Below are 115,343 nucleotides of genomic sequence, written 5' to 3' on the forward strand. Positions count from 1 at the left end.
GGTTGAGAAGATTAAAGAAAAAGGTCAAAACGCATTTGCCATTCAATCTGATATTCGAGATATCACATTATTTGATGATTTGGTAAAAACTTTGAGTTTCGTATTAAAAGAGCAATTTGGTCGTGAAAGTTTTGACTACCTACTCAATAATGCTGGGACAGGTTTACATACGAGTATTGAAGAAACTAGTATTGATGATCTAGATGATATGCTCAATATCCATGTGAAAGGTCCATTTTTTCTCACTCAAAAATTGCTACCACTCATTGAAAATGGCGGTCATATTGTAAATATATCCTCTGGTCTAACACGCTTTTCTATGCCTGGGTCAGCTGCATACGCAATGGCAAAAGGCGCTGTAGAAGTCATGACACGTTATATGGCAAAAGAATTCGCCTCCAAAGGGATTCGTGTCAACACGATTGCGCCCGGTGCGATTGCGACTGATTTTAGAGACGGTGCCGTCCGCAATAGTGAACAAGTTCAGGGGATGATCGCATCTATCACGGCATTAGGCCGTGTTGGTGAAGCTGATGATGTTGGAAAAGCAATCGCTGCGATTTTTAGTGAAGGATTTAACTGGATCACAGGTCAGAGAATAGAAGCCTCTGGTGGTATGCTGTTGTAGTTTTAACTCGCACAGCTTTAACATATTGGTGGAGTTACACAAATTTCATATAACTCCACCATATCTGGGTTCTAAGAAAATATAAAAAAATTAATACTCATTAATTTTACAAATTCTATCTTTTGAGTATGGCTATTGATTTTAAAATAAAGCACGTTTACTCCTCACTTGCTTTTTTTCTATCTTTTTCAGGTTGACTGTATGTCTGAGCTCCAACCTTTAACACCTCGTATTTCGGTCGCTCCGATGATGGATTGGACACTATAAATATTATAAATGTTAAATTTCAAAAACTTATAAATAAAAATTTAAATTATGGCGTAAATTTGGGGTAATTTTTATATCGAAATAAAAATTACTCCGAGATGGCTTTGTTAAATTTAATCCATTTTAAGAGCCTAAATTTCTCCATCAAAATACCAATATACATCCCCCCAATCTGATTGTGATAACGTCGGTAAAATTTCACCTTTTGAGAAGTAAGGCCTTGTGCCTGGTTGAGCTGGAGTAGTCCAATAACCAGTTTTTGTACATTTATCCCCACCTTTTACTTTTATTTGAATTACATCATCATTTGTTATAATTACTTTTGCCTGATTGCGAGCCCACTCTACAATATCTTTCGGATAGAATAAGTGCTTATGTAACAGGTTATCATCTAAATCAAGTAAATAAACTAGTGCAGCAGCTTCAAATGCCCAATAACCTACATAAGAAGTTTTATTTTCTAAATCTAAATGACCATTATGCCAAATTTCATTTTTATTCATTTGATACCAGTCTGACAGATATTCATCTAGAAGCTCTATTGAATGATCCTTATTGTTCTTTACTAAGACATTTTCAATCACATCACATAACTTGGCATAACCCAAAGTGAATAAGTTCCCTTCGTTGATAGTTGGGTGAGTAGAGTCATTAAACTTAAAAAATTTATTAATAATTTCATCTTCGCCTGTATGACTATCACCTTCACCATTAACTAAAGAATGAATTCGAGGAAACAGTTCATTACGGTGCAGTAAATAACCAAGACCTAGTATATTAAGGCTCTCACTCTGAGTCGCAATAACCGAAGGTTTTTCTGATTTATGAAAAATAGCTAAAGCTTCAGACTGCTTTTCATAGCTTTCTATCAATTTTTCAAATAGAATTTGCAGTTCATTAATGGGTTTTCCTGCTGTATATTCCAGATATAATAAGGCTTGATATATCCATGTAATAGACTGCCATCTTGATGCTTCGCCACAATTATATTCATCATCTTCAAAAGCATCACTTTCTAAATATAAAGTAATCCCTTCTTCATTATATTCTTTAGTCTTTAAATAGTATTCCTCAGTTAGAAATTGCTGTCTACGTTGGTCTGTGAAGTCTGACACTATTTAGTCCTCATTTTTAATAAATCAATTTTATTTGGTATGACCATTTTTAATGTTCGATCGAGTAACTCGATTGTTTAGAGCCTCATCAATCTTTGCAGCTCCCCAAAAATTCGATGGGGTATGGTTATTTAAATGCTCTTGATGGTCAATAGGTTGAGCATCTTGTATCGATACTGCTAAAACATTTAAATGCTCTACTGTTTCGGGGTGAGCATAGTTATAATAAAGTAAATGACGCGAATAACCAGTAATCTGGACATTTCTTAAATTACCTGTTACAAGTCTATATTTAACCCAGTCATTACTCATTTGTTGATTTACTAAGAATTTTTTCTTTGGTATAAGCTTCTTTTCCGCTCTCTTCTGTTTTTTTGCTTCAGCTCGCTCTTTATGTCTATCACGCGTATCTTGTTGTTTGTCCAAATCATTCAATAGCGAACCAGGTCCTGTACCTTTGCCCATACCTAAACTAGCTTTAGCCTCAATAATTGCATAGGTCTTAGTATTCATAACGCCGATATCTTTTTTATCAGATTTCCATATTGCATCTATCCCTTGATCATGAATCCCTACATGTAATTTCGTCATAGGGCGTTGTAATTTAGAGTTTAGTTGCTGCCCAGAATCATGAATTGCTTGAATTGCTAACTTATCCGCTACCCAATAGTCAGCCATATGCTCACCAACACCTCCAACTTCAAGATTTGATAAAACTTTTGAAATATCTACTTTAGATAATCGCCTACTCTTATTACCCTGCCCATTTCCATTTTGACCAGTTTTTCCATCATAAGTTGTTCCATGAGCTGAACCATTTTGATGCCCTTTACCACCACCAGTATGACCTTTATCTGCCGAAGATTTAGGTACTTTTTTCTTCCAATGTAAAACTTTTCTGGCGAGTAACTGTATCAAGGAAGATATAGAAGCTTCTAAGAAATTAAATGTAATTTCAATGCTCTGATTTAACCAATATTTAGCCCATTTATTGTCTATATTTTTATTAGAAGCATTTAATGCTTCACGCTTACCACTTCTGATCAATTCTCTTATTTTTTTATCGCTGATTAATTCACTCAACCATCTCTCAGGGTCACCATATATTTTACAATGAGCCATGATAAAGCGTATTAATTCAAATAGAATTTCTGGCTTTCTATTAACAATCCTTAATCCAGCTTTTACACCATCTCCTGGCCCTGGAATAAATCCAATCACACATAAAATTACTTCAAAATAGTTATCATCAGACTTTTCTTGATATAAATTATATGAAGCCCTTGCTAAATCAGCCACATCAAGTGCAATTCCAGCTGGGGAGAAACCTATAGCAATTGCTTGAGTAATAAGTGCTACATCATCTTTATTTAAATCAACCATATATTACCTATTTTAATTTTCAATATCCCAATTTTTTAATAATTCATCGAGCTCTATTTCATCTTGATCGGTAAATTTGTTTAAAATGCTTTCTTCTAAAACTTCGATTTCAACTTTTCTTTGGTCTTCGCCATACCAAACTGTATAAGATTCATTTGTTGGCACATTAGGAATTTTTGCAAACCCTTTATCATCTAAACTTCCTTTAAATTCTTGACCACTCTCAAATACAACTAAATATGGAGCTCCTTTCATAGGTTCTAACGTAGGCCAGTGATAATTTAATTCCAAGAAATTTTTCAATTCACCTAGTGGTGGCAAACTGTATGTTACTTTTTCACCACTCACAAATTTGTGCTGCCCCGCCTTACTCTCAAACAAACCACCAGTCGTTGCAAACACGCCTGAACCATTGATCTTTAATTCTGAGGTATCTGCAACTAATCTAATCTCTTTAGGGCTCGTAATATAGATTGTATCTTCAGTTGAAATGATTTGAATGCCTTTACGTGCGATCAAATCTGCACCATCTCCCTGCGCCTGTATCTCAACTTTGCCTTTTCCTGCAAATAACCTTGCACCTTCCAGTGCTGCAAATAAACTGATTTTACTTTGCGCATGAGCTACCAAGTTCTTTTGGGTACTTAGGTTAATACTATCGCCTGCACTGTGACTAATTTGACCATCTGCTGAAAGATGTACATCTTCATTGCTTGCAAGAGCGATTGAATTGGGTGAAGTCAAAATCATTAAAGCTTGTTTAAATGCTTTTGCCTTAGTTTCGCTTTGCTGTTCGATTTGTTCAATAAACTGCTTAAGATCATCTAGAATTTCTAAAGGGTCGGTTTGTTGATTTTTAGCAACTTCACTTAACGCTTTTGAATTATTCAGACCAGATTCAAGCTGTGATTTGGTCTCTTGTGCATCAAGATGATGACCACTTGCTGAATCTTGAGGATAGGTAGAAAGCAATAGGCCTTGTTTGGCTCTGAGTGCTCCCCACTGATCAGTACGCAATTCAAAGCCTTCACCTCGTCCTTCGCTGGTGTCAGTTTCTTTAGGATGACTGAGATTACCTAGATTGAGTTGACTTACCCCATGACTACTGTGTAACTGACTGCTGATCTGGTTGGTCGTATCATCAAATCTGAGCTGATTATAGCCACTGCCTTGATATTCCTTACTTTTGATTCCTGCAAGTTTTTTGGTATCAGGCAGTTTGCCTCTATCATCAAACTTGGTCGGGCTTCTTTGTGCTTCATGAATACGTCCCACCACAAATGGTCGATCAAGATTGCCCTCAAAGAAGTTTATGACGACAATCTCACCAATACGGGGTAAGAATCGCGCACCATAGCCTTCACCTGCCCACGGGGTCAAAACATCAACCCAAGCTGAATCTGTATCATTGTCATTGGAACCAGCACCGCCATCATGGGTGTTGTCTTCATTACGGCTAAACAGGAAACGGACTTTTATACGCCCCCATTCATCGACATGTATTTCTTCTCCACTTGCTCCAACCACTCTGGCACGTTGTGGTGATGCAATTGGTCTATGTTTCAGTGGATTGTATTCTGGAACAATCGCAATATTACGCCGTTGTAGGACTAACTCATTGGCTTGGCGTTCATCACTATTGTTTGTTGTGATGTTGGGCATTTGCCAATTGCTTTGTTTTAGTAAAGTTTCAATTTGGTTGGTCAGGTCTTTTGGTAAATTATTCTGGTTATAGAAGGTCTTAGATATAATGAGGAACTGTTTATCTGAAGAATCTTTTAGATCGATTGTCGGGTGTTCATTCAGCTCAAAAAAATACCCAACATGTGCATCTCGTACAGTTGAGGTAGCTGTAAATTGTTTGGCTTGTGAATCATAGTAGTTACTGAGGTTTTGGTTAAACTTTTCAATCTGGCTGTTGCCTGATTTGGTTGCACCATCTTCACCATTTAAGTCTTGTATCCATGCAGGGCTAAAGTGCCATGCTTGTTCTAAACCCAAATTGGCATTGTCATAATTTTCACTATGTTGATGTTTGCTTTGAACTGAGCCAGCACCTTCTTCTGTTTCGAGTGCATCTGCTTGCCAACGTTGGATATGCACTGCGGTGGGTTGAATGGAACGTAATCCTGTAAATGCCGTGATGCTATCTTGCTTTTCTACAGCAGAGCTACGATGAAAACGAATGTTACGTCGATCCAGTGCTTGGTATTGATCATTGCTGTCAATTAATCGTAGCTTTTGAGGTTGGATTAGTTGGCTTGAACTGGAAACTTTAAGTTGTGCTTCATCAATTAAACTGTTAATGCCTTCCGAGGCTAGCAATCTTTGAATGAATTCGCTATCCAATTCATTATTCTGCATAATGAATGGTCTTACATCATAGTCTTTGGTTAAGCCACTTTTATCCAAAGTTAGACTTGAAGCAAACAACGGGCTTTTTTCTCTCCACTCCTGAAAGATCAAATCCACGATTTGCACGACAGACTTTGTCATAAACACACGACTGTTTCTACGATATTTCCACAGTGCTGTCGGGTCTTCTACCGTGAGACGATAAATTGTAAGAGAACCATCGCTTGCGCCAGAATCAGCCTTTGTAACAATACCTGAAATTCGATTGAGTTCTGATTTATCGTTGACGATATCAATTGCGATTTGAGAACCAATAAACTGCTTTAATGGAATTTGAGAGCTGGTTGAAAGGCAAATGAGTTGTAAACTCAGACCTACATTAAGTTCATGTGTTCCATCAATACGTTGAAGGAAAACCTGATTATTCAGTGAGCTATTGCTGAACTGTAAATGTATCGCACGCTTTTTTGCAGTAAGACCTAATTGCTCCAAAGCGGCATAAATATTGTTAGACATAGTTTATTATTTGATTTTAGATTGTGATCTATTTTACTCAAAAACTTAATAATCTGTCTATACAGAGTTGTCTATGATCATTTTTAATACGACAATTTATGTCTCATTTTGTTTCAGCTTTTTGAGTACTCTTAAAGCATGCCTTACTTGCCCTTGAGTCATTTGATATTTGTTTTGTAACTCGACATGGCTTAGCTGTTCCAAATCTGCTTGATGTGCTCTAACCCAAACAATAGCTAATGGTTTTTTGGGGATATTGAGTAGCTTTTTTAAATCTATCCTTGCCCATTTGATTTGCGATTGTGTGAGATTAAACTTTTGAGAAATCTCCTTAATAGTCAAATCATGACTTAATAAAGCGTGTTGATTGTCCAATAACCATTGTTTTCTCTCAGCACTTTTTTGTTTTAATTTTTCGGCTGTTGTCGGTAAATTTTGCTCCATACACATTTGTTTATGAACTCTTGTTGCAGTAGAGACAGCAATATCCATTGCCTCAACCAAATCAATAATTTTATTACATGAAACAATCATGTCTTTATGTGCTAAAACCTTTTCTTGAATTTCATCTTCAACCTTTCTTGCTCGTTTTCGAGTCCTGATAACGCCAACTTTATGGACTAGATAACGAACAAAGCGACCAATGTCACCCTGATTTAATTGATATTTTTCAAATAACACATCACAACGCTCGTAGAGTATTTCGTCCTGATGTGCAATGACCCATACATAATCAGTTAGTTTCCTTCTTATATTAAGACGTTTTCTAAAACGAAGTAACACATCTTTAGAGAATCCAAGCTGTTCAGCTAAAATGAACAATTCCACTGAGTGATTTTGTTTAATAAATTCAGCCAGTTCATGCGTCAGGATAATTTCGGCACAATGCCCATGAAGTCGCTCATAACCTCGACCTTTAAGCAGCATTAATCCATTCGGTAGGCGTATTTCCTCATAAACATCCCAGTCTTCACCCTCCCAATCTTTGATAGTTTTTATCGGGTATAAATTATACTTTTTGGCCATAACAACAGAAATTCATTGTGTTAATCAATAACTCTTCTTTTATCAAGTTCAGCTTAAAATTTGAAGTGCTTTTTTAATTAATTTTACAAATTCTATCTTTTGAGTATGGCTATTGATTTTAAAATAAAGCACGTATAATCCGCACTTGCTTTTTTTCTATCTTTTTCAGGTTGACTGTATGTCTGAGCTCCAATCTTTAACGCCTCGTATTTCGGTCGCTCCGATGATGGATTGGACAACTCGTGACTATCGTTTCTTTGCACGTTTGTTTAACCCCAATATTATCCTCTATACAGAAATGGTCACCACAGGTGCCATCATCTATGGTGGAGCAAATCGTCATTTGGATTATAACCATGAAGAACATCCGATTGTTCTACAGCTCGGTGGTTCAAATCCGAAAGATCTTGCAACTTGTAGCAAAATGGCTCAAGACTGGGGTTATGACGAAATCAATTTAAATGTGGGCTGTCCAAGTGACCGTGTGCAAAACAATAAGATTGGTGCCTGCTTAATGGCAGAGCCTGATTTGGTTGCAGAATGTATTGCTGAAATGCGTAATGCAGTTGATATTCCAGTTACTGTAAAACACCGCATCGGTATTGATGACATGCAATCTTATGAAGAGATGCTACATTTTGTCGATACCGTTGCGAAAACTGGATGTGATAATTTTATCGTACATGCCCGTATTGCCTTGCTGCAAGGTTTATCACCAAAAGAAAACCGCGATGTTCCACCACTACGTTATGAAGATGTGTATCGTTTAAAACAAGAGCGTCCTGATTTGCTGATCGAGATCAATGGTGGGGTTAAAACTTTCGCTGAAACGCAAGCACATTTAAAGCATGTTGATGGGGTCATGATTGGTCGTGAAGCTTATCACAACCCTTACCTCTTGGCAGAATTAGGTCAACTCTGGAATTTAGATTTACCTGATCGCTTTGATATTATCGATCAAATGCTGCCTTATATTGCCAAACGTATGCAAGAAGGCGCACCTCTATCGATTATTACACGCCATATTTTAGGCTTATTCCAAAATCTTCCCGGTGCGCGTAAATGGCGTCAGGCTTTAAGTGGTGGTAATGCCAAAACATTTGCAGATGTTGAAAATGCCATTATCAATATTAAAGAAGCCATGAAGCGTACAGAAGATTATATTCGTGAACAGTCTGTCTGATCACGACTGAAAATTTCTACGATTCAATACAGTCTTAATCCATAGCTATCTTTTCAATCAAACGATGGTCTTTAAAGATCATCGTTGAAACTGTTTGATCATGTATTCAGTACATCGCTGAATGACACCATCTGCATTTTTACTCCAGACCATCACAACATCAGACCATGCATTTTCAGCGTCCAAAGCAATCAGTCGTACTTGTTTAGGCAGAATATGTCTAAATTCTTCAGGAACAATACAAATTCCAATTTCAGCAGCCACCAATTGCAATTGTGAAATTTTACGGGACTGAACCGCTGCTTTCTTTGGAGAAAAACCAGCACTTAAGCATAGGTTTGCAACCAAGTAACTTAAACCGCCCCGTTCTGCATGTGGTGTAGAAACAAAATTTTCATGCTTTAACTGTTGGATTTTAATACTGCGTTCTGAAACTAAAATATGATTTTGATGAAGTGCAACGTATAAGGGCTCAGGGTAGAGCGTGGTTGCATGTAACTCATCTAAGCGATTTAAGACAGGTGGGCGAATAAAACCAACATCAATATTTCCTTTCATCAGTGCAAGAATTTGGTCTTCAGATGACAAAGTATTGATCTCGAAATTAACATTGAAATGCTTTGAGGTTTGATCAAATACTTTGACTTTTTCTAAGCTCATGCTAATGCTACTTGAGTGTGCAATTTTGATGAGTCGATTTTTTCCATCTGCAATATCTTTAGCATTTTCAATAATATGATCTAAGTTAAGCAAATTATTTTTAATTTGAGCATAAAAGAACTGCCCTGCTTGAGTGAGTTTTATTTTTTTATCACTGCGGTCAAAAATTTCAAATCCTACTTCATCCTCTAAAAGCTTGATCTGACGACTTAAAGCAGATTGGGCAATAAACAACTTTTCAGAAGCTGCAATAAAACCACCTTCTTCCACAATTCTAATCAAATAATTAAATTGTTTGAATGTCGCCATATCCATCTCAAAATTAGATCAATCATGCTTTTTTCTATATTAGATTAGATTGTTTGATTTCACTAGAATTTACTTAAAGCGACTTAAATCAGAGAGAAATAGTATGAGCATATCCAAACAATTACTGGTTTTTATTTGTATTATTTGCGCTGTTGTTTTACTCAATCTTTATGATGGTTTTATCGCAAAACAAACAGGCAAAACGCCCCAACAGCCTGAGTTTATTTATTTACAGGACTGATTCAGCGGAACAGATAAAGTATGTTTTTTACAAACGCGTGCAAGATTTCACTAAAGTATACTTTTTTATATTGGTGACGCATGTTGTTGTTCTTTTTTTAAAATCATATTGGTAAGTAATATACTTGCCAGCAAGCTCATCACTTACAAAGGCCTCTTTTCGAAAATGAGCACGTATAATACAGCCGTGTAAATCAGGTGCTGCATACACGTTTATACTTTCAACATATTTGCTGTGTTGTTGAATATTGACCTCCCAGCCCAACAGTTGCTTGATCTTTTGAATCTCTTCTTGTTTGCTGATCTGTTGGATATTTTGCAAATTACAGACTTGAATTGCATCCGCTTGAGGTTGAAGGATTGACCATCCCAACAAGTTCTGTATATCACGCATTGTCGTTTTAGCTTCATCCAATTGGTTGACCGCCTGAAAATGACGAACCGTTGAATAAAGATAATATCCAATTCCGCCAATCAACAGGATCGCCAATATGCTTATTTTAAGATCGGGGATAGGTCGATTAAAAAGCCGCTTCATTCTCTAAGCTGTCCATGTCTATGGTCTGAATGCTATAGAGCATTTCAAGCGACTTTTCAGCATAGTTAACGCCCAAACTTATTTAAACAACGCCAATATTTATCTTTAAATAGGCTGACATCGATTTCAAAGTTGTTCTGATATTTTTCAACAACCTGATCTATAACTTTGGCGGGTTTTCTAAACTCTTTACAAGCAAAATACATGGTTCTTAAGTTATTACCGGTTTCTCGTCCAATATTTAAATATCCTTCAAAATCCTTGAGCTCATTTAATAATTCTTCTTCAATCTCATTAAGCAACTCATAATCTGTTGCGGACGGCATACCACTTGAGTTCTGACCAGCATAAGGTATTTCTACCAGCAGCATCCACGGATGAGAAGCCTTTTGATCCCATGTTAAAAGAGTACTGTTTAAGATCGCCACCAAAGGTAGCCCTTCATTGGTCTCCCCCTCCAAACTGATATATTCATCTTCATCAGTACTTGAACGGGTTATTTTGTCTAAGCGAGAAATTTCACTGTTCTTTAAAATTAAAATATTCTTTAAACGATCGATAGGCATTAATTCTTTTTCAGCATCTTGTCTGAATTGTAGCGAAACTTGATCTAGCTTTGTGATCGAATCATATTCGCCCAAATAATTATCCAAAAAGATATAAACCGCTTGTAAGAATTCAGCTTTTTGAGCTTCATTATATTGATCATGCACAACCACAAGATCAGTTTCATCTGGATATTCTTCATGGTCTTTTAAATAAAACGATAGCGTTTTTTGACTAAATTCATAACCATGCATACCAATACTGGTTTGCTGAATATCACTTGCGGGTTTAAGTGCGGTAAATTTCCAGCCGGGAATTTCAGGGGCTGCTGCCACCAATTCCTCTACAAATACAATGTTTGCCACAACACCATCTGGCGTTAAGATCAATTCAGCTGTTTGTGGATCAAGCATCCCAGTAAGAAAAAAAATTCCACCATGAACTTTAGCCAATTCAGGCGATAACTTATCAAAGAAATCCGCCTGAATCGTATCTTGATTTAACTCATCCACAATACGATGGAAATCCTGTTGATGCTGCTCAAACCATTGCCAAAATTCAGCATAGCGGTTTCGATTGATTTGTAATTGTTGTTCTTGCTTTCCAAATAACTTTTTGAAAAAACTCATTTTGATTGTTCTCTGTTATTACGTTTATTTCAGATTAATTTAACTGAATTTTTATGATTTTTAAATGCATCTAAACTTTTACTTAAAAATACCAAGCACTTATTTGATCCGATCTAACTTTTTCAACACTTCTGCAACGGCGACCATCGCAAAACTAGAAGTCACCACCACAGCCGAGCCATATCCACCACAGCGCAAGCCTGCACTCGCACACACATCAACACTGGAAAAAGGATTATCAATTGAATACACACAAGTAATGCCAAATTTTTCTTTTGGTTTCTTACAAATGCCTTTGGCGCGCAACTGGCTCCGCAATTTTGCAAGCATCGGATCTTGTTCTGTTTTAGATAAATCAGCAACACGAATTTTTAGAGGATCAAGCTTACCACCGGCCCCACCCGAAACAATCAAAGGAATTTTATTAAAACGACAATGTAACATAAGTGCAAATTTTGCTTTAACGTCATCGATGCAATCTAAAATAATATCGGGAACATTTTCTAAAATTTCTTTCACATTGTCAGGGCTGAGATAATCATCAATCAAATTGATCTTGATCCGAGGATTAATTGAACGGCAACGTTCAGCCATGACTTCAATTTTCTCATGACCTAAAGTAGAGGTCATTGCAGGCAGCTGTCGGTTGATATTTGAAGCAGCTACTGAATCCATATCGACCAGTGTTAACTCGCCAATCCCTGTACGTGCTAAGGCCTCAACCGCCCATGAGCCGACCCCACCAATACCGATCACCATGACATGACTTTTTTCATAGTGATTGAATGTCTCTTCTCCATAAATTTTGGCTACGCCTGCAAAACGGCGCTCATATTCATCATTTTGGAAAAGTTCAGTCATGTCTAGTATCAACTCAAAAATACCTCACTATTTTACTCATTTATCGACAGCGTGTCTTGCTCCAACACAATAAAAAAAGCCCTGCATTCTATACAGGGCTTGGAGAACTGAAATATATTGTGATTTATTGATTAGACTATGAAGCGATTAAATTACGCAGTACATAATGCAAAATACCACCTGCTTTAAAATATTCCACTTCATTCAAAGTATCAATACGGCATAACACTTTGAAACGATCTATTGAACCATCGACACGTTTAACCTCCACATCTAAAGTTTCATGTGGTTGTATGTCATCAGAAAGTCCATAAATCGACAGTTGTTCATGCCCAGTTAAGTTCAGTGATTGACGAGTTTGACCATCCACAAATTGCAACGGTAAAACCCCCATACCAACCAGATTTGAACGATGGATTCGTTCAAAACTTTCAGTAATCACCGCTTTTACCCCTAAAAGATTGGTGCCTTTCGCCGCCCAGTCACGTGATGAGCCTGTGCCATATTCCTTACCGGCAATGATGACCAACGGCGTACCATCTTGCTGATACTTCATCGCAGCATCGTAAATGGCTAACTTCTCATCTGTCGGGATATATAGGGTATTGCCGCCCTCTTCGCCATTGAGCATTTCATTCTTGATACGAATATTGGCAAAGGTACCTCGCATCATCACTTCATGATTACCACGACGAGATCCATAAGAGTTAAAGTCCTTTTGATCGACACCTTGCGCTTCTAGGTAACGCCCCGCTGGACTGTCTTTCTTAATATTCCCCGCAGGAGAAATATGATCTGTTGTGACTGAGTCACCAAGAACGGCCAAGATATTTGCATTAAGAATATCTTTAATTGGTTTCGCGGGTTGATCAATACCTTCAAAGAATGGAGGATGACGAATATACGTTGAGTTTTCATCCCATTCATAGGTTTCAGAATCTGGGATTTGAATTGCTTGCCATTTTTCATCACCATCAAAAACTGCCGCATATTCTTTATGGAACATTGCTGTATTAACTTTTTGTAGCACCTCATCAATCTCGATTTGACTCGGCCAAATATCTTTGAGATATACTGGTTGTCCTTGCTGATCGTGCCCTAATGCTGTGCTGGTAATATCACTACGAATGGTACCCAATAAACCAAACGCAACCACCAAAGGCGGTGATGCGAGCCAATTGGTTTTTACCAGTGGATGTACCCGCCCTTCAAAGTTTCGGTTACCTGAAAGTACCGATGCAACATTCAGGTCATGGCACTGAATAGCGTCTTCAATCGGTTTAGGCAAAGGTCCTGAATTACCAATACATGTGGTACAACCATAACCAACGAGGTTATAGCCCAACTGGTCTAAATAAGACATTAACCCTGCCGCTTCTAAATAATCGGTTACCACTTTAGAGCCTGGTGCCAGAGAACTCTTGACCCATGGCTTACGTTGAATGCCTTTTTCGATGGCTTTTTTTGCCAACAAACCCGCAGCCAACATCACACTTGGATTAGAAGTATTGGTACATGAGGTAATCGCAGAAATCACCACATCACCATCCGTCAATGGATAGCGCTTACCGTCAATCACGCAATGCGGTTCTTCATTTTGTAATGCAGACTGTTTTGAGTCAATGGCGTTACCCGCACCACCTTCATTGGCTAAACGTTCTTTTTCTTCACCTTTAGCTGGCTTAAGATCCAACGCCATTAAGGCACTAAAAGTTTGTGGGATATCAGGCAATGCCACTCGATCTTGCGGACGTTTCGGGCCAGCAACACTTGCTTCAACTGTTCCCATATCCAAAGCAAGCACATCTGTAAATACAGGTTCATCCCCGGTATGACGCCATAGACCTTGTTCTTTACAATAAGCCTCAACCAATGCAATACGGTCTTCTTTACGACCCGTTAAACGCATATAGCCTAGAGTGATTTCATCAATCGGGAAAAAGCCACATGTTGCACCATATTCGGGTGCCATATTGGCAATGGTTGCTCGGTCTGCAAGAGGCAAAAATGCCAACCCATCACCATAAAATTCAACAAATTTACCCACCACGCCTTTTTTACGTAGCATCTGAGTAATGGTTAAAACCAAATCCGTTGCGGTAATCCCTTCACGCAATTTCCCTGTCAATTTAAAACCAATCACTTCTGGAATCAACATTGAAATCGGCTGTCCAAGCATGGCCGCTTCGGCTTCAATTCCCCCCACACCCCAACCCAATACACCTAAACCATTAATCATTGTGGTATGTGAATCTGTACCGACTAAGGTGTCGGGAAAGGCAAATACCTCACCATCACTTTCACCCAGCCACACTGCTTGAGCTAGGTATTCTAAATTGACTTGATGGCAAATCCCTGTTCCAGGTGGTACTACACTAAAATTATCAAAAGAAGACTGCCCCCAACGGAGGAATTGATAACGTTCTCCATTACGTTGCATCTCAATTTCGACATTCTCATCGAAGGCATGATCTGTCCCAAAGTGATCCACCATCACAGAGTGGTCAATGACCAAATCCACTGGAGATAAAGGGTTAATTAAATTGGGATCTTTATTGGCTTTCTGTACAGCTGCACGCATCGCAGCCAAATCTACCACAGCAGGTACACCGGTAAAATCTTGCATCAAGACCCGTGCAGGGCGATATTGGATTTCTTGATCTGAAGTCTTATTTTTTTGCCAATCGACAATCGCCTGAATATCGCTTTGCCTCACGGTTTGATCATCTTCAAATCTAAGTAAATTTTCCAATAATACTTTGAGTGATTTAGGCAATTTTGAAATATCACCTAAACTCGCTTGAACCTGTTTTAAATTAAAAATTTTATATCTTGTATCCCCTACAGTTAGGTCTTGTAGAGAATTTAAACGATTGATATGACCATATTTTGCCATTGGTTGAACCTCCAGCTTGGCGTTAACTTTCTTATTGGCTACTTGGAGTACTTGTTTAAATCTAAGACAAATATTTATTTTAGGTGTTGTTGATTGGTTATTTTTATTCAAATTTACATCAGTAAATGTAAGCATTCATGTGAGTTTTTCCACAACACACCTGCCAATGTTGCTTGATCCATTGCCAAACTTTCAGCTAAACCCGCCAAGACAAAAGGCAAGTTCACTGGTGTATTACGGGTATGCTGTTGGTCAGATGTCTGGCAACACAGTGGTGTCATATCTGGGCAATCGGTTTCTAGCACTAAATGTTGCGCACCAACCGCTTGTACAACTGCATGCAGTTTTTTGGCATTTGGATTGGTAATTTGTCCTGTGACACCTAGTTTAAAGCCTAATTTAATAAAGGCTTTTGCCTCTTCTATTCCCCCACTAAAAGCATGTGCAATACCACCATGTTTAAACTGGTGCTGTTTCAACATTGCAAGCACGTCAGCATGTGACTTACGAATATGTAGAAGAATGGGTTTATCATATTGTTGGGCAAGTTCAATTTGGGCTGAAAAAAAATCTTGTTGTTTTTGAAAAATCTCAGCTTGTTTATGCTGTTTAAGAAACGTGTCTAAGCCAATTTCACCTACCGCAATACAAGCTTCAGTTTTCAGTATATTTTCCAAAGCATTTAAATGCTCTAGACGGTGTTGTTCGATATAAAAGGGATGCAACCCCGGGGCAAGATGGCTACGGGGCGCATTATTTAGCTGATTTAAAAATTGCTGAGTGTCTATCAAATCTTGAAAGCGTTCATATAGAAACCCAATCAAAATCAAATGTTCTACACCCACCTTTTTTGCTTGATACGCCAATTGTTCCCGATCCAGATCAAAATCAGGAACATCAAAATGCGTATGTGTATCAAACAAAGGCCAAGGCATTAGGATTTCGCTTTCCCACTTGCAACAGGTGCAGAACTGCTTGGCTGATCAACTTGCATCTCCGCTGGGAAATATTGACTTTTCAACACGCCTTTTAACTGATCGTAAGGAATCATCAAACGCGGTAAGCCAACAACATAAGGTCCAATATCATATTCACCATATTGTAAAATCAGACCTTGTTTACCCAAATAGAAATTGTCTGATAATGTAAACTTCCACGCCTGTTCATATTCATTGACGCTTTCAGCAAGTTTTGAATCGATAACCCAAGTTTTAAATGCATCATGTGCCAATTTTTCAAATTTAGCTTTTTGATTGGCTTCAATGATTTGATCCAAGCCAACTTGTTTTTTACTCACCAAATCAAAGTTAAAATAGGTTTGCGCAGATGCCCCATGTGCACCGCCTAAATAACTACTGGTATTTAATACTACCGTCGCTAAAGGTTTATCTGAGTTTAAAATTTTAGGACTTAAACTAATCGTGATCTGGCCACTTGCCCCTAATGTTTTAAGCTCTTTATCCATCTCAAGAAATGAATTTGCATAAGGTTGTACACGCTCTTGCAATTGCTGAACAGGGGTCTTATTGGCTTGCACCTCACTTGCTGAAGCTTGTGAAGCCGTTTGCTGCTGATCTGCATCTTTTTTCGCTTTACTCAATTGCGCGATATCCAGCATTTTATCCAGATTATCTAAAATCGCTTGATCAATCGTTTCATCAACAAAAGCCTGATTACTTTTCAGTCTTTCTATAGAAAACTCAGGGCAGGTATTGCCATTACACTCGGGCAGAGTCAATTTTACTTTTTCTGTATCGCCCTGTAATAACATTGAAGTATCAGGTACTTGAGATGCAGCACTTTGATCAACTGTTGGCTCTGCTTTTTTCGAGTCAGATTTTTGACATGCAGTTAACCCTAAAGTGATCACCAGAATTGAAAGCGCTAAAGTACTTTTTTGATTTAACATTTCACAAACCTATCCAACGAATCAAGCCAAGATTTTTTTAATCTCTATATTCATTAGCCTATTCTTCTCTATACAAATCCTCAATCAAAATTTGTATGAAAATTGAAGCGTTATTGCAATACATGGCTCAAGTTTATTAATCGCTGAGTCAATTCAACATGGACCAACTGATCTTAACCGTTACGCTTTAGAATCCAGCTAAAATGGCAGAATGATCAAGATACACCTTAGAACATGCGTTGATACACTTCAGGCTTGAGTATTTTTTGCGTCTGTTCTTTGCTCAAATAAATATCCAACTGGGTACCATCTTCGACAATTTCATTGGCGCGATAATGTAACCCAACACCTTCACCATCAAAGAACCAATCGGCTTGCCCCCAATATAACTTTTTAGGCGCATTCTTTTTCACATCGCTATTTTGCTTTTCTAACCATTCCGCATATTTTTCTTGTACCCAGATATTCAGTTGATTCTGATATTTAGCATCAATCACATCTAAAATACTTAAGCTTTTCTTCAATTTCCGGTCAGCAACAAAAAAGTACTGTCGTTCTTTGATACTGACATCCGCTTGTAAACTATTGACTGAAACTTGCAACAAAACATACTGATTGCGTTGTGAAGCCATACGCGTTTGCATATGCAGTTCAAACGCTTTATTTTTCGGGAATTCTTCTTGCCAAGTATCTGACTTTTTGACAAAAGCATTGATTGCCTGTTGTAAGGTCATGTTCTGTTTTAAATCAATCTGTGCCTGAATCACCTTGGACTGACTATTTGCAATCCACTGATTTAACCAATTGTCTTGGGTTTTAATGGTTTGAATATCAATTTCAATGCAATTGTTCTTTTCACAAAACGGTAAGGCATAATCAGCTTTGGTTTCTTGAATATTTAAATAAGGTAAAACCTCAGCAGCTTCTTGTTTGGGTTGTAATACAGAACCATCTTTGTCCTGATCTTTTTTAGAATCACATGCAACCAAAACCATTGTACTTAAGCAAAGCACTGAAATTATTTTTTTTGAAAATTGCACTGCATAAATCCCTTTGGACAAAAAGCATTGTATTTTGATACAAAAACAGCTTCACAAGGAAGCTGTTTTTACATTTTGCAATAAGTTAGCTGAACTTAATGCTCACGTGTAGAACGGAATTGAATATCTGGATAACGCTCTTGCATTAATTGTAGATTTACTCGGCTTGGTGCGAGATAAGTTAAATGCCCACCACCATCGACAGAAAGTTGGTCATGTGCCTTTTTCTTAAATTCATTAAATTTCTTTTCATCATCACAAGAAACCCAACGCACTGTGTTGATGTTGACTGGCTCATAAATACAATCTACTTTGTATTCTTCTTTCAAACGATACGCCACCACATCAAACTGAAGTACACCTACAGCCCCAACAATCAAGTCATTGTTAATTTGCGGCATAAACACCTGCGTTGCACCTTCTTCTGAAAGCTCTTTTAAACCCTTTTGCAATTGTTTAGATTTCAATGGATCTTTTAAACGTACACGGCGGAACATTTCAGGTGCAAAGTGTGGAATCCCCGTAAAATGGAGCTTTTCACCTGAAGTGAATGTATCACCAATCTGGATCGTACCGTGGTTATGTAAACCAATGATATCGCCAGGCCAAGCTTCTTCAAGTTGCTCACGTTCACCCGCAAGGAATGTCAATGCATCACTGATACGCACATCTTTACCAATGCGCACATGATTCATCTTTAAACCTTTCTCATACTTACCTGAACAGATACGCATGAAAGCAATACGGTCACGGTGTTTTGGGTCCATATTGGCTTGGATTTTAAATACAAATCCACTGAAGCCTTCTTCCGTTGCTTCAACAGTACGTTCATGTGTTGGATGTGCTTTTGGTTGTGGTGCCCACTGAATAAATGCATTTAATACATGGTCAACCGCAAAGTTACCCAACGCTGTACCAAACAACACTGGTGTTTGACGACCTGCTAAAAACTCCGCTGGATCTAGCGGATCATTCGCCATTTGCACCAATTCTAAAGATTCTTCAAATGAAGCAAAGGCCAAATCACCTACTTTTTCACGAATGTCTGGATAGTCATATCCATCACGAATTTCAATATCTGTAATGGTCGAACCAAAACCCGCTTTATATACATAAAGCTTATTTTCAATGATGTTATATACGCCAGCGAAGTCACGCCCCATACCCAATGGCCAAGTAATCGGCACACAACGGATTTTAAGCACGTTTTCAATTTCATCAAGCAATTCTAATGGCTCACGGATTTCACGGTCCATTTTGTTGACAAAAGAAATGATCGGGGTATCGCGCATACGACACACTTCCATCAATTTGATGGTCCGTTCCTCGACCCCTTTTGCACCATCAATCACCATCAACGCTGAGTCAACGGCAGTTAAAGTACGATAGGTATCTTCAGAGAAGTCTTCATGTCCCGGTGTATCAAGTAGATTGATAACATGATTTTTATAAGGGAACTGCATGACCGAGGTAGTAATCGAAATACCACGCTCTTTTTCCATTTCCATCCAGTCAGATGTCGCAGAACGGTCAGACTTTCGACTTTTAACCATACCTGCAACTTGGATTGCTTTACCCCACAACAACAGTTTTTCTGTCATTGTGGTTTTACCAGCATCGGGGTGGGAAATAATAGCGAAGGTACGTCGCTGAGCGACTTGCGCCGCTAATTCATCTTTAAACATAAAAAATCTACAATATGTACACAGTTATGTACACATTTATAAATATGTACTTGAACTGGAAAATGGGAATTCAAAAATTGGCGATATTGTATCAGATTTAGCGTCGTTTTTAACGATTGTTGCTATATGATTAAGCACTTTGATCGCGCAGACATAGCAAAAATGCTAGAAAGAGGATGAGCGATACGGACGATAAGCAAATCGTTTTAAAGATCAACGTAGATCTCAATATACAGTGATGATGGTTAAGTAAAACGCGATTACGCTCAGCTTAAACCTCTTTTGAATGATAGTAGTAAGTCTTTAGCTTGCTGAATATTTTTATATTTAAGGTATGGCTTTAACCATACTATAATTGGTTTCCAAACGGTCTACAGGTAGCGGCATTCCTAACAAATAACCTTGTAATTGCTGGCAACCTAAACGTTTAAGAATCTGCGCCTGCTGTTCAGTTTCAACGCCTTCTGCCGTCACCACCAGACCCAAACGAATCGCCAAATGAATAATACTTTCTAAAATGATTTGTTCTTTTGAACCTTCACACAAATTACGGATAAATTCTCGATCGATTTTTAATTCGTCTACCGGTAAATCTTTTAAATACAAGAAACTCGAATGCCCCGTTCCAAAATCATCAATTGCCAGTCGAATACCTAAATTTCTTAATTTCTCAAAGGTTTGAATACTATCATCAATATGATGCATCGCTGTAGATTCAGTAATCTCAATAATTAAATTACCATTTTTGACATGGTATTTTTGAATCAATTTTTCTAAAGTTTCAATCAAATGCTTATGTTCAAATTGTACAGCTGAAAGATTTACGGCGATGGGACCAAAAGCATATTTTTTATCTTCCCATTCTTGAATTTGCTTACATGCCTTCTCTAAGGCCCAATAGCCCATACGAATAATCAGACCGGTTTGCTCAGCGCCATCAATAAACATACTCGGGGCTAATAAACCTAGGGTTGGATGCTTCCAACGGATTAAAGCCTCTACCCCACAAATTTGGTAGTCGGCTGTGAATTTAGGTTGATAAAATAGAATAAATTGTTGTTCTTCTACTGCTTTATATAAATCGTTAATGAGTTTAGATTGACTTCGGCTTTGATGTTGTTGGTCTAATGAACTGCTATAAACACTAAAAGTATTACGCCCCTGCTCTTTAGATTGCATCATGGCGGAGTCAGCATTGATCAATAAGTCTTGTAAGTTCTGCCCATGGTCAGGGAAAAATACGATGCCAATACTGGCAGAAATATTGATTTCTTTACCTGAGATTTGAAAACCATCTTGTATTTTTTGTAAGAATAATTCGGCAATCGCTTCAGCTTCATTACGATTAGAGTCTTCAAGAATCAGAATAAACTCATCTCCACCAATACGAGTGAGCCTTTGCCCATCCTTAAGTAAAGGGTATAAACGCTGGGCGAGTTTAACCAGAAGCTCATCACCGATATGATGACCAAATGCATCATTAACTGATTTAAAGCGGTCTAGATCAATATAAATAAAAGCAATTTTAGACGGTATATCCTTATAATCTAAAAATAAAGCATCAGTATATTCAACAAGGAATAATCGGTTTGGAAGTTTAGTCAAATTGTCTTGAAGTGCTAAGTCTTCAAGCTCTTTATTGGCTTGTAATAACTGTAAACTACGTTCTTCTAATCTTCGTTCTAAAATCGCCACACAAAAAGCAGAAACAAGTATTAAACTCGCTACAAAAATAATGGTAAACAATAAAATACCTTGCCCTTCGTGTAATTGACTTCCAAAATGATGGTCATGCACCGATGAGATCGTTGCTGCTGCCATACCGATATAATGCATTCCCACAATACTGAGAGCGATCATGATCGATACAGCAATTTTATAAAGCATCTTATGGTTAAAAGAATTCTTATATTTAAATGCGAGCCAGAAAGACAAGCCAGAACCACTAATCGCAATGATGACAGAGAGCATCACCAAAATAGCATCATAATCAACTTGTTGATTTGGGATAGTTAACCCCAGCATGCCAATATAATGCATCCCTGAAATTCCCAGCCCCATCAACAATCCACCTAAAATCAACCGTACAATCGGCAAGGTCTCTTGAGTGGTCAACCATATCGCAAAAGTCGAAGCCAATGCGGCAATAATATAGGAAATCACGGTTAATGTTAGATCAAAGGAATAACCTTGTGGTAGATCACAAGCCAACATTCCGACAAAGTGCATTGCCCAAATGGCGAAGCCAAAAACCATGCCACTTAAACACAAGATAATTTTCTGTAGACGAGGAGTATGTTGGGTAAATATGAGTTGTTCTAATGAAATAGCTACGTAACAGATGATAACTGCAATACATGCAGAACCTATTACGAGATTACTATCATAACTCATATAACTCATAAAAATTTACTTCCAGTAATGAACCTATTTTTGTTATAAGCAACCTCTATATATACAACGCAAAATTGCGAGAAGGTTCACCTTTTTTAAAGAACGTTCGTTTTACTTAAAATATCACTATCCTATTGAACGTCAAGTTATTTTTTGAATCGAAATAAAAAAAGCATATCCGAGATATGCTTTTTTATTTTACCTAAATAGAATTTTTAGTTATTTACTTGTTAGATGTGCCAAATCTAACAGAACATTGGCAGCCTCATTCACAAAGGTCTCTTCCTCAGGCAATGACGGACGTTGGTTTACCTTCATTTTTGCTCTCGATTCAGCCAAGGCATCCAAACTTGCTTGGTAACTTTCCCAATTTGAATATGGCTTTAATCCTGTTTCATTGCGACGTTTGTTCTCTGCAGCCAATGTTCTTGCTTCAAGCGCCACCAAATCTGCTTTACGTTTATCAATATCTAAAGAGATTCGTTTTTGATCCTTGGTTTCTTGAGCAATCGCTTTACGTGTCTCTAGGTATTGGAACTGTGGATCGCCTGCCGCACGAACTTTTGATTTTTCACCAAGCTGTGCCACATACGGTTGAATTGATCCTTCACGTTTAAACGGCGCAGTTGGAATCGTATCCCATTTCAAAGCATTTTTAGCTTTACGCTCACCAAACTCTTCATCATAAATATCCACCAGTTTGATATCTGGAATCACACCTTTGTTTTGGGTGCTACCACCAGTCACACGGTAGAATTTACGTTGCGTTAAGGTTGCTTGACCATAGGCAAGACTATCCAATTGAACTTGCGCAGTCCCTTTACCCGTGGTCGTACTTCCTAAAATTACCGCACGATCGTAATCTTGTAAGGCAGCAGAGTAAATTTCACTGGCAGAAGCAGATGCTAAGTTAACCAAAACAGCCAAAGGACCTGAATAAGTTTGCGCACCACCATCAGTGTCTTCAAACACACTCACATTGCCGTTACCATCACGGATTTGAACCACTGGGCCTTCTTTAATCACTTGCCCAATCATTTTGGCAACTTCTTCTAAAGAACCACCGGGGTTATTACGCAAATCAATAATAATCCCTTCAACATTTTGTGCTGCAAGTGACTTCAATGCTTTATTGGTATCTTCTGAAACAGAACGGTATTCAGTCCCTGCACGACGTGCGCGATAGTTCAGATAGAAAGATGGGATTTCTAAAACACCAAACTTATGTTTTTTACCATCACGTGTTAGCTCTACAGTACGTGAACGCACACCGGCATCTTCTTCTTGAATCACATCACGAGTAATGGTCACAACTCGTGCTTGGCTCATAGAAGCGCCCGCAGCCAACAATTTCACTGACACCTTGGTGCCACGTTTACCACGAATCAAGCCAACAATTTCAGAACTTGGCCAACCAATCACGTCGACCATTTTATTGCCATCTTGTGCAACGCCAATAATGCGATCACCAGATTTGACCTGTCCGGTCTTACTTGCAGGCCCACCATCTACAATGGTTTCAATCTTGGTATAGTCTTCATTACCACGCTCAGGGCGAATCGAAACACCGATACCTTCAAGTTGTAAGGTGGTTTGACGATTCAACTCCATAGCATCAACAGGTGGGAAATAATTGCTGTGTGGATCGTAGGTCAAGGTCATTGCATTGAGGATACGTTCCAGTACGTCATCACTCTTGGTTCTACCGATACGCTCTAGTTGGCGGGTATAACGCTTGGTAAGTGTTTGAACAGGTGTAAGATCTTCTGACGCTGCCAAATCTTGACCATTAGCCAATGTTGGATCATCTTTTAATGCTTTTTGTTTGGCTTGATCTTCTTGCTTAGCAATAGTGAGATTGATTAATTGCGACACCAGCATCTTACGCCAATAGTTTTGCAACTCGGCTTTGCTGGCAAAGAACTCAGCTTTCTCACGATCTGCATCAATAAATTCATTTGGCTGATTTAAGTTCTGGGTCTTTTTAAGTTCAGCCAATTCAAATTCATAAAATTCTTTTAAACGTGCACGATAATGCGCATGAATCGCAAATGGTCCAGACAAATCGCCTGCTTTTAATTTTGCGCCGAGTGTTGCACCATATTGCTTTTTATATTGTTCAATTTCTGAAGCTAAAAATAAGGTGTGCTCTGGATCAAGGCTATCAATATACATGTCGAGAATACGATTTGATGTATTTGCATCTAAACGCATATTCAAATAATGCTGACGGTCAATCAATGTTGCAAGTTGACGTGTCACTAAGGCTTGATCTTGTGAAGGATGAATCGATTGAGACACGTTTGTAGCATTGGTTTCCGCCATTGCCTGATTGATGGTATGAGTAAAGAATAAACCACCTGTTGCAAGTGCTATAGCGCAAGCGAGAGTTTGAATTTTCATAAATTCTTAATACTTCCTTGGGTTTTCCAATTTCTATATCGTTTTTCAATCTGAACTCAACAGTTTCAATATCTTAAACGACTTTATCTGTTTATGTTGTGTAGTTTTAGCATAATCTGTACTGAGTAAGTGTAGCAAATCATTGCAGAAATCGGGTATTGTTTCCCAGTTTATATAAATACAACCGTGGATTCCTATGATCGGCGCATTGATGCTTGATATTGCAGGCACAGAACTTACTCAAGAAGATATTGAACTATTACAAACTCCGCAAGTCGGTGGCATGATTTTATTTTCAAGAAATATAGAATCACCCGCTCAAGTTCGCGCTTTAACCGATCATATGCGCCAAATTCGCCCCGACATTCTTATTGCCGTTGATCAAGAAGGTGGACGAGTACAACGTCTAAAACAAGGCTTTACCCTACTACCAGCCATGGGGCATTTTGGTGAGCTTTACTTAACTCAACCTGAAAAAGCCTTAACCTTGGCTGAACAGTGTGGTTGGCTCATGGCAATTGAAGTGCTTGCAGTGGGGATTGATTTTAGTTTTGCACCTGTTTTAGATCTGAATGACATTAGTGATGTAATTGGCGATCGTGCATTTGCAAAAAATGTACAAGATATTGTGCCGCTTGCTAGCGCATTTATGAAAGGAATGCAACGTGCGGGTATGGCAACCACAGGAAAACACTTTCCTGGACATGGTTCTGTGAAAGCAGATTCTCATGTTGCTGCAGCAATTGATCCTCGTGAATACCAAGATATTTATAACAAGGATATGCAGAGCTTTATTCAGCTACAAACTCAGCTGGATGCACTTATGCCTGCACATGTCATATATGAAAAAGTAGATCCAAATCCTGCTGGTTTTTCACCTTACTGGATTCAAACGATTTTACGCCAAGAACTTCAATTTGATGGTGTGTTGTTCTCGGATGATTTAAGCATGCAAGCAGCTTGTGTTGCAGGTGGAGCAGATGCACGTATCCGTGCTGCCCTCGAAGCAGGTTGTGATATGGGCTTGGTGTGCAATAACCGTGAATCGGCATGTATTGCATTGGCTGGGATCGAAAACCTACCTTTGCCAAATCAAGCACGTTTAGAACGTATGCGTGGCAAAATTCCACAGATCAGTATTGGTGAAACATTTGATCTTGGAAATGAATGGCAAGCTGTCAAAAAAGTCATTGAAGAATTTAAAAATTCACTTTAAAACCAATAGAGAAATATCCTTAGGATATTACGCTAAATGACTCAATTTCCCTGCCCCTCTTGATGACAAGCGGGGGCAAATTTTAAGCCTTTAATGATTAAAGAGATTTAAGCTATCCTCCTTTCAAAGGGAGGATAGCAAAGGATCAAAAAAGACGACGAAGCAAAATTAAATTTTTAGTCGTGTTTTAATTGCTTTTCATCATGCCCCCATTAGAAAAAATAAAAGTTAAGGATAACTATGTCAGACCAGCAACTTTCCAAGCACCGCCATATTTCATTTACAGCCCATTACACAGGCTATATTTGGTATCAAATGGGCATTTCTCATCCCTTATTCGCCACATCCAAAGGTAAAACTTTGGCTATGATTGCCCACCCAATAGAAAGTTGGGGAGAAAAATATGTCGGTGGCAGTATGCGTACCACACTCAAGCAACGTCATACCATGTTGGATGAGCGTTTAGCTGAACTGATTGAACAGTCTCCTGACTTACAAGTATTGGAAATAGCCGCTGGACTGTCACCAAGAGGCTGGTGGTTTAGGCAACATTATCCCTTGATTGATTATCGTGAATTAGATTTACCCGATATGGCAAAAACCAAGCAAACGGCGCTTAAGCAAATTGATCACAATAGCCCAGATGTGTTGTCTGTTGACTTATTTACAGAGGATTTTAAAAAAGCCTTTGAAGTATTTGATCCACAACGACCACTTGTCGTGATCAGTGAAGGTTTAATTAACTACTTCACTAAAGAACTGTTACAACAATTGATTCAATCGATTGCCCATTATGGGCAAGACTTTAACAGTCTGCATTATCTCACCGACCTTTACCCTGAACCAGTAAAAAATAAATTGGCAAAAGTGATTTGGAACAGCAGCAAGCTGTTAAAAGTCATGTCACGAAGTGCTTTTACTTTTCACTTTGTCACACCAGAACAAGTCAGAAATTTTATCTACCAAGCTGGTTTTCAAAAAGTTGAAGTGATTCAGCCCCGTGTCTATTTCAATACAGATTCAACTGAATACAATACTGAAGAACATCTAGGTGATTTGGTGTGGATGATTGATGCACAACGCTAAAGTAATCATTTATTGATATTTCGAAACGTAAACACTTCGAGATTTAAATACTTCAATTCTGAGAAATAAAAAAACCAGTCCAAAAGACTGGTTTTTTAACAGATCAATATGTCAAAAGCTTAAGCCACCGCGCCTTCTTGCGCTATACATAACTGCACTGCTTGAGTCTGGCGTGCAATAAACCGTAATAAGCGATCTGCATTTTCAAAGCTACCATGCTTAAATAGTGCGCGAACACCAGATGCAGAGGTTTCAAAAATCAAACATTCAATCGCAAACTCACCTTCATCATCACTTAAATTTAAAGCCAAATCACGGGTATGTTGATTTACAAAAGCTAAATCTTGTTGATGATCAAAACGCATCAATAAACCAAAGTAATTTAAATCAACCACGTCAACCTGAATCACTTTATTTGAATGGCGATGTGTCAACTGACGATGTGGATCAAGCACTTGAATACGATTTTCACCACGACGCTCGATATGCTGCATTTGTTCCCGTGTGAAATTGACAATACCATCCAGTCCTTGGATCGACCCACCTTTTAAGTAAGTGGTGAATAAAGTCATGGTTTCTTTACGACGTTGTAATTGTGGAACATGATCGGCATTGGCAATCATTGCAAACTGCATATCTGGGCATTGCAAAGCAAAGTTTGCATTTTCATGAGGTAAGGTAAAACTGTCGTATTGACCACATGCCACCAGTGTATTCACTTGAGGAACCGGTACATGGCTTAACCGCAATAGACGATTACAATTGATTTCATAACGTTCTTGTTCAGTATTTGAAAACTCAGCCATTTGCTTAAAGAACAATCTTTTGGCTGTGGGCGACATGCGCGTTTTATCAAGCTTGGCATGATTGACTAAATACAAAATCACGGCCTGACCAAACTCGCCCATACGTTGCTCTTTCATCAACATCAATGATTCTTCTAACAGCATGCGCCAGCTTTTACGGGTTTCTTGCATCACGCCCATCAAGATCATTTTTTCGACCAGTTCAGGGCGTTGATCAACAAAAAATGAAGCAATCACGGAACCTAAAGAAATCCCCACCACGGCAACCTTTTCAATCGCCACAATATCAAGCCACTGTCCCAACATACGAGAAAGATCAGGTAATTCTAATGTCCCCGCAGATAAACCAGAGTCGATATTGGTGATTTGTTGATTGGCGCCCATAGAGGGCAAATCAATCAAAATGACTGGGCCACTTTCAAAGAACTGCTCAACACAATACTTATATGAGTTAAAGTTTTGGAACGCTCCGCCCACAATCACAATCGGTGTATTGTGAATTGTTCGTGGATCTGCGATCGCCATATACTCAATTTTCCAGCCATCAATCCAAGTTGTTCTTGGCTCCTGCTTAAAACTGTTTTTGTGGTATATGTCGAAAAAACCAAAGCTTGATAAAGATTGGTGTGATTCTGTGTCCATTTGGATAATGGAATTCATATCCTTCCTCCATCCTTGCTTTATTCTTTTAATATGCAAGATTTTGACCCGCATTATTCTTTCAAATTCGTGATACGTATGAATTCTGTATCACATCAATGTCCTTATTGTTTCATTCTTACAGATGTGTGATTTATACGCAATCGCTAAATTGACCGTTTATCCAGTTTAAATGGCAAAAGATTTTGCAAGATATTTAACGCTTCAACGCTGCAAAATAAGTTTATTTCAGTGAAATACTTCCTTGGCTTTACTTAGACTGCTACTATCAAAGGGAAATTTTTAATGATCAAATAAACTGCTATGCAAGACTCAATTGAACAGTATATGCAAACTGTAGGGAAGCAAGCACGCCAAGCCGCTAGTGTTTTGGCAGGCGCAACTACACTTGCAAAAAATAATGCCTTATCTGCGATTTATACTGCTTTGGAAAATAGTCAACCGCAAATCTTGGCCGCCAACCAAATTGACATGAGCAAAGGTCGTGACAATCAATTGGATAGTGCTTTACTTGATCGTTTAGAACTCAACCCCACGCGCTTTAAAGGGATGTTACAAGGCTTAAAAGATGTCATCAGCCTTGTCGATCCGATTGGTGAAATCACGGATCTTGCTTTCCGTCCAACAGGTATTCAGATTGGTAAAATGCGCGTGCCTTTAGGTGTGGTCGGTATGATTTATGAATCACGCCCAAACGTTACCCTTGAAGCCGCCTCACTTGCGTTAAAATCTGGCAATGCCATCATTTTACGTGGTGGCTCAGAAGCATTGAATTCAAATCAAGCAATTGCTGAAGCCATTCAACATGGTTTAAAAGCAGCGGGCTTACCTGAAACTTGTGTACAAGTGATTAACACCGCTGACCGTGCTGCCGTGGGGCAATTGATTACCATGTCTGAGTATGTCGATGTTATCGTACCTCGTGGCGGTAAAGGCTTGATTGAACGCATTACCAATGAAGCAACCATTCCTGTGATTAAACATCTTGATGGAAACTGCCATGTTTTTGTTGAGGCGCAGGCAGATCTACATAAAGCACTTCCTATCGCATTAAACTCAAAAACACATCGTTATGGTGTGTGTAATGCAATGGAAACATTGTTGGTTGATGAAAAAATTGCGGAAGAGTTTTTACCCCGTATCGCTGAGCTTTATGCAGAAAAAAACGTTGAATTACGTGGCTGTATCAATGTTCAAAAAATCTTAGGCAATGCTGTAAAACCAGCCAGTGAAGAAGATTGGTATGAAGAATATCTAGGTCCAATCTTGGCAGTGAAAATTGTGACGGGGATTGAAGAAGCCATTCAACATATTAACAAATATGGCTCACATCATACCGATGCAATCATCACTGAAAACTTTAGCTTAGCGCGTCAATTCTTGACCCGTGTAGATTCAAGCTCAGTCATGGTCAATGCTTCAACGCGTTTTGCTGATGGTTTCGAATATGGTTTAGGTGCTGAAATTGGTATTTCTACGGATAAAATTCATGCCCGTGGCCCAGTCGGTCTTGAAGGTTTAACCTCGCAAAAATGGATTGTTTTAGGTGATGGTCAAATTCGTCATTGATTCCAAGCTTGAATAACTCGACTCAGCATTTATCTCAAACATAAGTGCTGAGTTTTTTATTTTTAATACACAGTAAAAACATCAATCAATTTAAAATTTTGATAAAAAATATGTGCTTGTCTTTTAGAAAGACGTAAAGATTACCTTTGGATAGGACAAGATTATTTACAAGAAACTATATAATGCTGATAGATTAAAACAACAATGAGTGATAATTTTTAACAATCAATTGATAAATATTAATTATTAATCAATATCAGGTCGATAGTCCAAAAGTCTAATCACCTAAAGTCTATCTAGGACAAAAAAACTACACATGGTACAACATGACTGCTGATCTAATTTGCCCTTTATAAACAAGCATAATCAGATCAATCAGGATGACTTTTTTAAATTATAATTTCGGGTATTCAAACGTGTCTACATCAGTATTAGTAATTAACTGCGGATCTTCATCAATCAAATATGCGCTTGTTTCTGAACGTCGTGAAGATCGAATCTTTGGTTTAGCAGAAAACCTAGGCTCTGCTGATGCACGTATTAAAGGAATCACAGCGGGCAATCAACCGCTTGAGCTTTCAATTCCCTATGCAGACCATGAAAAAGCTTTAGAAACCATCTTAGGTCGTTTATCACAGTATAAACCTCAAGCCATTGGACACCGTGTTGTTCATGGCGGTACCTTAACCAAAGCTGAGTTATTGACGCCTGAAATTGTAGAAAAAATTCGTGAAGCAACACCACTTGCACCACTGCATAACCCAGCTCACTTAGTCGGTATCGATGCGACAATGCGTCTATTCCCTGAATTACCGCAAGTTGCAGTATTTGATACAGCATTCCATCAAACCATGCCTGCACATGCATATCGTTATGCTTTACCAAAGTTCCTGTATACACAACACAATGTTCGTCGTTATGGTTTCCATGGCACCAGTCATGCCTATGTTTCTGAACGTGGTTCTGAACTTGCGGGTAGCTACAAACATGGCGGTTGGTTAACAGCGCACTTAGGCAATGGTAGCTCAACTTGTGCTATCTGGAATGGTCAAAGTGTCGATACATCCATGGGACTGACCCCGCTTGAAGGCGTGGTCATGGGTACCCGTAGTGGTGATGTTGATCCAAGTATTCATAGCTTCCTTGCTTCAAATCTAGGCTGGGACATCTATAAAATTGATAAAATGCTGAACAGTGAATCAGGCTTACTGGGCTTATCAGATCTTTCAAATGATATGCGTACCTTGATTGAAGCTTCAGAACAAGGCAATGAAGATGCGACTTTGGCGATTGAAGTATTCTGTTATCGTCTAGCCAAATCACTTGCGGCATTAAGCTGCGGTTTACCGCGTATCGATGGTTTATTCTTTACAGGCGGTATTGGTGAAAATTCTGCCTATATTCGTGAAAAAACGATTGCTTACTTACCACACTTCGGTTTCAACCTCAGCAAAGAACAGAATGACGGTTTAAAACGTGGTACAGAAGGTCGAATTGATGCTGGAACAGGTCCTCAAATTTGGGTAATACCAACTGATGAAGAAGGTCGTATTGCTAAAGAAACTGTTCATGTTGTAGAACACGAGGTACAACAGGCCGCAAAAAAGCCTGAATCTGATATTGCGACAGCTTAAGCTGTCGTAAGTCTTGTACGAGCTTTGGGTATACATGTTGAAATAGCAGCATACTCAAGCTCGTTATTAAAAATGATCTTGAGCAGATTTTTGATATAAAGCTGTTTTGTAATCGTTTAAGCTGGCATAAATATATAAACCAGTCTTGTAGATGAATATCCTTTTGCGATCACTGTATACACCACTAAAAAGATGTTGAGTGAAACAGATGATTGGAGATATTCATCTTCAATTTATCCATAAATTCACATATTTTTACTGATTAAAGAATCGTCTATGAAAACAATTTTATTGGTTCCAACTGGGGAAGGCGTAGGCTTAACGTCTGCGTGTTTAGGTTTAGTCTATGCATTGGAATGCCAAGGCGTTAAAGCAGGCTTTGTAAAACCATTTTCACAAGAATTAGTTGCTGAACCAGACCGTACCACTGCGCTTTACCGTCATATCTCAAAATTAGATACGGTTGAACCGATAGCTTATACAAAAATCACGCAACAGCTCAATGATGGTGAAACTGATGAGCTCCTTGAAGAAGCAGTCAGCTTACAACGCCAAATTGCAAAGTCCCATGACATTGTGATTGTAGAAGGCTTAGTCCCTACTGCACGTGATGCTTTTGCCAGTGATTTAAATGCCTCTTTGGCGCAAGCTTTAGATGCCAAAGTTATCTTTGTCAGCAATGCCAATATCGAAAAACCAGAGCAAACTGCTGAAAAAGTTGAAGCACAAGTACGTAATTTTGGCGGTGCATCATCATCGCGTAACGCAGGCGTATTGTTTATGCGTACCCGTGGTCTACCTGCTGAATCTGCACAAATTCCGGTGACCATTGATCCAAGCTTACGTTTAGTTGCAGATACTGAAAAATTTAAAACCGAAATTCAAAAAACTCATGCACACATTGGTTCAGCAGCGTTTCCAATTATTGGCTTAGTTCCATTCAGTGACACCTTGAGTGTGCCACGCATCTCAGACCTAGCAAAACAAATTCAAGCCACATGGATTAATCAGGGCAAAGCCAGCACACGCCGTGTATTGCACAGCAGCTTAATTGCGTCAAATATTGAACATGAGCTACAAAAATTCGTTGCAGGCGAACTGATTATCAGTGCTTCTGATCGTATTGATGTGTTATTGGCCAGTAGTTTAGCCACCAGCAATGGCATTCCACTCGCAGGTTTAGTTTTAACTGAACACCATGAGCCAAATCCATTGGTTTTAGAGTTCTGCCAGTCTGCAATTAAAAATGGTCTACCGATTTTACATACACCACTCAGTACCTTTGAAACCGCACAGCAACTTGCCAATTTAAGCAATGAAATTCCTGTGGATGATACTGAACGTGCCGATCAAGTGACCCGCTTCGTTTCAAGCCATATTGATCCAGAATGGTTAACCCAGATGTTGAATGGTGACTATAAACCCCGTTTATCCCCTTCTGCATTCCGTCATGAATTGGTACAAAAATCTATTGCTGCAAAAAAACGTATTGTACTGCCTGAAGGCGATGAACCGCGTACCATTCAAGCCGCAGCAATTTGTCAATCTCGTGGTATTGCGCAATGTGTATTGTTAGCAAAACCTGAAGCGGTGCTTGAAGTCGCTAAAGCACGTAATATTGAACTCCCTGTGGATTTAGAAATTATTGATCCAGATCTGATCCGTGAAAACTACGTGACGCACATGGTTGAATTACGCAAAGGTAAACTCAACGAATTACAAGCACGTGAGCAACTGCAAGATACTGTGGTACTCGGTACGATGATGCTGGCACTTGATCAAGTCGATGGACTGGTTTCTGGTGCTGTACATACCACTGCTAATACGGTGCGCCCTGCATTCCAGTTGATCAAAACTGCACCAGAATACTCATTGGTCTCTTCTATCTTCTTTATGCTGTTGCCAGATGAAGTTTATGTATATGGTGATTGCGCAATCAATCCAGATCCAGATGCTGAACAATTGGCGGAGATTGCAATTCAATCTGCAGATTCGGCAAAAGCATTTGGTATTGATCCACGTATTGCCATGATTTCTTATTCAACCGGCACTTCAGGTGCAGGTGCGGAAGTTGAAAAAGTTGCAAAAGCCACGGAAATTGCCAAACAACGTCGTCCAGATTTACTGATTGATGGTCCTTTACAATATGATGCTGCATCTGTTGAAAGTGTTGGCCGCTCTAAGGCACCAGACTCTCAAGTGGCTGGGCGTGCCAATGTATTTATTTTCCCAGATCTCAATACAGGCAATACAACTTATAAAGCAGTTCAACGCTCTGCCAATGTCGTCAGTGTTGGTCCAATGCTGCAAGGTTTAAATAAACCTGTAAATGACTTGTCTCGTGGTGCATTGGTAGATGATATTGTCTTTACCATTGCATTGACGGCGATTCAGTCAGAACAACAAGCTGCATATTAACTCTGATCTACTAGACATAAAAAAACCACCCAAATCAATTGGATGGTTTTTTATAATATGCTGACTAAAAGTTATACTGATATCCCCATCGATTAAATTGCTATCATGGGTATTAGACAGCTTTATTTTCAATGAAATTAAAGCTTAGAAGAAATAGTTCACGCGGAATAAATAATTACGCGGAGTACCCGGCATAGAACTTGAACGCCAGTATTCTTTATCTGTTAAATTATTCACAGCAAATGTCGCGCCCCATTTATCGTCTTTATAACCAATTGCAGCATCTACACGAGTCCAGTCAGGCATTTTGATCAAATTTTTATCCGTAGTATAATAAGAACCAACATAAGTCGCACCCACTTCGCCGTACCATTTCTCTGTTGGTAAATAACGAACAAATAAGTTACCTGTATTTTCGGATATTCCAGATAATTTTTTATCTTTTAGACGATCTTCATCTTTTACAGTAGTGCGGCTATCATTTTTCCATTTCGCGTCGGTATAGCCATAACCACCTCGCACATAGAGATTATCTAGCACTCGACCGATAAAGCTAAACTCTACGCCTTGTGATTGTTGCTTCTGCCCCACTTCCCAATCATTCGGTTTGTTAATAGAGTCTGGCTGGTAGCGTATATTATTTTTAGTAATATCAAATATAGAAAGCTGAGTGTTTAAACGACCATCCAACCAATCACTTTTCACTCCAATTTCATATTGCTCATTATATTGAGGCTCAGCATCATACAAACTTGGATTTACTGTTGTACTCACTCCTAACAATCCTCGACCACCATAAGGTGAAAAGCTTTTACTATAAGAGGTATAGAAACTTTGACTTTCTATAGGCTGCCAAACGAAACCAATATTTGGGCTTACACTATCATCTCGATATGACCGTTTACTTTGATTACGAACATCATTGGTTGCAAAATCATAACTATCATAGCGGAGACCTAGCATCATTTTATATTTTTCATTGAATGAGATTAGATCTTGTAGAAAGAAACTTAAAGAGCTTGCATCGGTTTTACTATGTGTTGTTTCTTCTGGACGAGAACCATTGAGCTTAGACCAACCATCAGATAAATAATTATCAGAAGTATTAAATGGATCGACATAACGATAATAAAGACCCGCTTTATCACCACTTGAATAGTTCCCAAGGATTGGCTCTCTTTTTTCCATTGACCAATCACTACCGAACATAACTTTATGATCTAAAACACCTGTTTTAAATTGTCCTGTAATATCAAAAGTATTCATTAAAGTTTTATTGGTGGTTTGTTGCCAAGCATAGTTTTGACGTATTTTTCCTTGCCAATCACATTTTTTGCCATCGTTTTGTAACCCAGCTGTTGAACACCATGTCCCACTAAAGAAGTTATCAAAATCCTGAAAAGATTCACGCTGGCTCAGTGCCCAATGGAATTTCCAATTTGGTGCAAATTCATATTTCAGATCAGTTCTAAATGATTTTGTTTCATCAACAATATTATCATTGCTTCCAGCAAAACCTGTTTTAATGGAAACCCCTGTAGGCAGTTCATTATAGACTGGACCACGGTCAGGCGTTCTATTTAAATTATCGTAAGTAAATTCCGTTGTCCAAAGCAGCTTTTCATCGTCGCTACGATAAGTGATACTTGGTGACAACATCTCCTGATTAAAACCAATCCCAGAGCGGAAGCTATTGGTATCTGATTTTTCTCCAACCAAACGTACAGCCCAATTATCATTGAGCGCTTTATTAATATCAATGATTCCACCAACATTATCATAAGAACCAACGTACGCTCCAACTGAGCTTTTTGAATCAAAATTGGCAACTTTAGTCACCATATTGATCACACCACCACCTGCACTTCGTCCGTACAATACTGATGCTGGCCCTTTTAAAATTTCAATACGTTCAACATTGGCGGTACTACGTCGGTATTGCCCGCTTTCACGAATCCCATCACGATAGATATCATTCGCATCAGCATTAAATCCACGAATAGAGATTCCATCATTTCTTGTATCATAACTGGTTGAAACGCCCGGTGTGCCTTGTAACATGATACTTAGGTCATTTGCGCCATAAAGCTTATATTTCGAAACATCAATTGTATCAACAGTTTGAGGTATATCTTTTTTATCTAAACCATTTCTCGTAACATTGGCTTGTTTATAGTCCACATATGTTTTTATTGGATCCCCATCAGCCATTGCCTCAATTACAATCGTGGGAAGCGTTGCTGCACTTTTTTTCTGTTCTTCACTGCTATCTGTATTTGCAAATGTTAGAGAAGAAACGAAAAGTCCTCCCGTTGACAGCATCATTAAAGTTAAGCTTTTTTTAACAAAAGGCATGATTGCACCAAAAAACATAATGAGAATAGTTATCATTATAATACAGTTTCTCACCAAAAATTACAATAACATGCTAATTTAACTACAAAATAATTATGGTTTAAAAAATAACCGTGAAAAGTACATTAAAGTGGATAGGATTATTTTTTCTTATTAAGAAATTAAACTAAAAAATAACTTTAATACTCATAATTTAAACATATGAGTCTCTTATTTTGATAATCTTAAAATTTTTAGATATCGTTTTATTTGTTGCTTAATTTACTTTCATCTAAATATTTTATATTCGCTTGGCTAACCAAACAGTATGCCCTGTACAATCCCGATCTTCAGCAATCATCTTTATCACTTCAAAATTATACTTTTTCAATAATGCATGATATTCAGCGGATAATAAGCTGGCATGATATAGCGCATCGCCAAACATCTCTCCAACCACTTCACCCTGTGATGGTCCACTGGTAAACATTAAAGCAGCACCAGCTTTTGTATATTGATTAAAAATTTCAAACATATCTCGCTGATCTTGTTGTGTAAGATGAAAAAAGCTATCCCAAGCGAGTATTGCATCAAACTTGCGATTTAAATTTACTGTTCGCATATCAGCTAAAATCCAAGTGTGCTCAGGAAAATTCTTTTTCGCCATTTCAATCATCACATCAGAACTATCAACACCTGTCACAGTATTCGCTTGCTCAATCAAATAAGCAGCAATTGGTTTTGCAGAGCCACAGCCCAAATCCAGAATATGAGAGTGAGCTGGAATTAAAGTTAAAAAGCGATCCAACCACGCTTTTTCATAAAGAAACTTCCCGCGTAATTCAGTCCATGCACGAGCATGCTTTTTATAAATTTCAATAATATTTTCCGCAAGATGCGTATAGTTTTCCATGTTGTTGTTATTTAGCCCAAACTTTTGACTCAACAGAGTATAGAGCTTTTCACCCTGTAAAATCTGAAAATTTATTTCAATACTGCTTTATCATCATTTATATAAAAAGTAGAAAAGTTGACTTGATCAACCAAAATATAAGCTGAGTTTCTCAAATAAAATCATAAAACTTTAGGCTGAAATTAGATCTAAGCCACCACAAAACAAGCAATATCACGTATAATTTAGCCCGCTAGCTAACAGCCCGCTCAAGAGATTTTTGATATGACAACTATTATCAAACAAGATGACTTGATCACATCGGTCAAGGACGCGCTTCAGTTCATTTCGTACTATCATCCACAAGACTTTATCCAAGCGATGAGCCGTGCTTATGATCGTGAAGAGAACCAAGCTGCAAAGGATGCAATTGCACAAATCTTAATTAACTCACGTATGTGTGCAGAAGGTCATCGTCCAATCTGTCAAGATACTGGTATTGTTAACGTATTTGTTGACGTGGGCTTAGATGTTAAATTTGATTTAACCATGAGCTTAGATGATGCGATCAATGAAGGTGTACGCCAAGGTTATTTAGAAAACAGCAACGTACTCCGCGCTTCAGTTTTAGCAGATCCTGCTTTTGGTCGTAAAAATACCAAAGACAATACACCTGCTGTAATTCACTACAAACTCGTTTCAGGCAATAAAGTCGATATTACTGTTGCAGCGAAAGGTGGTGGTTCAGAGAATAAATCTAAACTGGCAATGCTTAACCCTTCTGACTCGATCGTAGATTGGGTACTTAAAACTGTACCAACGATGGGTGCAGGTTGGTGCCCTCCTGGTATGCTCGGTATTGGTATTGGTGGTACTGCTGAAAAAGCCATGATGCTTGCAAAAGAATCACTCATGGAAGAAATCAATATGGACGAATTACTTCGCCGTGGTCCACAGAACCAAATCGAAGAATTGCGTATTGAAATCTTTGAAAAAGTAAATGCATTGGGTATCGGTGCACAAGGCCTTGGTGGTTTAACCACAGTACTTGATATTAAGATCAAAGACTACCCTTGTCATGCTGCTGGTAAACCAGTCGGTATGATTCCAAACTGCGCTGCAACTCGTCACGCTCATTTCCAGTTAGACGGTTCAGGGATTGCGCATATTCAAGCGCCTTTACTTTCAGATTACCCTGAAGTGACTTGGGATACGTCAACATCTAAACGTGTTGACTTAGACAATATCACACAGGAAGAAATGAACTCATGGCAACCGGGTGATACATTATTATTGAACGGTACCATCTATACAGGTCGTGATGCTGCGCATAAACGCATGGTTGACATGTTAAATAAAGGCGAACAGTTACCTGTAGATCTCAAAGGTAAATTCATTTACTACGTGGGACCTGTAGATCCTGTAGGCGATGAAGTTGTAGGCCCTGCTGGCCCAACAACAGCAACACGTATGGATAAGTTCACACGTCAAGTCCTTGAAGCAACTGGCTTGTTCGGTATGATTGGTAAAGCGGATCGTGGACCTGCTGCTGTTGAAGCAATCAAAGACAATAAAGCGACTTATTTAATGGCTGTTGGTGGTGCTGCTTATTTAGTATCTAAAGCCATTCGTGAAGCAGAAGTTGTTGCATTTGCTGACTTAGGTATGGAAGCTATTTACAAATTTAAAGTACAAGACATGCCTGTATCTGTTGCAGTTGATGTCAATGGTACTTCTATTCATGCGACTGCACCTAAAATCTGGCAAGCCAAAATTGGTAAAATCCCAGTGGTTGATGCTGTTGCACAATAATCTGATCTAAAGCTTAGATTAAGCTTGAGCATCACTTAAAAAGCACTCTATGATTAGGGTGCTTTTTATTTTGAGTCAGATCATGAACTTTATAAAATATATTATTTTTCCGGGGTTATTTGTATACTTGATCTCTATTCAAAGTTTTGCTTCAAACACTGATAGTGATGCCGTTGACCGACTAGCACAAGGTATCATTACCAATCAAATATGGCGCCTACAATACAATGAAAGTGCAAAAAGGATTTATCAAAATCAAGCAGAAAATTTAATCAAAAACGGATCAAGTACAATAGAACTCACTGATAAAGAAAAACAAATCATCCCTCAAATTGTAGAGATTTATCAAGCAATACCAGAAAATATTCTCCGAGATCCACAATTTATCGCCCAAACCAAACAAATTCTTTTAGAATCGTTAAGCTCTCAAGAAATTGAAATGCTCTCTCAGCGTGACACAACGTCAAGCCAAGAGCTGTACACAAAACTTGCCAATATTGACACAGAAATATTCATAGAAAGCAATGCTGCTATTCATAAGGCAATCAATGACCCTCAATTTATCCAACAATATCGCAATAAAATTGGAGAAATTATTCAGCAATTGCATCATTTAGATGAAAATAAATAAAGGAAAACCTATGAAAATTAAGCAGTTCGTTTTAACTTTAAGTTTATGCTGTATCACAGTGTCAAGTTTTGCATCTCCAGCAACAGATAAAAGTGTCGACAAATTGATGCAACTCTCCAATATCTCAGAGATATTCAAACAAAGTACTCGTGATATGCAACCCTACTTTGACGATCAAGCAGAAGCACTTGTTCGCCAAGTGACAGGGGCTCAAACATTGAATATCGATCAGCAAAATGCAGCACTACAAATTAGTGCGCTGTATAGTGATATTCAACAGCAGCTGGTGACTGACCCAGAATATCTCAACATGTTTAAATCATTATTTAAAAAGACCTTTACTGAAGAAGAAGTTCAAGCCAATATCGCTTTTTTAAGTACACCGATTGGACAATCCATCAATCAAAAGATGAACACGCTTATGACAGAAGTCATGCAAGAAACCGCAAAGTTTTCTCAAGAAAAAATGCTAAAAGTAGAAAATCAAAAAGCCCTGAAAGAAAAAATGGAAACGATTTTAAAGCCAATTCTTCAAGTTGAATAAGCTTTTACTCAACCATTTTATGATGTGAATTACAACCAGAACTTATATAGGTATTTTATGAAATTACTCCAACACTTACTATTTGCAAGCGCATGTATCAGCACAAATTTTGCTTTTGCAGCACCCGCTTCAGATCAACAAGTTCAACAATTATTGAAAGTTATGAATATTGATGAACTGCTACAAGAAACCATACAACAGATTCGTCCTCAGCTGGATCAACAAGCTTACCAGATCATTCAAATGACAGTAAAAAAAGATCAGCTCAACCCACAAGAACAAATTGTCGCCAATGAGCTTGCTGACAAAATGTATGAGCAAAGTAAAAAAACTGTTGCGTGGGATCAAATCAAACCAATTTATCTTAAGATTTATAAAGACATATACAGTGCTGAAGAAGTTCAAGCTCAAATTGATTTTTATTCAAGTGCAATTGGACAGTCGATTTTGAAAAAAACACCTCAAGTTGCCCAAGAAACCATGAAAGTCATGAATAGCCAACTGATAAAAAGTGTACAAACTGCATCTGAAGACTTTAAAGAAGTGACTAAAAAATTAGATGCTTTAAAAAAGGCTGCAAATACTCAATAAAACAAATAAGAAAAGAGAGCCTCGCTCTCTTTTCTATATCAAACATCATCTAGCGATAGATTACCAAGTCATTGGGTTCCAAAGTTTAAACTGCTGCCCCAAGTGCACATCATCACTCACTTTGTACGGTTCACCTTTGATTTTTTCTTTAGGTTTGATCACTCGTCCATCCGCAGTCACTTCAGCCACGAAATTAAGGCCAGGAGTCTTTAGCTGAGTCATTGCAATTTCTTTTAAGCCTTGTCGGGTAGGCATTTGCATTAAAGGCCCTACACGTAATAACCCTGCTTCACCATTTGGTCCACCGCGAAATTTTTCTTCTTCATATTTGACAAAATATTGCCCGCCAGCTTCTACTGAGAAGTAAGCAACTTTGGGTTTCTGGAAATGAAAAACCGTTAATGGGCGACTGAGACTTAATTTATAGTCACCTTCAGCCAGTTCAATCCAGTAATAATGATTACTGATCAAGCTTGGAATTTTCTTACCATTCAGAAAAAAATTGTTTGGAATAATTTCTTGTCTATTCCAACGACTGTCTGGTCGATAAAAATACACAATTGCAGCTTGAGGATTCTGTGGTTTAACCAGCTTAAAGTATTGCCCCGGTTTTTGATTGACCCAAGACCCCGTAGAGAAGGATGCAACTTTATATTGTTCAAGCTTTTCATGAACCAACGAATCTTCTTTTTTGAAATCGATTGGATCTAAAGTTGAAACAACTTTTGCAGGTTGCTGTTCAATAGATTGATGACTTTGACAAGCTGCCAACCCACAACTGATCAAAACGACTAGACCGATGTAACGCATGATTTTCCCTCACCGCGTATTTTTTATTTTCGTTTTTAATAAACCCTATTGTCTACAGCCAGCTTAACATTTCAATGACCATTTAAAAATAAAAAACGTGCAAATAGTCAAGCTACTTGCACGTTTCAGATGAATTGCACTGAGGATGAATCAGAATCAGACTTTTAAGCTGATTTTGAATCTAATACCTTCAAATCTACTTTTTCAACTTCAGTATTTTCATGCTTTGGTTGACGTTCAGACTTGAACTCTGGTGCAGCTTTATCATTAATCACCGCTTCATTGATAATCACAGTACCAATGTCTGAACGACTTGGTAAGTCATACATGGTTTCAAGCAATACATTTTCTAAAATAGAACGCAGACCACGCGCACCTGTATTACGCTCTAACGCTTTTTTCGCGATCGCACGTAAAGCAGAGTCTTCAAAAAGAAGGTCTACATTTTCCATCTCAAAGAGATATTGATACTGACGAGTTAATGCATTTTTTGGTTCAGTTAAAATCTGCATCAAGGCTTCTTGATCAAGCTCTTCAAGGGTTGCAATCACAGGTAAACGACCAATGAACTCTGGAATTAAACCAAATTTCACCAAATCTGCGGCTTCAACTTGACGGAATAATTCAGATACTTTCTTACTATCGTCTTTATTCTTTACGTCTGCGGTGAAACCAATGCCACCTTTTTCTTGACGTTGTTGCACAACTTTTTCAAGACCAGAGAACGCACCACCACAGATAAACAAGATATTTGCAGTATCGACTTGAATAAACTCTTGCTGTGGATGTTTACGTCCACCTTGAGGCGGAATTGACGCAACAGTACCTTCAATCATTTTCAACAATGCTTGTTGCACGCCCTCACCAGACACATCACGTGTAATCGAAGGGTTTTCAGATTTACGGGTAATCTTGTCAATTTCATCAATATAGATAATGCCCTTTTGTGCTTTTTCTACATCGTAATCCGCTTTTTGCAAAAGTTTCTGAATAATGTTTTCAACATCTTCACCAACATAACCAGCTTCAGTCAATGTTGTTGCATCAGCCATTGCAAAAGGTACATCAAGCAAACGCGCAAGTGTCTGTGCAAGCAATGTTTTACCTGAACCTGTCGGTCCAATCAGCAAAATATTACTTTTAGCAATTTCAACCGCATCTTTAGGCTTGTGACCTGTTTGAGATACTTTTAAACGTTTGTAATGGTTATACACTGCTACTGAAAGTGTTTTCTTTGCAGTGTCTTGACCAATTACATATTGGTCCAAAGCCGCACGAATTTCATGTGGTTTTGGCAATGGACGTGTTGCCCAATCGCCTGTTTCCACCTGTTGACTCGTTTGCACTAAGTCTAAGCACACATCCACGCATTCATTACAAATATATGCGTCCTCGCCTGCAATCAGCTTACCGACTTCAGACTGCGTTTTACCGCAAAATGAACAATGCTTTTGTCCTTGAGGAAGATCGGACATTTTCACTCCAAATTCTTAAATCTTATCTATAAATGTTTAGTCTTGAGGTCGTTTACTTAATACCTGATCCACTAAACCATATTCTTTTGCTTGCTGTGCAGTCATAAAATTATCACGATCTGTATCTTTAGCGACAGTTTCGTAATCTTGACCACTATGTTCAGCCATTAAACGATTTAAACGTTCTTTGATGAATAAAATTTCACGTGCGTGAATTTCAATATCCGATGCTTGACCACGGAAACCACCCAATGGTTGGTGAATCATCACACGCGCATTTTCCAAGCAATAACGCTTACCTTTTGCACCAGCATTTAATAAGAAAGCCCCCATAGATGCAGCTTGACCCATACAATAGGTCACTACATCAGGCTTAATAAATTGCATCGTATCGTAAATTGCCATACCCGCAGTCACTGAACCACCAGGTGAATTGATATATAAATGGATATCTTTATCTGGATTTTCAGCTTCTAAAAACAGCATTTGCGCGACAATAAGATTCGCCATGTTGTCTTCAACTTCACCAGTTAAAAAAATCACACGTTCACGTAAAAGACGTGAAAAAATATCGAAAGAACGCTCACCACGTGAAGATTGTTCTACGACTACTGGCACCAAAGCGCTTTCAATTGATGGAACATACATACGTTATTTATTCCTGAATTCTTGTTACTTCACTCATGTTCACAATATGAGGGATAATTGCTGAAAATGCAAAATATTCCCAACTTAATATCAGATATTTTTTGCATAAGTATTGTGAATGGAATGATTAAATCCATGTTTAAGCTCATAAAAAAAGGCGCCAAAGCGCCTTTTTTTAGATCAAACAACTTAGCCTTGTTGGCGCGCTTGTTGCTCTTTTAACAAATCTTGGTAGCTAACAACTTCATCAGTTACTTTAGCAGCAGCTAAGATATGATCAACAACTTGATCTTCTAACACTACGCCTTCAATTTGAGCACGTTGTTGCTTATCAGTTTTGAAATATTCAATCACTTCAGTCGGATCTTCATAAGAAGAAGCCATATCTTCGATATAAGCATCAACACGTGATTGATCTACTTCAAGTTTAGCATCAGCCAATACTTTGCTTACCAATACACCAAGTTTAACTGCTTTTTCAGCTTGTTCTTTGAACAATTCATCAGGAAGCATGCTGCTGTCAAATGCTTTAGCACCTTGAGCACCAAACTGCTGAGTAAATTGTTGAATCATTTGTTGACGTTGACGGTCAATTTCTTGAGCCAACATAGATTCAGGAACTTCTACGTCATTTGCAGCAACAAGTGCATCAAAAGTTGCACCTTTCACTTGGTTACGTAGGCCATTTTTAACTTCACGTTCCATGTTTTTGCGAACGTCAGCTTTTAATTTCTCTACGCCTTCTTCTTCAGTTAAACCGAAGATTTTAAGGAATTCAGCATCAATTTCAGGAAGTTTTTGTTTTTCAACAAGTTTAACTGTGATTTTGAATTGAGCTGCTTTACCTGCTAAGTTTTCAGCTTGATAGTCTTCAGGGAAAGTTACATCAATCACTTTCTCTTCGCCTTTCTTCATACCAACGATACCGTCTTCGAAGCCAGGGATCATACGACCAGAACCTAAAACAAGTTTAAAGTCTTCAGCAGCACCGCCTTCAAACTTCTCACCATCAACAGTACCTTCAAAATCGAAAGTTACTTGCATGTCTTTTTTAGCCATGCCTTTAGTTTCAGTCCATTCAGCGCGTTGCTTTTGAAGGTTTTCAAGCATTGCATCAACGTCTTTATCTGTTACTTCAGATGATTTACGTGATACTTCAAGACCTTCAAATTTAGCTTCAACTTCAGGATAAACTTCAACTGTAGCTTGATAAACTAAAGCATCATCTTTGTTTTCAACTTTGTCGATGTTTGGCATACCAACAGCGTTGATTTTTTCTTGTTGAATTGCTTCAAATACTGTGTCACGAATGATGTCGTTTACAACTTCTTGGTAAATACCAGCGCCGTATTCACGACGTACAACGTTTACTGGCACTTTACCTTGACGGAAGCCGTTGATCTTCACAGTTTTGGCAGTGCGTTTCAAGCGAGCTTCAAACTGCTCGTTAATACGGCTCGTCGGTACAGATACATTTAAACGACGGGCAACGCCCGAAACCGCTTCAGAAGTTACTTGCATGGCTTCCTCGATAGAATTTAATAATTACAGTTTTTCAAAAAGTGCCACATTATATGACAACATTTGAATATATACAAAACACCTGTGTAAATCATTTTATTTCGGTCACGGATTTCCCCATTATGTCGCTTTTTTAAACCAATCCCCTTCTTTGTAGTCAAAAGCCAGAAATCCGCATATTTTGAGAAATTTACCAAATTCAAATGCTTTAGTGACAATAGAATAAATTTATTTACATTTTGAAATATCTACAAATAAAACTAAATAAATAAAATTCAAAAAGTTAAGTGAAAATTCAACATATTTTCAATTCATTTTCTCATCATAAACTTTTAAAACTATCGACAAATTCAATTTCAAACAGATGAAATAAACAATAAGAATCATTATTATTCGCATACAAATTTGCACTACTCTTAGTGAGTTTAAGTATGTCTTTTATCAAATCACGCAAAAAGATTGTTACTACAGCAATCGCTTCATCTCTTTCAGTTATTGCAACGTCAGCCATCGCTCAAGACGAAATTGCAAAGCTTCCAATAATTAAAGCACAAGCAACGACTGAACAAGGTTTAAAAGTAGATCAGTCTGCCAATACAAAATTTGTTGCGCCACTTTTGGATACACCTAAATCTGTATCTGTTATTTCAAAACAGCTGATTCAAGATACTCAAGTAACAACACTTGCAGATGCACTTCGTACAGTTCCAGGAATTACCCTTGGCGCTGGTGAAGGTGGTAACCCAAATGGCGACCGTCCATTTATTCGTGGTTATAACTCTGAAAGTTCGATGTATATTGATGGGGTTCGTAACTCAACTTCTCAAAACCGTGAAATGTTTGCTATCGAGCAAGTAGAAGTCACTAAAGGTTCTGCTTCAGCAATGGGTGGTGCTGGAACTTCTGGTGGTAGCATCAATATGATTTCTAAAGTCGCTAAAAAAGGAGACTTTTTAGAAGGTTCTGTTGCTGGTGGTACAGATGATTACCAACGTATTACCCTAGATGGTAATAAAGACTTTGGCAATGGGATTGCTGCTCGTGTCGCTGTGATGGGTCATCATAATGAAAAGGCTGGTCAAGACGATGGCACTGAATATAAACGTGCAGGTATTGCACCAAGTATTACTTTTGGCTTAGACACTGCGACTCGTGCAACGTTAAGTTACTACTATTTAAAGTCAGACGATACACCAGATTCGGGTGTTCCATATCAATATGATACAACTAAAAAAGCAACCGTAGGTAAGCCTGTAGATGTTAAGCAAGGTATTTATTATGGTTGGTTAGATCGTGATTTCCAAAAACAAGAAAATCAAAACGGTACATTAAAGTTAGAACATGACCTTACTGATAGCCTCACTTTAAGTAATACGGCCGTTTATAGTAAATCAAAAAATAATTATTTATGGACTCAACCTGATGACAGCCAAGGAAATATTGTCAATGGAAAGGTTTGGCGCCGTGTAAACACCAATCTTACCAGCACAGACAGTTTTACTGATCAATTGGCTTTAACAGGTAAATTGAATACGGGTGCTTTCAAACATAAATTTAATGTGGGTGCAGAATACTCTAAACAAGATTCTGATCGTGGAACAAATATTGTTACTGATCCAAATACATCAAAAATTGGTGGTAGTTCAAGTAATAACAATGCAAATAACGCATGTTCACTCACAAATTCGAATGGCTGGTGTACTGACTTAAATAATCCTAATTCTCATGATGCATGGTTAGGCAATGTAAAAGCCAATCCGAATGTCACCAATATTACCTCTAAAACACAATCAATCTATGCTTTAGACAATATTGAAATCACGCCTCAGTGGTTACTTGATCTTGGTATCCGTTGGGATAAATTCGAAACGGACATGAAATATAATCAAGATTCAGGTTCAGGTGCTACAGCAATTAAAGCTGGTACACATTATAACTCTGACAATGATTTCTTTAACTATCAATTGGGTGTGACATTTAAGCCAGCTGATAATGGTTCTATTTACTTAAGCTATGCGACTTCTGCGAATCCTGTTGGTGTAGATGCAGGTGATGGTTCTGAAGGAATCAGTGTTCCTGGTCGTAATACGTCGGATGAACAATCACGTGCAATTAATAACTTAAAGCCAGAAGAAGTTAAAACCTATGAAATTGGAACAAAATGGGATCTTTTGGGTAATAAGTTAAACTTAACTGCTGCTATTTTCCGTACTGAAAAAGAAAATACACGTGCTTTAGACACAGACGGTTTTACGCGCAATATCGGTGAAACTCGTGTTGATGGTATAGAATTAGGTGCTAATGGTAATATTACCAACAAATGGGCAATCAGTGCTGGCTATACCTATCTAGATAGTGAAATCGTAGATGCTGGTTTTACAAAAAACAGTGATGGAAGTTACTCTCCTAGCTCAACAAATGGTAATCAAGTTCAAAACGTTGCTAAAAACTCCGCAACACTTTGGACGACTTACCAAGTGCTTCCTCAGTTGAATTTAGGTGTTGGTGCAATTGCCATGGACAAAGTTTATGGTGATGCTGCCAATACTAAGTATGTATCTGGCTATGTACGTTATGATGCAATGGCTCGTTACAACGTCAACAAAAATGTTGATTTACAGCTTAATGTAAACAACCTTTCAGACAAGCGTTATTTTACTAAAGCCTATGCATCTCACTATGCAACAGAAGCTGAAGGTCGTAATGCTGTCTTATCAATTAACTTTAAATATTAATAATTAATACTTTAAAAATTAAAGTGAAATGGCTCCTATTCATAGGGGCCATTTTTTACTGATAATTTAGTTCGTTGAATCTTTGATTGAAGAAAATCTCACCGTTATTAACTCTCACTTAAAAATATAGAAAATAACTCTATAATTTCCAATAGTTATTTTTTACCATTCATTAAAAACACTTTAAATTTCAGCAATATGATCAAAATCAATCAATCATATCCCCTATAGTTTTCTTTAATTATCTTTAATAAATTAAACAGTTTTTCCGTATGAATAATCACTTACAGTCATTGTTAATGAAAATAATTATCATTAGAATTCGCATCTAAAGAATTCTGTTACATGATTTAACATTTCCTCCATATTTACTGTACGTTCCTCACACTCATAAATGAATGTGCAGTTATGGAAATTCTAAAGTTACTCTTAGGGATACCTACAATGGCCAATATCAAAAGCCGTAAACATAACAAAGCGAAATCACTTGTTGCTTTAGCTGCTACCCTTCCTTTTATTGCACATGCTGCAACGACTGAGAGTGAACCAGTAAAACTTCCATTGATTACTGTAAAATCTGAAGTGGAAAATACGACATATAAGGCAGATCAGATTAGCTCTCCAAAATATACTCAACCATTACTTGATACACCTCAAACAATTTCCGTAATAAAAAAGGAATTATTACAAGAACAAGGGGCAACATCTTTAGTTGAGGCTTTGCGTAATACACCAGGAATCACATTACAACTTGGTGAAAATGGTAATACCAGTGCTGGTGATGCCTTTCAAATGCGAGGTTTTTCAACCCAAACATCAACTTATGTAGATGGTATTCGTGATCTAGGCGCTATAAGCCGTGATGTATTTAACTTAGAGCAAATTGAAGTCGTCAAAGGACCTTCTGGCTCAGAAGCAGGACGTGGAGCTGCGGCAGGCTATATTAACCTTGTAAGTAAATTACCTTATCTACAAAATAGTCGTTCTATTTCAGCAACCTATAACACTGCTGAACATGCTCGTCTGTCTGCTGATATTAATCAAGCGCTCAATAACAACACTGCTGTTCGCTTAAATGTTATGGGACAAAATGGTGGTATCGAGGGCCGTGACTATATTGAAAACAACAGCTATGCCGTTGCTCCTGCAATTGCTTTCGGTTTAGATACAGATACTCGTTTCTATTTATATTCACAACATGTTCGTCAGCGTAATATTCCAGATGGAGGTATTCCTACCATTGGTCTAAAAGGCTTTTGGAATACAGATTCAGATTTAGCCAAAGCACCTAAAGTTGATCGCGAAAACTATTACGGTCATATCGATGACCATGAAGATGTCGATGCAGATATAGTAACTGCAAAAGTTGAGACAGACCTTACTGAGAATTTAAAATTTACAAATATCTCTCGTTTTGGCAAAACCGAAATGGATCGTGTATTAACAGGGATCAATACACTAAGCAGAAATAATTCCACGGATCCATCGCAATGGACCATAACCCGCTCTCGCCAAGGTGTAGACCAAGAGAATAAAATTATTGCAAACCAAAGTACAATTAATTGGGGAGTTAAAACAGGCACTATCGAACATGATGTTGTTTTAGGTCTAGAATTATTAAAAGAACAACAATACACAAAAAGCTTATCAACGCAGACACCAGGTACTAAAGCACCAACCACACCAAATGCAAATTTATATCACCCCGATCGATATCAAGTTTTACCAAACTTAGTTGATACAGGTGGCTATTCAAATGGTACGACTGATACAGCAGCTTTATATGCATTCGATACATTGAAATTTGGAGAACGTTTCCAACTCAGTGGTGGTATCCGTGTTGATTATTATGAAACTGATTTCAAAGGTTTATCAGTTGCTACAAATGCAACAACTTTAGCTATCACCAAAACACCAACAAATTTAACAGCAAACGATACTTTGGTCAGCTGGAAACTAGGTGGCTTATTTAAGCCTACAAGCAAAAGTAGTGTTTATGCCGCTTATGCAAAATCGTTAACGCCTCCAGGAAGTGCTAACTTTAGTCTTTCTGCAGAAGGGATTAACAGTGCTGCGGCTAAACCACAAGAAACTAATAATTATGAAATAGGCACAAAGTGGGATTTGCTTAATGACCAATTGGCTGTAACAGCTGCTGCTTATTATACTGAAAATGAAAACCAATTTACTCAAGATGTGATTACTAAAGAATCCATTCAAGAAGGCAAAACGATAGTCAAAGGTATAGAACTCGGTGCAGTTGGTAAAATTACAGATGCATGGAATATTTCTGCTGGTGTTGCTCACATGAAAACTGAGCAAGAAAATCAACTCAGTATTAATGCAACAACTGGTGCAATTACCAAAACGAATAATGTCCGCTGGTCGCCAGAATGGACTGCAAGCTTATGGTCAACTTATGATATTAAAGGCTTTAAAGTTGGTGTTGGTGCACGTTATGTAGATGATCAAAAACGTGTCATCACTGACAGTACTTCACTTGCTGCAATGCCTTCTATTCCAAGCTATGTAGTATTCGATGCTTTAGTCGGTTATACATTCAATAAAAATACATCTGTAAATTTAAATGTCTACAACCTTGCAGATAAAGACTATATCAGTACATTAAATAATGGTGGTGGACGTGTGGTGCTTGGACAACTTCGTTCAGCAGCATTAACGCTGAACTATAAATTCTAAAATTCAATTAAATTTACATTTAGTTGAATGTCAAAAAGTAGTACATTCTCTGTGAATATACTACTTTTTTATTTGCACAAAATATTGTTTCAAGGAGTGATTAAATTCAATGATGCTACATATCCCCGAAGTCTTAAGCAAACAACAAGTTTCTGAGTTTAGAAAATTATTGGAAGATGAAAAACTTTGGGTGAATGGTAGAAACAGTGCAGGCGCTCAGGCACAACAAATTAAAAATAATTTACAAGTTGATGTGCAACATGAAGTCTATCAAATGATTTCCACACAGATTTTAAAAATCCTAAAACAAAACCTTTTAGTTCAATCTGCAGGATTACCAAAACATATTTTACAGCCTATGCTAAATTGCTATCAGGATTCAGGAAACTACGGCAACCATGTTGATAATGCAGTGCAATATTCGTCACTGACAGGACAAATGATCCGTACAGATGTTTCGATGACAATATTCTTATCCGAACCAGATGAATATGAAGGTGGTGAACTGATTGTTGAAGACAACTACGGTAGTCATGAAGTGAAACTTGATGCAGGCGATGCAATTCTCTATCCAGCTACGAGCCTACACCGTGTCGAACCAGTAACGTCTGGACAACGAATTGCCGCTTTTACATGGATGCAAAGCATGGTTAAAGATGATTGGCAACGTAGTATGTTATTTAATTTAGATATCACCATTATCAAACTACGTCAGCAATTGGGTGATAATGAAGAAGTGGTTAGTTTAACCAGTCATTATCATAACTTACTTCGTCAATGGGGCAATTTATGATTTCGACAACAGCAAATACTCCTATTACTCCACTCACTCAAATTCCAGCATATTTACAGACAATTGCGGATTACGAGAAACAAGCAGAACAGCATCTGCCTGAAAACACTTGGCACTACTTGCAAGGTGGGGCGATGGATGAGCAAAGTGTTCAAGAAAACTTACAACAATTTAAAAATATTCAACTGATTCCAAGACTGCTCAATGACTTAACTCAAGGCTCGACAGAGTGTGAAATTTTAGGGCAAAAATTTCCTCATCCAATTTTTCTTGCACCGATTGGACATCAACAATTGTTCCACCCAGAGGGCGAAGCTGCGGCTGCACTGGCAGCCGAAGTTTTAGGAAGTAATATCGTACTGAGTACTTTCACCAATACCGATATGCGAAGTTTAAAACAAGAAAACCCGCTAAAATGGTTCCAACTGTATTGGCAAGGTGATCGTGAAAAATCATTGGCCTTAGTTCGACTCGCAGAACAACAAAATTTTAAAGCGCTTGTGATTACAGTAGATTCACCGCATACAGGGATTCGTGATCGTGAACGTCGGGTGAATTTTCAATTGCCAGAAGGCATGCAACACCCCCATACACCTACCCACATTCCCCTGCCCGAAATTTCTGAGCATCAACATCCTGTATTCAACGGTTTAATGCAAATTGCACCCAAATGGGCAGATATCGAATTTATAATTGCCCATAGCCATTTGCCTGTAATTTTAAAGGGTGTGCTACATCCACTCGATGCAAAAAAAGCAGTCGAAATCGGCGTAAAAGGCTTAATCGTTTCTAATCATGGTGGGCGAGTACTCAATAGCAGTATTTCCCCACTGACCGCCTTAGCAAAAATTAAGGCCGTTGTTCCTCATGATTTTCCTTTACTTTTGGATGGTGGAATCCGTCGTGGTACAGATATATTTAAAGCATTGGCTTTAGGCGCATCTGCAGTGCTGATTGGCCGTCCTGCGATCTACGGGCTCACTGTTGCTGGTGCTTTAGGTGTGGCCCATGTGATTAAAATTTTAAAGGAAGAATTTGAAATTACCATGGTATTAATGGGAACTGCTACCGTAAAAGAAATCAATCAAGAATATATTTTTCAAGATTAAGTCATTCAAAGGAAATTTTTCTCTCAACTGATATTTTTTATGCAAATTAAGGAAATTATTTCCAAGATAATTGTTTTAGAATTAATCTCAAGTTAAACCATTTGTAAGTTATCAGTGTTTAGATTTATCTCGTGTTACCCACGTATAAATTTATGAAAATTTACTGTGTTTTCATCTTAAAAACACTTGTAAATTGAACAGATAGACACAATCTATATTTGTAGTAAGTTGCCTTTACCCAAGAGACGAGCAACAACAACTACACAAGGAGTTACCTCATGATGTTGGCTGATCCAAGTAAAAAATATCGTCGCATGTACCAACGTGTAGACTTGCCTGACCGTCAATGGCCAAATAACGAAATCAATAAAGCGCCAATTTGGATGAGTACCGACCTTCGTGATGGTAACCAAGCGATTTTCGAGCCAATGAACATCGAACAAAAATTCAAAATGTTCGAAATGTTGGTCAAAATTGGCTTTAAGCATATTGAAATTGGCTTTCCTTCAGCATCACAAGTTGATTTTGATTTCACCCGTAAGTTGATTGAAGAAGGTCATATTCCAGATGACGTTTATATCGAAGTCTTGGTGCAAGCGCGTGATCATTTAATTGCACGTACTTTTGAGGCTTTACAAGGTGCAAAACGTGCCATTGTGCATATCTATAACTCAAATTCACCCACTTTCCGTAAAAAAGTATTGAATGTTGATGCCAATGGTGCAAAACAATTGGCAATGAATGCGGCAAGCAAAGTAAAAGAATATGCAGCCAAACAGCCTGAAACTGAATTTATTTTTCAATACAGTCCAGAATGTTTTACAGCAACAGAATTAGAAGTTGCTAAAGATGTTTGCGATGCAGTAACTGAAATTTGGGAAGCATCGCCTGACAATAAAGTTATTTTAAATTTACCTGCAACTGTTGAGGTATCTGGCCCGCATGTCTATGCTGACCAAATCGAATGGATGCATCGTAATTTGCAACGTCGTGATGGTGTGATTATTTCAGTACATTGTCACAATGACCGTGGTTGTGGTATTGCAGCATCTGAGTTAGCGATCATGGCTGGTGCTGATCGTGTTGAAGGTTGCGTATTTGGGAATGGTGAACGTACTGGTAACGTTGACGTTGCTGCAATTGCATTAAACATGTACACACAAGGTGTGGCATGTGAGTTAGATTTCTCAAACATTAATGAGATTATTGCCACAATAGAAGAATGTACTGGCTTGCCTGTACACCCACGTCACCCATATGCTGGTGATTTGGTCTTTACTGCTTTCTCTGGTTCTCACCAAGATGCAATTAAAAAAGGCTTTGAGTTCCAAAAAGACGAAGAAATTTGGGATATGCCTTACTTACCAATCGACCCTAAAGATTTAGGTCGTGATTATGATGCTGTGATCCGTGTCAACTCACAGTCAGGTAAAGGCGGTATTGCGTACTTATTAGAGTCTAACTATAACGTGGTTTTACCTCGTCGCTTACAGATTGAATTCTCACAAATTGTTCAGCAAGTTGCAGATGAAGAAGGTGTTGAAGTTTCAGCTCAACAAATTTGGACCTTGTTTAAAGACACCTATGTTGCTGCAAAAGATGCACACTATTCAGCGAAAAATTATAGATTGTCAGATGAAAATGGTAGCCAAGTGATTGAGCTTGATGTGGTCATCAATGGTGAAACTCAGCGCTTACGTGGTGAAGGGAATGGTCCAATTTCTGCGATTTTAAATGCACTTCAATTACCAATTGATGTCTTAAACTACGAAGAACGCAGTATCAGTTCTGGTGCACATGCAAAAGCATTGGCATTGATCGAACTTCAAGTCCAAGGTACAGGTAAATCTGCATTCGGTGCTGGTGTGCATGACAATATTGTTACCTCTTCAATTGAAGCAATTATAGCGGCAACCAATCGTTTGATTGACCAAGGTGTTTTAAGTACTGAACAAGTCATCGCTGCTGCTGTATAAGCGATATCAGTTAAAAGACTTTAGAAAGGATGCCCCCTAGTGGTATCCTTTCTTTTATTTATTGATGTTATCAAGCAATCTCTTCGAACAGCTTTATATCTTTTAAAAATAATTTAAAGATAAAAAGATACATGGAAATTTCATCCATGATTGTTTGAGATCAGACTGGTGTTGGCGAGTAGTGAACACGTTTGGCGATGAGAAGCAAAGTTTGACAAGATCGCTCTCTGATAAAGCTTAGCTTTTCATTTTTTCGAAAGAAGAATACGTTGAGCCTCAGCAAAGTCAAAACATTCATTGTGACTCTACTCGACATCATCACTCATCCTGAAGTGAACTTTAATGATAAAAGCTATTGTGAAAACCATGGAATATCATTAATTTATTAGCCATACAGATGACTTAGATATCTCTAATATCCGTAATTTATCGACCTTCTAAAATTTTAAGGTGAACATTTCCAGTGTCTTTTCCAGCTGATTCAGTGGGGCTCGTTACTCCACAAAAGTTTGAATTTGAAGAACCGTTAGAGCTTGAGTGTGGTCGAGTATTGCCACGCTATGAAATCATGGTGGAAACCTATGGTGAGCTCAATGCAGATAAATCAAATGGAATTTTGATTTGCCATGCACTTTCAGGACATCATCATGCGGCTGGCTATCACCATGAAGACGATAAAAAAACCGGCTGGTGGGATGCATGTATTGGGCCAGGTAAAGCCATTGATACCTCGAAGTTTTTTGTGGTCGCACTCAACAATATCGGGGGGTGTAGTGGCTCAACAGGACCCACTTCACCTAACCCTGAAAATGAAAATCGCCCATACGGTCCCGACTTTCCATTAGTGACTGTACGTGATTGGGTTAAAACTCAAGCCCTCCTCTCTGACCGCTTAGGGATAGATGTTTGGTATTCAATCATTGGTGGTTCTTTAGGTGGCATGCAGGCTTTACAATGGTCTGTGGACTATCCTGACCGTTTACAAAAATGTGTCATCATTGCCAGCGCACCAAAGCTTTCCGCACAAAATATTGCATTTAACGAAGTGGCACGTCAGTCCATTTTGTCTGATCCAGATTTTCACAATGGCCGCTATTTAGAACTCGATAGTTATCCAAAACGTGGCTTAATTTTGGCACGTATGGTGGGTCATATTACCTACCTTTCTGAAGAAGCCATGAAACAAAAATTTGGCCGTGATTTAAAATCAGGCAAGTTTATGTATGGTTTCGATGTTGAGTTCCAAGTTGAAAGCTATCTGCGTTATCAAGGTGAACAATTCAGTCGTAACTTTGATGCCAATACTTATCTGATCATGACCAAAGCTTTGGATTATTTCGATCCATCACGTGAATATGAACAGTCACTGACTAAAGCATTATCTAATACCAAATGCCGCTTTCTAGTGGTGTCATTTACAACAGACTGGCGTTTTAGCCCAGAACGTTCGCAAGAGATTGTCAACGCCTTGATTACCAATCAAAAACCTGTGAGTTATTTGGATATTGATGCTGAGCAGGGCCATGACTCATTCCTATTCCCTATCCCCTTGTACGTCAAATCCTTACGTGCATTTTTAGGTGGTATTGAACACCTTAATTCAACACCTAAGGAGGCTTTGTAATGCGTATTGACCAACAGCTTGCAGAAAAATGGATCAATGCTGGTGCAAGTGTGCTCGATTTAGGTTGTGGTGATGGCGAATTATTGTCACAAATGAGCAAAAAACAGCAAATTCATGCTTACGGGCTAGAAATCGATCAAGAAAAGATTGCAATTGCCGTCAGCAAAGGGTTAAATATTATACAACAAGACTTAAACCTCGGTTTGGGACGCTTTGCCGACCAGTCTTTTGACTATGTGGTTATGGCACAAGCTTTGCAAGCTGTAGATGCACCTGATGTGCTTCTGCGCGATATGGTGCGTGTGGGGAAACAAGCAATTATTACGTTTCCTAACTTTGCGTATTGGAAAACACGGTCTTTCCTTGCACTGAAAGGCAAGATGCCTGTTTCTGATGCCTTACCGTATATGTGGTACAATACACCTAATATCCACTTATGCACCTTTCGTGATTTTGAAGCATTATGTGCTGAAAATCAGATTCAAATTATTGATCGACTCGCTGTAAATGGGAACCAACAAGGTAGCTTTTTAAGTAAAGCCATACCGAATTTGTTCGGCGAAGTCGCTATTTATCGAGTGAGCGCTCTATGAAGAAATTATTATTAGGCAGTACGTTATTTTTTGGGCTAGTGAGTATTCAAGCCCATGCGGACTATGTACCGCAGCAACAACAATCTGTATCAGCAATGGCAGCACAATATGCACATATGAATGTGACAGATTTGCAAAAAGCAGCGAAAGCTGGCCAACCTGCTGCACAATTTTATTTAGCAACACATTTCCAGGCTGGTACTGGCGGTGTATCTAAAGACCTTAAACAAGCATTTACATGGTTTAAAGCTGCGGCTGACCAAGGTATTTCTGCGGCTCAGTTGAATGTTGGTCGTATGTATGCTGATGGTTTAGGCGTTTCTAAAAGCGAAACATCTGCGCGTCAATACTTTGAAAAAGCAGCGAGCCACGGCGATAACCGTGCAAGCTTTAATCTTGCGGTGATGGAAGAGCAAAAGAAAAACTACATGGGCGCTTATCAGTGGTATGAGCTTTCTACACGTGATGGTATGTTAGACAATAAAGTGATTAACATGTCGCAAACCAAAAAAACTGCTTTGGCTGCTAACTTAACTCAAGACCAAATTCGTACTGCGACACAACGTGCAGATCAATGGATTCAAGCTCAATAATTTGATTTTCATCGATCATAAAAGCACCTTCGGGTGCTTTTTTTACTGCTATCCATTTAAGTATTTCAACTGGGATTGTTGACAATGCAAGACCTATTCAAACAATTAATTCAATATGAATGCGGGTTGCATCATCGTGATCGTCAAAACTTTCAAATACTTGATCAACGGTTACATCCAGATTTTAAAGAAATTACCAAATCAGGGTGGGTTGTGCATAAAGCCCAAATGATTGAAGCACTTTTAAACGATACAGATACCGACATCATTCAAGCACAGGATTTTCAAGTTCAGTCGTTATCTGATCATAGCGTTTTACTGACCTATCAAAGCCATCAAATCAATGTGGCAACTCAAGCTCAATACAATGTGGCTTTACGCAGTTCAATTTGGGTTATGAATGATCACGGTATATGGCAAATGATTTTCCATCAAGGCACCACTTGTGCATTTGAGAAGTAAATCGAGTTCTTCTATGTATGGAAAAATATGCAAAAGAAAAAATATTATGCTTCACGCAAACAAATGATTCCTTTGGCGATTTTTGCTGGAATTTTGGCCTGCCCCTTTTGGGCTGCGACCGTGCTTTTAATCTTGGAAATGTCTGAATGGAAGAATGGCTTAAAAAGTCTCTTTTCGCTATTTCTTGTTACGCCATTGGGTCTCATTGCTTATTTTTTCAGTAATAAAGCTATTCAGATGTTTAGCAATCAACGTCCTATTTTAACCCTCTCCCAAGACATGATTAGAAGCATTGATTTTAAAGGTAGAGTGATAATTAAAAAACACATTAAAATACCAGAGATCTATGAAGTTGAGCTCAAAAAAACCTTACTTGATCGACAATACTATTTACTTTTTATCATGAAAGATAACAGCAAACAGAAACTCAATGTTGGACTAGGTTTTATGAAAAATGAGGATGTTCTCGATTTAAAACAACAGTTAGACAAACGCATTAGCGCAAAAGCAAAACATATCCAGTAAAGCGTAAAGGACGAGAGAATTTAGCCGCATTTTATGACACAGATTAAGTTAAAATAACTCAATTTTAAATTTTGAGTCTGCATCATGTCATCAAAAGATTGGTTATCACAAGGAACACTGGTACTCGCAAGCAATAACAAAGGCAAAATTGCTGAATTTGAAAAATTGTTTGCTGAATTGACTTTACCCGTTGAAGTGATTCCTCAAGGTCAACTGAATATCGAAGACGCGATTGAAGATGGCTTAAGCTTTATTGAAAATGCAATTATCAAAGCACGTCATGCGAGCCGTATTTCAGGTAAACCTGCGATTGCAGATGATTCTGGGATTTGCGTTCCCGTATTAGATGGAGCACCTGGAATTTACTCTGCACGTTATGCAGGTGAGCATGGCGATGATGCAGCCAATAATGCAAAATTGCTGGAAAACCTTAAGCCTTTACGCCAAGACGATCAAGCGATTGAAGCAATGTTCGTATGTGTATTGGCATTGGTTGAACATGCAGATGACCCTTTACCACAAATCTTCCAAGGGATCTGGCAAGGTGAAGTACTAGAGCAAGCTCGAGGTGAAAATGGCTTCGGTTATGACCCACTGTTCTGGTTACCTGAGCTAAATATTTCAAGCGCAGAAATGAGTAAAGCAGAAAAGAACAAAATTAGCCATCGTGGCCAGGCGATGCAATTGTTTAAAGCAAGCTTGAAATAAGCAGTTAAAACCAGCCGTTTAAAATCATACGATTTTGTTAGATTCCTCCTCGCCTTTGAGCAAAGGAGGAATATGATGGATATCGCTAAAGCTTATCTAAAACGAAGCAAAATAAACCGATAAAACTATAAAAAATGAATCAACACACCATATAGGACGCATACCACACAACTGACTATCGTTCCCGAAGCAATATATTTTGCTGAAACCCCAGTGCCTTGATAGTGGGTTTCCAATGCGACAATATTGGCAGCTGGCGGTAAACAAAACAGTAAAAACATCACCCCAATATATTGATGGATCTGTGGAACAGGTAAAAAGAAATAAGCCAGACTGCACAATACAACACCACAAACTAACTTTAATATTGCAAGCTTAGTACTGGACAGTAAATCCTCGATATGCACTTTGGTTTTTCTTAACCACATCCCCAATACACACATACCGGTAAAACTCATACTCCATTTAGCCAGAGTATAAATCCAATTAATCCAATCATTTGTCTGAAACTGTTGCACATCAAAACAACGTAAAAGCCCTGCAATGATCAAGGCAATCACAGGTGGCGATTGCAGTACTTTTTTGATAAGCAATTGTTTGGATTGCGGGGCTGAACTTACCGAAGTCACAGCCCAAGAGTTTCCAAAAATTGAAACCCCGATATAGAGCGGTATCATCAGCATACTATTGTCTGGACCAAATATAGCCAAGGCAATCGGAAAGCCGAGCCATGCCATATTGGTATAGCTAAAACACAATGAAGCTAAACGATCTTTAGACAGCGTGAGATAAATAAAGAAAAGCGTAAAGCACGAGAAAAAAGCAAATAAGATTAAAGCAATACTGCCCGATTTATAAAATACCATATTGTAAATAATCACAATCGGGATAAATAAGCGAGCCAGCAGCAAAGACATGAATGATTTTAAGTTTACTGAAAATTTGCTATTTGCCAGTATCAGCCCACAGATAAATGATAAAACTGGAAATAACAAAGCCACAATACAACACCTTATTCTCAAATCATGAACATACTAGCATTTTCCAAATATAGATGACGTTTAACATATCAAAATAATTTATAAATATTGTCTGTCTTTAAATTGAAATATTAGTGTCACTTTTTTGTCATGGATAACTGTTGTTATAGCTGTTAATAAATAGGAGTTAAAACTATGGCTGGATTATCGATTTGGCATGTACTTATTTTTGCAATCGTTGTGATTCTACTATTTGGTACATCAAAGCTAAAAAACTTAGGTAAAGATGTTGGTGGTGCCGTAAAAGATTTTAAGAAATCAATTAAAGAAGAAGAGGCAACAACTGCTTCACTGACTGAAACGCGTACACTAGAACATCAAACTAGCAATACTGATGTGAACTCTACAGTAAAACACTAATCGGTGAGGCGTAGATCATGTTAGATGTTGGATTTTCAGAACTGTTAGTGTTTGGGATCATTGCGCTCTTGGTATTGGGACCAGATAAACTTCCTGAAGCTGCGCGTTTTGCTGCCAAATGGTATAGCAAATTTAAACGTGCAATTAGTAGTGTCCAAAATGACATCGACCGTGAATTACGTCTTTCTGAATTTAGAGAACAAATGCAACAAGAGATGCAAAAAATTCAAGAACTTGAACAAAAAATGCAGGCTCAAATGCAAGAGTTACAACAACAAAAAATTGCTGTAGAACAAGAAAGTCATCTCGCAATAACAGACAATAAAAAAACTCACACCACTTATCATAAACTCGATATTACGGTTCCCGCTATTTATATGTCAAAGACTTGGTTAGATAAACAAAACTGTACTGTAACTCGACCACAAATTGTTCTTGTTAAAGAAGTACCGCAATTGAAGGTGGCTGTATGAGCGACTCATTAGCACCACAAGTACATGATGCCTCGTCTACCGAGATGCCGGCTTTAGATGCAATGCCGATTACTCAACACCTGATGGTATTACGTAAGCATTTATTTAAAATTGTTGGCGCACTCATCGTTATATTTTTTTGTTTATTGCCATTTGCCAATAAGACCTATATTGCATTATCAGAACCACTCAGAAAACAATTACCTGCAACCTCAACCATGATTGCAACTGATGTTACAGCAACATTCATGGCACCGTTTAAGTTAAACTTCTTTATTGCGCTGATGTTGGCGATGCCCTTTATCATCTATCAACTTTGGGCTTTTATTAAACCTGCATTATACGAAAAAGAAAAAAATCTAGCATTTCCGTTGCTGTTTGGCAGTATTGTGCTGTTTTATTCAGGGATCGCTTTTGCTTACTTTATTGCATTGCCATCCATCCTGCATTTCTTTATCAGTGTTTCACCAGAAACCGTCGCGCCAATGACGGATATCAATAGTTATTTAAGCTTCTGCCTAAAATTATTCTTGGTCTTTGGCGTAACCTTTGAAATCCCGATCATTACTTTAGTGTTAATTTTAGTTGGTTTCGTCACCACTAAAACATTGGCTGAAAAGCGCCGCTTTATCGTGGTGGGATGTTTCTTCGTATCTATGTTTATTACCCCACCAGATGCAATTTCAATGATCATGCTCGCAATTCCAATGTGGATGCTATTTGAGCTGGGTTTATTGCTGGGTAAAGTAATTGAAAAACGTAAAACTGTAGATGCTTAAGTATCAAAATAAAAAAGCTTTTTAATATTTAAATGACTTCTTTTGAGGTCATTTTTTATTTTAAGAATGTTAAATTCTTTTTAAAAACAATTATAAAAACAAGTCTATCGCTTAATCTTCTACCCTTTTATTCAAATACATTAGATCTATTTCACAAGTCGAAAGTGATCAGGTTGAGTGAATTATATTGTGATTAAAAGTCCCTTCTCCCCTCGGGAGAAGGTTAGGATGAAGGGGATTTTATGTTGATCTATGCTTTTAATAAGCGCTTAGAAAAGAAGCCTATTATTAAAATCTCTTTATGAAACATCTCTATTAAAAAACAACTACAAGTTAATCCTGTTGATTCAATTCACCAAGCACATATCATGCTCAAATCAGTCATATCTCAATGTTTATAGAAATTGAACAGCACAGTAATTATCTAAATACAAATATGACAATCCTATTACTTTCTTAAAATAAGATTAAATTTAACCAATATTAAATATAAGAGTAAGAGATCTTACACATTTGTTCTGTATGTTTTTAAGCTGAATCAAAATCACATTTAATCAAGACTTAAAGCCAAAGGGAATCGTATGACAGACCTCACGCCATATCATGAAAATCAAGAGTTAGATAACAATACTTCGAATAACACACATTTCCGTGACATTTTAGAACAACGGATTTCTCGTCGTAGTTTAATTACAAAAACAGCAAGTGGTGCAGCTGCTCTCGCTTTAGCATCGAGCCTAGTCGGCTGTAATGACGACGATGACAATAATTCAACACCAACCACGACCGTTAAAAAACCAGAAAAATTCACCTTTAACCCTGTTGCAAAAAACCTCAATGACATCGTCACTGTTCCTGCTGGTTATGAAGCAAATGTGCTTTATGCTTTAGGTGATCCATTAACGCAAACGATCCCTGACTGGGATGATAACAATGTTCCTTCAGGGGTCAGCTTTACAGCACGTTCAGGCGATTGTCATGATGGTATGAGCTATTTTGGCTTAAATTCCAATAGCTCTAAATATGATGCGAAAGCCTCAAACCGTGGCTTATTGGTCATGAACCATGAATACATTAATCAAACCTTCTTACATCCTAAAGGTGCAACAAAAGTAAATGGCCGTCGCCCAGAAGATGAAGTGATTCGTGAAGTTAATGCACATGGTGTCTCCGTCATTGAATTAAAAAAAGATGCAACCACACAAAAAGTAGAGATTGTAAAAAGCTCTCCATTTAATCGCCGTATTACAGCGTCAACGGTCATGGACTTTGCAGGCACAGTTGCAGGTTCCGATTTGGTAAAAACCAAATACTCAAGCTCAGCAAAGCAAACACGTGGCACACATAATAACTGTGGTAATGGTTATACGCCTTGGGGAACTTACCTCACCACAGAAGAAAACTTTATTGGATACTTTGTGCGTAATAAAGGTGACGATGCAAAACGTAGTGCGGCTGAAATCATCGCACTGAATCGCTATGGTTTAAAAGATGGTGCCAGCTCACGTTATGGCTGGGAAACTGCGATTGGGGCAATCGAGAGCCAAGACTTATATGACCGTTGGAACTCTTCAATTACCGCTGACTCAGCAGACAAAGATTATCGCAACGGCGCAAATACCTTTGGTTGGATTGTTGAAATCGATCCGTTCGATAGTCGTTCAAACCCCGTTAAACGTACATCTTTAGGTCGCTTTGCACATGAAGACTGTCGTTCAAGTCGCTTAATCGAAGGGGAAAATCTGGCCTTCTATATGGGCGATGACTCACGTGGCGAATATATCTACAAATTTGTATCTGATGCGAAGTGGGATGCAAAAGATGTGAATGGTGGCTATCGCGCTGGCGATAAATATATGAACAGTGGCAAGTTATATGTTGCGCAGTTCAATAATGATGGTACAGGTAAATGGATTGAATTGGCATACGGTAAAAATGGTTTAAATGATAGCAATACAGTCTATCCTTTTAGATCTCAAGCCGATGTCACTACTTTTGCACGTTTAGCCGGTGATTCGGTCAAAGCCACCAAAATGGATCGTCCAGAATGGGTTGCGGTGAACCCAGAGAATGGTGAAGTCTATGTCACCCTGACAAATAACTCGAACCGTGGTACAGCACATGCATTAGATGCTGCAAATCCACGAAACTATAGCGACCCAGAAGGCGGTAAAGGCAATGTAAATGGTCACATTATCCGCTTCCATGAAAAAGATAATAAAACCACTGCTGAAAGTTTTACTTGGGACATCTATCTCTTTGGTGCTGAAGCAAAAATGGCCAGTAACATCAACTTATCTGGGTTAAATGATAACAATGATTTATCTTCACCAGATGGTATGTGGTTCGATCCACGTGGTGTACTTTGGATTCAAACGGATGATGGTGCTTATACAGATACCACCAATTGTATGATGCTTGCTGCACTCCCTGGTAAAGTCGGTGATGGCGCAAAAGCAATATCATCTGCTGGGCAAGAAACGATCGTGGGTAAACAAGTCACTGATGAAAACCTGCGTCGCTTCCTAACAGGCCCAAAACAATGTGAAATCACGGGTGTCACCATGACACCCGACTACAAAGCCATTTTTATCAATGTTCAGCATCCTGGTGAAGACTCACCTAGCTTTGATAAGCCATCAAGTAACTGGCCTGCCTCACAAAAAGATCCAAGCAATAAGACCGCTCGCCCGCGCTCTGCAACTGTCGTCATTACTCGTAAAGATGGCGGTGTAATTGCTGGCTAATCAACTAAATTTATTGTTTTAAAGCCATAGTGATGAAAGTTGCTATGGCTTTTTATTTTTCAATAGCGCGCTTAATCTCTACTAACTCGCCCATATGTTCACCTTGTTGCGTTTTTTCGACCCAATCAATCTGAGTGTGACTTATGGTTAAGAAGTTGGAACAGCGTGTCCCATAAATTGGACTTTGAATAAATGTTGAAGACAACAAAGCTTCCATCTCAGGATTAATTCCAGTATTGGGCAGTAAATCAGGAATAATTTTACGTTCATCTTCTAAAATATCCCAAACAGCGAATTGTAGATCTTGTTCAGAGATAGAAGGAACTTGCAGCATGGGTAAAAATTCTTGGGTAAAGCGTTTACGTAAATGCTTGGTTTTTTCCCAATCGTCTGACATCAAGCCATTTGAAACGACAAATACACCTTGGGATAATACTTGAGGGGCTTCACCACGATTACTCATATAAACGGCTTGCTGTTGATCACCCACAAATAAGTTAAAACCTGCATAATCTCTTTGCCGCTTTTCCAGTGTTTGTGCAAAACGAATCGGTGTTTGATCTGACTCTAAAAAAGCTTGAATCAAATAGCCTCGTGTAGTCGGATAAGTTTGTTTATCAGCACCATCACGATAATTGGTAATCACTGCCCAACGTCCCTGTGGTGTGACCCCCATCCATGTCCCGCCGGATTGCAAATCTTGCCCTGCAATAATCGGACTGTTCGACCATGACTGTAATTGAGTGCTTGGACGATGGTAGAATTCGTCACGATTTGAAATTAAACAAACAGGTAAATCATCCAAAACTTGCCAAGCCAATGCCACAATACACATAAAATACATTCCATGAAGTTTACACATTGAATGTACAACATTTTTAATATGTTTCAGCTAAAATCTGTGCAAAATAGAAAATCAAGGATTAGGAATGCTCACCTACCCGAATATTGACCCAATTGCGATATCACTGGGTCCACTCAACGTCCATTGGTATGGACTGATGTATCTCTTGGCATTTTTATGTGCTTGGGGAATTGCTACTTATCGCGCTAAACAACGTGCTGACTGGAACTCTGAAATGGTTTCAGATCTGGTGTTCTTTGGCGCACTTGGAGTTGTGCTCGGTGGTCGTGTTGGTTATGTCTTATTTTACGAGTTTGGCAAATTTTTAGCAGATCCTATCTGGCTATTTAAAGTCTGGACTGGTGGTATGAGTTTCCACGGGGGCTTCCTTGGTGTAATGATCGCCATGCTTTTGTGGTGTCATAAATATAAGAAAACTTGGTTTGAAACCCTGGACTTCATTGCACCCTGTGTACCGACGGGCTTGATGTTTGGTCGAATTGGAAACTTCATCGGTGGTGAATTATATGGTCGTCAAGTTTCTGACCCTAACTTTGCGCTAGGTATGATCTTCCCGACTGATCCACTACATTTGGTTCGTCATCCATCTCAGCTCTATCAAGCGCTGTGTGAAGGACTGCTGCTGTTCCTTATTCTATGGTTCTATAGTGCTAAACCACGCCCACGTTATGCCGTATCTGCAATCTTTCTAATGGGTTATGGCTGTGCTCGATTCTTTATGGAATTCTTCCGTGAACCTGATGCTGATCAAGGTTATATCCTGTTCGGCTGGATGACCAAAGGTCAAATCCTCTCATTCCCAATGATTCTGATTGGATTGTGGTTGATTTGGTACGCTTACCAAAAGAAAATTTTTGACTGGGGTCCACAAAAAAATACTTAAACCTTATGGGCTAAGTTTAAAAAGGTGAAGCTAAGCTTCACCTTTTTTATGCTAAATTATCATTATCCAATTTAAACGAAATCACTATGCTTGAATTTTGGTTTGATTCTAAAGTCTCGGTTGCAAAGAAGCTCATTTTTCTTATTTTATTGGCACTGGTTACTATTGGACTATATTGGTACCAGCCTCTAACCCCTGATAATATTTTACTTTTTGCAGGTACAGGTATTATTTTTCTGATTTGTCGATACTGTAAGGTTCATTTTGCAGCTCAACGTCCAACAGGATTTCTTTATCGTTTATTGACCTGGATTCCACTGGCTTTAGTTTTGGCATTGGTTTTTAAAAACATGAACAATGGTGAAATTTTAATCCCAGGCGCTCAAGGTATTGGCTTTATGGCCCTAGCGGTTTGTATTTTTTCACCACTCTCCCTACTCAATAAAAACTCATCTGAACAAGTATCTAAATAATGTTAGATTTTTGGTATTCAGCGCGCTGTAGCCGTGAAATGAAAGTGATCATCTCAATCTTAACCTGTGTGATAATTTATTATTGCGCCACGATTGAGAAGTTAAGTCCAACGTTTACCGTGATATGTTTAGCAATTGGAATCTCTACACATTTATTAAGAATACTGGGGCTAAAAATTGCTCAACATAATGTCTATGCTCAAGGTTTTAAAATTTTATTTTCAATCTACCCATTGCTTGCACTTATGCTTTTAATGGCTTTTTTACCCGCACAACATAAAATATTGACCTCGATTCAAGCGGTTGGCTTTGCTGCATTGGGTCTATTTATCATGTCAATTTATCAAAATCGCGCAAAACGTTTTGACTAAAGGTGTTGTAGTAAAAAAGCATAGTAATAAAAAAGGAAGCCTTTCATTCCAAAAGCTTCCTTTTTTATCTTTTAATCCGTAATAGATTAAATGCTTTTGACTGTGAAACTAAGCAGCTAGACGATAATATTCATAGGTTACATTTGGGTCTTTATACACATCGTAACTACGTTGTCTAAAATCAGAAACCCATTGAGAACCTGTAAATCCAGCAATATGACCATAACGATGACGACTAGTACTGTTGATGATATAAATATCACCTTCTTGAGGATTATCGAAGTCAGGACGGATTTGCTTATAACCAATCTCAGTTAAAGTCGAACCCCAATCTGAAGCGGCAACAGGATGATCAGAAAAACGCGCACCGGCTGATTCAAGCGCTATACGCACATATCTTGCACAACGATGTGCAGTAGTACTACGTGACATACTGACAAGTTTTTCAGTAAATTTGCTAATATCGATTAAGCTTTCTTTCTTAAATGCTTCAGTTTGATTTTTAAAAGTTTCAAATGCTTTATTTTTTAAGTATTCATCTGGTCGAAAATTATTATTTTGATTTTCCGATCGAATCTGAATATGAACCGTGGGATTCACGTATTCATTCATATTAACATTGTGGTCGTAAATCATGCATTGTCCTCAAACTGCCCTTTTGAATTGATTCAAACCACCTTGTTTAAACCAATAACAACTTTTCACAAGCCATGAATAGTAATCAGCAATTCTTAAAATGTAGACTTAAAACATGTAAAAAAATATGTAAGTGTTAATAAATCTCATTTGTAATGCCTCAAGCTACTGAAACTGCTGACATTACACAATTCATCATCTGGGTTTGTTTGTTTAAAAATTAATCAATAAAAGTTTGCTCGGCCGTATCATTAAAATATTTTCTTAATCTAATCAACACATTAAACTGTCAATTGAGTCACACTTTTGTTTTATGAATTCAGCAAAATCGTATGCCAAAGAAAGATTTTTTCAATAAAAAGCTGACGTTATCAACATCAGCTTTTTAGAAATTATGCCGTCGGTGCTTAATAACAATCCCAGTTATACACCACTTTAGAGAAATCTCTTTTTTCAAGATCATCAGGATGAATAAAGAAGTTCCCTACACCTGAGTCGCCCCACATGATCTCAATACCTTCAGCTTCACCTGTATCAATCTGCAACAGCAAAATATAATCTTGAATAGATTCATTGTATTCACGCGGATCAGATTGAGTAAAAAATGGATATCCCCCTAAACGATGACCGCTTGCAGAAAAAACTTCACTGTACTCATCACAAAACTCTTCCTCATCTTCTCTTTCATAAGGGTCTGTGACTTTTTGAGCAAAATCAAAATTATTCATATCAATATAGCTTTCAGCCTTCTCAAACTGAATCGCAGACTGCCCTGCGATAGGACTATAAATATCGTCCTCAGCAAAACTTGGAAAATCGCTTTGTAAAAGTGCAAGATCTTGCTCAATCTTGTCATAAAAAACCACGCGAAAGCCATCTTGCTTTTTTTGATCATCAAAATTGAGACCATATAAATCATCATGCGGATTGATAAAAAACTGTAAAATTCCAGATTTTGGATAATGTTGATTTTCTGGCACTTCTGCAAAATTGATCTGCGCCAATAATTGTAGGTCATCCCCTTCCGTGCTCTGCGGATATTGCTTACCTACAGGTAAATAAGGACTTCCCCCCACTTTGCTTTGCCAAATCTGTAAATCTTCAGTCGGCACTAATGATATTTCTATACTGTCTTTTTTTGTCGCAATAATTTGCGTTTTATATGGCTGTAAACATGCTGGGAGCTCATTCAAATTTATACTCATTTTCAAATACTCTTAGTTTTAGCTGTTAGATGGATGCAAAACAGAAAATAATCTAGCTTAAAAAGAAACTCAGATTAGTATAAACTCTGAAGCTATTCAGAAACATTACGAATGGGTAATCATGCGACATAATCTGTCATTTATGTCGTATAGACGCCCCAAATTGGACACTATATGAAAGCGTATTTAGACCTTCTACAACATATCCTAGACGATGGCGGTGACAAAGGTGATCGTACTGGTACAGGTACTCGTTCTGTATTTGGTCATCAAATGCGTTTTGACTTGTCAAAAGGGTTTCCGTTACTAACCACTAAAAAAGTTCATTTCCGCTCAATTGTGATTGAACTGCTGTGGTTCCTAAAAGGCGACACCAATGTTCAATACCTAAAAGACAATAAAGTTTCGATTTGGGATGAATGGTCTACCGCTGAGCAGACTGCCCGTTTTGGACGCCCTGAAGGGGAATTGGGCCCAGTCTATGGTCATCAATGGCGTAACTTTGGCGCAACGCAAAAAGACAATGGTTTGTTTGAAAATGATGGTTTTGACCAAATCAGTTGGTTGGTCAATGAAATCAAGACCAATCCAAACTCACGTCGTTTGATTGTGTCTGGCTGGAACCCAAATGAAGCAGGTAAAGTTGCCTTACCGCCATGCCACACTTTATTCCAATTTTTTGTTCAGTATGGAAAGTTGTCTTGCCAACTTTATCAACGTAGTGCAGATGTTTTCTTAGGGGTGCCATTTAATATTGCCAGCTATGCTCTACTGACTCATATGGTTGCTCAAGTTTGTGGTTTAGGCGTAGGTGATTTTGTCTGGACTGGCGGTGATACACATTTATATGTTAACCATTTTGAACAAGCAAAACTTCAGTTAACACGTGAGCCCTTACCACTGTGCCAACTCAAGTTAAATCCTGAAATTAAGGATATTTTTGACTTTAAATTTGAAGATATTGAAATTACAGGTTATGAGTCACATCCTGCAATTAAAGCACCTGTAGCTGTTTAAATATTTTAATTCAGTCTTTCCTTATTCCCTCCTTGCAATAGGAGGGAAAATTTTCCAATGGATAATAAGCGAATTCATTATGACATTTAAAAACTTTGAAATTGTGCATGTCGTTGCAATGGATCAACAACGCTGCATTGGTAAAGCGAACGATCTTCCATGGCATATTTCAGCAGACCTTAAGCACTTCAAAGAAATCACCCAAGGTGGTGTTGTGGTGATGGGACGTAAAACGCTTGAATCGATGGGACGTGCATTACCTAAACGTGTCAATTGGGTAATTACCCGTGATCAGGATTGGAGTTTTGCTGGGGTTAAAACGGCCCATAGTATAGATGCTGCTTTGGAACAAGCGATTCCTGATGTATTGGCATCAGAAAAACCTGCCAGTATCTTTATCATTGGTGGTGGTGAAATTTTTAAACAAACCATGCACATTGCCGATCGTTTAGAGCTCACCCACATTGAGCTCGATGTACAAGGTGATGCGTATTATCCAGAAATTCCAACGGAATTTAAAAAAGTTGCGAGTGAGTCACATGTTGATGACAAAACAGCTATTGCTTTTGAGTTTGCAACATACCGAAAATAGCACTGAACTTTATGAACAAAAATAGTGGCTTATGGATAGCTTAAAAACAAGATCAATACTGCATACACTTGGAATGGGAATAATCCATTCCTTGTTTAGCTTATTTGTGGTATTGAGCAGCCTGTGGTTTTGTTTCGCGATTTGGATTCAACACCCCTTAGGAAAAGTTTTCAGCTATATCATCATCCCTATTTGGATTATTTTTGCACTGAGTATTCTTGGAATCTATTTTACTAAAAATATATTTAGCCGAAAAACTGACAGTCTGATCTATATCATCGCCTTTATTGTCAGCTTAATCTGGTACTTTAATATTCCTGCACAGCAAAATCGTCAATGGAGTCCAGAAGTTTCCAGAATTTTTACTTATGAGCATCAAGGTAATCTTGTCACGATTCATAATGTCCGCAACTTTAATTGGCACTCCCCTGATCAATATGACGAACGCTGGGAAACCAGAAGCTACAACTTAGATGAGATTACAGGCGTCAATATCATCACCTCTTATTGGATGGGACCACAGATTGCCCATACCTTGGTCAGCTTTGATTTTTTAAATCAACGTCCACTTGTTTTTTCCATCGAAATCCGGAAAGAAAAAAATGAAAACTTTTCTGCAATTGGTGGTTTTTTTAGACAGTTTGAGCTAAGCCTAATCGCTGCAGATGAAAAAGATATTGTTTATACACGAAGTAATATTCGAGGTGAACAGGTTTATTTTTTCCCGATTCAATTACCGAAAGCAGAGACCAAAGCATTATTTGAAGAATATCTTTTGAAATCTTCCGCTTTAGCAGAACATCCAAAGTGGTACAACACCCTAACCAGTAACTGTACAACTTTGGTTTTTGATATGGTTCAGGCGATTTCCCCTGAAAAATTACCAACAGATTATCGCTTATTGGCTTCAGGTTATTTACCCAATTATCTTTATGATTTGGGTGCATTAAATCATCAATGGTCAATCAAAGAATGGTATAAAAAAGCACATATCAATCCAAGAACGGCTGAATATGCTCAGTTTAAATATCAAAATAGCGATAACTTTTCTAAAGTGATTCGTTTTGGTTTACCTGAAGACCATACTCAATAATGTATAACTTTAGTCAGCCCGTCTTTATGGTTTAACTCAATTTTGTTTATATAATGATTAAAATTAGGAGAATACGCATGTTTAAATCCATAATCGCAACCACATTCATCACAGCAACGCTCTTGTTTTCTGGATGTGCATCTACACCAAGTGCCGATCAACAAAGCCAAAATTTAAGTTTGTTGCAAAACAAAAATTGGACACTTACGCATATTGGTGCAACAGAATATAAAGCAACGTCAAATGCTCACAACGTACCAAGTATTCAATTTGGTTCAGATTTACGGGTAAGTGGTGCAGATGGTTGTAATCGCATTATGGGTGCCTATGCGATCAAAGGACAACACTTAACCTTAGGACAACTCGGCTCTACTCGTATGTATTGTCAGGACACTATGAAACTTGCGGCTGACTATACTGAAGCACTTAATAAGGTGAAAGGTTATCAAGTCTATGACAAAACGTTAAAGTTAGTAGATCAATATGGCAATCGTGTTTTGCAATTTACAACGCCATAACATCACCGAATCACTTATTTGTATACTCCTGTTTAAAAGCTTAAAATTTTAGGCTTTTAAACCCCTCCAATTATAAAATCCAATACCAACAGTGAAATCGAATAAAAATTTTTAACTCAATCAATGAAAGACAATAATTTTACTACACACGCCGTCTTATCAATGGGATTAGAATAACAACAACTTAAAGTTTGGATATTTCTATGAAAGTTATTGGCCTTATCTTGATCTCATGTCTACTTTTATCTGCATGTAGTTCAATGAATGTAAGACCTACGGTTGGGGTAAGTATGGGAACATCTGTTAAATAAAAAAACAGCGCCGAAGCGCTGTTTTTTGATCAATAAAAATTATGGGCATGTAATCGTATTAATACCATAAGGACTGTTTAAATTTGGTCCGTATGTCCCATCAGTACTGTAATCAGTAGTTACTGAAGATAATCCTAAATTATACGTCGTTCTAAATGGTAGGGTTGCAACTTGTGAAGATGCACCTATTTGAATGTTAAGCCATTGTGCATAAATCTTCGGATAACGAATCACAAAATCAAATTTCCCTTCAGCATCTGTTGTATATGTTGCCGTTGCCCCTTGACCTAAGAATGTTGGTACTTTAACAGGGATATTGTTGACTTCACTATTGGTAATCGCGCTATATGGTGAACTTACTGCACATCCACGTAATGGATTCACTATCGTTGATACAATATAATCATCTGTTGTATCTGCTGGCGTTCCATTGTTATTCATCACTGCACCATTGGAATCAATATAATTATTTGGATTATCTAAATAATAATTATCACCAGGTCCAACCCATTTTGCTTTTGGATTAGATCCAGCAATAGGTGCTAAGGCCCAGATAAAGCGACCTTTTAAATAGCTTGTTGGATTTATATCCATTTCCACTTTTTGATTGGCTAATGGCTTACCATCGAAGTCCACAACGCTAACCGAAAGGTTTCTTGTATAGTACACACCATCAGTCGAAGTACCTGTTTCTGTAGGATTAACACCGATGACAATAGATGCAATAGGATTCTGTACTGCTGATTGTATAACATCAATACGTGAGATTTGAGTTGCGTCTAAATACCCAGCTTCACTGAATGTTGCTGTTAAATTTAAATCGTCACTATCAAATGCCGCAGCAGTATATGCCGCATTACGAGCATTCTCATCAATCTTAACTTTAAATATGGCTTGTCCATTTTGGTCTGTAGTAAGTCCAGATGCACCAACAATAATTGTACCATTTTGAAGAAAATCATTAATGCTCAGGTTTACATATTTATTTGCAACACCACCACCACTTTGATCTACTAATGTTACTTTCACATCAGCCAAATCATTGCGTACATTTAGAGTAGCTTTATTTGATTCGATTCGTAAGTTATAACGCGCAGGTTGAGGTGCTGTTGGTGAAGGTTTAAATGCAGTTAAACGATAAATCTGTATTGTTAAGGCGCCATTTGTATTGGTATTACTTGCTGTGAGTTCAATACCACTTGCCAACAATAAATCTGCATCCGCAGTATTACCATCGACTTCTACAGAGAAGAAAGCATTTCCTGTTGAATCTGTTTTTACTGTCTGTGGTTTACTTGTATTTGTTGGATGTCCATCACCAGGTGTACCAATAATTAATGTTGCAGAATTATTCGCAGCTAAAGTTACCTCTTCATCTTTAACAGGCAAACCATTATTATCCAGCAATTGCACTGTAACAATTGTTTTATCACCAGAAACACTTAAACTGGATTTAGAAGAGCCTATAGTTAAATGATTTGGATTAACAGCTTCAAAAACACTGAACTCTAACGTAGATACAACATCAACACCTTTTGGATTTTTTATCGTACCTTTGATTTGAATTGCCTTAGAACCCAAATCAATTAATGCTTGCTTAGCAGCACTTGGAATGTCTTTTGGAATCACAATTGTTATTGGCGTCTGACCATTTGCAGCAGTTACTAATGAATCATTACTTAATCGAATTCCAGCATCATAAGCTTCTTTATTTAAAGCTAAGTTAACTGGATAGCCTGTATTCGCACCTAATTCATCTTTTACTGCAACTTGAACTTGATAACTCTTACCAAATTCTAATTCTTTTTTATCAGCAGTTAAACGAAGGTTTACAGAATCTTGAGGAATAGCAACTTGAATAGTACCCGTCTGCTGGATACGATCACCATTGTTAAGGTTGGTTCCAACTACAGCAAAAGTAATACCATTCTTAATTAAGTTTGCATCATATAAACCTTCTGAAACTTTAATCGTAAACTCTGCTTCCCCTTTACTATTCGTCGTAACAGTAGCATCTGACAAAGACACTCTTGAACCTGCTAGACTTGATAAAGCAATCGCAACTGGAGTATTCGGAATAATTGTTCCATTCTCATCTTTGGCAATTACTTTAACGCGTACTTCACCGCCTAAGACCGAAACGGTTTGGACATCATAGCTGAGATTTAATGCATCTAAATTTGGAATTGAAACCGCAGGTTTAGCAATTTCAATCTTACGTGTCACTGTATAAACCGAACCATCTTTACGTAGCCCCTTAATCGCAACAGTAATACCATTTGCAATTAAATTTGTTAACTCTGTACTATTACTCGCTTTTACCTTTAGATTAAATGTTACTTTGCCTTGAGCATTAGTCACCATTGTCGTTGTGGTATTTGTATCAAAACTAACACCATTATTGATCGAGGCCTCATTAAGTCCTATTGACACTTTTTGATTCGGTAAAATTTCACCATTGGTACCCATCGCATCTACTGTTACAGTAATAGGTTTTTCTTGATTTGTATCTAAAACCAAACTACCTGTAGGCACACCAACTTTCAAATAATCTAAATCAACTTCACCTTGTATTACTGGCGGTTTAAAATTGAGATTCACTGTACTTGCTGCAGCAGTACCATTGACTGATTTCGCAATTAGTCCTACCCCATTTTTCACCAATTCTGGCTGAGTTAGATTATCGATATCTGCTTTATATTGATAGGTAAATGTAGCATAGCCTGTTCCATCTGTAAGTGCTTCTGCAGGGCTGGTTAAGGTCAAGCCTAAGTTTTGTAGTTCTGGAACTGAATAAGCTTTACTAAAGCCTAGATTAATAGTCTCTCCTTTTAATGGGCTACCTTTTATACCTATAGCTTTAACTTTAACAACAATAGTCTGATCCTTCGTGTAATCATAAGCTGCATTAATTGGATCTATTGAAAGATAACTTAACGCTTCCTCAGACTTTGCTCCATCTTTTACGGCTATTTTAATACTGTTCGTTACACTATTATCCGCCGTAAATGTTGCTGTAATTCCTGACTTTACTAAAGCTTCAATCGCTTCTGAAGTCATCGCATTTGTTTTTATAGTGAATCGGACATAACCATTAGCATCAAATGTTTGCTCTGCATTTGCCGTACCATCTCCTGCAATAAACGAAACACCATTGGAATTAGCCTCTGAATTTAAACCCAGCTTTACTTTACCTTGAGTTGCTGCTTCACCTTTATTATTAATTCCTTTAACTCTAATCGTAACCGAATCGTTTTTTGCATTAATTTGATATGAGGAATCGATTTCAAGACGTTGAAGTCCAAGCTGGTTGGATGCACCAGTATCTGCAGTCGTTACTTTAACCGTTGATGTCGCAAAGATATCAGCAGATTCACTATATGCTGCTTTTAAATTAATACCTTGTTGAGATAATGCGATTGGATAAGACGATGCAGATTTAAGTGTAAATGTCGCGTAACCTTTGGCGTCCGTCATCACTTCTGGTTGATCAATCGTTACACCATATGCCTCACTCTTATCAGTAAAAGATAATTTTACTTTTCTACTAGTGAGAAGCTTTCCATCACTATTCTTTGCAACAACGATTACTTTCGTTGTTCCACCTTGAGCAACAATAGGGTTATCTTCAGTAACTATTTCTAATTTTTGAACAATTTGAGTAACATCTTTAAATGTAATTGATGCGTTAGCTTTGCTTTCAGCTTTAAACTCATCTACTAATTTAAAATCTAAATTTGCAGAAGTTGAAGCCAATTTAGCAATATCATCTGCTGTTAAATCGCTATTTGCAACAATTGTAAAAGTAGCATTACCAGAACTATCAGTAATTAAACTTGAACCTGTTGAAATAGAGAATTTACCTTGCATTTCAGCAGGTAAGGCTAAAGAGACTGTTTGATTCTGCTTTACGCCACCATTTTTATCAGTCACTTGAGCAGTTATAGAAGCTGTGCCTTTTGGTAGATTAAGCACAACTCCCTGTTGGATTTTAAGGTTATATTCACTTTGAATTGTACTTGTTTTTTTAATATTCAGTGTATAAGTCTGTTTAATTGTGGTTCCATCTACAATTGCAGTCAGTTGTACTTTGCCAGAAGCAGCATTCATTGCAGGAATATTTAGTTCAAATACTGCGAGACCATCATCCCCTGTAGTCACTTGTGAACTCTTACTCGTTACACCCAGATTTTCACTATCTGCAATCGACAAATTGATCAATTTAGCCGCTACACCACCTTTATCACTGTTCAAAGCTTGAACTGAGACTAAAATTTTAGAATTATCATAAACAACTTCAATTGGCTTAGCATCTGCACTTTGTAGAGTCACTCCCAAGCTTTCCACAACTTTTTTAGGGTCTGTGGTTGAACCATTTCCATCAGTCCCACCGCCTGTTCCTCCTGTATTTTTATTATCATCTCCATAATAACCTCCTCCACCTCCACCGCAAGCAACTAAAGCCAATGAAGAAGCAAGAACTGTCGCTTTTACCCCAATTTCTTTTAAACTTGTTAAATAAGTCATAATTTGTTCCGTTTTATTTAGTATAAATTTGCCCTAAAAATACTTTTATGGCTTTTACACGAAATGTACTCAAATCTACAATTTTTTTCAATCGAATACTTGTGATATGTTGAAAAAATATAATTTGACAACATTCCAAGTGTAGGTATTAGACAGTATTTCTTAAATATTGATTTAAAATACTTTGATATCATAGAATTAGGAGCAGAAATGTACGACATCATCATCATTGGCGCAGGAACAGCGGGTATTAGTGCATATAAAGAAGCAATCAAATATACATCTAACATACTGATTATCAATAAAGGTCCATGGGATACAACCTGTGTGCGTGTTGGTTGTATGCCAAGTAAAGTTCTCATTTCAACTGCAAATCGAATGTATGACATTCAAAATGCCAATGAAGTCGCTTTAGAGGTAAAAGCAGAAATCGATACACGTCAAGTTATGCAACATGTCAGAGATTTACGTGACCGCTTTGCCCGCGCGACGCTTAAAGATGTAGAAAGTTGGGAAACTGCGCATAAAATTGATGGCGAAGCTAAATTTGTAAATGCAAATACTGTTGAGGTCGATGGAAAACATTATCAATCTAAATCATTTATTCTTGCTGTAGGTTCAACGCCGACCTATAACCAAGATTGGAAAAATAAAATAGGCAATAAACTGATTACTTCAGATGAAGTATTTGAGCTTGAAACACTGCCTAAGTCTATTGCCGTGATCGGCAGTGGTGTGATTGCAATTGAATTAGCTCAAGCGATGCACCGCTTAGGTGTAACTACGACTGTTTTTGCAAGAAGCAAAAAAGTGGGGGTGCTTAGTAGCCCTAATTTACAAGAAATCGCTCAAGCGGAATTATCTAAAGAACTGAATATTAAATTTGAAATTTTACCTGATTCAATCCAAGATCTTGAAAATGGTGTTGAAATATCATTTATCGAAAATAATGAATCTAAATCCATACAGGTTGACTATATTTTAAATGCGACTGGTCGTGCTACAAACTTATCAACCTTGTCCCTCGAAAACATTGATCAGACATTCTCAGATTTAAAACAATTACTGGTTCATCACACCACTAAACAATTGGCTGATTTCCCAATATTTATTATTGGTGATGCTTTTACTCAAACACCTTTACAACATGAGGCTGCGAATGAAGGAAGAAATGTCGTTTCAAGTTGTTTAAATTTTCCCAATATTCAGCATTTAAATAACCTATCCCCTTTAGGTATCGTGTTCTGTAGTCCTGAAATGGGGATTGCTGGGCAAAACTTTGCCACGTTGTCAAAATCAGACACAACATTTATTACAGGTTTTGCCTCTTATGAAAAGCAAGGTCGTGCATTGGTTTTAGGTAAAAATAAAGGTGCTGTTGAAGTTTATGTAGATCAGCAAAGCAGAAAACTCTTAGGTGCTGAACTTTTTGTTGAGTCTGCCGAACATATGACCCACTTACTCTCTTGGATCATTGCAGAACAGCTGACAATTGATGAGATATTAGCAAAACCTTTTTATCATCCAACCTTGGAAGAAGGCTTAAGAACGGCATTAAAACATGCCCGAAGACAGCTTAAATAACGTTTTTACCTATCAAATTAAGCTCTATTTTAAAGAATAGAGCTTTTATTTTGCTTCTTAATTTCTTATCTTTTTCTTTCATATGGGCATAAAAAAACACCCCGCTCTCTAGAGACCGGGGTGTTTTAGATTTAAAAGCTGGCGATGACTTACTCTCACATGGGTAACCCCACACTACCATCAGCGCTAAGAGGTTTCACTTCTGAGTTCGGGAAGGGATCAGGTGGTTCACTCTTGCTATTGTCGCCAGCAAACTGTTATGGACTTGTTCGGGTCTTATTTAAATGCCTTACTTCGTACCAAATGAGTTTAACAGAACATTTGAGTTGGGTATTGTAACTAGCTTTTCAACTAAATCAAGTATGTTTGATCTTTTATGAATCAAATGATGCTTCATATACAACTGCTTGGGTGTTGTATAGTCAAGCCTCACGAGCAATTAGTATTGGTCAGCTTCATGCGTCACCGCACTTCCACATCCAACCTATCAACGTCGTAGTCTTCAACGGCTCTTTAGAGGACATAAAGTCCTAGGGAAATCTTATCTTGAGGTAGGCTTCCCGCTTAGATGCTTTCAGCGGTTATCCCTTCCGAACATAGCTACCCGGCGATGCGACTGGCGTCACAACCGGTACACCAGAGGTTCGTCCACTCTGGTCCTCTCGTACTAGGAGCAGATCCTCTCAAATTTCCAACGCCCACGGTAGATAGGGACCGAACTGTCTCACGACGTTCTAAACCCAGCTCGCGTACCTCTTTAAATGGCGAACAGCCATACCCTTGGGACCTGCTTCAGCCCCAGGATGAGATGAGCCGACATCGAGGTGCCAAACACCGCCGTCGATATGAACTCTTGGGCGGTATCAGCCTGTTATCCCCAGAGTACCTTTTATCCGTTGAGCGATGGCCCTTCCATACAGAACCACCGGATCACTAAGACCTACTTTCGTACCTGCTCGACTTGTGGGTCTCGCAGTTAAGCGCGCTTTTGCCTTTATACTCTACGCGTGATTTCCGACCACGCTGAGCGCACCTTCGTACTCCTCCGTTACTCTTTAGGAGGAGACCGCCCCAGTCAAACTACCCACCAGACATGGTCCTCGTCCCGGATAACGGGACAGAGTTAGAACCTCAATATTACCAGGGTGGTATTTCAAGGATGGCTCCATAGCAACTGGCGTCACTACTTCAAAGCCTCCCACCTATCCTACACAAGTAAGATCAAAGTTCAATGTCAAGCTGCAGTAAAGGTTCACGGGGTCTTTCCGTCTAGCCGCGGGTACACCGCATCTTCACGGCGATTTCGATTTCACTGAGCCTCTGCTGGAGACAGCGCCCCCATCATTATGCCATTCGTGCAGGTCGGAACTTACCCGACAAGGAATTTCGCTACCTTAGGACCGTTATAGTTACGGCCGCCGTTTACTGGGGCTTCGATCAAGAGCTTCGCTTACGCTAACCCCATCAATTAACCTTCCAGCACCGGGCAGGCATCACACCCTATACGTCCACTTTCGTGTTTGCAGAGTGCTATGTTTTTAATAAACAGTTGCAGGGGCCTGGTTTCTGTGGCTGCCAATAGCTCAAGGAGCAAGTCCTATCACCGTCAGCAGCGTACCTTCTCCCGAAGTTACGGTACCATTTTGCCTAGTTCCTTCAGCAGAGTTCTCTCAAGCGCTTTGGTCTACTCGACCTGACCACCTGTGTCGGTTTAGGGTACGATTCCTGTGTAACTGAAGCTTAGAGACTTTTCCTGGAAGCATAGTATCAGCCACTTCGCTAGTAAACTAGCTTGCTATCAGCTCTCAGCATAGAGCACCCCGGATTTGCCTAAGATGCATGCCTACTGCCTTTCACCTGGACAACCAACGCCAGGCTGACTTAACTTTCTCCGTCCTCTCATCGCATTACACAGAAGTATTGGAATATTAACCAATTTCCCATCGACTACGCCTCTCGGCCTCGCCTTAGGGGTCGACTCACCCAGCCCCGATTAACGTTGGACTGGAACCCTTGGTCTTTCAGCGAACGGGTTTTTCACCCGTTTTGTCGTTACTCACGTCAGCATTCGCACTTCTGATACCTCCAGCATACTTCTCAATACACCTTCATCGGCTTACAGAACGCTCCCCTACCACGTATACATAGTATACATCCGCAGCTTCGGCATATAGTTTTAGCCCCGTTACATCTTCCGCGCAGGCCGACTCGACTAGTGAGCTATTACGCTTTCTTTAAAGGGTGGCTGCTTCTAAGCCAACCTCCTAGCTGTCTATGCCTTCCCACATCGTTTCCCACTTAACTATAATTTGGGGGCCTTAGCTGGCGGTCTGGATTGTTTTCCTCTTGACTACGGACGTTAGCACCCGCAGTCTGTCTCCCGGATAGTACTCATAGGTATTCGGAGTTTGCATCGGTTTGGTAAGTCGGGATGACCCCCTAGCCGAAACAGTGCTCTACCCCCTATGGTATTCGTCCGAGGCGCTACCTAAATAGCTTTCGGGGAGAACCAGCTATCACCGAGTTTGATTAGCCTTTCACCCCTATCCACAAGTCATCCCCTGGCTTTTCAACGACAGTGGGTTCGGTCCTCCAGTTAGTGTTACCCAACCTTCAACCTGCTCATGGATAGATCACCCGGTTTCGGGTCTATACCCAGCAACTAAACGCCCTATTAAGACTCGATTTCTCTACGGCTCCCCTATGCGGTTAACCTTGCTACTGAATATAAGTCGCTGACCCATTATACAAAAGGTACGCAGTCACCGAACAAGTCGGCTCCCACTGCTTGTATGCATGCGGTTTCAGGATCTATTTCACTCCCCTCACAGGGGTTCTTTTCGCCTTTCCCTCACGGTACTGGTTCACTATCGGTCAGTCAGGAGTATTTAGCCTTGGAGGATGGTCCCCCCATATTCAGACAAGGTTTCACGTGCCTCGCCCTACTCGTCATCATTATATGTGCCCTTTCGTGTACGGGACTATCACCCTCTACGGTAGCACTTCCCAGAGCTTTCCGCTAAAACACATATAACTTAATGGGCTGATCCCCGTTCGCTCGCCGCTACTGAGGGAATCTCAATTGATTTCTTTTCCTAAGGGTACTGAGATGTTTCACTTCCCCTCGTTCGCCTCGCATGACTATGTATTCATCATGCGATACCTACCTTATGGTAAGTGGGTTTCCCCATTCAGAAATCTCCGGATCACAGGATATTTGCCGCCTCCCCGAAGCTTATCGCAGGCTATTACGTCTTTCATCGCCTCTGACTGCCAAGGCATCCACCACATGCACTTAATTACTTGACTATACAACCCCAAACAGTCGTTAATCCCTACAAGGAGGATCAACAATGTGAACTTAATCACTTCTATTTGTTGCCTGTGAATTTAATCACTATACAGCTTCAATTTAATTCATATACCAAAACGCTTGATTCAGTTTTATCGCTAGTGCTCATTTCACTCAACATTAACAATTGCTTGCTAACATCAACTAAAACGAGTTTAAACAATTATTTCAACTCAAATATATTCTGTTAATGATTCACTACCGCCTCGTCAGCGAGTAGTTAACTGTGATAAATCACAGAACTTAATAAGCTATCAGCTTACTAAGTTCTGTAATCACTTAGTCTTTAATTAGTGGTGGAGACTAACGGAGTCGAACCGTTGACCTCCTGCGTGCAAAGCAGGCGCTCTACCAACTAAGCTAAGTCCCCAGCTTAAGATCTTAATATATCTGCTCTTCTGTGTTCAGTAGACTTGGTGGGTCTGACAAGACTTGAACTTGTGACCCCACGCTTATCAAGCGTGTGCTCTAACCAACTGAGCTACAGACCCTCAGATACATCAATGAAGAACAACTTGTTGTGGATTCTTACCAATCGTCAATCTTTCGTTAAGGAGGTGATCCAGCCGCAGGTTCCCCTACGGCTACCTTGTTACGACTTCACCCCAGTCATCGGCCACACCGTGGTAAGCGTCCTCCTTACGGTTAGACTACCTACTTCTGGTGCAACAAACTCCCATGGTGTGACGGGCGGTGTGTACAAGGCCCGGGAACGTATTCACCGCGGCATTCTGATCCGCGATTACTAGCGATTCCGACTTCATGGAGTCGAGTTGCAGACTCCAATCCGGACTACGATCGGCTTTTTGAGATTAGCATCCTATCGCTAGGTAGCAACCCTTTGTACCGACCATTGTAGCACGTGTGTAGCCCTGGTCGTAAGGGCCATGATGACTTGACGTCGTCCCCGCCTTCCTCCAGTTTGTCACTGGCAGTATCCTTAAAGTTCCCACCCGAAGTGCTGGCAAATAAGGAAAAGGGTTGCGCTCGTTGCGGGACTTAACCCAACATCTCACGACACGAGCTGACGACAGCCATGCAGCACCTGTATGTAAGTTCCCGAAGGCACCAATCCATCTCTGGAAAGTTCTTACTATGTCAAGACCAGGTAAGGTTCTTCGCGTTGCATCGAATTAAACCACATGCTCCACCGCTTGTGCGGGCCCCCGTCAATTCATTTGAGTTTTAGTCTTGCGACCGTACTCCCCAGGCGGTCTACTTATCGCGTTAGCTGCGCCACTAAAGCCTCAAAGGCCCCAACGGCTAGTAGACATCGTTTACGGCATGGACTACCAGGGTATCTAATCCTGTTTGCTCCCCATGCTTTCGTACCTCAGCGTCAGTATTAGGCCAGATGGCTGCCTTCGCCATCGGTATTCCTCCAGATCTCTACGCATTTCACCGCTACACCTGGAATTCTACCATCCTCTCCCATACTCTAGCTTCCCAGTATCGAATGCAATTCCCAAGTTAAGCTCGGGGATTTCACATCCGACTTAAAAAGCCGCCTACGCACGCTTTACGCCCAGTAAATCCGATTAACGCTCGCACCCTCTGTATTACCGCGGCTGCTGGCACAGAGTTAGCCGGTGCTTATTCTGCGAGTAACGTCCACTCATCTTGGGTATTAACCAAGAGAGCCTCCTCCTCGCTTAAAGTGCTTTACAACCATAAGGCCTTCTTCACACACGCGGCATGGCTGGATCAGGGTTCCCCCCATTGTCCAATATTCCCCACTGCTGCCTCCCGTAGGAGTCTGGGCCGTGTCTCAGTCCCAGTGTGGCGGATCATCCTCTCAGACCCGCTACAGATCGTCGCCTTGGTAGGCCTTTACCCCACCAACTAGCTAATCCGACTTAGGCTCATCTATTAACGCAAGGTCACAAGTGATCCCCTGCTTTCCCCCGTAGGGCGTATGCGGTATTAGCATCCCTTTCGAGATGTTGTCCCCCATTAATAGGCAGATTCCTAAGTATTACTCACCCGTCCGCCGCTAGGTCAATTACCGAAGCAATCTCCCCCGCTCGACTTGCATGTGTTAAGCCTGCCGCCAGCGTTCAATCTGAGCCATGATCAAACTCTTCAGTTAAAAATCATTAGTGACTTAAGGTCACAATTCTGGCTCATCAATGTACTGACAAATTCTCTCAAATAAACTTCGAGTAATTTAAACCAATCAATCAATGATAATATTTCGATCAATCAATCAGTAAAAATCCACACAAGTTGTTCTTCATATTCTCTTAATGATCTTCTCAATGCTTCGTCAGCATCAAGCTAGGTCGGCTATACTACTCTCTATCTCTAAAAAGTCAATCAATAATGTTAATTATTTTTTCTAACAAACCCAACTCTAATCTCATCTTAAAATCTCAATTCGAAATCTTAACAACTTAATCAAGTGCCTGATTTATCAGAAGTTTTATTTAACATCACCGCCAATGGATGTGCATTCTACAGCATTCCCTAACCAACACAACCCCTTTTTTTAATTATTTTTCATTTTATCTATCACTTGCTTATTTATTCTTCTAAATTGGCCTTATTTCTGTTTTTTGGTCTATTTTTTAAGCATGATCAGCACAGGACTGCTCGATTTATTTGATAATTTATTGTCTTTATCTATTTCCTGCCATTTTAAAGGGCGGCAATCTATATATTCACAGTAACCACCCTCACCTTGATAATATTCATCATTGAGATGTAGTTGATAAACAAAACTTCCAACATAACCCGCGGCTAAGCCAAATTTATAATCACCACGGCTTTGTGCTTGAATATCAATTTTGGTATTTTCATCTTGATATTGCCATTCAAACTCGCGTGGTAAATACATCTCCTGATGATTTACTGTTGTCACTTTAGGGAACACCCGATGAATATTGAAACAGACCTGTCGATCAAGCATTTTTGTTTCATTGTTTTGAATATCTCGAATATAGATACGTGAATGTAAAATATTATTCATCTGATCACGACTATGCATAAAAATAATCTGTAGATCATCATTCAATTGAATCAATTGATATGTATACAGCGCATAAGGCAGATAAGGAAAATTCACTGTTTTCATATATTCAAAAACAGCATTTTGTTCAATTTGGTAATTTTGATCTTTGTATTGAATTGTCCCTTTACAATGCGCAACCAAAGACCAGTGCTGTGCAAATCCAAATTTCAAATGAATAAAATGAGAAATTAAAGGTATTGTTGTAATGCTTAAATTCACACTCAATTCGTCATCTTGTCTTTGAATAGTAAAATCAGGAATTTTTCCAAACACTTTTTCTTTTTGACCAAATGTATAGGTCACATTGCTATTTTCATCAAGGTGAAATTGGCATTCATGCTGAATTGAGTATGAGTTTAATTGTCCCACCATATGGGGGCTGGAGCTGACCAGTAAGGTTGCTGTATCTAAAGCAGTTGTTGAGATTTCATTGTTATTGCAAAAAACAGGACTATTGGGCTGTCCAATCAAACTAAAAAAATTGAGGTAATGCAACGGCGCAGGTAAATTGGCAAGCACTAATTTTTGATGAATAATTTTATATCTGTCTTGTGGGGGATGACAGCAAAGTTCTATAGGCTTTTGAGCTTGATTCAGCTGTTTAGACTGATCTAAGAAATCTTGAAACAACCGCATATCAAGCCCCCTTACCTTTTTATCTTTTATTCAACAGTAGTCTTTCTCGCTAAGAATGTTGTCACAAAACCAGAAATCGCATAGATAATCGAAATGACTAAAATCCCTACAGGAATATTATAAGTGATTGCTGCAAGGATAAAAACTGCTATAGGCAACACAAAGAATGGAACACGTTTACGGTCTACTGTTTTAAAAGAATAATATTTAATATTTGATATCATCAACAAACCCACTGCAATGATAACAAATGCATTGGTCGCTTGAATCGCAACATCTTTTAAATCAAAAATATAGGTAAAATCTTGTCCAACCCATACCCATGCAATAATAATAATCGCTGCCAATGGGCTTGCCACACCGATGAAATAACGCTTATCGACCACACCAATTTGTACATTAAAGCGGGCTAAACGAAATGCAGCACACGCGGTATAAACAAAACAAGCAGCCAAGCCAATCCGCCCTAGATCATGCAAACTCCAGCTATACATCAAAATTGCTGGCGCAACACCAAATGCCAAGAGATCAGAAAGTGAATCGAATTGTTCACCAAAAGCACTTTGTGCACCAATTGCACGAGCAACACGACCATCTAAACCATCAAATAGTGCTGCAAGGAAAATCGCATAAACGGCTTGAGTGAAGTCACCATTCATACTGGCAATGATCGAGTAAAAGCCAGATAACAATGCAGATGTTGTAATCAGGTTAGGCCACAAATAGATTCCGCGACGTTTGACCTTCTGCCCTTCATGGGTATGCTCTTCTTCTTCCACTTCAAAAGTAATGCCATCAAATCCATGGTCTTGATTAGAAGAGTTTGGGCTTTCTGGTTTATTTATATTTGTCATTTTTTGAATCCTATCTATGGCTCTTATGGAGCTGTTGATATCTCACTTAAATATTTTATCACATTCATTTTTAAGTGAAATTGATGTGAATTACTCAATGTATTTCGTCTTAATTTGTAATTCACACCATCGTTCATGTTTCTGTTGATATCCAATCGAATGGATTATTCACCCACTAACCAGCGAACAGCAGCATGTCCACCATTTTCACTCATACGTAAATGTGGGAACAACCATTGTAATGCCTCATCAGCATCGTTAGAGAATTTCCAAGGTGGGTTAATCACCAACAAACCACAACCATTCAAGCCGACTGGTGTGTCATCTGGCCAAACACAAACTTCACAAACCAACTGACGGCGAATCCCTGTTTTCATCATTTTCTTTTCAAAACGATCAATCATGGCACGGTCTTTAATTGGATACCAAATGGCAAATACACCTGTTGGCCATTTTTTATGTGCGGTGGCAATCAACTCGACCAATTGCGGAAAGTCTTTACGTTCTAATTCATAAGGTGGATCGATCATCACCAAACCACGTTTTTCTTTTGGTGGAATAACCCCCAAAAGACCTTCATAAGCATCACGCTCATGTAAACCCGCACGTTTATCGCGAATATTAAAATACAATTGTTGAAACACATCACGCTGCATTTCAAAAATAGTCGCTTTATCAATATCACGCATGCCTTCAAGTGCAAACCACGGTGAACCTGGATAAGCGCCTTTACCTGAACCTGCACGCATATCTTCAACAATTTTAAGATATTGTTTTACACCTTCAGGCGCATTACGTTTAATCGACTCATCCAGCTTAACCAGACGATGAATACCGGTTAAGAATTCACCTGATTTTTGTGCTTCAGAAGTAGATAAATCGTATTTACCTGCACCACCATGTGTATCTATATAGCGATATGGTTTGTCTTTAGTATTTAGACGTGTCAAAAGTTGCAGCAATAACACATGTTTCATGACATCGGCAAAGTTGCCTGCATGGAAATGGTGACGGTAATTCATGTTTCGATTAATTCCTGAGTTCAATAATCATTTTAACACGAAAAAATATTTCTTCACTGTCCATCGTTTGTTCTAATATAACAACATATCTTTATTGCACTATTTTTTGGTAATTTATGGAAGCGCTGCTACTCCCAAAGTCATGGAATGTTGATCAAATTCTTGATGATTTAGATCAACATGGATTTACCATTATTGATCATGCTTACTCCGCTGAATACGGACTTCAACTGGTTGCAGAATGTACTTCAAATTTAAATCTCTTTCGTGAAGCAGCAATTCAAAATGGTGTGATCAGCAATATTCGCAGCGACCATATCTTGTGGATCAATGAAGATCTCACGATCGCCCAACAGCATATTGATGCACTCAAACAACTCTCGCAAATTTTAAACTACTCATTTTATTTAGGTATTCAGGATGTAGAAGCACATTTTGCCTGCTATAACGCAGGTGAATTCTATGCACTTCATCGCGATAATCCGCAAGGTAAAAATGGCCGTATGATTTCTACTGTGTATTATCTACACCAAGAATGGCAGGATGACTGGGGTGGAAAGTTACACTTACAGGATAAAAATAATGTTTGGCATACAATAGATCCCCAGCCTAATCGTATTGCCATGTTCCAAAGTGATTTATTACATGAAGTGCTAGAAGCCAACCATCAGCGATTATCAATTACCGCATGGCTAAGAAGCGACAATACTGTGTTGTAATATACTCAGTTTTCAAATTTGCAACGCTGTATCTCTATAGGCCAAGCTTTAAATTATTGAAATAGACCTCATAATACTCTTCATAAATTCAGAGGATTCAGCACATGTTTGATAATACAAAACAAATCATCTCGCGTATTGGGGAAACAGATCAATTGTATTTGTCAGGCAATACACCTGAACTTGCACTTGAACGTGGGGACTTACGCTTACAGCTGGTCACTCAAAGTCATTCAAAGCAGGAACAAATCCATTTCTTGCAAGAAGCCATTGTTTTACTTGAAACTGCACGATTTGAATATGAAGAAATGCCAATGTCAGTCTACATTCAGCTTTCTTTGCATTTGGCCAAAGCTTATATGATTTACTTTGAATTGACCAAAGAATCACGTTATGCCTTGATTACGCAGCAGATTTTAAAACCATTGGCACAACATCATCATGCTGATATTTACTTTATGTTGGCTTATGCATCTGTGAGTAAAAATGAATTTGCATTGACTCGTCACTGGCTGAGTAAATATATCAAGACAACTGATTTTGATTTAACCTTACTGCAACAACACACTGCCTTTAGACCTGTTCGCAATGAAACTTGGTTTAGTCAAATGATTCAGTCTAAATTACATTGATCAGCGCTATGCCCATTCAAAATAACTCAATTTGTTATTCGTTTTGATCAAAGCTAATTTGATCGATGCGAAATAGAAAAGATGGCCATAACGGCCATCTTTTTTGTTGCTCTGGGGGAAACTAAATCATTAGGCTGTTAGCTTATACGCATCTAGATGTAATTGTTGGTTTAACTCGTCAATCCAAATTGCCCAATCATCATCTTGTATCAAATGACTAATTAATAAGTCACGTTGAGATTTATTCCAAAACGGCGCTTCATGTAATGAAAGATTTGCTGGCAATTGATGAGTGCGTACATATAGCTCAATTGCTGCGGGACTATTTGCCAAACCAAGTTGAGAAAATAGTAATTCTAAGGATGGTGTGTTCGTCCTGAGCATATTGCCTCCTTATATAAATTTATTTGTCATCTTTTATTCAATTAACTTATAAGAAAATAATTTTAAAAGATAGTCTAGATTTTAATTTTCTTGTTTCAATTTGTGATTAAAAAACAAACAAATGTTGGCTTAACATCAATTATCTTTTTCCTGGATGTTTGATTTGAACCATAAAAAAAGCACTCTAAATAGAGTGCTTTTTTCAAAATTAATCTTTAACAAATTAAATTTTAATTATTTAAGCATATCAGCAATAGCTGCGCGCTCTTCTTCAAGTTCTTGAAGGGTTTTGTCCATACGTTCACGGCTGAATGCATCAATTTCTAAGCCTTCAACACGAGTGTATTCGCCATTTTCACAAATTACAGGAACACCGTACATCACACCTTCAGGAATTCCATAAGAACCGTCAGAAGGAATACCCATTGTTACCCATTCGCCATTGGTGCCAAGTGCCCAATCACGCATATGATCGATCGCAGCATTTGCAGCAGAAGCAGCAGAAGAAAGACCACGCGCTTCAATGATTGCAGCACCACGTTTACCAACAGTTGGAAGGAATACGTTTGCGTTCCAATCAGCATCGTTGATTTTGTCTTTTAAGCTTACGCCATTTGCAGTTGCAAAACGGTAGTCCGCATACATTGTTGGAGAGTGGTTACCCCAAACTGTAAGGTTTTTGATATCCGCTACAGCAACGCCCGCTTTTTGAGCAATTTGAGTCAATGCACGGTTGTGGTCAAGACGTAACATTGCTGTAAAGTTTTTCGCTGGAAGATCTGGAGCAGATTTCATTGCGATATAAGCATTTGTATTTGCAGGGTTACCTACAACAAGTACTTTAACGTCACGGCTCGCAACTTCGTTAAGTGCTTGACCTTGACCAATGAAGATTTCACCGTTCACTTTCAACAAGTCAGCACGTTCCATACCAGGACCGCGTGGACGTGAACCAACCAATAACGCGTAGTCAGCATCTTTAAATGCAACTTTTGGATCATCAGTACCGATCATGCCAGCCAATAATGGGAAAGCACAGTCATCTAATTCCATCATTACGCCTTTAAGCGCAGCTTGAGCTTTCTCAAATGGAACTTCTAACAATTGCAAAATAACGGGTTGGTCTTTACCAAGCATTTCACCGCTAGCGATACGGAATAATAAGCTGTAACCGATTTGACCAGCTGCGCCAGTAACGGCAACGCGAACAGGTTGCTTCATGTAATTATCTCCAATGAGGATCGTTAATGTGATTAAACGGTTAAATCCGTTTTAATCGAATTATCATAAACGGCAAAGATTGTACTCCAATCCTTTAACAGTTGCATGTAAAAGAGAATGCTTTTCAACAAAAGTATGATAGGAAATATAAATAAAATTCCTCAGAAGAACTAATAAGTCCCTTTGATCGAGAATGTATTTGGGCAGTTTGAAACAATGTGATTTGAACATTGTTTATACTGACCATTGACCCGATAACACACTTGAACCTCGGTTAACACTGGGTTTGATGATGAACTTTGACAAGTAAAACGGATACTATCGTTATTCATTCCCGGGTTTAATCTAACAAATTGAGTTTTTAACGCATTATGTTGCACATTCTTGTTTTCAGAGCTGGTTAAATCTGCAGGAATTTTCAAACGATCTGCTAAATTAATCACAGTTCTAAAATATTGACTTGCGTTCATTGGAACACAGCCACCCACGCTACGCCACAACTGAATACGTGCATTTTCCTCAGGCATTACCCGTGCAACCACCTTAGCTTGTAAAGGGGTCAAACTTGCAGATGTATTGGTGGTGCAATTCCGCTCTGTCGTTTCAGGCAACAGACCTGTGATGGTCAATGAATAACCTTCGAGACATTTGCGTTGCTTTTGTTTTGAAGAATCAAGTGCACAGACAGCAGGTGTCAACTGGACTTGCATGACATAGCCTTGTAATTGCGGTGCAGCATGTAACTGCACATTGAGCCCAAACAATCCCGCAAAGCATAAGCTCCATGCTAAGCAAGATTGTTTCAATTTACGCAAAATTTTGAAAATCATTGATTTACCAACAAAGTTTCATCCAAGTCCAAATAGTTTTATTGTGAAACACGGGTTGGAATAACAGGCATACGACTTTCAATCGCTTGAGGCCCTTGTCCCAACAAGATTCCATAATGTGCTGCATTGGTCATCACATTTTTTACATAGTCACGTGTTTCATTCAGAGGAATAGATTCTGTATATTGATCTGCTGAAAGATTTTGATAATCTGGCTGCCAACGTTTCGCGCGATTTGGCCCAGCATTATACCCTGCTGTTGCCAAGACAGGATTACTGCTTAATTGACCATGAATCATCGACAGATAGAAAGTACCATAGCGAATATTGGTATTGGCATCACTGAGCGCAGCAGGATTATAAGTTTCACCCATTTGTTTTGCCACCAACTTTGCAGTGCCTGGCATGATTTGCATCAAACCACCTGCACCAACATGTGAACGAGCAGCAGTTACAAAACGGCTTTCTTGGCGCATTAAACCATAGGCCCAAGCAGGATCAATACCCGCATTACGGCTATGACTCACCACCAACGACTGATGAGGTGTTGCATAACGATAAACATAGTTATGTTTTTTCTCAGTACGTTCTGCCGCATAAATTGCACGATCATACCAGCCCATCTCAGTTGCACGTTTTGCCGCAGCAAGCAGCAACCCATCATCATGTTTTAAGTATGCCTGACGTACCGCCCAGTTCCATTCCCTATTGGTATAAGTTGCAGGCGCATTAATATTTCGTAAAGTAAATGCACGACGGAAATGAATATCGCTATTTAAGCGTTGCTGGTCATCAGTTGAGGGCTGTTCTCTGGCAGGACTATCATTATATTTTTGCCCCAAATGATCTTTGGCAAGCAGATTATGATAATCATCACCCGACATTGCCAATCGTTGATAGATATCTTTAGCGGTTCTTTTAGATTGTGCATCATTGCGTTGTTCTGAAGCACGCGCCAACCAATATTGCCAACGGTCTTCTTGCTTTTGTGTCACGCTCATACTGTCTATTGCACGAATCACACTTTCCCAAGCCCCAAATCGAATGGCTTGTCGTGCATAAACTTCTGCTTCTTCTGCACTGAAAGGCACACCATAGCTTGCATCAAAATTTTGCAGTACTTCACGATTAAAATTATTTTTCATAACGGTCGTTCCGCCGATATAACCGACAGTACGATAAATATATTTTTGCACATCCGCTGGTACACCCTGAACCAACTTTGGTACTGACTGCAAAGCGCTGGTTAAATCCGTATCTGCTGCACGACCCAGTGCATAAACCAAATAAGCATAATCTTCTACATTGTTTTTGGGTGCAGACCATAAATAATTTAATGGATTGGCTTGGATTTGGTTCAATTGGGTTAACGATAAATTAACGCCAATCGTTTGTGCGGTAGCGATGGCTAGACCAGACTGCCCGGCTCTCAGTTGTGCATATAATCGTTGTTGGCGATCTTGTGCGGTCATGAGTGGGCTACTAAGCATCATGCGGCCTAAACCATTGCATGATTCAGGTTGAGAGTTGGTTGCCAACCAAACATCTTTAAATTCAGCATAGACCAAAACGTCACCAGTTTTCGCACGAACTTGAGCAACAGCACAACGTTCTGCTTGATCTGGATTAGAGACATATTGCAATACAGGTTGCGCGCTGGCGTAATCTGCTTGTTTAACCTTCTCTTCGACATAATCCGCAGCCAACTTTTCCGCCATCGCTGATTGAGGATAACGTTGCGCAAAGCTAATAATATTTGCAGAAGGTTGAAAGGCGAGATTTGAATTCAATGACCAATACTCAGGATAATAGCCCAAAGCATCATTTTGCATTGAAGAACGATATTGTTCTAAAGCACTTGGATTATTTGCATTGCGTAAAGCATCATTAAACTGCTCTTCAGCAGCATGAGCTACTTGCAGGCTTGTACATGCAACTGTTCCTAAAAGGTAAAGTTTTAATTTATTTTGCTTAAGTTGCTGCTTTAACACCGTTTTTCTCTCAACCTGCATGATGTGCCTTTAACATACTGATGCACTTATTTGTGCCTAGTTTAATTATTCTAATCCATTTCTACTGTTGTGTTATGTAACCTTATGATTCATCATTAATATTGTTCTCTATTTTTTCTTCATAATTTTCATTTTCAATGCCCTACAATCCAATAAATGGCAATAGCCGCTAAATATTTTACTGAGTTCACTCTAAATGCTATAAAATAGCGCGCCTTTTATGAGTCTGTTAAAATAGCAGGCTTAGTACACATTCAAAATTCCCTTTATTCATAGGAAAGACGCCTCCATGACGGTTCAAACCTTCATTCCCAATGGTGCCAAAGCTGCCTCAGAAAACACTGTAACCCAGCCACAGCACACCCCAGCCGACGGTGCAGTAAAAAAACTGTATATCGAAACGCAAGGGTGTCAGATGAATGAGTATGACAGTCATCGTATGGCAGATCTTTTAGGCGACTCCCACGGTTATATTTTAACCAAAGATCCAAGTGACGCAGATATCCTGTTAATGAATACCTGCTCAATTCGAGAAAAAGCCCAAGAAAAAGTATTTTCTGAGTTGGGTCGCTGGCGCAAATTAAAAGAAAAAAATCCTGATCTTGTCATCGGTGTTGGTGGATGTGTTGCTTCTCAAGAAGGCGACAATATTCAAAAACGTGCACCATATGTCGATATGGTTTTTGGCCCTCAAACCTTGCACCGTTTACCGCAAATGCTGGATCAGCATGTTGAACAAATTGAAAAGCCAAAGAAAGACAAAATTAAACTTGTAGATATTTCATTCCCTGATATTGAAAAATTCGACTTTTTACCTGAACCGCGTGTTGAAGGTTACAAAGCGTTTGTTTCAATCATGGAAGGTTGCTCGAAATACTGTTCTTTCTGTGTGGTTCCCTATACTCGCGGTGAAGAAGTTTCTCGTCCTTTGGATGATGTCTTGGCAGAAATCGCTGGTTTAGCTGAAAAAGGCGTTCGCGAAATCAGCCTTTTAGGACAAAATGTAAACGGTTACCGTGGTGAAACTTTTGAAGGTGAAATTTGTACCTTTGCAGATTTATTACGTTTGGTTGCAGAAATTCCAGGAATCGGTCGTTTACGTTATACAACTTCACATCCGCTCGAATTTAATGAAGATTTAATTCAATGCTACCGTGACCTACCACAAATGGTTTCACATCTGCATTTACCAGTACAAAGCGGCTCAAATGATGTGTTACAAGCGATGAAGCGTAACCACACCATTGATGTCTATATCGAAAAAATTGCCAAACTACGCAAAGCTCGTCCAGATATGCATTTATCTTCAGATTTCATCATCGGCTTTCCTGGTGAAACTGATGCACATTTTGAAGAAACCTATCAATTTATCCAAGATTTAGACTTTGATCATTCTTATAGTTTTGTTTATTCAAAACGCCCTGGCACACCAGCATCTGAATTACCTGATGACACCTCTGATGCAGTCAAGAAAGAACGTTTAGCCAAAGTTCAACACTGGATTAAGCAATCAAGTATTCGTAAAACCGATGCGATGTTAGGCACCATTCAACGTGTACTGGTTGAAAATGTTTCTAATAAAGATCCAAATTTATTGGTCGGTACAGCTGACAATACACGTTTAGTAACATTTGTAGGTGACGCCTCTTGGGTCGGACGCTTTGCAGAGATTGAGGTTACAGAGATTAAGACCCTAAATTTAGTTTATGGAGAACTCTTGAATCTTGAGCCTGACGTGGCGTAATGTAAGGGTATAGACTTTACTTTAAAAAGGATATCTCTTGACTGCAGCGATTCGACGTACAGTAGCTTTTCCAGGTATTTCAGTTGAACGTTTAAAAAGCATGTTAGGTGCTTATAACGGTCATCTGAAACAAATCGAACAACGTTTAAATGTCAACATTTCTCATCGCAACGATAACTTCTATATCGATGGTGATTTAGAAGCAGTTGAGAGAGCTGAAGGTTTATTGCAGCGTTTGCATGCAGAAGCTGAACTCTCTCAGCAAATCAGTGCTGATACGATTCATTTGATGATTCAAGGCAGCCAAACTGACCGTGAGTTACAAGACGACCTTTCAGACAATGAGCATACCGGTTTAGATGATGTCTGGTTGCAAACGCGTAAAGGTCGAATCAACCCTCGTGGTGCCAATCAAAAACGTTATGTACAACGTATTCTACAAAGCGATATTTCTTTCGGAATCGGCCCTGCAGGTACAGGTAAAACCTATCTTGCAGTCGCTGCTGCGGTAGATATGTTAGAACGTAATGAAATTCAACGTATCCTTTTGGTTCGCCCTGCTGTTGAAGCTGGAGAAAAACTTGGTTTCTTGCCGGGTGATTTAAGCCAAAAGATCGACCCATATCTACGCCCGCTTTATGATGCGTTGTATGAAATGCTTGGTTTTGAAAAAGTTGCAAAACTGATTGAGCGCCAAGTGATTGAAGTTGCACCACTTGCTTATATGCGTGGTCGTACATTAAATCATTCCTTTGTAATTCTCGATGAAGCACAAAACACCACCCCTGAACAGATGAAGATGTTTTTGACCCGTTTAGGTTTTGGTTCTCGTGCAGTGATCACCGGGGATATTACACAGGTCGATTTACCACGCGGGCAACAGTCTGGTCTTGCTCACGCATTGCGTATTATCGAAAAGATCAAAGAAATTCACATCACTCGCTTCCATTCCCGTGATGTCGTTCGTCACCAGCTGGTACAAAAAATTGTAGAGGCTTATGAAGGATGGGACAGTGAACAATACCGTTTAAGTGCTGAAGCACGTGCAGAACGTAAAGCACGTCAAGAAGCCTTAATTTCTGAAAATGATTCTGCCGCAGATGCTCAACATGAAGAACATACTGCTGCAAATCAGGAAAATGTTTAAGGACTGTTTTTGAAACTTAGCTTATCGTTACAACAAGCGTTTGAAGCACCAGAATTGGTGCTCAAACGTGTCTATGTAAAAAAAGTCATTGAAACAACACTACGTCATATTGATGTAGACCAAGATTGTGAAATCGGAATTGCGTGTGTTGATGAAGATGAAAGTCACAAATTAAATTTTGAATATCGTGAAAAAGACAAACCCACCAATGTATTGTCTTTTCCAAGTGAGATTCCTGAAGAAGTTTTACCCATGCTCGATGCATTACCCATCGGTGATTTAGTCATTTGCATCCCCGTGGTTTTACAAGAGTCGATTGAACAGCAAAAGACACCGATTGAGCATTTCACTCATATGCTGGTTCATGGCACCTTACATTTAATGGGTTATGACCATGAAACTTCTGATGATGATGCTGAAGAAATGGAAGCACTCGAAATTGAAATCTTGAAAAAACTAGGCTTTGAAAACCCTTATACTGTTAAAGAAAGTTGATTTTATAATCAACTCCAAATCCCTCTGCTCTAGAGGGATTTTTTGTTTCATTCAAATGAGATGCCTTTCAAAAACAGATCTCATTCGAAAATCTAAGTATTTGAATACATCATCACGGTGTATTATCGGAAACTCTCCCAAATCCCTACTTGCCCTTCTTTGACGCGTGGAATATTGCCTAATTTAATCCAAGGCATATTATCACCATGAAAATCACTCCCCACAGAGACTTTTAAACCATATTCAGCAATCATTCGATCAACCATTTGTCGTGTTGAAGCGGGTTCCATTGCGGGTGGAAGCTCAACAGCATCCCCACCATATTGTGCAAAGATTTCAATTAAATAACGGGTATTTGTTGCTGATAAATCATAACGTGTTGGGTGTGCCAATACTGCAAAACCTTGACTTTCATGAATCACCTGAATGGTTTCTGCCAAACCTAAACCATCAAATTTTACATAGGCTTTTTTACCTTCCTTAATGTATTTATCAAACGCCTGCTGTGCGCGCTGAACAAAACCCTTTTCTACAAGCGTCTTGGCAATATGCGTCCGAGTAATCCGATCAGGTTCACCATCTACCTTTGCCACAACTTCTGCATAAATATCCTGATGAATCAAAGGAATTAGCAGATCACAGATTTGCTTGGCTCGCTCAGCACGAATTTTCTTCTGTTGCGTTAAAAGCTGTTGTAATGGTTCAGGATTTTGCATATTGAGCGCAACAATATGCACACCATAACTTTTTTTAGTCTCAGGTCTGGACCATTGACTAGAGATTTCTACACCTGAAATGATTTGAATTGGTTGATTTTTTGCAAATTGTTCAGCTTGTATTAAGCCATCCATGCTATCGTGGTCCGTCAATGCAAGTGTATGTATGCTTTTCTCGATGGCAGCTTGAACCAATAACTCTGGCGTCAGAGTCCCATCAGAAATATTACTGTGAGTATGTAAATCTATGCCTTGCATCTTTTATACTATCCCATCAACCTGAACAGACTAGATACTTTAACATGAAAGCACTTTTAGACTTTGTGCCCCTCATAATTTTCTTTTATTTATACAAAACGGTTGATCCTAAAAACACCGATCATCCATTATTACAATTGATCGGCTCAGCAGGTGGTGTAAATAACAACAACATTCTTGTTGCAACTACAGGTCTGATTTTTTCAATGCTTGTGGTCTATGGTGCGTTATTCATTTTCCAAAAATTCCGTCTGGATAAACAACAATGGTTTGTTTTGTTCATGACCGTCATTTTTGGCGGAATCACCTTAATGTTGAGTGATGACTTCTATATTCGCCTGAAAGCTGCAATTTTGAATTTAGCTTTTGCTGGCGCGTTCTTACTCTCTCCCTATTTTGGTAAAGAAAAGAAGCCACTCATTCAAAGATTATTTGGTCCTGTTTTAAACCTGACTGAAAAAGGCTGGAAAAATCTAAACTTTGCATGGGCTGCAATGTTCATTGTCATGTCTTGTTTACATATTTTCTTCGCATTTTTATTTGCAGGTGGAAAATATTGGGGAGAATTTACAGCATTTGGTGACATGATCGTCATGTTTTCCTTTATTATTATCCAGTTTGTTATATTACGAAAACACTTTAAATCTACCGATGAATAAAGTGTTTTAGAAAATCGAGAAATATCATGCCATTATTTGTAATTACGTGTACAGATCAAGCAGGTACAGTAGAAAAACGTCTTGCTGTACGCCCACAACATTTAGCTCGACTCGAGAAGTTAGATGCTGAAGGCCGTGTCATCGTGGCTGGGGCGATGCCGATTGATCGTGAAAATCCACAAGCAGGTTTTTATGGCAGTACTTTAATTCTCGATTTTGACAGCCGTGAAGCTTTGGATGAATGGTTAAAAGATGAACCTTTCTTAAAAGAAGGGATTTATAGTCATATTGATGTTAAACCATTCAATAAAGCATTGCCTAAGGGATAACATAATGCGCGTTGTCGTCCAAAGCTTACTTAGCCTGACTTTAAGTTCTTTTGTACTTTTATCACCTGTTGTCTCGGCTGAGCCTACTCAATCTTCAGCGACTCAAGCAACGACGGCAGCGCCTACTCAGGCGGCCCAACCTGTTGCACCGCCAAAACCGAGTATTATTCCTGCTGTAGCAGGTGCAAATTCCAGCACCCAAACACAGGCGCAAGCACAAGAAAATAAACCTTTAACGGCTGAACAAATTAGCAAAGAAAAAGCGTCTCAAGATGCCAAAGCTAAAGCTTTGGTTAAAGACCAAGCAACACGTTTACAGCAACTTGAAAAGGCCAATTTAGAAGCCCTTTCACAGAACCAAGAATTACAACTCAAAAATGACAATCTGGGTGTACAAGTTCAAGTTCTACAAAGTGAACAAAGTGCGCAAATGTTTTTATATGGTGCTGCAACCATTGCTGTTGGTGTTTTACTTGGCTTTTTAATCGCAAGTTATATCTATACCAAACGTCGTCGTCAGTGGTAAGCCCACTGCTTTGACTTTGCACTTAGAAAGTTTCACGCTATAACCTGATACTGCGAAATGTCAGGTTTTTTCATTTTAATTATCAAAAGGTAATCTGCTTTGTCAAATGCCATTCAAACTGCCGATTTAGACTGGCAATGTATTGATGGAATTGAAGTTCCAATTTCCAAACAATTTGGTGATGTCTATTTTTCTAAAGACAACGGGTTACTTGAAACCCGACACGTATTTTTGAATGGTAATGATCTTTCAACACGACTTGCAGATTTAGATGATTTTGAATACTTCTGTGTTGGTGAAACTGGCTTTGGTACAGGATTAAATATTTTGGCATTGTGGCAACTTTGGCACAATGTTCGTCCAGATAATCATAGCCACTTACATGTGATCAGTGTAGAGAAGTTCCCCTTGTCTAAACAGGATTTAACCCGTGCGTTAAAGGTCTGGACTGAACTTCAACAATTTTCTGATCAGTTGATTCAACACTATCCATTGCCCATCGCTGGTTGTCACCGTTTAAGCTTTCCAGAAGCGCGTTTTTCAATTGATCTGTGGTTAGGTGATGCACATGATGTATTTCCAGCAATGGTTAAAGCCCAACAAGTTAACGCATGGTTTTTAGATGGATTTGCCCCCTCTTGTAATCCAGACATGTGGGAAGACAAAGTTTTAAACAATATTGTCAGACTGTCAGATTTTGGAACAACTTTTGCCTCATTCAGCGTGGCAGGCGTGCTTAAACGGGGTCTAAAACAGCATGGAATCACTATTTCACGTCCGCGTGGTTTTGGTCATAAACGTGAAATGCTAAAAGCCATTTGGAACCCATCTGAGCAAGCAGTCGAAGAAAATCAATCACAGTCAATGGACCTTGCAGCGCAAAACATTCAAAAAAAAATATGGAAAACTCAAAATAATTTCAATCAACGCCAAATCGCCATCATTGGTGCTGGAATTGCAGGTTTAAGCTGCGCATGGGGATTTGCCCAAAGAGGACATCAAGTTACGATTTACGACCAATCAGCGCCTTTAGCAGGTGCTTCTGGTAACCCTCTGGCCTTATTAAATCCGAAACTATGCCCCATCGAGCAAAGTTCGGAACATTTAATGACCTTGGCTTGGCAACATGCCCTACAGCACTATCCAAAATTTCAGGCTTTTCGTGCTATTGCGGTTCAACAATTAGCACAAAAAAATGCTGAACATTTACTGGATTTAGCAGCGCAATATCCTCAAGATTTACTCAAAACTCAAACAGCCGATGATTTAGAGCTACAAACTACACTTGAGAGTTTACAGCTCACTCAAGCGGGTTCAATCTATCCCCAGCAACTCAAAGACCAAATCCTTGAACATCCGCTGATTCAATTTAAACATGCTCACATTCATAGTATTGTTCAATCGAATCATCATCAATTAACACTACAAGATAGCCAGCACACAGATCTTGGTGATTTTAATCATGTGATTGTATGTTGTGCCAAGGAAAGCCATGCTTTTTTTGAGCAGTTCCCGATACTCAAACCGATCCGTGGACAAGTCAGTTGGCTCAACAATGTTAAACACCGATTAGATCCACAATACGCCTACAGTTATGGTGGCTACTGCATGCAGCTTGATGAACAACATTTGATTTTAGGTGCTTCTTTTTATCCCAATCGTGATGACACTGAAGTTTTGCTTGAAGACCATGTGCATAACTATGAACTTATCCACAGTGTGTTTCCACAATACGCAGAATCACTCTGCAAAGTGGATGAATGGCACGGACGTGCTTCTGTACGAGCCCAAAGTCTGGACTATTTTCCATTACTGGGAAAAGTTGAAGCTGAGAAAGAGATTTATACATTTTCTGGGCTTGGCTCTAAAGGTTTTTTATTTGCGCCCTTGTGTAGTGAAATCTTGGTGGCTTTGGTCCTTAATCAAGCTTGCCCGATTCCCCAAAATTTATTGCAAAAATTAAATCCAAACCGCTTTCAAAAGAAAGTAAAAGCCAAAAAACCTTATTTTAAACCGATTCAATCATGATTCTTTTTTATTGATTATCGTAATAAAAAAGCGCCTTTCGGCGCTTTTTTATGAACCCTGTTCTAATGGGAGACCTGCATCACGTGCTGCACGTGTTCCCCCCATAAGTACAACGTAATCACGAGAATCATCTAAACTCTCTAATTTTTCAGCAGCTCGAGGCGCTTTACTTCCACCACCACATAAAATGTAAATGGACTGATCCGAATTCACTTGAGTCAAGCTCTCAGCACTTAAACCATCTATAGGCTGATTTACAGCCCCTTTTACATGGCCTTCGGCAAAGGCTTTTGCATCACGAACATCCCAGATAACTGCATTTTCTGGGAACTCAAATGTTGTAATTTCTAATTTACGGATCATTGTGCACTCCTTTGATGTAAACAACACTTGGCAAATGAAGAAAACATCCCTAGCATCTCAGATATTCTTTCCATTTGTAAAGGTCTAAACTATGCCATCTTTCGATATTGTTTCAGAATTAGAGATTTTTGAAGTAAATCATGCTGTTCAAAACACACAAAAAGAAATTGCGACACGCTTTGACTTCCGTGGTCAGGACGTTTCAATCGAAATTAATGAAAAAGCCAAAGAAATTAAAATTTCAACTGAAAGTGATTTCCAGTGTGAACAAGTCTATAGCATGCTTGAAAATCATTTCTTTAAACGTAAAATCGATATTCAAGCCCTTGATCCACAAAAAATGACGGCTTCAGGTAAAAATATTGTGCAAGTGATCAAGCTTAAAGATGGACTTGACTCAGATACCGCAAAAAAAATTAATAAAGCCATTAAAGAAAGTGGCGTCAAAGTGCAATCTTCTATCCAAGGTGACAAGATACGTGTAACTGATAAAAAGCGCGATACATTACAGCAAGTTATGGCATTTTTAAAAGAACAACAATTCGGTGTACCTTTACAATTTAATAACTTCAAAGACTAAGGTCTTTAGCAACACTATAGGTTAAGACATGACTCAGACCAACCGTTTATCTAAACTTGTGAAAGCAACTTCTAAATTCCCTAAAGGCATTCGAAGTACGCTCTGGAGTAAGGCGTTTGGTCGAGTTGTGCCTATGGTGGGCACAGCCAATATTAAGTACTTAGAAGTCAGCCATTCAAAAGTTGTGGTGGAAATTAAAAACCACCGTGCTATGCAAAACCATATTGGACAATTACATGCTGTTGCAATGGCCCTGATTGCTGAAACAGCAACAGGCTTTGTCACAGGTATGAATGTTCCTGATAGTTCAATTGTCTTGATCAAAAGCATGCATATTGAATATAAACGACCATCTAAAGGTGATATGACAGCAACAGCGACATTGAGCAAAGAACAAATTTTAGAAATGCAAAGCTCTGAAAAAGGTGAAACGCTGGTTCCAGTCACCATTATGGATGAGTCTGGAAAAGAGCCTGTAGAATGCCAAATGGTGTGGGCTTGGGTGTCAAAAGAACGCCTAAAAAAGAAATAAATACAAATCTGCAAATGTAAATAAAACTTACTGTTTAGTAAGTATAAAATTTACCAAAGTACAAATAATGAGTGACGATTATTCACTATATTCATGCTTATTTACTCATCAAGATGGTGTTATTTCCACCACCATCTTGAACTATTAAGATTTGAACTATAGAGGATAATCATGCGATCAGCTACGCCAAGAAAAATTATTGCACTCAGCCTCATTCTAAGCCCTATTTTGTTTCTCACTGCATGTGCCCAAAATCCAAATCACGTTGCTACTACTACAACGGGCAACACATTAGCAGCGAATTCAACCACCCAACAAGCGCAACAAAATAAAGCCATTGTGACTGATTTTTATGAAGGTGTATTTCAAAAGCATCAAGTTAAAGCATATGCAGATCGTTATATTGGTGACCAATATATTCAGCACAACCCGCGTGTTCCAGATGGTAAAGCGCCCTTTGTAAATCACTTTACCCAGTATTTCCAAAAAAATCCTGAAGCAAAAAGTGTAATCAAACGTGCTGTCGCAGAAGGAAATTTAGTATTTTTACACGTTCATTCAGCTCAAAATCCACAAGATCGTGGTGTTGCAATTGTCGATATCTTTAGAGTCGAAAATGGAAAGATTATTGAACACTGGGATGTACAACAAGCTGTTCCAGAATCAAGCGCCAACAGCAATACCATGTTTTAATACAGTATTTAAATCAAACGATCTAAGCACCTATTCCATAAAAAATCCCAAACAATGTTGGGATTTTTTATCTTGAGCATTTAAGCACTTTGCGAAGCTAAATACTTCTGCTTTACATCTTCAGGAATTTGGCGTTTATTTCCCGCAACATCTACAGCAACAAAAGTAAATACACCTGCAGTCACACGTTTGGCAGCACGAGAACTGTCATGACTATCCCAAACTTCGATCTGCATTTGAATCGATGTATTACCGACCTTTAAAAGCTTGGTATAACAACTGATCACATCCCCCACTTTTACGGGAACAAGAAAAGTCATCTGATTAATCGAAATCGTTGCACAACGCCCTTTACTAAAGCGTTCTGCATGAATTGCACCAGCCAAATCCATTTGTGAAACAATCCAACCACCAAAAACATCACCACTCCAGTTTGTATCTGCTGGCATTGCGATGGTTTGTAAAGACAGTGTACCTTCAGGTTTTACATGAGAATCTGACACAATAACTCCGAGCCCGTGAATTACTTATGGGCATTCAATTGTTGATCTAACCATTCTTGTAATTGGTTAGCACGTAACGCACCACTTATTCTAGCAACTTCCGTGGTTTTATTCATTAAAACCAAGGTTGGGATACTGCGAATATTAAATGCACTACTTAACCGTGGATTCGCTTCAGTATCAATTTTAGCAAAAACCACATGGGGGTTATTTTTTGCAACTTCAGCAAAATGCGGTGCCATCATTTTACAAGGACCACACCACTCTGCCCATAAATCAATCATAATTGGCAAATCACTATGACTAACAAAGTTACTAAAATTTTGTTCATTTAACTCAATAGGAGCAAGTGCAATCAAATTTTGATGACATTGACCACAAGTGGGTTGAGCATTTAGTTTATCTTCGGGAACTCGGTTTTTTGCGCCACATGATGGACATACAATAATCATCTAGCTCACTCCAATGTGTTGATGTAAAAACTCTAATTGGGTCAAAATTGATTTTTCCAACCATTTCCCATGATAAATATCAAAATGCGCCATATCCCATTCATGATATTGTACAAAAGGTGCAATATTTGTCGCCGTTTCCCGACTAGATTCAATCGGGATAAAACTGTCTTTTTTAGCCGCAATAAATAGCACAGGAATATTAATACTTCTGACGGTCTGAATTGGTCTAAAACGGATTAAATTAAAAAATACCCGTGCCGGAACTTCACCACTCCAAAAGTAGTCTGGATTTACAATCGACATATAGCCGTTATAACTATCTTTGGTCGGAATAAAACATAAATCAAAGGGATGTACCACTGGTAAGGTTCTTGGAAGCATGCCAACTTTTGCCCCCATATAATCTTGACTGGATATTTTTAATGCCTTGGGTAACTGTTGAATTGGAAACAATTTTGCAGTTTCTGCCCCATCCACATAAGGCACTTGCACCATAATGGCTTGGACACTTTTTAGCTCACTTGCAAGACTAAGTACATAGCCTCCACTCAAAGAGGTCCCCCAAAGTGCTATTTTTTTTGGATTAATTTTCTTTTGTGTTGCGACATAACTGACCACGGTTTTCCAATCATCCAACTGATTCTGCAATGAAATCAGTTCACGAGGAAAGCCTGTACTTCCTCCCCAAAAACGATAATCAAACAGCACAACCGCATAGCCTGCCTGTGCTATTTTTTGCGCATAGTTCACCAACTTAAATTGTCTTAAACATGCAAATCCATGAGCCATAATAATAACAGCAGGTTTTTTTAGATTTTTAGGTCGATAAAAATCTGCCGCTATGACTTCTTGTCCAATGGGGATATATAGTGGTTCAACTGTATATGCGTACATACACACTCCATTGCGTTATCTTTTATAGATATTTCTTTTATAAATCTTTTATCGTTCAAACTCAGTTCTGAGCTTAATGCTATTATATATAGCATATTGGATTTTAAATCATATAGGAGTGACGAAATGAGTGAAAATGTTGGTTTTGCTGGTCAAATTGGTCCAGAACATATTGCTCAAGTGGCAGAAAAAGGCTTTAAGTCTATAATGAATAATCGTCCTGATATGGAAGGCGGAACAGAACAGCCTACAAGTGCTCAAATTGAAGAAGCTGCACGTGCTGCAGGTTTGGACTATGTATTTCTACCTGTCGTTGCTGGTCAAATCACAGAAGTTGATGTCAGAAGCTTTGCCAACCGCTTTAACGAGCTTCCAAAACCAGTACTCATGTTTTGTCGTACAGGTAATCGTTCAAATAACCTCTATCAAATTGCAAAACAAATGGATTTATTAGATGACGAATAAATTCTCATGAATATAGAAGGCATTCTATTGAATGTCTTTTGGTTCACCTTAAATGGAAAAGCTTAAGTTTTTACAGCAATTCGAATAGATTGCACTTTTAAAATTTTGCAACAATTTAAACAGATCTGTTTAGTGAATCAAACAGGTATTGTACCTATGCTTAAATGGTTATATGACAAACTAAGCAAGTTCACGATATGATCTTTGGCATCGTTTCGTCTTTTCCATAATTTAAAAATAAAGGGATCTTCACATGCAACAGGCTCTATTTGGTGGTGGCTGCTTTTGGTGTACCGAAGCCGTATTTTTACAGCTCAAAGGTGTCAATCACGTAGTCAGTGGTTATGCTGGCGGGCATACTCCCAATCCAACTTATGAAGCAATTTGTAATGGGGATACCAATCATGCTGAAGTGATTTTGATTGAATTTGATGAACAGCAAATCAATTATCAACAATTACTCACGGTTTTTTTTGCAATTCATGATCCAACTACATTAAACCGCCAAGGCAATGATATTGGAACACAATATCGTTCGGTGATTTATTACTTCAATGAACAGCAAAAACTTGAATCTGAACAATTTATTGAGCAGCTTAAAGCAGATGGTTTAAATATTGTGACTGAACTCAGTCCAGCACCCACCTTCCATCCTGCCGAAGAATATCATCAAAACTTCTTTGCCCGTAATCCTGCGCAAGGTTATTGTAATTTTGCCATTCCACCAAAATTACTCAAACTTCATAGCCAATTTCAAGATCTTTTAAAAGAATAAGATCACTGAAAATACTTCACTTTATATAACAAAAGTGAACTAACCCAATAGCCAAAATATCAACATAAAAAAACCTCCTTAAAAGGAGGTTTTAAAATATTTGTAATTATTTAAATTAATTATCACTCATAAAGGCAAGATCATTTAATCCTGCTTCACTTGCACGAGACATCACTTGTGCAACGGTATCATAGCGAGATTCTTTATCCGCTCTCAACTGTACAGCTGGTTTTACTGGCTTTTGACCTTCTTCATCAAATCGTTTAGCCAATTCATCTAAAGTGATGACTTTATCATTCCAAGCCACATCGCCATTCTGATTGATACTGATGGTAATTGCTTCAGGTGGAGGCGCGATTACTTCAGCAGTGGTCTTTGGTAAAGTTAATGGTATCGATGGGTTAGCAACGGTGGCTGTCACCAAGAAGATGATCATCAATACCAACATAATATCGATCAGCGGAATGAGATTCATCTCATTCATGCCAGAATCGTTGTCTTCTCCCAATTGAAAAGCCATTAAGCTTGACCTCCAACTAAACCTTTACTGGTAGATTCAGATTCAACTTTTTGCGTTGAAGAATCTTGTTGTAACATCGTATCAATTAACAAACCATGTGCTTGATCTTGCAACTCATTTGACAATGTACGGTTAAAACGTACGCAAATGTTATATGCCAATACCGCTGGAATCGCAACAGCAAGACCTAGACCAGTCATGATCAGTGCCTCACCAACTGGCGTTGCAACTTGAGCTAAACCTGCTTGACCACTTTTACCTACAGCAACAAGTGCGTGGAAGATTCCCCATACCGTACCAAATAAACCAACAAATGGTGCAAGTGAAGCAATCGTTCCTAAAACTGAAACACCTTTTTCAGCATTGGCCTTTTCTGCTGAGATTTGACGTAGTAACGCTTGTTCTGCAACTGCTTTACGTTGGTCAAAGCTTAATGGCGCAAGCTTGGCTTTTAATGCTTTTAAAGCCTGAGCAAGGTGATCCTGAGCAACCTGCTTGAGTTGACGCGTGCCTAGAATACGCAAAATGAACACAGTCCACGTTGCAATAGACATTGCCAATAACACGAAATACAGTGTCTTACTGACCGCATCAGCATGTTGCCAATAAACTGAAAAGTTCATATGCACATTTCCTAATTCTTAAAAAAATTATTTACTTTTTAGAGACCGACAATGCAAAATCTTGCCTAATTTTAAATGGTACACCCGCACCATTTTCTCTATAAGCTTTAAATTTTGCAGATTGAGTCTGCTTAACAACATAACTATCTAAACTTGAATTACCACTAGATTGAAGAATACGAACATTGGTAATATTTCCGCCCGCATCCGCAGTAATTTCTAGATTCACAACTTTTGTTCCATCTTCTGGAGACATCAGTTTAAGTAATTGCTCTTTTGCGATACGTGGACTACGACTCCAAGACACCTGACCTTCATTTACATTACGCGGCGTGTTTCTTTGCTCTTGATCACGACGTTGACGATCGCGCTCATCTTGCTCACGTTTTTGACGATCACGTTCATCTTGTTCACGTTTCTGCTGTTCCGCACGCTTCTGATCATCTTGACGTTTTTGCTCATCTTGACGTGCCTTATCCTGCTTCTGTTGCTCTTCTAAACGCTTTTGTTCTTCAAGCTTTCTTGCCCGATCATCATTTTCTACAGGTTTTTTCTGCTCAATGATTTTTGGCTTAACCACAGGTTTAGGCTCAACTTTCTTCTCTATAGGTTTCGGTTGAACTTTAGGTTTGATGGGTTCAGATGGAGGAGGTGGCGGCGGTGGAACATCTTCTTTTAACTTTAAAAATTTGATTTTTAAAGGTTCTTTCTTTATTTGAGGCAGTTCAAATGGTTTCATATGACTTACCCCCCACAACACACCTACGTGCCCGACAACAACTGCTAACACTGCAGCAAGGACTTTTTTCTTCATCGGTGGTGGCGTTTGAAGTGGTGCAATGGAAGACTGACTCATAAGAATCTAAATACCTAAAATTGAGCAAACTACAAAAAATTATTCAGTTTGTAGATTAAGCTCATCGGATAGAACAATTAAAGTGCAACAATGATAAATGAGAAGTGTTTTCATTTGCAACTGGTTTTTCAATGTTTTTAATCGATTTTACAAATTAAAAATAAAAAAAGGATGCATAAAGCATCCTTTTTTACTACTCATATTAAATGAATATTCACATGTTATTGAAAAACAACAGTCTTATTACCATCGACAATAATACGGTCTTCTAGATGCCATTTGACCGCTCTAGCAAGTACGTTACGTTCAACATCTTGGCCTAATTCACGCAGTTGATCCACAGTAAAATCGTGGTTTACTCGTTCTACATCTTGCTCAATGATTGGGCCTTGATCCAGATCAGCCGTCACATAATGCGCTGTTGCCCCAATCAATTTAACGCCTTTTTCATAAGCCTGTTTATATGGATTTGCCCCCACAAAAGCAGGTAAAAATGAGTGATGAATATTGATCACTTTCATTTCCCACTTTTGTACAAACTCTTCATCGAGAATTTGCATATAACGCGCGAGAACCAATAAATCATTCCCTTGCATTAACTCATCGATCTTTGTATAGGCTTCACGTTTATTTTCTTTGTTGACAGGAACCACATAGAAAGGAATACCAAAGTTTTCTACAGACTCACGTAAGTCTTCATGGTTTGAAACCACTTGGGTAATTTCACAAGGTAAGCCACCACGCGAATGACGCCATAACAACTCAAGCAAAGCATGGTCAACTTTAGACACCAAAATACCGACTTTTTTAATGTCGCTCACTAAAGCCAAACGCCAATGCATACTATAACGTTCAGCCACATTGGTTGCGAAAGTTTGAATGAGACTCTCACGACGGGATTGCAAATGATCAAGTTCAAACTCAACACGCATAAAATAACGCCCGCCCTGAGCTTCAGTTGCGTATTGATCAAGCGCAGTAATGTTCGCGCCCTGATGATACAAAAAGCTCGATACAGCTTGCACGATTCCTGGCTTGTCTTCACAAGTAATCAGTAGACGTGCTGTGTTGGCAGTAGTCATGTTCATGTTGATGGATATCACTTATAAGTTAATTTAAAAAACAGCCGAATATTTTAACGCTTTTTCATCAGCTTTCAATCTTGATTCAGCATCAATCGCGTTTTACAGCAGATAAACTGGCAAATAATTCCGAAGAACCGAAGCTTTCTAGCAAGCGTTCATAGGTTTCGCGACTTTCGCCACGTAAATAAGGACCTTCTAAAAACACCATCTGGCGCAATGCTTGCCAAATCCATTTTTCATCTAAATGATTGGAATCACTTAAATGCCCAGACATATACAGGAAGTTGGTCCAGTTGGTCAGGACAATCCAAATATTGATGATGAGTGCTTCAATTTCAGAAGGTGTCATCTGCATCAGTCCCGCTTCAACAAAGGCATGATAAATTTTTTGCCCTTGTTGCATCACCTTGCCAGCAAAGCGAGGATAAATTTTTCTAAAGTCGTCGTTATTTTCAATTAAATGATAAACATCACGATGTAGAAAGCGATATTCCCATAGCTGACTGCTTAAAACTTGGAAATAACGGATTTTATCATTGGCATTGACTCCACGGTCATCGGGTAATGACAGCATATCTAAAGTTTCTTTTTGGTATTGTTCCATCAATTCTTTGATGATTTCTTGTTTGTTTCGAAAATGATAATACAAATTTCCAGGACTGATCCCAAGCTCTGCTGCAATATGATTCGTTGTAACTGCACGTTCGCCGCGCTCATTAAAAAGTTGCAGACTAATCTGCAAAATTCGGTCTTTCGTTTTCAAAGTTTTGGAGCTCGACATCCTATTACCATTTTTAACCGTTAGCACAAGCTAACATAAAGTGACTTGACTATTTAGAGTATTTACTCTAAAAATTATATTATATTAACCTATTCGTAAATGGTGTTTGTCATGAACAGTCATACAAAAACAAATTCAATGACTTCTTACTCACCTGAAGTTCAACGTATGCATGACATTCTTGAACAACAGAAAGTCGCTTATCAACGCTACCCTGTTCCTACAGCAAAGGAACGTATTGAACGTTTAGCTCGCTTAAAGAAAGTTCTGGTAAAATACCAAGATCAATTTGCAGAAGCAATCAATCAAGACTACGGCAATCGTTCAATCAGCGAAACTAAAATTGGTGAACTACTCACATGTTTAGAACAAATTAAATATTATAGCAAGCATTTAACAGCATGGATGAAACCATCTAAGCGCCATGTGTCTATCTTACACCAACCAGCCAAAGCTTGGGTGCAATATCAGCCTTTAGGTGTGATTGGAATTATTGCACCATGGAACTATCCATTATTGCTTTCTGTTGGCCCACTGATTTGTGCACTGGCTGCTGGAAATCACGCAATACTCAAAATTTCAAGTTCATCTTCTAATTTTGGCTTCGTACTTGAAAATGCTCTCTCAGAAGCATTTCCACAAGAATTGGTTGCCGTCGTCAATGGCGGTGGTCAAATTTCCGATGCATTTTCACATTTAGCATTCGATAAAATCATTTTTACTGGCTCTACCAATGTCGGTAAAACCGTGATGTCTGCTGCTGCCGAAAATCTAGTGCCTGTTATTCTTGAGCTTGGTGGTAAATCACCTGTAATCGTACATCCTTCAAGCGATCTCAATCTGGTCGCTGAACGTATTGCTTTTGGTAAATTGTGGAACTCTGGTCAAACCTGTGTAGCACCAGACTATATGTTCCTACCTCGAGGAAAAACTGCCGAGTTTATTGAAAGCTTTAAACAAGCTGCAACAACAATGTACCCGACGATTCGTGATAATCAAGATTACACCAGCATTATCAACGATAAGCAGTACAACCGTGTTCAAGGTTATTTAGAGGATGCACGTCAACAAGGCGCTGAGTTGATTGAAATCAATCCTCAAAATGAAGAATTAGCGAGTGTACGTAAAATTGCCCCAACATTCTTAACAGGTGTTCTACCTACAATGGACATTATGAAGAATGAAATCTTTGGTCCAGTGCTTCCAATTATGGAATATGATCAAATTGACGATGTAATTGACTTTATTAATGGCAGACCGCGTCCACTTGCTTTATACTATTTCGACTTTGACAATGCCCGCGCAGAATACGTTTCTCAACGTACCCATTCTGGGCATTTCGGTCAAAATGCCGTAGTTACCCATGTTGCACAAGACGATTTACCATTTGGTGGCGTTGGTGCATCTGGCATGGGCAAATATCATGGCCCAGAAGGTTTCTTTGGTTTATCACATGAGCGTTCAGTAATGTCTATTCCTAAGCTATTTAGCTTAAAATTCATATTAGCGCCTTATGACAAAGCCCTAAATAAGATTTTAGAGAAAACTTTCTTACGCTAACTGATCAAGGCATGATCTATCAAATTAGATCATGTTGCGTTTTGACGAATTCCGCTTGTCTTTTAAGCGGAATTTTGGTATAAAACGCCCCTTGAATGAATTCAATCCGTTTTATTTTGACTGGCCATACAGATTTGCTGTTGGCTAAATCAATGGAGTTACACCATGTCTAAGGTTTGCCAAGTTACCGGCAAGCGTCCAGTCGTTGGTAACAACGTCTCACACGCCAACAACAAAACTAAACGCCGGTTCGAGCCGAACCTGCATCACCACCGTTTCTGGTTAGAAAGCGAAAAACGTTTTGTACGTCTTCGTCTAACCACTAAAGGTATGCGTATTATCGACAAATTGGGCATTGAAAAGGTTGTTGCTGACCTTCGTGCTCAAGGTCAAAAGATCTAAGGAGTCTGAACCATGCGTGATAAAATTCGCTTAGTTTCTACTGCTGGTACAGGTTATTTCTATACCACTACTAAGAACAAACGTACTATGCCGGAAAAAATGGAAATCAAAAAATTTGATCCAAAAATCCGTCAACACGTAATCTTCAAAGAAGCTAAAATTAAATAATTTTAGTTTTCTTAAAAAATACGATCCATTTGGGTCGTTTTTTTTGCCTTTTTTTTCTTCGACTTGTTAAACTCTTTAGCGAATTTGGCACTGATTGTGCATTTTATATGGCTTTATACAAAGTCATTACCTTAAGAAATGATTTTTTGAATGATTTCTCCTGAAGATTTAAGGAGTATTTAGTGCCTCATGATGTAGATCTGATTATTTTACTTGCAGTTGGTTTTGGTATAGCCCTGATCTTTGGCTATATCGCTGCACGATTACGCCTGCCACCTTTGATTGGTTATTTAATTGCGGGAATTATCATCAGCCCCAATACCCCAGGTGTTGTTGCAGACATCGCGCTAGCCAATCAGCTTGCTGAATTAGGCGTCATGTTCTTGATGTTCGGTGTCGGGATGCATTTTTCCCTCAACGATTTAATGCAAGTCCGAAAAATTGCCCTCCCTGGTGCAATTTTACAAATCGCGGTTGCGACCTTACTGGGTATGGCAGTTTCCATCTTTTGGGGCTGGAGCTTTGGCTCCGCATTGGTCTTTGGCTTAAGTTTATCCTGTGCAAGTACGGTGGTTTTACTCAAAGCATTAGGTGACAAAGGACTGCTTAACTCGGTGAATGGTAAGATTGCCGTTGGCTGGTTGCTGGTCGAAGATCTGGTCATGGTTTTAGTCTTGGTTCTACTGCCTGCAACAGCTGTACTTTTAGGCGGACATCCTATTGCAGGACATGAATCTGATCAAAACATTTGGTTAACACTCGGCATCACCCTATTAAAAGTAACTGGTTTTATCGCCTTTATGCTCATCATTGGGAAACGCCTTGTGCCAATGATTATGCAATATGTAGCACGTTTAGGCTCTAGAGAGCTTTTTACTTTAACCGTAGTCGCAGCAGCAGTTTCAATCGCTTATGGCTCATACGCAATCTTCGGCGTTTCTATGGCACTTGGAGCGTTCTTTGCCGGAATGGTGGTTAAAGAATCAGATTTTAGTCATCGTGCAGAAGAAGAAACTTTACCTTTACGCGAAATTTTCTCGATTTTGTTCTTCGTTTCTGTCGGAATGTTATTTGATCCACGTATTATTGTGGAACAGCCTCTACATATTTTAGCAGTCATTGCCATTATTATGATTGGTAAGACGCTGGCAGCGATGGCATTGGTGTTATTTTTCCGTTATCCCATCAATACAGCATTAACAGTGGGCGCCAGTTTGGCACAAATTGGAGAGTTCTCCTTTATTCTGGCAACCTTAGGCTTGTCACTGGGATTACTTAGCCCTGAAGCGCAAAACTTAATCTTAGCGGGTGCTTTATTTTCTATCACCCTCAATTCATTTCTATTTTCTGCGATCGAACCTGTGCAAAACTGGATCCGTGAGCGTTCGCATTTGGCGCGCTTACTTGAGCGTAGCGGTGACCCATTGGCAATGCTTCCAGATGAAGTTGATCAAGCGTATTTACGTGATCAAGTGGTGATTGTTGGTCATGGTGAAGTCGGACGTCGTATTACCAAAACATTGATGGATGACGGCATCAAAGTGGTCATCGCTGAAGAGAACCGCGAAATTGTAGAGAATTTGCGTGAAAAAGGCATCGCTGCGGTTTCTGGTCGAGCAACAGAACCCAGTGTTTTGATTCAAGCCCATATCCAACATGCACGACTATTGGTGATTTCACCGATGGATATTGTAGATATTCATAAAATTGTCGATACAGCCAAGCTGCTTAATCCAGAAATTCAAGTGTTAGTCTGTGCTGAAAATAAAGAAGAAGCTGAAGTGATCCGTAAAGACAATGTCGGTGAAGTCTATTATGCAAAAGAGGAAATGGCGAAAAACATGAGTAATCATATTTTAAACCAGATCCAAATTGCTCATCATCATGAACCAACACATTGAATTAGGATAATCTTTAAAACGTAGATCTTTAAAACGTAGCTAAAACCACACGACTGTTCTTTGTGGACCTTGGAAAGTCGTGGTGCTTCCATTATGTAATGGTATCGATAACGATGTTGGATGGGGGATCACCACCCCATCTAACAAAAGATTTAAAACTTCTAGAATTTGATGCCATTTGCGTATATCAGGTTATTTGCATACAAAGAAAAACGCACTCGAAAGTGCGTTTATTGTATTTATTCTAGAATAAATGAAATCACTAGCTCATAAATTTTGGTTGTTCATCAACAACTTCAGCGTGCCATTCATCTGCCTGTTTTTCAAGTAACGCAAATAATGCAGCTTGAATCATCTGTTGTGCAATCGCTGGCGTTTGATCACCCAGTAGTGCTTTCACTTCTTCATTAAATTGAATAGTGACCAAGGGCTCTTTTTCAGAACCTGCATTACGCAGTGCCAGCTCCCCACTTTCGAGCTGTACCAACTCCAAAATAGCTTCCTGATTTCCAAATAACTCTTTTAACTGTTCGATAGACATAAATCCTCCATGCTCAACATGGGGCAAGGTGCTGAATGCACTTTGCATCTTGTAGATATTTTATATAGTCATTTAAAACAAAATTTCAAGTATATCTGATCAAAAAGATCAGAATTCAACCATTTCATTACGAAAACCATCAATAAGTTGCGATAAATCTCGGTGCCACTCTCTTAAAATCTTTGTATCAGGCAACCAAGCTTGTGGTGTTTGCGTCACTTTGATAATTAAGTTTGATGATGTTTCATCCTCTGGTTCTGGCGCACTTGGTTCAGGTGCATATTGACAAAGTCGATACGCTCTTTTGAGTTCAGCAATAAATCCTTCTTTGGCTAATTTTTGCATCACTAAAACTTCTGGTGAGACTTGTCCTTTAGCCGCCATATTTTCTTCGATTGACTTTAAGGTTGGGGAAAAATCATTTAAACGGTAATAACGTACCAATTCTTGCAGAAATGCTAAAACCGCGCCATGTAAATGAAATACTGCTGCTTCACGATGTGCTTGAGCTTGTTGAACATTTTCAGTTTGTTCTCCCTGCATACATGCA

Annotated in this window: 98 protein-coding genes, 2 tRNA genes, 3 rRNA genes and 2 pseudogenes (2 of these 105 running past the window's edge); 53 read left to right on the plus strand and 52 right to left on the minus strand. The window is 38.8% G+C overall.

Annotation, left to right across the window (positions count from 1 at the left end):
• On the plus strand, positions 1-628 hold the 3' portion of the coding sequence (locus tag CQZ96_RS10725; protein ID WP_004723192.1) for an SDR family NAD(P)-dependent oxidoreductase. Its footprint begins 128 nt before the window's first position; the window shows 628 of its 756 coding nt (coding positions 129-756); the start codon falls outside the window, past its left edge; its stop codon occupies positions 626-628.
• A gap of 398 nt (positions 629-1,026) precedes the next feature.
• Here the strand turns inward: CQZ96_RS10725 and CQZ96_RS10730 are convergent, their stop codons facing one another.
• The 4 genes from CQZ96_RS10730 to CQZ96_RS10745 form a co-directional block, all read right to left on the minus strand.
• Positions 1,027-2,010 (minus strand): PoNe immunity protein domain-containing protein, encoded by a 984-nt coding sequence (locus tag CQZ96_RS10730; RefSeq protein WP_105713352.1) that lies wholly within the window; start codon positions 2,008-2,010, stop codon positions 1,027-1,029.
• Between the two features lie 30 nt (positions 2,011-2,040).
• Positions 2,041-3,393: a hypothetical protein gene (locus CQZ96_RS10735; RefSeq protein WP_105713353.1), complete on the minus strand. Its 1,353-nt coding sequence runs from the start codon at positions 3,391-3,393 to the stop codon at positions 2,041-2,043.
• Between the two features lie 12 nt (positions 3,394-3,405).
• Entirely contained in the window at positions 3,406-6,264 is a 2,859-nt protein-coding gene (locus CQZ96_RS10740; RefSeq protein WP_105713354.1) for a type VI secretion system Vgr family protein, read from the minus strand.
• A gap of 96 nt (positions 6,265-6,360) precedes the next feature.
• A complete protein-coding gene (locus CQZ96_RS10745) occupies positions 6,361-7,290 on the minus strand; it encodes a hypothetical protein (RefSeq protein ID WP_105713355.1) in 930 nt (309 codons plus the stop codon).
• Between the two features lie 178 nt (positions 7,291-7,468).
• On the opposite strand from CQZ96_RS10745, the gene dusA reads away from it, so the two are divergent.
• Positions 7,469-8,473 (plus strand): tRNA dihydrouridine(20/20a) synthase DusA, encoded by a 1,005-nt coding sequence (dusA, locus tag CQZ96_RS10750; RefSeq protein ID WP_105713356.1) that lies wholly within the window; start codon positions 7,469-7,471, stop codon positions 8,471-8,473.
• Positions 8,474-8,551: 78 nt separating this feature from the next.
• Here the strand turns inward: dusA and CQZ96_RS10755 are convergent, their stop codons facing one another.
• Positions 8,552-9,442 (minus strand): LysR substrate-binding domain-containing protein, encoded by an 891-nt coding sequence (locus CQZ96_RS10755; protein WP_056514173.1) that lies wholly within the window; start codon positions 9,440-9,442, stop codon positions 8,552-8,554.
• A 103-nt stretch (positions 9,443-9,545) separates the two neighbouring features.
• On the opposite strand from CQZ96_RS10755, the gene CQZ96_RS10760 reads away from it, so the two are divergent.
• On the plus strand, positions 9,546-9,683 hold the full coding sequence (locus CQZ96_RS10760) for a hypothetical protein (RefSeq protein WP_171252541.1): 138 nt from the start codon (positions 9,546-9,548) through the stop codon (positions 9,681-9,683).
• 27 nt (positions 9,684-9,710) lie between these two features.
• On the opposite strand, the gene CQZ96_RS10765 is transcribed toward CQZ96_RS10760, so the two are convergent.
• The 10 genes from CQZ96_RS10765 to CQZ96_RS10810 all read right to left on the minus strand — a co-directional run bounded on the left by CQZ96_RS10765 (position 9,711) and on the right by CQZ96_RS10810 (position 24,583).
• Positions 9,711-10,220, minus strand: coding sequence for a hypothetical protein (locus CQZ96_RS10765; RefSeq protein WP_105713357.1), 510 nt, complete (start codon positions 10,218-10,220; stop codon positions 9,711-9,713).
• Positions 10,221-10,285: 65 nt separating this feature from the next.
• Positions 10,286-11,395 carry a DUF695 domain-containing protein gene (locus CQZ96_RS10770; protein ID WP_105713358.1) on the minus strand — a complete coding sequence of 370 codons (1,110 nt, stop codon included), beginning with the start codon at positions 11,393-11,395 and terminating at the stop codon, positions 10,286-10,288.
• 99 nt (positions 11,396-11,494) lie between these two features.
• On the minus strand, positions 11,495-12,256 hold the full coding sequence (locus CQZ96_RS10775) for a ThiF family adenylyltransferase (RefSeq protein ID WP_004818936.1): 762 nt from the start codon (positions 12,254-12,256) through the stop codon (positions 11,495-11,497).
• Between the two features lie 136 nt (positions 12,257-12,392).
• Positions 12,393-15,152, minus strand: coding sequence for an aconitate hydratase AcnA (acnA, locus tag CQZ96_RS10780; protein WP_105713407.1), 2,760 nt, complete (start codon positions 15,150-15,152; stop codon positions 12,393-12,395).
• Between the two features lie 113 nt (positions 15,153-15,265).
• Positions 15,266-16,087 (minus strand): TatD family hydrolase, encoded by an 822-nt coding sequence (locus tag CQZ96_RS10785; protein WP_105713359.1) that lies wholly within the window; start codon positions 16,085-16,087, stop codon positions 15,266-15,268.
• Positions 16,087-17,061, minus strand: coding sequence for an RsiV family protein (locus CQZ96_RS10790; RefSeq protein ID WP_004723251.1), 975 nt, complete (start codon positions 17,059-17,061; stop codon positions 16,087-16,089). The genes CQZ96_RS10785 and CQZ96_RS10790 overlap by 1 nt, the downstream gene beginning before the upstream one ends.
• 227 nt (positions 17,062-17,288) lie before the next feature.
• On the minus strand, positions 17,289-18,056 hold the full coding sequence (locus CQZ96_RS10795; protein WP_105713360.1) for a hypothetical protein: 768 nt from the start codon (positions 18,054-18,056) through the stop codon (positions 17,289-17,291).
• A gap of 140 nt (positions 18,057-18,196) precedes the next feature.
• Positions 18,197-19,786 (minus strand): peptide chain release factor 3, encoded by a 1,590-nt coding sequence (locus tag CQZ96_RS10800; RefSeq protein WP_004723253.1) that lies wholly within the window; start codon positions 19,784-19,786, stop codon positions 18,197-18,199.
• A gap of 327 nt (positions 19,787-20,113) precedes the next feature.
• Positions 20,114-22,189: a putative bifunctional diguanylate cyclase/phosphodiesterase gene (locus CQZ96_RS10805; RefSeq protein ID WP_105713361.1), complete on the minus strand. Its 2,076-nt coding sequence runs from the start codon at positions 22,187-22,189 to the stop codon at positions 20,114-20,116.
• Positions 22,190-22,399: 210 nt separating this feature from the next.
• Positions 22,400-24,583 (minus strand): carboxy terminal-processing peptidase, encoded by a 2,184-nt coding sequence (locus CQZ96_RS10810; RefSeq protein WP_105713362.1) that lies wholly within the window; start codon positions 24,581-24,583, stop codon positions 22,400-22,402.
• A gap of 196 nt (positions 24,584-24,779) precedes the next feature.
• On the opposite strand from CQZ96_RS10810, the gene nagZ reads away from it, so the two are divergent.
• Both nagZ and CQZ96_RS10820 read left to right on the plus strand, forming a co-directional pair.
• Complete coding sequence (gene nagZ / locus CQZ96_RS10815; RefSeq protein WP_105713363.1) at positions 24,780-25,799, plus strand: beta-N-acetylhexosaminidase; 1,020 nt, start codon at positions 24,780-24,782, stop codon at positions 25,797-25,799.
• 240 nt (positions 25,800-26,039) lie between these two features.
• Positions 26,040-26,885 (plus strand): class I SAM-dependent methyltransferase, encoded by an 846-nt coding sequence (locus tag CQZ96_RS10820; RefSeq protein ID WP_004726557.1) that lies wholly within the window; start codon positions 26,040-26,042, stop codon positions 26,883-26,885.
• A 119-nt stretch (positions 26,886-27,004) separates the two neighbouring features.
• Here the strand turns inward: CQZ96_RS10820 and CQZ96_RS21905 are convergent.
• Positions 27,005-27,226 (minus strand): annotated as a pseudogene (locus CQZ96_RS21905) (alpha/beta hydrolase); the annotation flags it as partial.
• 77 nt (positions 27,227-27,303) lie between these two features.
• Positions 27,304-28,351, minus strand: a pseudogene (locus CQZ96_RS10825) (alpha/beta fold hydrolase); the annotation flags it as partial.
• Between the two features lie 303 nt (positions 28,352-28,654).
• Between CQZ96_RS10825 and CQZ96_RS10830 the strand changes: the two are divergent.
• From CQZ96_RS10830 to pta, 3 genes are all read left to right on the plus strand, one after another.
• Positions 28,655-29,920, plus strand: coding sequence for a glutamate-5-semialdehyde dehydrogenase (locus CQZ96_RS10830; RefSeq protein ID WP_004726553.1), 1,266 nt, complete (start codon positions 28,655-28,657; stop codon positions 29,918-29,920).
• 416 nt (positions 29,921-30,336) lie between these two features.
• Complete coding sequence (locus tag CQZ96_RS10835) at positions 30,337-31,554, plus strand: acetate/propionate family kinase (RefSeq protein WP_034610100.1); 1,218 nt, start codon at positions 30,337-30,339, stop codon at positions 31,552-31,554.
• A gap of 276 nt (positions 31,555-31,830) precedes the next feature.
• The gene (gene pta / locus CQZ96_RS10840; protein ID WP_105713364.1) at positions 31,831-33,972 is read left to right on the plus strand and encodes a phosphate acetyltransferase; all 2,142 of its coding nucleotides are present in this window, start codon (positions 31,831-31,833) and stop codon (positions 33,970-33,972) included.
• 144 nt (positions 33,973-34,116) lie between these two features.
• Here the strand turns inward: pta and CQZ96_RS10845 are convergent, their stop codons facing one another.
• Complete coding sequence (locus CQZ96_RS10845; RefSeq protein ID WP_105713408.1) at positions 34,117-36,327, minus strand: TonB-dependent receptor; 2,211 nt, start codon at positions 36,325-36,327, stop codon at positions 34,117-34,119.
• Positions 36,328-36,607: 280 nt separating this feature from the next.
• Positions 36,608-37,219, minus strand: coding sequence for a class I SAM-dependent methyltransferase (locus CQZ96_RS10850; protein ID WP_105713365.1), 612 nt, complete (start codon positions 37,217-37,219; stop codon positions 36,608-36,610).
• Positions 37,220-37,483: 264 nt separating this feature from the next.
• On the opposite strand from CQZ96_RS10850, the gene CQZ96_RS10855 reads away from it, so the two are divergent.
• From CQZ96_RS10855 to CQZ96_RS10870, 4 genes are all read left to right on the plus strand, one after another.
• On the plus strand, positions 37,484-39,010 hold the full coding sequence (locus CQZ96_RS10855; protein WP_105713366.1) for a fumarate hydratase: 1,527 nt from the start codon (positions 37,484-37,486) through the stop codon (positions 39,008-39,010).
• Between the two features lie 82 nt (positions 39,011-39,092).
• Positions 39,093-39,641 (plus strand): hypothetical protein, encoded by a 549-nt coding sequence (locus CQZ96_RS10860; RefSeq protein WP_105713367.1) that lies wholly within the window; start codon positions 39,093-39,095, stop codon positions 39,639-39,641.
• Positions 39,642-39,651: 10 nt separating this feature from the next.
• The gene (locus CQZ96_RS10865; RefSeq protein ID WP_004726539.1) at positions 39,652-40,185 is read left to right on the plus strand and encodes a DUF2059 domain-containing protein; all 534 of its coding nucleotides are present in this window, start codon (positions 39,652-39,654) and stop codon (positions 40,183-40,185) included.
• Positions 40,186-40,242: 57 nt separating this feature from the next.
• A complete protein-coding gene (locus tag CQZ96_RS10870) occupies positions 40,243-40,776 on the plus strand; it encodes a DUF2059 domain-containing protein (protein ID WP_004726537.1) in 534 nt (177 codons plus the stop codon).
• Positions 40,777-40,836: 60 nt separating this feature from the next.
• On the opposite strand, the gene CQZ96_RS10875 is transcribed toward CQZ96_RS10870, so the two are convergent.
• The 4 genes from CQZ96_RS10875 to tig form a co-directional block, all read right to left on the minus strand.
• The gene (locus CQZ96_RS10875; protein ID WP_105713368.1) at positions 40,837-41,586 is read right to left on the minus strand and encodes a DUF2846 domain-containing protein; all 750 of its coding nucleotides are present in this window, start codon (positions 41,584-41,586) and stop codon (positions 40,837-40,839) included.
• Positions 41,587-41,750: 164 nt separating this feature from the next.
• Positions 41,751-43,061: an ATP-dependent Clp protease ATP-binding subunit ClpX gene (gene clpX / locus CQZ96_RS10880; protein WP_004726534.1), complete on the minus strand. Its 1,311-nt coding sequence runs from the start codon at positions 43,059-43,061 to the stop codon at positions 41,751-41,753.
• A 36-nt stretch (positions 43,062-43,097) separates the two neighbouring features.
• Positions 43,098-43,709 (minus strand): ATP-dependent Clp endopeptidase proteolytic subunit ClpP, encoded by a 612-nt coding sequence (clpP, locus tag CQZ96_RS10885; RefSeq protein ID WP_004726532.1) that lies wholly within the window; start codon positions 43,707-43,709, stop codon positions 43,098-43,100.
• Positions 43,710-43,898: 189 nt separating this feature from the next.
• Positions 43,899-45,230 (minus strand): trigger factor, encoded by a 1,332-nt coding sequence (tig, locus tag CQZ96_RS10890; protein WP_004726530.1) that lies wholly within the window; start codon positions 45,228-45,230, stop codon positions 43,899-43,901.
• 431 nt (positions 45,231-45,661) lie between these two features.
• On the opposite strand from tig, the gene CQZ96_RS10895 reads away from it, so the two are divergent.
• The 11 genes from CQZ96_RS10895 to rdgB all read left to right on the plus strand — a co-directional run bounded on the left by CQZ96_RS10895 (position 45,662) and on the right by rdgB (position 59,048).
• Positions 45,662-47,965, plus strand: coding sequence for a TonB-dependent receptor (locus CQZ96_RS10895; RefSeq protein ID WP_105713369.1), 2,304 nt, complete (start codon positions 45,662-45,664; stop codon positions 47,963-47,965).
• A 444-nt stretch (positions 47,966-48,409) separates the two neighbouring features.
• A complete protein-coding gene (locus CQZ96_RS10900) occupies positions 48,410-50,665 on the plus strand; it encodes a catecholate siderophore receptor Fiu (protein WP_105713370.1) in 2,256 nt (751 codons plus the stop codon).
• Positions 50,666-50,774: 109 nt separating this feature from the next.
• Entirely contained in the window at positions 50,775-51,458 is a 684-nt protein-coding gene (locus CQZ96_RS10905) for a Fe2+-dependent dioxygenase (protein WP_056514087.1), read from the plus strand.
• Complete coding sequence (locus CQZ96_RS10910; RefSeq protein WP_105713371.1) at positions 51,455-52,567, plus strand: alpha-hydroxy acid oxidase; 1,113 nt, start codon at positions 51,455-51,457, stop codon at positions 52,565-52,567. Before CQZ96_RS10905 ends, CQZ96_RS10910 begins: the two co-directional genes overlap by 4 nt.
• Positions 52,568-52,845: 278 nt before the next feature.
• Positions 52,846-54,543, plus strand: coding sequence for a 2-isopropylmalate synthase (leuA, locus tag CQZ96_RS10915; protein WP_004726520.1), 1,698 nt, complete (start codon positions 52,846-52,848; stop codon positions 54,541-54,543).
• A 463-nt stretch (positions 54,544-55,006) separates the two neighbouring features.
• Complete coding sequence (metX, locus tag CQZ96_RS10920; RefSeq protein WP_004726519.1) at positions 55,007-56,167, plus strand: homoserine O-succinyltransferase MetX; 1,161 nt, start codon at positions 55,007-55,009, stop codon at positions 56,165-56,167.
• Positions 56,167-56,760 carry a methionine biosynthesis protein MetW gene (gene metW / locus CQZ96_RS10925; RefSeq protein ID WP_004726517.1) on the plus strand — a complete coding sequence of 198 codons (594 nt, stop codon included), beginning with the start codon at positions 56,167-56,169 and terminating at the stop codon, positions 56,758-56,760. The genes metX and metW overlap by 1 nt, the downstream gene beginning before the upstream one ends.
• Positions 56,757-57,353, plus strand: a complete 597-nt coding sequence (locus tag CQZ96_RS10930) for a tetratricopeptide repeat protein (RefSeq protein ID WP_004726515.1) — start codon at positions 56,757-56,759, stop codon at positions 57,351-57,353. The genes metW and CQZ96_RS10930 overlap by 4 nt, the downstream gene beginning before the upstream one ends.
• Before the next feature lie 84 nt (positions 57,354-57,437).
• On the plus strand, positions 57,438-57,815 hold the full coding sequence (locus tag CQZ96_RS10935; protein ID WP_105713372.1) for a DUF4440 domain-containing protein: 378 nt from the start codon (positions 57,438-57,440) through the stop codon (positions 57,813-57,815).
• A 27-nt stretch (positions 57,816-57,842) separates the two neighbouring features.
• The gene (locus tag CQZ96_RS10940; RefSeq protein WP_105713373.1) at positions 57,843-58,340 is read left to right on the plus strand and encodes a hypothetical protein; all 498 of its coding nucleotides are present in this window, start codon (positions 57,843-57,845) and stop codon (positions 58,338-58,340) included.
• Positions 58,341-58,424: 84 nt separating this feature from the next.
• Positions 58,425-59,048, plus strand: a complete 624-nt coding sequence (gene rdgB, locus CQZ96_RS10945; protein WP_105713374.1) for an RdgB/HAM1 family non-canonical purine NTP pyrophosphatase — start codon at positions 58,425-58,427, stop codon at positions 59,046-59,048.
• 125 nt (positions 59,049-59,173) lie between these two features.
• Here rdgB and CQZ96_RS10950 read toward each other — a convergent pair whose 3' ends face one another.
• Positions 59,174-60,049, minus strand: a complete 876-nt coding sequence (locus CQZ96_RS10950) for a permease (RefSeq protein WP_105713375.1) — start codon at positions 60,047-60,049, stop codon at positions 59,174-59,176.
• Between the two features lie 174 nt (positions 60,050-60,223).
• Here CQZ96_RS10950 and tatA point away from each other — a divergent pair, with 174 nt between their 5' ends.
• The 4 genes from tatA to CQZ96_RS10970 all read left to right on the plus strand — a co-directional run bounded on the left by tatA (position 60,224) and on the right by CQZ96_RS10970 (position 64,447).
• Positions 60,224-60,448 carry a Sec-independent protein translocase subunit TatA gene (tatA, locus tag CQZ96_RS10955; RefSeq protein WP_004726505.1) on the plus strand — a complete coding sequence of 75 codons (225 nt, stop codon included), beginning with the start codon at positions 60,224-60,226 and terminating at the stop codon, positions 60,446-60,448.
• 17 nt (positions 60,449-60,465) lie between these two features.
• A complete protein-coding gene (gene tatB, locus CQZ96_RS10960; protein ID WP_105713376.1) occupies positions 60,466-60,921 on the plus strand; it encodes a Sec-independent protein translocase protein TatB in 456 nt (151 codons plus the stop codon).
• Positions 60,922-60,965: 44 nt separating this feature from the next.
• Complete coding sequence (gene tatC, locus CQZ96_RS10965) at positions 60,966-61,700, plus strand: twin-arginine translocase subunit TatC (RefSeq protein WP_374759598.1); 735 nt, start codon at positions 60,966-60,968, stop codon at positions 61,698-61,700.
• A gap of 581 nt (positions 61,701-62,281) precedes the next feature.
• On the plus strand, positions 62,282-64,447 hold the full coding sequence (locus CQZ96_RS10970) for a PhoX family protein (protein WP_105713378.1): 2,166 nt from the start codon (positions 62,282-62,284) through the stop codon (positions 64,445-64,447).
• Positions 64,448-64,499: 52 nt separating this feature from the next.
• On the opposite strand, the gene CQZ96_RS10975 is transcribed toward CQZ96_RS10970, so the two are convergent.
• The gene (locus tag CQZ96_RS10975; RefSeq protein ID WP_105713379.1) at positions 64,500-65,282 is read right to left on the minus strand and encodes an NRDE family protein; all 783 of its coding nucleotides are present in this window, start codon (positions 65,280-65,282) and stop codon (positions 64,500-64,502) included.
• A 94-nt stretch (positions 65,283-65,376) separates the two neighbouring features.
• Here CQZ96_RS10975 and lgt point away from each other — a divergent pair, with 94 nt between their 5' ends.
• From lgt to CQZ96_RS10990, 3 genes are all read left to right on the plus strand, one after another.
• A complete protein-coding gene (gene lgt, locus CQZ96_RS10980) occupies positions 65,377-66,195 on the plus strand; it encodes a prolipoprotein diacylglyceryl transferase (RefSeq protein WP_105713380.1) in 819 nt (272 codons plus the stop codon).
• An 86-nt stretch (positions 66,196-66,281) separates the two neighbouring features.
• Complete coding sequence (locus CQZ96_RS10985) at positions 66,282-66,668, plus strand: hypothetical protein (RefSeq protein WP_105713381.1); 387 nt, start codon at positions 66,282-66,284, stop codon at positions 66,666-66,668.
• Positions 66,668-67,039, plus strand: a complete 372-nt coding sequence (locus CQZ96_RS10990) for a hypothetical protein (RefSeq protein WP_105713382.1) — start codon at positions 66,668-66,670, stop codon at positions 67,037-67,039. Before CQZ96_RS10985 ends, CQZ96_RS10990 begins: the two co-directional genes overlap by 1 nt.
• A gap of 108 nt (positions 67,040-67,147) precedes the next feature.
• On the opposite strand, the gene CQZ96_RS10995 is transcribed toward CQZ96_RS10990, so the two are convergent.
• Entirely contained in the window at positions 67,148-67,675 is a 528-nt protein-coding gene (locus CQZ96_RS10995) for a hypothetical protein (RefSeq protein WP_004726489.1), read from the minus strand.
• A 407-nt stretch (positions 67,676-68,082) separates the two neighbouring features.
• Positions 68,083-68,880 (minus strand): YwqG family protein, encoded by a 798-nt coding sequence (locus CQZ96_RS11000; RefSeq protein ID WP_105713383.1) that lies wholly within the window; start codon positions 68,878-68,880, stop codon positions 68,083-68,085.
• A 174-nt stretch (positions 68,881-69,054) separates the two neighbouring features.
• Here CQZ96_RS11000 and thyA point away from each other — a divergent pair, with 174 nt between their 5' ends.
• The 4 genes from thyA to CQZ96_RS11020 all read left to right on the plus strand — a co-directional run bounded on the left by thyA (position 69,055) and on the right by CQZ96_RS11020 (position 72,100).
• Positions 69,055-69,897, plus strand: a complete 843-nt coding sequence (gene thyA, locus CQZ96_RS11005; RefSeq protein WP_105713384.1) for a thymidylate synthase — start codon at positions 69,055-69,057, stop codon at positions 69,895-69,897.
• A gap of 79 nt (positions 69,898-69,976) precedes the next feature.
• Positions 69,977-70,489, plus strand: coding sequence for a dihydrofolate reductase (locus CQZ96_RS11010; RefSeq protein WP_105713385.1), 513 nt, complete (start codon positions 69,977-69,979; stop codon positions 70,487-70,489).
• 31 nt (positions 70,490-70,520) lie between these two features.
• Complete coding sequence (locus CQZ96_RS11015; protein ID WP_105713386.1) at positions 70,521-71,582, plus strand: DUF4105 domain-containing protein; 1,062 nt, start codon at positions 70,521-70,523, stop codon at positions 71,580-71,582.
• Between the two features lie 77 nt (positions 71,583-71,659).
• The gene (locus CQZ96_RS11020; RefSeq protein WP_105713387.1) at positions 71,660-72,100 is read left to right on the plus strand and encodes an META domain-containing protein; all 441 of its coding nucleotides are present in this window, start codon (positions 71,660-71,662) and stop codon (positions 72,098-72,100) included.
• Positions 72,101-72,450: 350 nt separating this feature from the next.
• On the opposite strand, the gene CQZ96_RS11025 is transcribed toward CQZ96_RS11020, so the two are convergent.
• A complete protein-coding gene (locus CQZ96_RS11025; RefSeq protein ID WP_105713388.1) occupies positions 72,451-76,938 on the minus strand; it encodes a hypothetical protein in 4,488 nt (1,495 codons plus the stop codon).
• 210 nt (positions 76,939-77,148) lie between these two features.
• Between CQZ96_RS11025 and CQZ96_RS11030 the strand changes: the two genes are divergently transcribed.
• Positions 77,149-78,522 carry a dihydrolipoyl dehydrogenase gene (locus CQZ96_RS11030; protein ID WP_105713389.1) on the plus strand — a complete coding sequence of 458 codons (1,374 nt, stop codon included), beginning with the start codon at positions 77,149-77,151 and terminating at the stop codon, positions 78,520-78,522.
• A 136-nt stretch (positions 78,523-78,658) separates the two neighbouring features.
• Here the strand turns inward: CQZ96_RS11030 and rrf are convergent.
• The 8 genes from rrf to CQZ96_RS11070 all read right to left on the minus strand — a co-directional run bounded on the left by rrf (position 78,659) and on the right by CQZ96_RS11070 (position 87,396).
• Positions 78,659-78,773, minus strand: a 5S ribosomal RNA gene (gene rrf, locus CQZ96_RS11035).
• Positions 78,774-78,940: 167 nt separating this feature from the next.
• Positions 78,941-81,831, minus strand: a 23S ribosomal RNA gene (locus tag CQZ96_RS11040).
• Between the two features lie 337 nt (positions 81,832-82,168).
• Positions 82,169-82,244, minus strand: a tRNA-Ala gene (locus tag CQZ96_RS11045).
• Positions 82,245-82,288: 44 nt separating this feature from the next.
• Positions 82,289-82,365, minus strand: a tRNA-Ile gene (locus CQZ96_RS11050).
• A gap of 59 nt (positions 82,366-82,424) precedes the next feature.
• Positions 82,425-83,963 (minus strand): 16S ribosomal RNA (locus CQZ96_RS11055).
• Together the 16S, 23S and 5S rRNA genes with 2 tRNA genes alongside form the textbook arrangement of a ribosomal RNA operon.
• Before the next feature lie 471 nt (positions 83,964-84,434).
• Entirely contained in the window at positions 84,435-85,520 is a 1,086-nt protein-coding gene (locus CQZ96_RS11060; RefSeq protein WP_105713950.1) for a DUF6670 family protein, read from the minus strand.
• A gap of 26 nt (positions 85,521-85,546) precedes the next feature.
• Positions 85,547-86,374: a CDP-diacylglycerol--serine O-phosphatidyltransferase gene (gene pssA / locus CQZ96_RS11065; protein WP_105713951.1), complete on the minus strand. Its 828-nt coding sequence runs from the start codon at positions 86,372-86,374 to the stop codon at positions 85,547-85,549.
• 164 nt (positions 86,375-86,538) lie between these two features.
• The gene (locus tag CQZ96_RS11070; RefSeq protein WP_004717951.1) at positions 86,539-87,396 is read right to left on the minus strand and encodes a 23S rRNA (adenine(2030)-N(6))-methyltransferase RlmJ; all 858 of its coding nucleotides are present in this window, start codon (positions 87,394-87,396) and stop codon (positions 86,539-86,541) included.
• Between the two features lie 116 nt (positions 87,397-87,512).
• On the opposite strand from CQZ96_RS11070, the gene CQZ96_RS11075 reads away from it, so the two are divergent.
• Both CQZ96_RS11075 and CQZ96_RS11080 read left to right on the plus strand, forming a co-directional pair.
• Complete coding sequence (locus tag CQZ96_RS11075; RefSeq protein WP_105713952.1) at positions 87,513-88,115, plus strand: 2OG-Fe(II) oxygenase; 603 nt, start codon at positions 87,513-87,515, stop codon at positions 88,113-88,115.
• 104 nt (positions 88,116-88,219) lie between these two features.
• Positions 88,220-88,747: a hypothetical protein gene (locus CQZ96_RS11080; RefSeq protein WP_105713953.1), complete on the plus strand. Its 528-nt coding sequence runs from the start codon at positions 88,220-88,222 to the stop codon at positions 88,745-88,747.
• A gap of 129 nt (positions 88,748-88,876) precedes the next feature.
• Here CQZ96_RS11080 and CQZ96_RS11085 read toward each other — a convergent pair whose 3' ends face one another.
• From CQZ96_RS11085 to CQZ96_RS11100, 4 genes are all read right to left on the minus strand, one after another.
• A complete protein-coding gene (locus CQZ96_RS11085; RefSeq protein ID WP_004818847.1) occupies positions 88,877-89,131 on the minus strand; it encodes a DUF2789 family protein in 255 nt (84 codons plus the stop codon).
• 234 nt (positions 89,132-89,365) lie between these two features.
• The gene (locus CQZ96_RS11090) at positions 89,366-90,352 is read right to left on the minus strand and encodes a malate dehydrogenase (protein ID WP_004717959.1); all 987 of its coding nucleotides are present in this window, start codon (positions 90,350-90,352) and stop codon (positions 89,366-89,368) included.
• Between the two features lie 170 nt (positions 90,353-90,522).
• Complete coding sequence (locus CQZ96_RS11095) at positions 90,523-91,182, minus strand: ribonuclease T2 family protein (RefSeq protein ID WP_004717962.1); 660 nt, start codon at positions 91,180-91,182, stop codon at positions 90,523-90,525.
• A gap of 38 nt (positions 91,183-91,220) precedes the next feature.
• Positions 91,221-93,194, minus strand: coding sequence for a lytic transglycosylase domain-containing protein (locus CQZ96_RS11100; RefSeq protein ID WP_105713954.1), 1,974 nt, complete (start codon positions 93,192-93,194; stop codon positions 91,221-91,223).
• Positions 93,195-93,483: 289 nt separating this feature from the next.
• Between CQZ96_RS11100 and miaB the strand changes: the two genes are divergently transcribed.
• The 3 genes from miaB to ybeY are packed head-to-tail and all read left to right on the plus strand — an operon-like array spanning position 93,484 to position 96,580.
• A complete protein-coding gene (gene miaB, locus CQZ96_RS11105) occupies positions 93,484-94,938 on the plus strand; it encodes a tRNA (N6-isopentenyl adenosine(37)-C2)-methylthiotransferase MiaB (protein WP_004717965.1) in 1,455 nt (484 codons plus the stop codon).
• Positions 94,939-94,975: 37 nt separating this feature from the next.
• On the plus strand, positions 94,976-96,085 hold the full coding sequence (locus CQZ96_RS11110; protein WP_004717967.1) for a PhoH family protein: 1,110 nt from the start codon (positions 94,976-94,978) through the stop codon (positions 96,083-96,085).
• Between the two features lie 9 nt (positions 96,086-96,094).
• A complete protein-coding gene (gene ybeY / locus CQZ96_RS11115; protein WP_004818840.1) occupies positions 96,095-96,580 on the plus strand; it encodes an rRNA maturation RNase YbeY in 486 nt (161 codons plus the stop codon).
• 122 nt (positions 96,581-96,702) lie between these two features.
• Here the strand turns inward: ybeY and CQZ96_RS11120 are convergent, their stop codons facing one another.
• Entirely contained in the window at positions 96,703-97,554 is an 852-nt protein-coding gene (locus CQZ96_RS11120; RefSeq protein WP_004717971.1) for a PHP domain-containing protein, read from the minus strand.
• Between the two features lie 44 nt (positions 97,555-97,598).
• On the opposite strand from CQZ96_RS11120, the gene CQZ96_RS11125 reads away from it, so the two are divergent.
• From CQZ96_RS11125 to mnmC, 4 genes are all read left to right on the plus strand, one after another.
• A complete protein-coding gene (locus CQZ96_RS11125) occupies positions 97,599-98,213 on the plus strand; it encodes an inner membrane-spanning protein YciB (protein ID WP_105713955.1) in 615 nt (204 codons plus the stop codon).
• Positions 98,214-98,239: 26 nt separating this feature from the next.
• Complete coding sequence (locus CQZ96_RS11130; RefSeq protein WP_004717974.1) at positions 98,240-98,542, plus strand: YciI family protein; 303 nt, start codon at positions 98,240-98,242, stop codon at positions 98,540-98,542.
• 4 nt (positions 98,543-98,546) lie between these two features.
• Positions 98,547-99,068 (plus strand): hypothetical protein, encoded by a 522-nt coding sequence (locus CQZ96_RS11135; RefSeq protein ID WP_004717976.1) that lies wholly within the window; start codon positions 98,547-98,549, stop codon positions 99,066-99,068.
• 99 nt (positions 99,069-99,167) lie between these two features.
• Positions 99,168-101,096 (plus strand): FAD-dependent 5-carboxymethylaminomethyl-2-thiouridine(34) oxidoreductase MnmC, encoded by a 1,929-nt coding sequence (gene mnmC / locus CQZ96_RS11140; protein WP_105713956.1) that lies wholly within the window; start codon positions 99,168-99,170, stop codon positions 101,094-101,096.
• 48 nt (positions 101,097-101,144) lie between these two features.
• Here the strand turns inward: mnmC and CQZ96_RS11145 are convergent, their stop codons facing one another.
• The gene (locus CQZ96_RS11145) at positions 101,145-101,459 is read right to left on the minus strand and encodes a rhodanese-like domain-containing protein (protein WP_004717980.1); all 315 of its coding nucleotides are present in this window, start codon (positions 101,457-101,459) and stop codon (positions 101,145-101,147) included.
• 91 nt (positions 101,460-101,550) lie between these two features.
• Here CQZ96_RS11145 and CQZ96_RS11150 point away from each other — a divergent pair, with 91 nt between their 5' ends.
• The 3 genes from CQZ96_RS11150 (at position 101,551) to CQZ96_RS11160 (ending at position 103,264) form a co-directional block, all read left to right on the plus strand.
• Positions 101,551-102,039 (plus strand): YajQ family cyclic di-GMP-binding protein, encoded by a 489-nt coding sequence (locus CQZ96_RS11150; protein ID WP_004717983.1) that lies wholly within the window; start codon positions 101,551-101,553, stop codon positions 102,037-102,039.
• Positions 102,040-102,067: 28 nt separating this feature from the next.
• On the plus strand, positions 102,068-102,571 hold the full coding sequence (locus CQZ96_RS11155) for a DUF4442 domain-containing protein (RefSeq protein ID WP_004717985.1): 504 nt from the start codon (positions 102,068-102,070) through the stop codon (positions 102,569-102,571).
• A 171-nt stretch (positions 102,572-102,742) separates the two neighbouring features.
• The gene (locus CQZ96_RS11160; protein WP_105713957.1) at positions 102,743-103,264 is read left to right on the plus strand and encodes a nuclear transport factor 2 family protein; all 522 of its coding nucleotides are present in this window, start codon (positions 102,743-102,745) and stop codon (positions 103,262-103,264) included.
• A gap of 80 nt (positions 103,265-103,344) precedes the next feature.
• On the opposite strand, the gene CQZ96_RS11165 is transcribed toward CQZ96_RS11160, so the two are convergent.
• From CQZ96_RS11165 to CQZ96_RS11175, 3 genes are all read right to left on the minus strand, one after another.
• Complete coding sequence (locus CQZ96_RS11165) at positions 103,345-103,713, minus strand: acyl-CoA thioesterase (RefSeq protein WP_154130156.1); 369 nt, start codon at positions 103,711-103,713, stop codon at positions 103,345-103,347.
• Between the two features lie 74 nt (positions 103,714-103,787).
• A complete protein-coding gene (gene trxC / locus CQZ96_RS11170) occupies positions 103,788-104,219 on the minus strand; it encodes a thioredoxin TrxC (protein ID WP_056516933.1) in 432 nt (143 codons plus the stop codon).
• Positions 104,220-105,116 (minus strand): alpha/beta hydrolase, encoded by an 897-nt coding sequence (locus CQZ96_RS11175; protein WP_056516930.1) that lies wholly within the window; start codon positions 105,114-105,116, stop codon positions 104,220-104,222. It lies immediately after the preceding gene.
• A gap of 126 nt (positions 105,117-105,242) precedes the next feature.
• Between CQZ96_RS11175 and CQZ96_RS11180 the strand changes: the two genes are divergently transcribed.
• Together CQZ96_RS11180 and msrA are read left to right on the plus strand one after the other, a co-directional pair.
• A complete protein-coding gene (locus CQZ96_RS11180; protein ID WP_056516927.1) occupies positions 105,243-105,581 on the plus strand; it encodes a TIGR01244 family sulfur transferase in 339 nt (112 codons plus the stop codon).
• Between the two features lie 253 nt (positions 105,582-105,834).
• Positions 105,835-106,356 carry a peptide-methionine (S)-S-oxide reductase MsrA gene (gene msrA / locus CQZ96_RS11185; RefSeq protein ID WP_004717992.1) on the plus strand — a complete coding sequence of 174 codons (522 nt, stop codon included), beginning with the start codon at positions 105,835-105,837 and terminating at the stop codon, positions 106,354-106,356.
• A gap of 115 nt (positions 106,357-106,471) precedes the next feature.
• On the opposite strand, the gene CQZ96_RS11190 is transcribed toward msrA, so the two are convergent.
• The 5 genes from CQZ96_RS11190 to CQZ96_RS11210 all read right to left on the minus strand — a co-directional run bounded on the left by CQZ96_RS11190 (position 106,472) and on the right by CQZ96_RS11210 (position 110,221).
• Positions 106,472-106,876: an ExbD/TolR family protein gene (locus CQZ96_RS11190; RefSeq protein WP_004717995.1), complete on the minus strand. Its 405-nt coding sequence runs from the start codon at positions 106,874-106,876 to the stop codon at positions 106,472-106,474.
• A complete protein-coding gene (locus tag CQZ96_RS11195) occupies positions 106,876-107,499 on the minus strand; it encodes a MotA/TolQ/ExbB proton channel family protein (protein ID WP_004717997.1) in 624 nt (207 codons plus the stop codon). The genes CQZ96_RS11190 and CQZ96_RS11195 overlap by 1 nt, the downstream gene beginning before the upstream one ends.
• Positions 107,500-107,530: 31 nt before the next feature.
• Positions 107,531-108,355 carry an energy transducer TonB family protein gene (locus tag CQZ96_RS11200; RefSeq protein ID WP_004818828.1) on the minus strand — a complete coding sequence of 275 codons (825 nt, stop codon included), beginning with the start codon at positions 108,353-108,355 and terminating at the stop codon, positions 107,531-107,533.
• A gap of 221 nt (positions 108,356-108,576) precedes the next feature.
• Positions 108,577-109,443 carry a formyltetrahydrofolate deformylase gene (gene purU, locus CQZ96_RS11205; RefSeq protein ID WP_016539263.1) on the minus strand — a complete coding sequence of 289 codons (867 nt, stop codon included), beginning with the start codon at positions 109,441-109,443 and terminating at the stop codon, positions 108,577-108,579.
• Between the two features lie 85 nt (positions 109,444-109,528).
• Positions 109,529-110,221: a TetR/AcrR family transcriptional regulator gene (locus tag CQZ96_RS11210; RefSeq protein ID WP_034611676.1), complete on the minus strand. Its 693-nt coding sequence runs from the start codon at positions 110,219-110,221 to the stop codon at positions 109,529-109,531.
• 111 nt (positions 110,222-110,332) lie between these two features.
• Here CQZ96_RS11210 and CQZ96_RS11215 point away from each other — a divergent pair, with 111 nt between their 5' ends.
• From CQZ96_RS11215 to CQZ96_RS11230, 4 genes are all read left to right on the plus strand, one after another.
• A complete protein-coding gene (locus CQZ96_RS11215) occupies positions 110,333-111,781 on the plus strand; it encodes a coniferyl aldehyde dehydrogenase (protein ID WP_016539261.1) in 1,449 nt (482 codons plus the stop codon).
• A 165-nt stretch (positions 111,782-111,946) separates the two neighbouring features.
• Complete coding sequence (gene rpmB / locus CQZ96_RS11220; RefSeq protein ID WP_000048256.1) at positions 111,947-112,183, plus strand: 50S ribosomal protein L28; 237 nt, start codon at positions 111,947-111,949, stop codon at positions 112,181-112,183.
• Between the two features lie 12 nt (positions 112,184-112,195).
• Entirely contained in the window at positions 112,196-112,351 is a 156-nt protein-coding gene (rpmG, locus tag CQZ96_RS11225; RefSeq protein WP_003654787.1) for a 50S ribosomal protein L33, read from the plus strand.
• 182 nt (positions 112,352-112,533) lie between these two features.
• The gene (locus CQZ96_RS11230; protein WP_004718008.1) at positions 112,534-114,252 is read left to right on the plus strand and encodes a cation:proton antiporter; all 1,719 of its coding nucleotides are present in this window, start codon (positions 112,534-112,536) and stop codon (positions 114,250-114,252) included.
• A 262-nt stretch (positions 114,253-114,514) separates the two neighbouring features.
• Here the strand turns inward: CQZ96_RS11230 and CQZ96_RS11235 are convergent, their stop codons facing one another.
• Positions 114,515-114,793 carry a hypothetical protein gene (locus CQZ96_RS11235; RefSeq protein WP_004718010.1) on the minus strand — a complete coding sequence of 93 codons (279 nt, stop codon included), beginning with the start codon at positions 114,791-114,793 and terminating at the stop codon, positions 114,515-114,517.
• A 108-nt stretch (positions 114,794-114,901) separates the two neighbouring features.
• On the minus strand, positions 114,902-115,343 hold the 3' portion of the coding sequence (locus CQZ96_RS11240; protein WP_004718012.1) for a DUF6586 family protein. It continues 62 nt past the right edge of the window; the window shows 442 of its 504 coding nt (coding positions 63-504); its start codon lies off the right edge, out of view; the stop codon is at positions 114,902-114,904.

Origin of the sequence: Acinetobacter sp. MYb10, from assembly GCF_002980175.2 — a bacterium.
Lineage (GTDB): Bacteria > Pseudomonadota > Gammaproteobacteria > Pseudomonadales > Moraxellaceae > Acinetobacter > Acinetobacter guillouiae.

Bases quoted from the DNA above. Each gene is read 5' to 3' on its own strand.
- clpX (WP_004726534.1), bottom strand. From the start codon at position 43,061: ATGTCCGATCTTCCTCAAGGACAAAAGCATTGTTCATTTTGCGGTAAA.
- CQZ96_RS10845 (WP_105713408.1), bottom strand. From the start codon at position 36,327: ATGCCTTTTGTTAAAAAAAGCTTAACTTTAATGATGCTGTCAACGGGA.
- CQZ96_RS11090 (WP_004717959.1), bottom strand. From the start codon at position 90,352: ATGAAGCAACCTGTTCGCGTTGCCGTTACTGGCGCAGCTGGTCAAATC.
- CQZ96_RS10940 (WP_105713373.1), top strand. From the start codon at position 57,843: ATGCAAAAGAAAAAATATTATGCTTCACGCAAACAAATGATTCCTTTG.
- CQZ96_RS10870 (WP_004726537.1), top strand. From the start codon at position 40,243: ATGAAATTACTCCAACACTTACTATTTGCAAGCGCATGTATCAGCACA.
- CQZ96_RS10910 (WP_105713371.1), top strand. From the start codon at position 51,455: ATGATTTCGACAACAGCAAATACTCCTATTACTCCACTCACTCAAATT.
- CQZ96_RS11175 (WP_056516930.1), bottom strand. From the start codon at position 105,116: ATGTACGCATATACAGTTGAACCACTATATATCCCCATTGGACAAGAA.
- clpP (WP_004726532.1), bottom strand. From the start codon at position 43,709: ATGTATGTTCCATCAATTGAAAGCGCTTTGGTGCCAGTAGTCGTAGAA.
- CQZ96_RS10985 (WP_105713381.1), top strand. From the start codon at position 66,282: ATGCTTGAATTTTGGTTTGATTCTAAAGTCTCGGTTGCAAAGAAGCTC.
- leuA (WP_004726520.1), top strand. From the start codon at position 52,846: ATGATGTTGGCTGATCCAAGTAAAAAATATCGTCGCATGTACCAACGT.
- msrA (WP_004717992.1), top strand. From the start codon at position 105,835: ATGCAACAGGCTCTATTTGGTGGTGGCTGCTTTTGGTGTACCGAAGCC.
- thyA (WP_105713384.1), top strand. From the start codon at position 69,055: ATGAAAGCGTATTTAGACCTTCTACAACATATCCTAGACGATGGCGGT.
- CQZ96_RS11155 (WP_004717985.1), top strand. From the start codon at position 102,068: ATGACTCAGACCAACCGTTTATCTAAACTTGTGAAAGCAACTTCTAAA.
- CQZ96_RS11120 (WP_004717971.1), bottom strand. From the start codon at position 97,554: ATGCAAGGCATAGATTTACATACTCACAGTAATATTTCTGATGGGACT.
- CQZ96_RS10875 (WP_105713368.1), bottom strand. From the start codon at position 41,586: ATGCGTTACATCGGTCTAGTCGTTTTGATCAGTTGTGGGTTGGCAGCT.
- CQZ96_RS11025 (WP_105713388.1), bottom strand. From the start codon at position 76,938: ATGACTTATTTAACAAGTTTAAAAGAAATTGGGGTAAAAGCGACAGTT.
- CQZ96_RS10760 (WP_171252541.1), top strand. From the start codon at position 9,546: ATGAGCATATCCAAACAATTACTGGTTTTTATTTGTATTATTTGCGCT.
- CQZ96_RS10795 (WP_105713360.1), bottom strand. From the start codon at position 18,056: ATGGTTTTGGTTGCATGTGATTCTAAAAAAGATCAGGACAAAGATGGT.
- pssA (WP_105713951.1), bottom strand. From the start codon at position 86,374: ATGACAAATATAAATAAACCAGAAAGCCCAAACTCTTCTAATCAAGAC.
- CQZ96_RS10810 (WP_105713362.1), bottom strand. From the start codon at position 24,583: ATGAAAATTCAAACTCTCGCTTGCGCTATAGCACTTGCAACAGGTGGT.
- lgt (WP_105713380.1), top strand. From the start codon at position 65,377: ATGCTCACCTACCCGAATATTGACCCAATTGCGATATCACTGGGTCCA.
- CQZ96_RS11030 (WP_105713389.1), top strand. From the start codon at position 77,149: ATGTACGACATCATCATCATTGGCGCAGGAACAGCGGGTATTAGTGCA.
- nagZ (WP_105713363.1), top strand. From the start codon at position 24,780: ATGATCGGCGCATTGATGCTTGATATTGCAGGCACAGAACTTACTCAA.
- dusA (WP_105713356.1), top strand. From the start codon at position 7,469: ATGTCTGAGCTCCAATCTTTAACGCCTCGTATTTCGGTCGCTCCGATG.
- CQZ96_RS11000 (WP_105713383.1), bottom strand. From the start codon at position 68,880: ATGAGTATAAATTTGAATGAGCTCCCAGCATGTTTACAGCCATATAAA.
- CQZ96_RS10800 (WP_004723253.1), bottom strand. From the start codon at position 19,786: ATGTTTAAAGATGAATTAGCGGCGCAAGTCGCTCAGCGACGTACCTTC.
- CQZ96_RS11235 (WP_004718010.1), bottom strand. From the start codon at position 114,793: ATGTCTATCGAACAGTTAAAAGAGTTATTTGGAAATCAGGAAGCTATT.
- CQZ96_RS10735 (WP_105713353.1), bottom strand. From the start codon at position 3,393: ATGGTTGATTTAAATAAAGATGATGTAGCACTTATTACTCAAGCAATT.
- metW (WP_004726517.1), top strand. From the start codon at position 56,167: ATGCGTATTGACCAACAGCTTGCAGAAAAATGGATCAATGCTGGTGCA.
- CQZ96_RS10975 (WP_105713379.1), bottom strand. From the start codon at position 65,282: ATGTGTATTGTGGCATTGGCTTGGCAAGTTTTGGATGATTTACCTGTT.
- CQZ96_RS11195 (WP_004717997.1), bottom strand. From the start codon at position 107,499: ATGAACTTTTCAGTTTATTGGCAACATGCTGATGCGGTCAGTAAGACA.
- tig (WP_004726530.1), bottom strand. From the start codon at position 45,230: ATGCAAGTAACTTCTGAAGCGGTTTCGGGCGTTGCCCGTCGTTTAAAT.
- rdgB (WP_105713374.1), top strand. From the start codon at position 58,425: ATGTCATCAAAAGATTGGTTATCACAAGGAACACTGGTACTCGCAAGC.
- CQZ96_RS10805 (WP_105713361.1), bottom strand. From the start codon at position 22,189: ATGAGTTATATGAGTTATGATAGTAATCTCGTAATAGGTTCTGCATGT.
- CQZ96_RS10865 (WP_004726539.1), top strand. From the start codon at position 39,652: ATGAAAATTAAGCAGTTCGTTTTAACTTTAAGTTTATGCTGTATCACA.
- CQZ96_RS10970 (WP_105713378.1), top strand. From the start codon at position 62,282: ATGACAGACCTCACGCCATATCATGAAAATCAAGAGTTAGATAACAAT.
- tatA (WP_004726505.1), top strand. From the start codon at position 60,224: ATGGCTGGATTATCGATTTGGCATGTACTTATTTTTGCAATCGTTGTG.
- CQZ96_RS10755 (WP_056514173.1), bottom strand. From the start codon at position 9,442: ATGGCGACATTCAAACAATTTAATTATTTGATTAGAATTGTGGAAGAA.
- tatC (WP_374759598.1), top strand. From the start codon at position 60,966: ATGCCGGCTTTAGATGCAATGCCGATTACTCAACACCTGATGGTATTA.
- CQZ96_RS10790 (WP_004723251.1), bottom strand. From the start codon at position 17,061: ATGTTAAATCAAAAAAGTACTTTAGCGCTTTCAATTCTGGTGATCACT.
- CQZ96_RS11010 (WP_105713385.1), top strand. From the start codon at position 69,977: ATGACATTTAAAAACTTTGAAATTGTGCATGTCGTTGCAATGGATCAA.
- CQZ96_RS11145 (WP_004717980.1), bottom strand. From the start codon at position 101,459: ATGATCCGTAAATTAGAAATTACAACATTTGAGTTCCCAGAAAATGCA.
- rpmB (WP_000048256.1), top strand. From the start codon at position 111,947: ATGTCTAAGGTTTGCCAAGTTACCGGCAAGCGTCCAGTCGTTGGTAAC.
- CQZ96_RS11130 (WP_004717974.1), top strand. From the start codon at position 98,240: ATGCCATTATTTGTAATTACGTGTACAGATCAAGCAGGTACAGTAGAA.
- CQZ96_RS10765 (WP_105713357.1), bottom strand. From the start codon at position 10,220: ATGAAGCGGCTTTTTAATCGACCTATCCCCGATCTTAAAATAAGCATA.
- CQZ96_RS10820 (WP_004726557.1), top strand. From the start codon at position 26,040: ATGTCAGACCAGCAACTTTCCAAGCACCGCCATATTTCATTTACAGCC.
- CQZ96_RS10995 (WP_004726489.1), bottom strand. From the start codon at position 67,675: ATGATTTACGACCACAATGTTAATATGAATGAATACGTGAATCCCACG.
- CQZ96_RS11060 (WP_105713950.1), bottom strand. From the start codon at position 85,520: ATGCGGTTGTTTCAAGATTTCTTAGATCAGTCTAAACAGCTGAATCAA.
- CQZ96_RS11100 (WP_105713954.1), bottom strand. From the start codon at position 93,194: ATGCAGGTTGAGAGAAAAACGGTGTTAAAGCAGCAACTTAAGCAAAAT.
- CQZ96_RS10900 (WP_105713370.1), top strand. From the start codon at position 48,410: ATGGCCAATATCAAAAGCCGTAAACATAACAAAGCGAAATCACTTGTT.
- CQZ96_RS11190 (WP_004717995.1), bottom strand. From the start codon at position 106,876: ATGGCTTTTCAATTGGGAGAAGACAACGATTCTGGCATGAATGAGATG.
- CQZ96_RS11070 (WP_004717951.1), bottom strand. From the start codon at position 87,396: ATGAATTACCGTCACCATTTCCATGCAGGCAACTTTGCCGATGTCATG.
- CQZ96_RS11015 (WP_105713386.1), top strand. From the start codon at position 70,521: ATGGATAGCTTAAAAACAAGATCAATACTGCATACACTTGGAATGGGA.
- CQZ96_RS10770 (WP_105713358.1), bottom strand. From the start codon at position 11,395: ATGAGTTTTTTCAAAAAGTTATTTGGAAAGCAAGAACAACAATTACAA.
- miaB (WP_004717965.1), top strand. From the start codon at position 93,484: ATGACGGTTCAAACCTTCATTCCCAATGGTGCCAAAGCTGCCTCAGAA.
- CQZ96_RS11180 (WP_056516927.1), top strand. From the start codon at position 105,243: ATGAGTGAAAATGTTGGTTTTGCTGGTCAAATTGGTCCAGAACATATT.
- tatB (WP_105713376.1), top strand. From the start codon at position 60,466: ATGTTAGATGTTGGATTTTCAGAACTGTTAGTGTTTGGGATCATTGCG.
- CQZ96_RS11135 (WP_004717976.1), top strand. From the start codon at position 98,547: ATGCGCGTTGTCGTCCAAAGCTTACTTAGCCTGACTTTAAGTTCTTTT.
- CQZ96_RS10785 (WP_105713359.1), bottom strand. From the start codon at position 16,087: ATGCCTTGGCCTTTGTTTGATACACATACGCATTTTGATGTTCCTGAT.
- CQZ96_RS11160 (WP_105713957.1), top strand. From the start codon at position 102,743: ATGCGATCAGCTACGCCAAGAAAAATTATTGCACTCAGCCTCATTCTA.
- CQZ96_RS11200 (WP_004818828.1), bottom strand. From the start codon at position 108,355: ATGAGTCAGTCTTCCATTGCACCACTTCAAACGCCACCACCGATGAAG.
- CQZ96_RS10855 (WP_105713366.1), top strand. From the start codon at position 37,484: ATGACAACTATTATCAAACAAGATGACTTGATCACATCGGTCAAGGAC.
- CQZ96_RS10860 (WP_105713367.1), top strand. From the start codon at position 39,093: ATGAACTTTATAAAATATATTATTTTTCCGGGGTTATTTGTATACTTG.
- CQZ96_RS10830 (WP_004726553.1), top strand. From the start codon at position 28,655: ATGCAAGACTCAATTGAACAGTATATGCAAACTGTAGGGAAGCAAGCA.
- CQZ96_RS10935 (WP_105713372.1), top strand. From the start codon at position 57,438: ATGCAAGACCTATTCAAACAATTAATTCAATATGAATGCGGGTTGCAT.
- CQZ96_RS10905 (WP_056514087.1), top strand. From the start codon at position 50,775: ATGATGCTACATATCCCCGAAGTCTTAAGCAAACAACAAGTTTCTGAG.
- CQZ96_RS11085 (WP_004818847.1), bottom strand. From the start codon at position 89,131: ATGCTCAGGACGAACACACCATCCTTAGAATTACTATTTTCTCAACTT.
- CQZ96_RS11215 (WP_016539261.1), top strand. From the start codon at position 110,333: ATGAACAGTCATACAAAAACAAATTCAATGACTTCTTACTCACCTGAA.
- purU (WP_016539263.1), bottom strand. From the start codon at position 109,443: ATGAACATGACTACTGCCAACACAGCACGTCTACTGATTACTTGTGAA.
- CQZ96_RS10740 (WP_105713354.1), bottom strand. From the start codon at position 6,264: ATGTCTAACAATATTTATGCCGCTTTGGAGCAATTAGGTCTTACTGCA.
- CQZ96_RS10990 (WP_105713382.1), top strand. From the start codon at position 66,668: ATGTTAGATTTTTGGTATTCAGCGCGCTGTAGCCGTGAAATGAAAGTG.
- CQZ96_RS10930 (WP_004726515.1), top strand. From the start codon at position 56,757: ATGAAGAAATTATTATTAGGCAGTACGTTATTTTTTGGGCTAGTGAGT.
- CQZ96_RS11095 (WP_004717962.1), bottom strand. From the start codon at position 91,182: ATGATTTTCAAAATTTTGCGTAAATTGAAACAATCTTGCTTAGCATGG.
- trxC (WP_056516933.1), bottom strand. From the start codon at position 104,219: ATGATTATTGTATGTCCATCATGTGGCGCAAAAAACCGAGTTCCCGAA.
- pta (WP_105713364.1), top strand. From the start codon at position 31,831: ATGAAAACAATTTTATTGGTTCCAACTGGGGAAGGCGTAGGCTTAACG.
- CQZ96_RS11125 (WP_105713955.1), top strand. From the start codon at position 97,599: ATGAAAGCACTTTTAGACTTTGTGCCCCTCATAATTTTCTTTTATTTA.
- CQZ96_RS11075 (WP_105713952.1), top strand. From the start codon at position 87,513: ATGGAAGCGCTGCTACTCCCAAAGTCATGGAATGTTGATCAAATTCTT.
- acnA (WP_105713407.1), bottom strand. From the start codon at position 15,152: ATGGCAAAATATGGTCATATCAATCGTTTAAATTCTCTACAAGACCTA.
- CQZ96_RS10775 (WP_004818936.1), bottom strand. From the start codon at position 12,256: ATGACTGAACTTTTCCAAAATGATGAATATGAGCGCCGTTTTGCAGGC.
- CQZ96_RS11165 (WP_154130156.1), bottom strand. From the start codon at position 103,713: ATGCCAGCAGATACAAACTGGAGTGGTGATGTTTTTGGTGGTTGGATT.
- CQZ96_RS10850 (WP_105713365.1), bottom strand. From the start codon at position 37,219: ATGGAAAACTATACGCATCTTGCGGAAAATATTATTGAAATTTATAAA.
- CQZ96_RS10895 (WP_105713369.1), top strand. From the start codon at position 45,662: ATGTCTTTTATCAAATCACGCAAAAAGATTGTTACTACAGCAATCGCT.
- CQZ96_RS11080 (WP_105713953.1), top strand. From the start codon at position 88,220: ATGTTTGATAATACAAAACAAATCATCTCGCGTATTGGGGAAACAGAT.
- CQZ96_RS11020 (WP_105713387.1), top strand. From the start codon at position 71,660: ATGTTTAAATCCATAATCGCAACCACATTCATCACAGCAACGCTCTTG.
- CQZ96_RS11150 (WP_004717983.1), top strand. From the start codon at position 101,551: ATGCCATCTTTCGATATTGTTTCAGAATTAGAGATTTTTGAAGTAAAT.
- CQZ96_RS10745 (WP_105713355.1), bottom strand. From the start codon at position 7,290: ATGGCCAAAAAGTATAATTTATACCCGATAAAAACTATCAAAGATTGG.
- rpmG (WP_003654787.1), top strand. From the start codon at position 112,196: ATGCGTGATAAAATTCGCTTAGTTTCTACTGCTGGTACAGGTTATTTC.
- CQZ96_RS11210 (WP_034611676.1), bottom strand. From the start codon at position 110,221: ATGTCGAGCTCCAAAACTTTGAAAACGAAAGACCGAATTTTGCAGATT.